Genomic DNA, 107,580 nt, shown 5'->3' on the forward strand with positions numbered 1-107,580 from the left:
TGCAGGTCCCGCCGCCCGACGACCGGCTGACGCTGCCCGAGTCCGTCGAGCTGCTGGTGAACCTGTTCCTGGACACCGCCGACCAGAACGCGTCGACCTGGTTCGCGGCGCTGGACGCCGAGGGCTTCGGGCAGGACCCGGAGCTCCTGCGGGTCGTCAACCGGTTCAAGGACGAGGCCGTCAAGCACATGCTGGCCATCCTGCGGGTACCGGAGCCGACCGGGACGCTGCGGGCCGTCCTGCGCGTCTACACCGGGCTGGTGGACGCGGCGACGCGCCAGTGGCTGCAGGAGAAGACGCTCGACCGCGAGCAGGTGCACACGCTGCTCTCCCGGTCGCTGCTGACGCTGGTCAGCGACATCGGCCCCGCGCTGGAGAAGGACTGACCCCCCGCCGGCGGACGGTCAGCGGGGCGACGCGGCCCCCGGGACGGTGAACCAGACGGCCTTGCCGCGGACGGGCGGCCCGAGCCGCGACAGCGTGCGCCGCAGCCCCCAGCGTCCGCCGGACAGCTCCCGGACGATGCTCAGCCCGCGCCCGCAGTCGCCGGACGTCCACGAGTAGCCGGGCAGCCCGGCGTCGGCGAACGCGTCGAAGACCGCGCAGCGCACCTCGCGGGCGCACCCCCCGCCGCGGTAGAGCCACAGCTCGTGCGGGCCGTGCCCGCCGGCGTGCTGGTGGGCGTTCGTGGCCAGCTCGCTCACCATGAGCTGCGCGTCGGCGATCACGTCCGGCGGCGCGCCGAGCGAGGCGAGCGCCTCGCGCAGCACGCGGCGGGCATGACCGGCGCAGCCGGGACCGCCCGGCAGCGCCCACACCCAGCCGGGCATACCGTCGCCCGCGGCGCCGTCGCCGTCCCGCGACGCCCGCGGCACGGCGCCGCCCGCGCGGCTCCCGGTCAACGCGGCCGTCTCTGCCGATGCCGCCCCGGTCAGCGCGGTCTCGGTCAGCGCGGCGGCCTTGGTCAGGGTGATGGTCTCGGTCAAGGCGTCGGTCGCGGTGTCCGCCGTCACGGTGGTGTCCGCCGTCACGGTGGTGTCCGCCGCCGCGGCGGTGTCCGCCGCGGTATCGGCCTGCGTGCTGTTCACGGGTCCTCCCGTGGTCTACGTGCCCGGGCCCGCGACCGTCCAGCGGTCACTGTCAGTCTCCGGACGGTCACGCGTTCAAGAGTCTCGTGAGATTCTCACGACCGCAACCGTCTTCACGAAATTCCCCCGGCCTTTCCGCGGGGTTCGCCAATCGCGTTGTGACGGGCGTCGAGAGTCGCAAGACTCCACTCCCATGACCTACCGCCCCACCGTCCGCGGCCGCCGCCTCGCGCGGGAGCTCCGCAAGCTGCGCGAGGAGCAGGGCCTCACCCTGCAGGAGGTGGCGGACCGGCTGGACTGGTCGCGAGCCACCGTCTCCCGCCTCGAGACCAGCCAGACCCGCCCGAAGCCCGGCGACATCGCCGACATCCTCGACCTCTACGGCGTTCCGAGCCCGGACCGCGACGCGCTCATCACCCTCGCCCGGCAGGCCGGCCAGCGCGGCTGGTGGACGGCCTACCAGGACGTCTTCGCCGGCAGCTACGTCGCACTGGAGGACGAGGCCTCGCACATCCGCACCTGGGACCCCCAGCTCGTGCACGGGCTGCTGCAGACCGAGCCGTACTCCCGTGCGGTGATCACGGCCGGCCGGCTGCTGCCCGCCCAGGAGGACATCGAGCGCCGCATCGCCGCCCGCAAGATCAGGCAGGCGCTGCTGGATCGCGCCGAGGCACCCCGCTTCCAGGTCATCTTCGACGAGGCGGTGCTGCACCGCCCGATCGGCGGCGCGGAGGTGATGCGGGGCCAGCTGGAGGCCCTCGCCACCGCCGCGCGGACCCGCCCAACGGTGACGATCCAGGTACTTCCGTACACAGCAGCGGCGCATGCGGGCCTTGATGGACGTTTCACCATATTGTCGTATCCAGACCCCGCGGACCCCGATATCGCCTACGTAGAGGGCACTATGGGTGACGTTTACCTTGAGAGTGCCGAGGAAATAGCAAAGCATAGGGACCGCTTCGAGCTCATCGCGGAGCGGGCCCTGTCCCCCGAGGATTCCGCGCACCTCATAGCCGAGGCAGCAAGGAGCAGCCCGTGACCAACCTGCAGCGCGAACTCACCGGTGCCGTCTGGCGCAAGTCGTCCCGCAGCGGAAGCGGCGACCAGTGCGTCGAGATGGCATCACTGTCCAGCGATCTTCGCGCGGTGCGCGACTCCAAGGACCCCGCCGGACCGGCCCTGGTCCTGACCCCGTCCGCCTTGCGGGGCCTGCTGGAGGCGATCAAGGAGAGCTAGCGGCGAACCCCCCGGGCCGCGGCGCGCTGCGCCGCGGCCCTCGTTCGCGCCCGGCCGGCCTCCCGCCCGGCCTGCCTCGCACCCGGCCGCCTCCCGCCGGGACGGGCCGGCCCCCTTCCGGGAAACTAGAACGTGTTCTAGTATCGCGGGTGCGTCGACTACCGGAGGGTGCAACGTGACCGCGGAACTCAAGCTCGGCATCAACGTCGGCTACTGGCAGGGCCGGCCCGACGACCAGACCGAGACGGTGCTGGCCGCCGAGCGCTGCGGCTACGACTCGGTGTTCACCGCCGAGGCGTACGGCTCGGACGCGTTCACCCCACTGGCCTGGTACGCCGCCCGCACGTCCCGGATCAAGCTCGGCACCGCCGTCGTCCAGCTGTCGGCGCGGACCCCGGCGGCCACCGCGATGCACGCCCTCACGCTGGACGCGCTGTCCGGCGGCCGGATGATCCTCGGCCTCGGCGCGTCCGGGCCGCAGGTCGTCGAGGGCTGGTACGGGCAGCCGTTCCCCAAGCCGCTCGCCCGCACCCGCGAGTACCTCGACATCGTCCGGCAGGTCTGGCGCCGCGAGGGCCCGGTGACCAGCGGAGGCCCGCACTACCCGCTGCCCTACCCCGGCGGCGCCGGGCTCGGCAAGCCGCTGAAGTCGATCGTCCACCCCGTCCGCCCGGAGATCCCCGTCTACCTGGGCGCCGAGGGCCCGAAGAACGTCGCGCTGTCCACCGAGGTCGCGCAGGGCTGGCTGCCGCTGTTCGTCGACCCGGAGCAGATCGACGCGGTGTTCGGCGCCTCGCTCGCGAACCGCCCGGACGGCTTCGAGATCGCCGCGACCGTCACCACGATCGTCACCGACGACCTGGCGTCCGCCGTGGAGTTCGCCAAGATCCCGCTCGCGTTCTACATCGGCGGGATGGGCGCCAAGGACCGCAACTTCCACCTCGACCTGATCGGCCGGCTCGGCTTCGCGGAGCAGGCCGAACGCGTCCAGGAGCTGTTCCTGGCCGGCCGCCGCGACGAGGCGGTCAAGGCCGTCCCGGCGGAGCTGGCCGACGCGATCTCGCTGCTCGGCCCGCTCGGCCGGATCAAGGAGCGCCTCCAGCTCTGGCGCGACAGCCCCGTCACCACCCTGCTGATCGCCGGCGTGAAGGACGAGCCGACCCTGCGCGCCATCAAGGACATGGCCGCCTCCTGAACCGCACCGCCGCCGCACCGCCGCCGCACCGGCCGGTGCGGCGGCCCGCCGGCGCGGCACGTTCCCGGGAACCCGGCCGAGAGCCGTCCCGCTGAGATCAACTCCACATCGCGTCGTGGAATGGGCGCTCCGCTCGCCGTGCTGTACCAGGGGCAACCAGCGAGACGCGAACTGGAGATGGGACAGATGTCCGCGCAGCAAGACGCCGCCCGCCTGCTCGTCAGGACCCTTGAGGCGGAGGGCGTCGAATACGTCTTCGGCATCCCGGGCGAGGAGAACATCCATTTCGTCCACGCCCTGAACGACTCGTCGATCCGCTACGTCCTCGTCCGGCACGAGCAGGGCGCGGCCTTCATGGCCGAGATCTACGGCCGCCTCACCGGCCGCGCGGGGGTGGCGTCCGCGACGCTCGGCCCCGGCGCGATCAACCTGCAGCTCGGCGTCGCCGACGCCACCACCAACAGCACGCCCGTCGTCGCGATCTCCGCGCAGGTCGGCCTGGACCGCATCTACAAGGAGTCGCACCAGATCATCGACCTCGTGTCGCTGTTCCGGCCGATCACCAAGTGGTCGGAGCTGGCGCCGCGCGCCGAGGCGCTGCCCGAGATGGTGCGCAAGGCGTTCAAGACCGCGCAGACCGAACGTCCCGGCGCGGTCTACCTGGCCATTCCGGAGGACGTGGAGTCCGCGAAGGTCGCCGCCGACCTGGCGCCCCTCCCGCTGAACGTCGTCCGGACGCAGGAGCCGTCGCCGTCCCAGGTCGCCCGCGCCGCCGACGTGCTCGCCCTCGCCCGGCGGCCGATCGTCCTCGCCGGGCACGGCGCGACCCGGGCGGGCGCGGGCGACGCGCTGGTCCACTTCGCCGAGCGCCTCGGCCTGCCGGTCGCGACCACCTTCAACGGCAAGGGCGTCTTCCCCGACGACCACCCCAACGCGCTCGGCGCCGTCGGCTTCATGCGGCACGACCACGTGAACTTCGGCTTCGACGAGGCGGACGTCCTGATCGCCGTCGGCTACGAGCTCCAGGAGTTCGACCCGGTCAAGATCAACCCGGCGGCGGACAAGAAGATCATCCACATCCACCAGTTCCCCGCCGAGGTCGACGAGCACTACCCGGTCGCGGTCGGCGTCCAGGGCGACATCTCCCGCTCGCTGCACGCCCTCGCCGACTCCGTCCACCGCCGCTTCGACGTCAACGCGACCGGGCGCAAGATCCGCGAGACGCTCCGCGAGGAGCTCGCCGAGGGGGCTGCCGAGGACGGCTTTCCGCTCTCGCCGCGCCGCATCGTCGCCGACGTCCGCGCCGCCATGGGACGCGGCGACATCGTCCTCGCCGACACCGGCGCGGTGAAGATGTGGATGGCCCGCATGTACCCGACCTACGAGCCGAACACCCTGATCGTCTCCAACGGCCTGTCCTCGATGGGCTTCTCCGTCCCGGGCGCGATCGCCGCGAAGCTCGCGCTCCCGGACCGGAACGTCCTGGCCGCGACGGGCGACGGCGCGTTCCTGATGAACTCCCAGGAACTGGAGACCGCCGTCCGCGAGAACATCCCGATCACCGTCCTGATCTGGGACGACTCCGCCTACGGCCTGATCGAGTGGAAGATGGACCTCGACCTCGGCACCAGCTCCCACATCAAGTTCGGCAACCCCGACTTCGTGAAGTACGCGGAGAGCTTCGGCGCCATCGGCCACCGCGTGGAATCCGCCGGCGACCTGCTCCCCACCCTCCGCAAGGCCCTGGCCGAGGACGCGGTCTCCGTCATCACCGTCCCCGTCGACTACTCCCACAACCTCGAACTGACCGACAAACTAGGCGACCTCACCGACCCCTTCTGACCCGATGTGAGGGTCAGAGGCGGCAGATGATCTCGCCGTGGGTGACCGAGTACCAGCCGTCGTCGGCGGCGGCCCATTCTTTCCAGCCCTCGTAGATGCGCTGGAGTTCTTCGCGGGTCGCGTGGCCGCCGGCGACGGCGTGGTCGGCGACCGCCGAGTTGATCAGGCGGCCGCCCCAGGACTCGCTCCACCATTCGCGTTCCTCGGGGGTGGCGTAGCACCAGGCGGAGGCGGTCGCGGTGACGTCGGTGAAGCCGGCGGCGCGGGCCCAGGAGACCAGGCGGCGGCCGGCGTCGGGCTCGCCGCCGTTGCCGCGGGCGACCTTGTAGTAGACGGGCAGCCAGGCGTCCATGGCGGGCGGTTCCGGGTACCAGATCATGGTGCCGAAGTCGGCGTCGCGGGCGGCGACGATCCCGCCCGGCCTCGTGACGCGGCGCATCTCGCGCAGGGCCTGGACGGGGTCGGTGACGTGCTGCAGGACCTGGTGGGCGTGGACGACGTCGAAGGTGCCGTCGGGGAAGTCCAGTGCGTGGACGTCGGCGACCGCGAACTCGACGTTGGACGCGGCGGCGGTGCTCCTGCGGGCCTCGTCCAGGACGGTCTCGGCGGAGTCGGCGGCGACGACGCGGCCCGGGGCGACGCGTTCGGCCAGGCCGGCGGTGATGGTGCCGGGGCCGCAGCCCACGTCCAGGACGGACAGCCCCGGGCGCAGGTGCTCGATCAGGTAGGCGGCGGAGTTCTCGACCGTCCGCCACTGGTGCGAGCTCAGGACGGTCTTGTGGTGGCCGTGGGTGTAGGCCGGCATCGGGATCACCTCTCTGTTCCGGTGCCCGAACACTACGCCGGCTTCTCATAGTTTGAGAAGCACGTATCAGAGTGTGAGACATCCGGGCATGAGAAAAGGGGATCGAGGTCGCCCTCGATCCCCTTCTCGTCGGCGCGTCAGGCCGCCACGGCGACGCGGCGGGCGGGCACGGGCCGCTGCCGCACGGGCAGGGCCTCGACCGGGGCCAGCGCGGGCGCGGGCTCGGCGTAGGCGTTCAGCGACGCGTGCGAAAGCTCGGTGAGCCACGGCTCGACGACGGTCCGCTCGGCGGGCCCGTCAAGCCGCGGGTGGGAGAGATGGAACGTGCCGGTCGCTGCGCTCATGCCAACACCCCTTCCTTGAACCCCGGTGGGCCGCTCCTGTGCGGGTACCACCGCTGGTCACATACCCCTAAGTACGTCACTACAAGCCACTCGGTTCGACGCCTGTTCCCAGGTGTCGTCCAAATCACGTGGTCAACGCTACGGGGCGGGTCTGACATTTTCGAACCTATATTCGACCGGCCGGGGCGGGGTCGGCCGAACGGTCGATCCGCGCGGCTCGCGGCGGGACGTACCCTGCATGACCGTGAACGACGTCGGGGCAGGGCTGGACCGCATCCACTCGGTGGGCGGCTGCGTGGTGCGCATCGCCTACGCGGGGTTCGCCGGGCTGTTCCTGCTGCTGTGCCTGGCCTACGCCCTCCGCGACGCGCCCGCCCTGTGGATGGTGGTCGTCGCGGGCGCCGCCAACATCGCGGCGATCTCCGGGCGGCTCGTCCCGTGGGCCGCCGGGGCCGGGGCGCTGTCGGCGTTCACGACCCTGTACCTCGGGACGGCGGTCCGGCCGCAGTTCGGCACCCCGAGCGTGTTCGCGGAGATCGGCGGGCTGCTGATCGTGATCGCGCGGGTCGTGTGGAAGGCGCGCCGCGAGCAGCTCGTCCCGCTGGCGCTGCTGCTCGGCGCGGCGGTCCTCGCGACGCCGCTGCGCTGGTCGGCGCTCGCCGCCGCCCTGTTCACCGCGCCGCTCGGCATCACCGTGGCGATCGCCCTCGGCGTCGGCCTGTACCTGCGGGCGCTGGACGCGCGGCGGTCCCGGACGCTGGCGGCGGCGCGGCGGGACGAGCGGCTGGAGCTCGCCCGCGACCTGCACGACTTCGTCGCCCACCATGTGACGGGCATCGTCGTCCAGGCGCAGGCGGCGCGGTTCGCGGCGCAGGCGGGGGCGGGCCAGCAGCCCGCGGACCTGGACCGCATGTTCGGCGGCATCGAGAAGGCCGGCACGGAGGCGCTGACCTCGATGCGCCGCATGGTCGGCCTGCTGCGGGACGCGCAGCACGTCAACGCGCCGGACGGGGAGGCCCTCGCGGACGGCGGCTCCGCCACCCGCCCCGTCGGCGACCTCGCGCAGCTCCAGGAGCTCGTCGCCGGGTTCACCCACCCGCCGGCGACGCTGGTGCTCGCGCCCGGCCTCGGCGCGCTGCCGCCCGAGGTGGCGGCGTCGGCGCACCGCGTCGTGCAGGAGGCGCTGACCAACGTCCGCAAGCACGCCGCCGACGCCGAGGCCGTGCGGGTCACCCTCGACCGGGCCGGCGGCGGCGTCGAAGTGTCGGTGCGCGACGACGGGCGGGGCCGCGGCCGGATGCTGCCGTCCGGCGGGTTCGGGCTGACCGGGCTGGCCGAGCGGGTCGGCGCGCTCGGCGGGCGGCTGCGCGCGGGCCCGCACCCGGAGGGCGGCTGGGAGGTCGTCGCGCTGCTGCCGTGCGAGGAGCGGTGACCGGGGCATTGCTGACAGAATCGGACCCGTGGCCATCCGCGTACTCGTCGCCGACGATCAGGAGATGGTCCGGACCGGGTTCCGGATGATCGTCGACTCGCAGCCCGACATGGAGGTGGTCGGGGAGGCCGCCGACGGCGCCGAGGCCGTCGCGCTGGCCCGCCGGCTGCGTCCCGACGTGTGCCTGTTCGACATCCGGATGCCGAAGATGGACGGCCTGGAGGCGACCCGCGCGCTGGCCGGCCCCAGCGTCCCCGGCCCGCTCCGCGTCGTGATCGTCACCACGTTCGACATGGACGAGTACGTCTACGGGGCGCTGCGCGGCGGCGCGGTCGGGTTCCTGCTGAAGGACAGCGGGCCCGCGCTGCTGGTGGAGGCGGTCCGCGCGGCCGCGAACGGCGGGTCGCTGGTGTCGCCGTCCATCACCGTCCGGCTGCTGGAGCGGCTGGCGCGGCCCCGCCCGCCGGTCGCCGCGCCGCACGAGCCGCTCACCGACCGGGAGCTGGACGTCGTCCGGCTCGTCGCGCGCGGCCGGACGAACGAGGAGATCGCCGGGGAGCTGTTCGTGTCGCTGTCCACGGTGAAGACGCATCTCGGGAGCGTCCACCGCAAACTGGCCACGCGGAACCGGGTGGAGACGGCCGCCTGGGCGTGGGAGTCGGGCCTCATGACCTGACCGGGAGCGGACGGCGCGAAGAGGACCGGCACGCGGGGAAGGATCACGGCACTGGCACCGGAGTCACTGAACGGGCTGCCCGTCGCCGTCCTCGTCGTCTGGGCGCTGTGCGCCGCCGGCTGGGGCGCCGTCCTCGCGGCGCTGCGCCGCGGCCTGCCCGGCCCGGCCCGGGGGCCGGCGCTGTTCGCGCACGTCGCGACCCCCGCCGGCGTCGTCCTGCTCTTCTCGCTGATCGGGTTCGGGTCGCTGTACGCGACGATCGCGCTCGCCGCCGAATGGTGGGCGCTGCTCGCCGTGACCGGTCTGCGCCCCGAGCGGCTGCTGGAGACCGGCGGCCTCGGCCGCCTCGCCGCGTGGGCCGCCGTCACCGCCGCGCTGGCCTGGGCGGCCGCCGCGTTCGTGTTCCGCGTATGACGATCCGGTAAGGGCCGCGAACCTGCGTGGGGTCGCGCAAGTCAAACGTACGTAGTATCCAAAGCAACCATCCGCAAAGGCCAAGGGAGGTGGATCATGCCGTGCGCGCTGTGCGGCGACATCATCCCGACCGAGGTCGACCGGTGCCCGGCATGCGGTGCGTGGGCGCGGCGCCGCGACTTCCGCGCGGTCGGCGTGGCCGTGTTCATGCTGCTCGGCTTCAACGCGTTCGTCGCGCTCGGCGCGGGGATCAGCCTGCTCAGGCTCGCGCATCCGCTGCGGGGGGCGACGCACGACAGCTACGACGCGGTCGCCACCGGCCGGGCCCTCGCCCCCTACGCGGACGTGTTCACGATCGGCGTGATCATGGCCGTGGTCACCGGGCTGCTCTACCTGGTCTGGCTGTGGCGGGCGTTCCGGCAGTCGCCCGGACCGCACCGGCACCACCGCGCCTGGGTGCTGCTCGGCTGGGTCCTGCCCGTCGTCAACCTGTGGGTGCCGCCCCGGGTGGTCTACGAGGTGTGGGTGAACAGTGGCCGGTACCGGACGGCCGAGCGCCAGGCCGCCGGGTTCGTCGTGGCGGCCTGGTGGGTGTCCGCCCTGCTCGGCCTGCTGCTCGGCCGCGCGTTCACGCACGGCAGCGTCGACACCCTCGCCGAGGCGCGCTTCGACGTCCACGTCGGCGTCGCCGCCGCCGCGTTCCAGGCCCTCGCCGCCTCCCTCTGCATGGCCACCGTCTTCCAGATCACCCGCCTCCAGCTCGTGCGCGACGGCTAACCGGAGCTTCCCGGGCTGGTGTGCCAGAGGGCCGACCTCGGCGGACGCCGGATCGCCGGGCCGGCGTGCTCGATGTCGGAGTACGGGGACATCGCGAAGCCGGTCGGGTGGACGACGCGGCGGCCCACGGGGCGGCCGTGCGAGGCTGTGCCCGACATGGCGGCGCGGACGGCGTCCGGTCCGCCCTGCCGCCACTCCTCGTGCAGGACGTTCAGGTCCCAGCAGGCGCTCGCGGTGATCGAGACGGCGCGGTCCCCGGCATGGCGGACGCGGCCGCGGGCGACGAGCAGCCAGGAGCCGAACACGGTGGCGGCGCACCGGTCCTGCACCGACTCGAAGAACGTGAGGTCGACCGGGCCGGTCGCGTCGTCCAGCGTGGCGAAGATGACGCGCTGCCCGGACCGGACCGCCGGGGTCTGCGTGGCGACCTTGACCCCGGCGACCAGGACCTCGCTCCCGGCGGGACGTCCCGGCAGGTCGGCGGCGCGGACGACGCCGAGCCCGGCGAGCAGCCCGTCGTAGAAGGTCAGGACGTGCCGGCTCACGTCCATGCCGAGGATGTCCAGCTCCGCCTCGACGATCTCCGACGGCGTCATCGGCGGCAGCTCCCCCGCCGGGATCGCGTCGGCGAAGTCGACCTCCAGGCCCGCCTCGTCGGCGAGGGCGAGCTGCCCCCGCACCGGGGCGGTCCGGGCGGTGGCGCGGTCCAGGGCGCCGACGCGGCAGAGCAGGTCGCGGCGCGGGACCCGGGCGTGGACGCCGTCGAACGCCCCGGTCAGCACGAGCCGCTCGGCGGTCGGCCGGGACACCCGGGCGCGCCGCCAGAAGTCGGCCAGCGACCCGTACGGCTGCGCGTCCACGATCGCGCCGACCTCGGCCTCGGAGATGCCCTTGACCTCGTTCAGCGCGACCCGGATCCCGGTCGTCCCGCCCGCGGAGACGGGTTCGGCGTGCCAGCCGGCGGCCGACCGGTTGACGTCCAGCGGCAGGATCGGGACGCCGAAATGCCGTGCGTCGTCCAGGATGACCCGCTTGGGATACATGCCGGGATCATGGGTGAGGACGCCCGCGTAGAAGGCGGCGGGATGGTGCCGTTTCAGCCAGGCCGACTGGTAGGTGGGCAGCGCGAACGACGCCGCGTGGGCCTTGCAGAAGCCGAACGCGCCGAACGCGGTCAGCGTCCGCCAGACGCGGTCGACGGTCGGCCCGTCGTAGCCGCGCGCCAGCGCCCGCTCCCGGAACCAGGCGCCGACCGCCTCCTGCCCCCGCTCGTGGCCGAGGCTCCGCCGCGCCGCCTCGGCCTGCGACAGGCCGCAGCCGGTCATCGCGTCGACGACGCGGAGCACCTGCTCGTGGAACACGACCACGCCGAGGCTCTCCCGCAGCGCCGGTTCGAGGTCGGGATGCGGGTAGGCGGGCGCGCGGGTCCCGGCCCGCGCCTCCAGGAACGGCGACACCATGTCGGAGTTGACCGGGCCGGGCCGGAACAGCGAGATGTCGATGACCAGGTCGTCGAGGTCGCGGGGCTGGAGCCGGCCGATCAGGTCGCGCTGGCCGGGCGACTCGATCTGGAAGCAGCCGAGCGTCCGGGACGTGCGGATCAGCGCGAACGTCGCGGGGTCGTCGCGCGGGACGTCCTCCAGCGCGATCTCCTCCCCCGACACCCGCGCGACCTCCGCCACCGCGTGCGCCATCGCCGACTGCATCCGCACGCCGATGACGTCGAGCTTGAGCAGGCCCATCGCCTCGACGTCGTCCTTGTCGAACTGGCTCATCGGGAACCCGACCGCGGCCTGCTCGATCGGCGTCCGGTCCCGCAGCGTCGGGTTCGACAGCAGGACGCCGCACGGGTGCATGGCGATGTGGCGGGGCAGGCCGTCCAGGCGCTCGGCGATCCGGAACAGCACCTCCAGGCGGCCCGCGGCCAGGTTGCTCTGCCGCAGCTCGGGCAGGTCGTCCAGGGCCGCGCGGATCTGGTTCGCCCGGATCCGCGGGAACGCCTTAGCGATCGCGTCGATCTCCGCGGGCGGGAGCCCGACGGCGTTGCCGACGTCGCGGAGCGCGCTGCGCGCCCGGTAGGTCTCCATCATCGACACGCACGCCGTGCTCTCGGCGCCGAACCGGTCGAACAGGGCACGGTACGCCTCCAGCCGGCGCGCCGACTCCACGTCCAGGTCGATGTCGGGCAGGCCCTCGCGGCTGTCGGCGAGGAACCGCTCCATCAGCAGTCCGTGCCGCAGCGGGTCGAGGTCGCCGATGCCGAGCAGGTAGTTGACCAGGCTGCCCGCGCCGGACCCGCGGATCGCGCAGCGGATGCCGCGCTCCCGGATCAGCGCGGCGGCGTCGGCGACCGTGAGGAAGTACGGCGCGAGCCCCTTCCGGGCGATGACGCCGAGTTCCGCGTCCAGCCGGCCGGCCGCCTCGGCCGACCCCGCGAGCCCGCGCCGGGCCATCCCGTCCGCGCACCGGGCGACGAGCCGGGCGTACGGGTCGCCGCCCACGGCCGGCAGGTGGACGTCGTCCATCCCGAGGTCGCGGCCGGGATCCAGCACGCACCGCTCGGAGAGCCGCCGGGTCGCCGCGAGCAGCGCCCCGGCCTCCTCGGCGCCGCAGGCCAGCTCGGCGGCGCGGCGCATCTCCGGGACCGGCTTGAGGTAGGCGTGCCCGGTGTGGTCGTCCAGGTGCCGCCGGTCCAGCGGGACGAGCTTGCGCGTCACGTCCAGCACCTGCGCCACCGGGTGGTCGGCCGGCTCCAGGTACCGGACGGCGTTGCCGAGCACGGCGGGCACCCCGGCGGCGCGGGCGAGCGCCAGCATCCGCGCGGCGCGCGGCCCGTCGCCCCGGCCGTAGTGGTTCACGATCTCGACGGCGGTCTCGGCGGCCGCGCGCCAGGCGTCCAGCCGCGCCGCCGCGGCGTCCGGGCGGCGCCCGGCGACGGCCCGCCCCACATCGGACGCCGGGCCGAGCAGCACGATGAGCCCCTCGGCGTGCGCGCCGACCATCTCCCGCGTGACCACGGGGTTCCCGCGCCCGCCCGCCGCGTGCGCCGCCGACACCAGCCGGCACAGCGACCGCCACCCGGCCCGCCCCTCGGCGAGCACCACGATCCGCTCCTCGCCCGTGGAGACGACGCGCAGATCGGCGCCGACCACGGCGCCGAGGCCCGCGTCCGTACAGGACCGGACGTGCCGGACGGCCCCGTACAGCCCGTCCCGGTCGGTCAGCGCGAGCGTCTCCATCCCGAGGCCCGCCGCGCGCTCGGCCAGCGCCGCCGGCGAGGCGACGCCGTAGCGGAGCGAATAGCCCGAAGCGACATGAAGGTGCACGTCAATCCCATACCCGGGAGAGCAGCCAGCTGTCGGCGGCCGCGTCATAACGCAGCTCGTAGACGCCGATCTCCCTGTCCGGGGTGGCCTCGACCCGCCAGAACTCCCGCTCCCCGGTGGCCTCGCCGGCGGGCTGCTGCTCCCGCCACCAGTCACGGGTCGTGACCCAGTGCTCCAGCACCCGCCGCACGGCGTAGAGCCGGCCACGCCAGACGAACCGGACCGGACGGCCGTCGCTCACCCAGACGTCCACCGGATCGCCGAACACGCGTGTCATCTGCCTCCCCCTCGCGCTCACCGCACGGGGGAAGGACATGCGGACGTTCGAACATACGTTCGCGTTGGAGTCTAGGGAAGGGGCCGCCCCGGGGGCAAGGCGGGGCCGGGGCGAGATCAGGCCGGATTCAGGCCAGGAGGCGGGTGAGCTGGTCGGCCGCCGCGCCGACGTCGGTCACGTCGGCCATGCCGCCGTCCGGCCACAGGTAGGACCAGCCGTCGGCCACGGGGGTCGCGACGACCATCAGCCGGCGCCCGGTCCGCGGGCCGTAGACGGCCAGCAGCGACTCCCCGGGGCCGGCGAACCGCCAGGCGAGGCCCCGGGCCTCGACCTCGCGCGCGAGCGCCGCGAGGTGGCGCCGCCGCTCCTCGGCGATCTCCCGCGCACCGACTACAGACACTTCAGCCGCCTCATCCCGGCCCGAGCCGCCCCGATGACCTCGGGCGATCATCCTGCGACGAATGGTGACCGTCCCTCAGCATGACCCGAAATCCGCGGCTGCGCAGCGGGAATCCGGAGAGTGGGACGGCTGTTTCCCGCTCGCGCGGGGATGGTTCGCGGAGAGCGGCGCGCCGCGCCCCGTCCGGCTGCGCCAATCGCGGGCGGGCGGCGTCCGGTGGGCGGCTTCCGGTGGGCGGAGCCCGCGCGGCATGCGGAGGGTCCGTCCGTGATACAAGCCTCTATGAGACGGGCATGCCACGCCCGCGGCAGCCAGATAGAAGGAGCGAGCCGATGAGCGCCGTCCCCGCCGGCGACCCGTCAGGCCATGTCCCGGCACCGGAGCGCGCGCTGGCCGGGCTCCGCGAGCGCAAGAAGCAGCGGACGCGGCTCGCGCTCATCGACGCCGCCCTGGACCTGTTCACCGCCAAGGGCTACGAGGCCACGACGATCGACGAGATCGTGGCGGCGGTGGAGGTGTCGCAGCGGACGTTCTTCCGCTACTTCGCCACCAAGGAGGACGTCGTCACGAGCTTCCTGACCGAGCACGACCAGGTGCTCGCGGAGGCGCTCGCGGGACGGCCGCCCGGGGAGCGGCCGTTCACCGCGCTGTTCGAGTCGCTGCGGGTGGTGCTGCGGACGATCGCCGAGAGCGACCCCGCCGAGGGCGCCCGGTTCCGCCGCGTCCGGAAGGTGATCGAGTCGACGCCGTCGCTGATGGCCGCGCAGATGGCGCGGTACGCGGCGTCGGCGGAGTCGCTCGCCGCGGAGATCGCGCGGCGCGAGGACGTCGACCTGGAGCACGACCTCCGCCCGCGGATACTGGTCGCGTTCTACCTGGCGACGGTCAAGGTCGCGTTCGAGGAGTGCGCCCGCCGCGAGATCTGGGACGCCGGGACGGTCGCGGCCCGGGTCGAGGAGGCCGTGACGCTCGCCGGCCGGACGATGCGCGACTGGGTATGACCGCCCCGGCGGCGGACCGATGGAACAACCGGCGGAGGCGGCGGGTTTCGGAGATCGCCGACCACTGATCAGAAAGGCCGCACATGCGCGCGATCGTCATCACCCGGAACGGCGGGCCCGAGGTCCTGGAGCCCGCGGAGCGTCCCGGCCCGGAGCCCGGCCCCGGCGACGTGCTGGTCGACGTCGCCGCGTCCGGCGTCAACTTCATCGACGTGTACTACCGCAAGGGCGTGTACGCGCAGGAGCTCCCGTACACGCCGGGCATGGAGGCGGCGGGGACGGTCGCGGCGGTCGGTGACGAGGTCCGCGACGTCTCCGTCGGCGACCATGTGGCCTGGGCCAACGTCCAGGGCGCCTACGCGGAGCAGGCCGTCGTCCCGGCGGACGTGATCGTCCCCGTCCCGGACGGCGTCGGGCTGGAGGACGCGGCGGCGGCGCTGCTGCAGGGCATGACCGCGCACTACCTGACCCGGTCGACGTATCCGATCCGGGAGGGCGACACCGTCCTCGTGCACGCGGCGGCGGGCGGGATGGGCCTGCTGCTCACCCAGGCGGCCACGGCGCTCGGCGCCCGCGTCCTCGCGACGGCCTCCACCCCGGAGAAGGAGCGGCTCGCCAGGGACGCGGGCGCGGACGTCACGATGGGGTACGACGGTTTCGCCGACCGGGTCAGGGAGCTGACCGGCGGCGCGGGCGTCGCCGCCGTGTACGACGGTGTCGGAGCGCCCACGTTCGACGGGAGCCTGGCGAGCCTGCGGCGGCGCGGCACCCTGGCGCTGTACGGGGCGGCGGGCGGCGCGGTGCCGCCGTTCGACCCGCAGCGGCTCAACAGGGCCGGCTCGGTGTACCTGACGAGGCCGACGCTCGCCCACTACGTGGCCGAGCGCGCGGAGCTGCTGGAGCGCGCCGCCGACGTCTACGGCTGGGTCGCGTCGGGTGCCGTGAAGGTGCACGTCGGGCACCGGTACGACCTCGCCGAGGCCGCCTCCGCGCACGCCGACCTGGAGGCGCGGCGCAGCACCGGCAAGCTCCTGCTGATTCCCTGACCGCCCCTTGCCGCTCCCCTGACTCCCTTAGGCTGGGCCGGAAAGACGATCTTTCCGAGGAGCAGCGCCCCCCATGACGACGACCGCCGCCGGACCGCTGGAGCAGGACGAGCCCCGCGTCCTCGGCCCCTACCGCCTGCTCGGGCGGCTCGGCCGCGGCGGCATGGGCACCGTCTACCTGGGCGCCGAGCCCGACGGCCGGCGGGTCGCGGTGAAGGTCGTCAACCGGGACCTCGCCGGGGAGCCCGCGTTCCTCGAGCGGTTCCGCCGCGAGGTGACCGCCGCGCGGCGCGTCCACCGGTTCTGCACGGCGCCCGTGATCGACGCCGAGCTCGACCAGGACCCGCCCTACATCGTCACCGAGTACATCGACGGGCCGACGCTGGAGAAGGCCGTCGCCGAGCGGGGCCCGCTGCCCGGCTCCGACCTGGAGGGCCTCGCCGTCGGCGTCGCCACCGCGCTCGCCGCGATCCACGGCGCCGGGATCGTGCACCGCGACCTCAAACCCGCCAACGTGCTGCTGTCCTCCACCGGGCCCCGCGTCATCGACTTCGGCATCGCGCGGGCGCTCGACGCCCCCGACGGGCCGACCCGCACCGGCCAGTTCGTCGGGACACCGTCCTATATCGCCCCCGAGGTGCTGCGCGGCGACCCGGTCGAGCAGGCGTCGGACGTGTTCGCGTGGGGCTGCGTCATCGCCTACGCCGGGACGGGCCGTCCCCCGTTCCAGGGGGCGACGGTCGCGGAGACGTTCCACCGCATCGGCCACGAGGAGCCCGACCTCACCGGCCTCGACCCGCGGCTGCGCGAGATCGCCGCCGCCGCGCTCGGCAAGGAGCCCGCGGCGCGTCCGACGGCGCGGCAGCTCCTGACCCGGCTCGTCGGGCAGGAGAAGGCCGACCCGGAGCGCGCCGCCGAGACGATCTCGATGTCGTGGCGGGGCCGGGCCGCGGCCCCCGATCCGGCCCCGGAACCGGAACCGGTACCGGAGCCCGCGCCCGCGCCCGCCGCGCCGTCCGTGCCGTCCGTGCCGGACGCGGAGGTCCCGCCTCCGAGCCCCGCCGCCGAGCCCGTCCCGGTACGGGAGCCGGACGGGGCGCCGACGGTGACGGTCGACCTGCCGTTCCCGGCCGCGTGGCGGGGGCCGAGGCGCTGGTTCACCCTGCTCAGGGGCCTGCTCGTCATCCCGCACCTGGCCGTGATGCTGGTCATGTACGCGCTGCTGGTGGTCGTGATGATGGGCAGCTGGCTGGTGATCCCCTTCACCGGCCGCTATCCCCGCCCGCTCTACGGGCTGGTCGTCGGCTGCCAGCGCTGGTCGAGCCGCGTCGTGGCGTACGCGTTCGGGCTCACCGGCGAGAGGCTCCCGCCGTTCCGCACCCTCCCCCGCGCCCGCCGGACCCGCTGACGCCTCTCCCGTCCCCCTCCTCTGTCCCCCGTCCTCCGGCCTGCGGTCCGCGGGCCCACTAAGGTTCTAGAACAACTCCCCCGAATCCCCTTCAGGATCGATCACGATGACCACGCACGCAGGAGAGAACGGCGAGGCCCTGCGCCCCGAGGACCCCGCGGAACTCGGCCCCTACCGGCTGATCGGACGGCTCGGCCGCGGCGGCATGGGCACCGTCTACCTCGGCGAGGACACCGCCGGGCGGCGCGTCGCGGTGAAGGTGATCAACCGGGAGCTGGCCGGGGAGGGCGCCTTCCGGGAGCGGTTCCGGCGCGAGGTGACCGCCGCGCGGCAGGTCCGCCGCTTCTGCACGGCCCCGGTGATGGACGCCGAGCTCGACCACGACCCGCTGTACGTCGTCACCGAGTACATCGAGGGCCCCAGCCTGGAGAGCGCCGTCGCCGAGCGCGGCCCGCTGCCCGGCTCCGACCTGGAGGGCCTCGCGGTCGGCGTCGCCACCGCGCTCGCGGCCATCCACGGCGCCGGGATCGTGCACCGCGACCTCAAACCCGCCAACGTGCTGCTGTCCTCCACCGGGCCCCGCGTCATCGACTTCGGCATCGCGCGGGCCCTGGACGCCTCCGACGGGCCGACCCGCACCGGCCAGTTCGTCGGGACGCCGAACTACCTGCCGCCCGAGCTGCTGCGCGGCGAGCAGGTGTCCTCCGCGTCCGACGTGTTCTCGTGGGGCTGCGTCGTCGCCTATGCCGGGACGGGGTCCGCGCCGTTCGCGGGCAGCACCGTCCCCGAGATCTTCTACCGGGTCGTGCACGAGGAGCCGAACCTGGACGGGCTCGACCCCGGCCTGCGGGACGTGGTCGCCGCCGCGCTCGACAAGGACCCGCGGCGCCGGCCGTCCGTCCAGGAAGTGCTCGGGCGGCTCGTCGGCAACGGGACGACGGACCCGGCGACGCTCGCCGAGACCGTCCAGGCGGGCTGGCACGGGCCCGCCGGCGGGCCCGGCCCGGCGGGCACGCAGGCGTCCGCCGCGCCCACCGCCTTCCAGCAGCCGAACGGCATGCACGGCGCCGACGTCACCCGGCGCGACGGGCGTCCCGGTTCCGGTCCGGGCGGCGGCCTCCCCCGCCGGGCGCTGGCCGTCGGCGGCGCGGCCGTCGCCGCGGTGCTGGTGCTCGCGGTCCTCGGGTTCACCCTCCTGCGTTCGGACGGCCCGCCCGACGACGTGGCGACCGCGTTCAGCGACGCCTTCTCCAGCCCCGACTCCGGCTGGGGCGACATCTACGACAAGACCTACGGGTACGCGGACGGCAAGTACCGGATGCAGACCAGCGGCAACACCGGGACGGTCACGCGGTGGGTGCCGAAGGACAAGGCCGAGGACTTCCCCGACCCGATGCTCGCGACCGTCACGGTCTCGGTCGAGCAGGGCCCCGCCGACAGCGCGTTCGGGCTGGCCTGCCGGGGCGACGAGGACGCCAAGAAGCAGTACGTGTTCCTCGTCCGCCACGACGGCAAGGGCGCGGTGCTCCGCAAGATCAACGGGGACCTCGGCACGAAGGACCTCGCCGTCCCCGACTCCGTCCCCGGGTTCGACGCCGACGGGCCGAACAAGGTCCAGGTCGCCTGCGAGGGCCAGGAGGAGGACGGCCCGAAGGTGCGGCTGCGGCTCTGGGTGAACGGCGCGGAGGTCATCGACAAGACCGACGCCGACCAGCCGCTGCCCAACGGCTGGGTCGGCCTCCAGATCGAGCGGGGCGGGAACAAGGCCGAGCAGATCGTCGCCGGCTTCGACGACTTCGACATGTCGAAGATCTTGAGCTAGCCGCGGACCGGGCCGCCGGGTTCGGCCGGGAGGTAGCCGTTCGTCCAGCGGGCGAGCTCCTCGAACACCCGCGTCCGGACCGGTTCGGGGGACAGCACCAGGTCGTGCAGGCCCCCGTCGATCCGGACGAGCGTGACGTGCCGCCCGATCCGGGGCGCGTACCGGGCCATGTGCTCGACGTCCAGGACGGCGTCGGCGCCCGTCACGTCCAGCACCCTGCGGGTCGGGCGGACGCTGCGCGTCGACGCCATGACGAGGACCGGCACGTCGACGTCCAGGCCCCGGTGCAGGCGGAGCTGCCCGCGCCGGACGGCCGCGAGCCACGCCGCCCGCACCGGGAACCCGAGGAGCGGCTTCCAGGCGAGGTCGAAGTCCCATTCGCCGTCGTGCTCGCGGTGCAGGCTGCGCGGATACCGGTCGGACACGCCCGCCGGCAGCTTCGCCTTCGGGAACCGCGAGCGCAGCGCCCGCGCCAGCCCGGCACCGGCCTTGCGCATCACCAGCGGCTCGGCGAGGTCGAAGAACGGGCTATTGAGGAACAGGCCGTCGACCAGGCCCCGGCCCTTCACCCGGTCGGCCCAGAGGGCGGCGATCAGCCCGCCGGTGGAGTGGCCGTTCAGCAGGAGCGTGTCGTGGCCGTCCACGTCCCGGACGATCCGGACGGCCTCGCCGATCTCCGGGAAGTAGTCCGAGAGGCTCTCGATGTAGTTCGGTGTCTGGTGCGGCCGCAGCGAACGCCCGTACTTGCGCAGGTCGAGCGCGTAGAAGTCGAAGCCGAGGTCCACGTAGAAGTCGGCCAGGTGCTTCTGGAAGAAGTAGTCGATGAACCCGTGCAGGTACAGGACCGCCCGGCGGGACGGGTCGGGGCGGCGCCGGCGGACGAGCGTCGCCACGACCTCGCCCTCGGCGTCCCGGCCCATCGGCAGCTCGATCGCCTCGTACTCTGGGCCGAGCACGTCGTCCATAACGTCCACGTTTCCTCCCGAACCCGGCCCGAACCCGGCCGCCGTTCCCGGCGTCCAAGCGTACGGGCGCGCTGTCCAGAGGGGGACCGACCACCCCGTCCGCGCGTCCGGAAAACTGAACCGATGACACCTCCGCTCCGGGAGACGCCATGCAGGCCCCCCTTCGTGACCGTGACCCGCGGCAGCTCGGCCCGTACCGGTTGACCGCGCGCCTCGGCCGCGGCGGCATGGGCACCGTCTTCCTCGGCGCCGACGACGCCGGCCGGCGGGTCGCGGTCAAGGTCATCAACGCGGAGCTGGCCGACGACGAGGCGTTCCACGAGCGGTTCCGCCGCGAGGTGACGGCCGCGCGGCAGGTCCGGCGGTTCTGCACGGCCTCGGTGCTGGACGCCCGGCTGGACGGCGACCCCCTCTACGTGGTGACCGAGTACGTCGCCGGGTCCTCGCTCGACGAGGCCGTCAAGGCGGGCGGGCCGCTGCGCGGCGGCGACCTGGAGGCCCTCGCGGTCAACATCGCGACCGCGCTGAGCGCCATCCACGCCGCCGGGATCGTGCACCGCGACCTCAAGCCGTCCAACGTGCTGCTGTCCCCGACCGGGCCGCGCGTGATCGACTTCGGCATCGCGCGGGCGCTGGACGCCACCGACGGGCCGACCAGAACCGGCCAGTTCGTCGGCACGCCCGCCTACATCGCGCCGGAGCTGATGAACGGCGCGGAGATCACCCCGGCGGCGGACGTGTTCTCCTGGGGGTGCGTCGTCGCCTACGCGGGCACGGGACGCGCGCCGTTCGGCGGCGGGACCGTTCCGGAGACGATCAACCGGGTGATGTCCGCCGAACCCGACCTGGACGGCGTCGACCCGGCGGTGCGGGAGCTGGTGGCGCGGTCGCTCGCCAAGGACCCGGCGGGACGTCCGACGGTGAAGCAGCTGATCCAGGCGCTGACCGGCGAGGACGAGCCGCCCAAGACCCCGCCGACCGGCCTTGCGGCAGCGAAGGCACCGGCCGCGGAACCGGCGGGCGGCTCCGCGGGCGCGCCGCCCGCCACGCTGCGGCTGCCTCCGCCGGAGCGGCGGACCACCGTCGACTCCGTTCCGCCCACGCTGCCGCCGGGCGCGCCGCCGCCCCCGGTGCCGTCCCCCGCCGCGATGCCGTCCTCGTCCCCCCGGCGGCGCCCGAACCGTGGCCACGGGGTGCTCATCGGCGCGGTCGCCGCCGTCGTCGGCGTCTCCGCCCTGTTCGGGCTGCGGAACCTGCCGGACGGCGACGGCGAGCCGGACGGCTCCGGCGGCACCACGGCCGCCGCGGTCCTCGGCGAGCAGCCGCCGGACGTCGACGACAAGATCTTCGACGACAAGTTCGGCCAGGAGGACTCGGGCTGGCCGCGGACCGGCGACGGGGCGTACCGGGACCGGAGCTACGGGATCCGGCTCGTCCCCTCACTGGGCCACACGACCGTGGCGGCACCCGTGCGGAGCGTTCCGGACGCGCAGCTCATGGAGGTGAAGGTCCGGCTCGGCGGCCCCGACGCGGAGGCCGGGGTGTTCTGCCGCAGCGCCGGGGGCACCGGGTACGCGTTCCTGGTCCGGGGCAGCGGGCAGGCCCGCATCGCCTGGATGGCACCCGACAAGCTGGAGGACCTCCACACCGGGTTCGTCACCACCCTGCGCAAGGACCGGGACAACCGCGTCCAGGCCGCGTGCGTGCCCGACGACGCCGGCATGCGGCTCGGCCTGTGGGTGAACGGCGAGGCCGTGGCGACCGGCACCGACCACGAGCACCCCGACGAGTTCGGGGAGCCCGGGAAGAGCGGACTGATCGTCGCCCGCGCCGGTGACCCGTCGGCGGAGCAGCGCGCGACGTTCGACAACTTCTCGCTCTGCTCGGTGTGAGTCCGGGGGTCAGTCCTTGCGGCCGGTGGCGGCGACGGCCACGCCGAGGCCGATCATCATCAGGCCGCCGGTGCCGCCGATCGCGGCGAGGCGGCGCGGTGAACTCGCGAACCACGCGCGGGCCGTCCCGGCGGCGATGCCCCACACGCTGTCGCTGAGCAGCGCGATGACCGCGAAGACCAGCCCGAACACCATCATCTGCAGGGCGACGTGGCCCTGCTCGCGGACCACGAACTGCGGCAGGACGGCCGCGAAGAACACCGTCGTCTTCGGGTTCGTGACGCCGACGACGAAGCCCTGCAGGAGCGCCCGGCCGCCCGTCCCGCCCGTCCCGCACGATTCGTCCGCGCCGTCCGCGCCGATCGTCTCCTGCAGCGAGCGCCGGTGCCGGATGGCCTGCACCCCCAGGTAGACGATGTAGACGGCGCCGACGATCTTCAGCGCGGTGAACACGACCACCGACCGCTCCACGAGCGACCCGACGCCGACCGCGACGGCCGCCGTCAGCACGAGCGCCGCGAGGACCCCGCCCACGACACCGGCGAGCGCGGTCCGGCGCCCGTGCGCCAGCGCCCGCCCGACGACGAACAACACGGACGGCCCGGGGATGATGATGATCGCGAACGCCATCACCGAGAAGGCCAGCAGTTGATGCAGCGAAACCATGGCCGCACACTACGCAGCACGTCCGACACATCCCACCAATTTTCTCCCCGGTGGTGTCCAGGGGCGGACGACGTGGAGATCGTGACTTAGACCACATTCTCTGCCAAAGTCTGGATCATGACCGCCCCTGCGTCCGAAGCATCGCGGCCTGTCGAGACCTCCTCCGATTCGTCGGTACCGGCGTGGCGGCCGGTGCTGCTGCTGGCCGGCGCGCTGGGCGTGCTGCTGCTGGCCCTCAGCGCCCGCTACGGCTATCACCGCGACGAGCTCTACTTCCGGGTGGCCGGACGGCATCTGGCCTGGGGATATCCCGACCAGCCGCCGCTGCTGCCGCTGATCGCGCGAGCCGTCACGGCGGTGTTCGGCGACTCGCTCGTCGTGCTGCGCGTCCCGGCCGCGCTGTTCGCCGCCGCCGGTGTGGTCATCGCCGCGCTGACGGCGCGCGAGATGGGCGGTGGACGTCGCGCGCAGCTGCTGACCGCCGCGTCCTACGCGGTGTGCCCCTTCGCCGCCGCGATCGGGCACACCTTCTACACGGCAACGCTCGACCTGCTGCTGTCGACGGCGATCGTGTGGCTGGTCGTCCGGTGGGTGCGGACCCGCGACCAGCGGCTGCTGCTCGCCGTCGGCGCCGTGGCCGCACTCGCGCTGAACGTGAAGTACCTGGCGGCGTTCCTGCTGGTCGCGCTGGTGGTGGGACTGCTGGTGTCGGGGCCGCGCGAGTTCCTGCGGCGTCCGATGCTCGCCGCCGGGGCGCTCGTCGCCGTCCTCGCGGTCGTCCCCGGGCTGGTGTGGCAGGCGCGGCACGGCTGGCCGCAACTCGACATGGCGAGCGCGATCGCCGACAAGGGGGACTTCGCCGGGCGGCCCGGATTCATCCCGTTCCAGCTCATCCTGACCGGCGTCTTCACGTCCTGGCTGTGGATCTACGGGCTGTGGCGGACGTACCGCTCGGACGGCCTGCGCATGTTCCGATTCCTCGGGCACGCGTACCTGCTGCTGATCGTCCTGTTCCTGATCACCGCCGGCAAGCCGTACTACCTGAGCGGGCTGTGGGCGGCACTCTGGGCCGCCGGGGCCGTCGAGGTCGAGCGGAACGGCGCGCCGCGCGGCTTCGGCTGGCTCACGTCCGTCCCGGTGTACGCGATCACCGGGATCACGACCGTGCTGCTGACGCTGCCCGTCTACCCGGTGAAGTGGCTGGCCGACACGCCGCAGCCCGTGATCAACGCGGACGCGGCCGAGACGGTCGGCTGGCCCCGCTTCGCCGCGCAGGTCGCCGGCGTCCACCGCGCGCTGCCGCCGGACGAGCGGTCCACGGCGACGATCGTCGTCAGCAACTACGGCGAGGCCGGAGCACTCGACAAGTACGGGCCCGGCCTCGGCCTGCCCCGCGCCTACAGCGGACACAACGGCTACTGGTACTTCGGGCGCCCGCCGGACACGGGCGGCCCCACCATCGTGGTCGGCCCGGACACCGTCGCCGAGGGCGCCGGGCTCCGGAGGTTCTGGTCGGACGTGCGCCCGGTGGCGCGCATCGACAACGGTGTCGGCCTGGACAACCAGGAACAGGGCAAACCGGTCTGGGTCTGCCGCGGGCAGCGCGCCCCGTGGACGCAGCTGTGGCCCGAGTTCAGGCAGTTGTCGTGACCGTCACGCGGTGAGGACGTCCCACACGCCGCCGCGGCGCACCATCAGGTTGTGCGTGAGCAGGCTCCCCGCCGGGACGTCCCAGCTCGGGTCGGCGTTGTCGCGGTCCTCGGCCCACACCTGCGCGACCGCCCAGCGCAGCTTGTCGACGCCGTCGGGATGACCGGTACCGGACGCCACGAACACGTCCCGCGCGGGCGCCGCCACGACGAGGTCGCCGTCGACGTCCTGCGCCAGCTTCTCCAGGAACCCCTCGTCCAGCAGCAGGCCCGACTCCAGGCTGCCGCGCCCGGGGGTGCCGCCGAGCGACACCGTCACGGCGCGGACGTCCGGGTACCAGCTGAGGCTCAGCTCGGGCCGCAGGTCGCGCAGGTTGATCACCGCGCGGCGGCGCAGCTCGCCCGGCGCCACGTCCAGCTCGGCGCAGTGCCGGCGCGCCACCTGCTCGTGGCGGCGGCCGGACGGGACGCCCTCGTCGGCGATCTCCAGCGCGTAGGTGGCGTACAGGTCGCCGGCGAACGGGTCGCGGATCGGCTCCTCGTCCGCCGGCAGCGGGAACTCCAGCTGGACCTCCGCCGGGACCCGCGCCTTCATCAGCGGGACGATCAGACTGGACCGCGGGTCGGTCACGGGACGTTCCTCCTGGTGCCTGGTGCGGCCTGAGTGGATCACCCTACCGTCGCGGCGGGCGGTTCCGGGGCGCCACCGGGAGGGACGACGGGGAGCCCGCCGGGGGCGCCCTTCTCGATGATCCGCCATAGGGCATCGGTGTCCATATGCTCCTCGACGAGATCGCCGAGCGCGTCCAGTGTGGCCTCTCTCAGTTTCTGGAACGACACATCGGGAGCGGGGGTGAAATCCCTTTGGGCGTGCCGGGCCACGTCCGCGAGGAAGGCCCTTCTGAATCCGTCGTTCTCCATGGCGCCGTGCCAGGTCGTGCCCCAGACGGCGCCCTTTCGGCAGCCGTCCAGGAACGGCTCTCCGTGTGCGGTGACGACGCCATGATGGATCTCATAGGCGTGGACGTCCTCGCCGTAGGCCCTGCCGTCAGGCCGCCCGAGGATCTTCTCTTCCCCGAATTCGACCCGCGCAGGCAGAAGACCGAGCCCCTGCGCCGTTCCGCTCTGGGACTCGACATGGTCCACGATCTCCTCGGCGAGCATCTGGTAGCCGCCGCAGATACCGAGCACGGGGCGCCCTTCCGCGGCCCGCTTCCGGACCTCGTCGGCCATTCCCCTGTCGCGCAGCCATCCGAGATCGCTCACCGTGGCCCTGGTGCCCGGCAGGACGACGAGATCGGCCTCCGCCAGATCGCCGACGCTGGCCGCGTACCGGACGACGACGCCCGGCTCGCACGCCAGGGCGTCCAGGTCCGTGAAATTCGAGATGCGCGGGAACCGGACGACGGCGATCCGCAGCGTCTCCCTTCCGAACGGGCCCTTGGCGTCGGGTCGCGGCGCGTCCAGCGCCAGGGTGTCCTCGGAGTCGAGATAAAGGCCGAGTTTCCAGGGCAGCACACCGACCGTCGGCCGGCCCGTAAGTGCCTCAAGCTGATCCAGCCCCGGCTTCAGCAGTTCGTACGCGCCCCGGAACTTGTTGATGACGAATCCAGCGATAAGCGCCTGATCTGCTTCTTCCAATAGCGCGACCGTCCCGTACAAGGACGCGAAGACACCACCGCGGTCGATATCGCCGACGACCACGGCCGGCAGGTCCGCCGCCCGCGCCAGCCCCATGTTCACGATGTCGCCGCCCCGCAGATTGATCTCCGCCGGGCTCCCCGCTCCCTCGCAGACGACGACGTCGTAGTCGGCTCTCAACTCCTCAAGGCTTTCGAGCACGACGGCCTTGAGCCTCTCCTTGTGGCGGCCGTACTCCAGTGCGTCGACCTCCGCGACAGGCCGCCCCAGAACGACCACCTGGCTGCGCCGATCGCTCCCCGGCTTCAGCAGCACCGGATTCATCACCGCACGCGGCTCCACACCCGCCGCCTGAGCCTGCATGTACTGCGCCCGCCCGATCTCCGCCCCATCACTCGTCACCATCGAATTCAGCGACATGTTCTGGGCCTTGAACGGCGCGACCTTCACGCCTTGCCTGGCCAGCCACCGGCACAACCCGGCCGTGACGACGCTCTTACCGGCGTCCGACGTCGTCCCCGCCACCAGCAGCCCGCTCACCGCAGCACCCCGATCAGCACCGCCGCGGCGAACGTCACCGCAGCGGAAAGCCGGACGGCCTTTCTGATGTCCCTGACTTCGGGCACCCTGCCGTCCCCCATCTCGGGCCGCCGTTCAACCCGTCCCCCATAGGCGTTGACACCGCCGAGCCGCACATCGAGCGCGCCCGCGAACGCCGCCTCGACCCTCCCGGCATTGGGACTCGGATGCTTCTTGCCGTCCCTCCTGAGCACCCGCCAAGCCCTTGGCCCGCCGCACCCCACGACCAATCCCGCGGTCACTCTGGCCGGCACCCAATTGGCGACATCGTCCAACCTCGCCGACGCCCACCCGAACCGCTCATACCTCGGACTCCGGTATCCGACCATCGCGTCCAGCGTGTTGATGGCCCGATACATCAGCAGCCCCGGAATACCCGCCACCGCTCCCCAGACCAACGGAGCCACCGACGCGTCCGACGTGTTCTCGGCGACCGACTCCACGACCGCCCGGCTCAGCCCTGGCGCGTCCATCCCCTCAGGATCACGCGCACACAAATGAGAGAGCCGTGCCCTGGCCGCCTCCACATCGCCCTGCTCCAGAACACGAGCCATTACGAGCCCTTCACGCCCCAACGACGTCCCGCCGAGCACGGCCCAGGCAACCCCCGCCGTGGCGAGCCCATGCACCCCGAACCGCCGGCTTACCCGCTCCAGCACAACACCAACGGCCCCCGCGCCCCCCACCAGAACCCCGGTAAAGACAACCCCGCGCCACCGGGAATCCGCATAAAGAGAACCCTCGACGACCGAGGCGACCCGCCCGAAACCCGCAACCGGATGCCACCGCCTCGGATCCCCCAGCAAGGCGTCCAGCACGACACCGCCGACAAGCCCCTCAGCAGAGCCGCGCATCGAGTTCATCCCAGTGCCCCTCCAGCCAATCCTGCGCGCGCCGGATACGCGGCCCGGCGCCACCGTCCCAGATCCGCGCCCATCCCCCGCCACGCTGCGCCCTGGCCCGCATGGCCCGATACGACCGCTCGAACCTCACCCGCGCCGCGGGCAGCACGTCCCGCCGCAACTCCCGCGCCAACCCGTAGGCGTCACAGAAGACCTTGATCCGCCGCCCGACGTCAGCCCCGTACAGCAACGCGTCCCGATCGGCAGGGTCCTCGATGGGCCCCCAATGCCGCAACGCGGTAACAACATCGAACAACCGCGTAGTAGGCCGCGCCAGATCGAAATCGATCAGAGCCGCCGGCGCCCCACCCCGAAAAACCACATTCTCCGGCGTGACATCGCAATGCCCGACGATCTCGGGCTCCCCGTCCAGATTGGAGAGGTCCCCCTCCCACCCGACATCCGGCACACCATAGGAGGCCACCGCGTCGTGGTAGCTCCGCAGCAGCCGCCCGACACCCCGCAGCGCGTCCTCCGAAACGACATACGCCGCCAGCGGCCGATGCGGCACCTCCCCCGGCACCCAGCTGAGCACCTCGCGCCCCCGCTCATCGACACCGAGCACCCGCGGCGCCCCGTCGAACCCCACCGCCTCCAGATGCCGCAGCACCCCGTGCACGGCCGGACTCTGCGCCCCGAGCGGCCTCCGCACCGTCTCCCCGACCCGCACCACGCCCTCCGACACGTCCCCACCGGAGAGCGGCACCTCAAAGTCCACTGCCACAGCACCCAAAGATAGATCCCCCGAGCACCGCCACGCCCCGCTCACCCGTGGTAACGCCGTTATAGATGTGGAGCTGGAGGACCCGCACCCTTACACTATGTCCCGGTCCCGGCGTCCCGCCGGGCGCCGGGCGCCCGTAGCTCAGCTGGACAGAGCATCGGACTTCTAATCCGACGGTCGCGGGTTCGAATCCTGCCGGGCGCGCCATCTTGACCAGCCGATCAAGGCCATGACCTGCGAGGACGTCTCTCGCGCCGGTTCGGCCGGATGCAGCCAGATGCCACCGAAGGCAGCCGCACGGCACCGCTCCCGGAATATACGCGGAATGACTCTGGCTGCGTTTGCCCAGGTCAGCACGCAAGACAAGAGAGGCCCCGGAACGCTCCGGAGCCTCTCCACCGCAGTTGCCGATCATGTGGCCAACGCGTCCTCGATGCGCTGGTTGGCGACGTCTCGTTGCCCATCTATGCACTTGGCGTAAACACGCAACATCACGTCGACCCCGTGGCCAGCGCGTTCGGCCGCCTCAGGCGCATGGACGCCAGCGTTGAGCCAGAGCGACACCGCCGCATGGCGAAGGTCATACGGCCGAGCCGCCAACGGTGACTCGACCTGATCTGGAGTCAGCGCCAGGGCGCGAGCCTGCTTCCAGACTTGCGCGTAAGCCGAGCCGGAGAACGACCGGCTGCCGCTGGTGACGAACAACCGCCCATCCTTGGCCGTCCCGAAGGCGTCGAGGTGCTCCCGGAGAATCACCACCAGTTCAGGCGGGATCGGGACCGGCCGGACGAGGTCATCGTCCCGATGCTTGAGGCCCCGATCGTCGAAGGTCTCCCCCGAGTCGGTGTAGCGCTTGTTCGACTGCGGCCGGGTCTTCTTGAGCGTGATCAGGCCCCAGCCAGTTGCCGGAAGTTCGCAGTCTTGCCGCCGCAGGCCCGCAGCCTCAGCCGGACGCAGGCCGGCGAAGTACATGCACGCGAACATCGCCCGCAGCCGAGGACCGCGCGACCGGCCGACGTAGGAGACCGCCGTCAGCAGCTCCCGCGCTTGGGCCGGGTTGACGACGACTCGGCGATCAACGGCGCCGTTCTGCTTTGGCGGACGCCACTTCACGCGGTCGAGGGGATTCGTCGCCAGGTCCCCCAGTTCGACCGCGTAGCCGAGCGCATGCTTGAAGACCGCCCGCTTGCGCCGGAAGGTCGAGGAGGCCGCCGGTTGCCCGTCGAGTTGGAGCGCAAGGGTTTCCAGCGCAGCCCGAGCCAACCGCGGTTCGTCCAGGTCGGTAATCGGCATGGACGCCGACTCCAGCCAGCGAAGCGCCGCGCCGAGTTCGGCGGACATATCGGGACGGCGATCGTCCGGGACGAAGACGAATTGCCGAAGAAGCACCCGGAGGAGGGAGGCCTCAGGGCGGCCGGGCATGTCCTTGAGGAACACGAGCGTCACAGCCGTCATGGTGTCGGTGAGCCCCTCACGCGACTTTGCCGCCGCGTGTGGCCAACGGGCATTGACGTAGGCCCGCGCGAACTCCAACCATGTGCGCGCAGTCGCCGTCTTGAGCATGGATAGCGGAAGGCCCGTGTCCGTATCGAACGCCTCACCGTTCTTGGCAGCCTGCCGCAGGTCGGACAGGAAGCTCTTCGCTTGGGACGATCGTTCGAAGGTCCGGGACTTCTCACGGCCGCCAACCGTCCAACGCGCGGTGTACGAGATGACCTTGCCCGGCTTACTCGACCTCGGCCCCGCTTTGTTCGGCCGAATCTCCCAGAACTTGACCTTGTAGGACGTGTTCACGCCGCCGTCTCCTCACGCAGCGACCAGAGCCAAGCGTCGAGGTCACCGCGATAGATGCGGATCTCCCCGTTAGGGAGCTTGAAGGACGCCGGAGCCCGCCCGATCTCGCGCCAGCGGTAGAACGTCCGCCGGGAGATCCCGCCGAGCGCTTCAAGAACTTGGTCGACTGTGAGTAGTTCGTCCCGCTTGCCGCTCACGCTGCCTCCGGAGTTGCCGAAAGTTCTGGGGTGGGGTTGTGGGTCGCGGCGTCGAGCTGGCGGCGCCGTTGGATGCGTTCGTTGATCAGCAGCAGGAGCCGTTGCTCTGCTGGCTTGACGTCCGGGTCGCCAGGCCCCGCGCGTTCCCAGACGTGGACGGCGTTCGGGTCGGCCGGGTTGCTCACGGGGATTCCAGCTTCGGCGAGTCGGGCGAGGACCCAGGCTTTGCGGTCGGCTTTGTGGTCGGCGAGGGTCTTGCCGGACCACTTTCGGGAGACCAGGACGCGGCGGCCGCCGTAGCCGAGGTGTTCGCGTCGGTGTGCTTTGCCCTTGCAGTAGCCCGGCGTCATGCCCTTGCGCGGGTTCTTGGGCTGGACGCCGTAGCGCAGCCAGTTCGCGCACGTCGGCGAGCAGGGCTCGTATCGGAGGGCTTCGGCCATCCGGTCGACGTGTTCCCGCTGCGCCGCAGTCTCAGCCTGGTGGCATTCGGCGACGCCCTTGACCAGGTACTTGGTCAGGTAGCCGATGCAGCGCCGGGAGTCGGCCGAGTCGGCCAGGACGCCCTGTGCGTCGATCTGCCGCCCGAACTTCACCACGTGCAGGGGTTCGGCGTCCTCGTCCTCGCCGAGAGCATCCAACGCCTCATCCCAGGTGGGGAGGACTACCCCGGTGGCCGGGTCGAGGTAGCCGCCGTTACCGTCCTCGCCCGCGATGTCATCCCAGACCGGCAGGTGTTCGCCGTCGAAGACGACGCGATCGGTCGAGGGCCACCACACTTGGTGGTAGGTGGCCGCCACCACCTGCCGCAGCTCAGCGCGGGAGATCGTGCCGCGTATGGCCATGTGCAGGTGCGGCGCGAGCCGGCGTTGCGGTTCGACGGCGGCGAAGTACTGGACGTCGTAGCCGACGAACCGGCGCAGGTTCTGCACGAACCGGTCGACCAGCTTGGAGAAGTGCAGAGCGTCCCGCGCCGCCCGCGTGTAGTCGTAGGACTCGGGGTCGACCGGCGTACCGTCACCCCGAACCCGCCCGTAGGAGTCCAGGGTGAGGGTTAGGAACAGCGAGGGCCGGAAGGTCTTGCTGTCCGTACCTCGGAATACCTTGCCGACCGTGCGGGAGTCGACCGGACGACGAGGAAGGTCGGGCGCATCCTGCCGCCGCCGGGTCGACCGAGTCCGCCGGCCCCTGGTCTGGTCACCGGTCTTAAGGGAACCGCGGACCCCGGTCCGTTCAAGCTCGTTGTCGAGGTCGCGAATGACCGCGTCCCAGAACTCGGAGTCTTCCCCGTCCGCTGTACCTTCCAGCCCGGCGCGGTCACGGGCCGCCGCCGCGTGTGCCCGCAGTTCCATCCACGCCCGTTGCTCGGCGTCCGGGTCGGCGCGCGTGATGACGGGTTCCTCGGTCAGGTGCCAGCCTTGACGGCACTGCACCGCGCGAAGCTTGCGCTTGCGTTCGGCGCACGACGGGCAGACCGAGGCCAGGGTGTGACCGCACGGGACGTAGACCATTTCGGCCGCGCCCGTGTTCAGTTCGACGCGCCGCATGGGGACGGGGCGGATGCAGACGCCGTGTTCGACCGCGACCGCTTCCAGCACCCCGCGCGCCAGCGGAGCCAGCGTCTTGACGACCGGTGGCGGGACCGGTTCGGTCGGACGGGACGGGGCGACGTCGGGAGCGTCGAGGGTGGGTTGGGTGACGCCGGGAGCCGATGTCGTCACGCAGCCCCCTCGATGTCGAGGTCAGGCAGGCCGAGCGCGACCATCGCCCGGATGTCGGAGTCAGAGACATAGGCCGCCCGGACCCGCACCGGATCGGGTGAGGCTTCCAGCCGGACGAAGCCGACGCCCGCGCCGATCTGCGGGATGGAGGAGATCTGGTCGGCCAGCGCGCCACGGTCGCGGGCACCGTCGCCGAGCACCATGTCGACTTGTTCGTCTTCATCGAGGCGCAGGGCGATGCGGTCGGGGAACAGGTTGCGCAGGTTGTTGACCTCTTTGCGCGCGTCCTGCTGCGCACCGATCACGCAATACCCCACCGAACGCCCCTGACTGGTGAGCACCGCAAGCGCCGACTCGGCCCGCTTGCGTAGATCCCGCTCAGGGCAGTAGGCGGTCAGGAACGCCAGCTCATCCACCACGATGACCCGGAACGGGTGCTCATGCGACGGCGTGAACGACCGGGTCACTCCGGCGAAGCGTTCGGCGCGCGCGTTCATGTCCTCGGCCGCCGTCTCCAGCAGCTTGACCATGCCGCCGGACGGGTCGGAGGAGTACCGCCCGTACCGTTCGAACAGCGCCCGCCCGAAGGACAGCTCCATGCGTTTGGGGTCGACGGCCCACACCTCCACCAGCCCGGCGAGCATCAAGGGGAGGAGTGCGCGGATGGTGGACCAGATGACCGAGCCCTTGCCGGCCCCCGTCGCCCCCGCGATGAGGACGTGCGTGCCGAGGAGCCGCAGCCGCCACGGCGACCCGTCCTCGCACCGTCCATCAGCACCCCGGACAGGTCGACGTCGGAGCCGTCCGGGACGGGCAGCGCCGGTATCGGGACGGCGAGGGCATCGCGGCGGACGAATTCGAGCCAGATGCGGCCCGGACGGTCCCCGTCCCGGACACGGACCAGCGAGGCGCCGAACCCGTGCGCGAGGTTGACCGCAACTCGTTCCCACGCGTCCGGAGCCTGCCCCTTCAACATGCGGACGAGCACCCGATCCGACGTCGGACCGCAGCGGACCCGAACCAGGAAGGGCAGGTACTCCCGCCCCTTGTGCACCTTGGTCAGACCCGCCGTGACCAGGACGGGCTGCCAGTCCCGCCGATAGACCGCCACGAGCCGCCACCGGGCGAGCGCGGGACGAGCGACCCAGCGGACGAAGGACGGACGGTCCATTCCCGCCCACGCGCCCAGGCCCACGGCGACGAGGACCAGGACCAACACGGGGACCAGCCACCCGAACCGGTAGCCGAGCCAGCCCAGCCCGGACAGGACCGACACGGGGACGATGTTGCGGACCAGGAAGACGACCGTCCGGACGAGGGCGCGGACGGCGTTGACGATGAGCACCAGTCCCTCGGGCATGTGCCACACCGGAGGCGCCCACTTCGGGGCGGCGAACGGGTCACGCTGTGCTTCAACGGCGACGTTCTCACCGGGGCCGAGCTTGCGGAACTCCCAGGCCATAACCTGGACACCTCTTCTCTTTCGAGCTGTGGGAGAGCGAGAGAAGTGGGGCGGCCGGAGGTACCAGCTCCAGCCGCCCCACCCAGATCAACCAGGGACAACGCGCGGGACCTCGGCCGACAGCAACCGCGACCGACACACCCCGCACCCGGCGTCGCCGCAGAACCGCGCAAGAGTGTGAGCCCAGCGCACCGACCGGCGCCGTTCCCCGACGTCCATGAGCAGCCGCAGCCCGAGCCCACCAGTACCCGCGAGGACGACGAGGGCGAGCATGCCGAGGGTGTTCATGCCGCGTCCTTGCCCGCCGCGCCGCCGTCCTTGCCCGAGCGGCCCGCGCCGCCCTTGAAGTTGGCCGGACGCACCGCCGACGCCTTGAGCGAGTAGGCCAGCCGCCCGGTACCGGAGTTGACGTAGGGCGTCACCATCAGGCCGTCGAACTCCACCGGCACGAACGGGAACCCCGCCGGAGCCTCCGGCATGAGGGGCTGCACCGGCGCCATGAGCTTGACCTTGAACGTGCCCTTGGACTCGGGGTCGGCGTCCAGCACCTCCACCGCCCACACCAGTTCCCCGGTCTCCTTGTCCCGCGCCTGCACGAAGTTCTCACGGGTCGACCGGTCGAAGTCCCGCACCGCCTCCACCCCGCCCTTGACGAACGCCCCGAACGGGAACACGTCCCCGAACGCGACCTTGAACGGACCCTGCACCGCCATCACGAACCACCCTTGTCATTCACCCGACCGCTTGTCCGGACGAGTGCTTGTGACATGAGTGTACGTCGCCCGCTCGACCGAACAAGCTCAGGATTGAGTGACGTGCATCACATCAGCCGAGGGGTCAGTCAGTTCGGGACGCTGTACACGTCCTCCAGCTCATGCAGCGACCCCGGCATCACGACCTCCACCACGAACCGCACCACGTCCGAGGCGTCATGCACGCCCGCCAGCATCGACAGCACCGGCTCAGAGGTCTTGATCTCCAGCAACCCGGCCTCATCGCCGGCGGGAAGCCGCGCGGTCAGCCGCTCGGAGATGTGGTCCACCCGCAGGCCCTTGACCGTCCGCAGGTGATCCCGCAACCCGACCGGCAACGCCGCATCCTTATCCAGGTCGGTACCGAACACCAGCTCAGGCGGGAACCAGCACGTCACCAGATCCGAGGCGATCCCATCCCGAACCGTCAGCGACCGCCGCGCCAACACCCGCCCACGACCGCCGTCGAGGCCGAGCAGCGCCGCCACCGGCCCCGGCGCGTCGACCTGGCCGACATCGACCAGCCGCACACCCGGCACCGTCTCCGGACGGTCCAGCAGCGCCAGGCCCCGCCGACTGGCCCGCACCTCCGAGGCGGGACGGCCCTTCACATACGAGCCGCGCCCGTGCTCACGGGTGATCCATCCGTCCTGCTGGAGCATCTGCAACGCCCGCACCACCGTCGTACGCCCCACCGCGAACTCACGCACCAGCTGCGATTCGGACGGGAGCATGGAGCCGGGCGGGTAGTCGCCGTTCTCGATCCGGCGACGCACCTCCAGCACCACCCGCGCATACTTCGGAGGCTCGAACTCCAAGCTCGACATATCGACCACCTGACTACTAGGACGCTTGACCGCATAAGTGCACCTCACGGCACTGTAGCCCGTGTAACACCCGCCCGTCAGCCCTCAACAACCACGACCACCATGCCCAGGACGAGCGAGTTCGACCACCAGCCGCAGCCCCTCACTCCGTGCCAGGCGGTACCGGGAAACCGGCCGCCACCAACGCCGTCAGAACCTCGCCGACCCGCCGCGCACCCATCCCCCGCACCTCGGCCAATCGCCCCGAGGCCAGCAGCCCCAGCACGTCCCCCACTCGCACCGACCGACCCAACCCATGCCGGAGCGCGTTCACCACATGCGCCGACAACCCCAGGCACCCGACCGGACAGGCCGCCGTCACCCGCTCATGCTCATGCCCGCCCTCAACGTCCGCCGCCGGATACAGGCCCGACAACCGGCCTGCCTCCACCAGGAGACCGACCAGATCACCGACCGTCCGCACCCCCAGACACCAGACCGGGCACTCAGGCCCGATGCCCGAGTGCCCGACCCTGTGACCGCCATCGGCGTTCACCTCGGCCACGACCACCCCCGCGCGTTCACGATCGCCTCCCGCAACTCCCGCGGACTCCGCGCCTCCACCAGGCGCACATCCCCGTGAACCCGGACCATCGCCCACCAGGCGCCCGTGGCGTTGCCGTACCAGGCCACCACCCCGGAGAACTCCCGCTCAATCTGCGCCGCAATCGGCCGCCGACTCTGCTCCTCCGACGCCGACACCGACGACACCCCCATCACCCGCACCCACCCGACGAACCGGACGACGGGCCGGAGGACGGGGCCGGCGAACCGTCGAAGGGCACCGCGACGACCCGCGCGATCCGGGCCACAGCCGTGACGATGTCGGCGATCGGGCACAACGGCTCCAACTCCGGCGAAGACGTACGCGTCGGCCCCGGCCACACCCACCACCACCAGAGCACCCCGTCCCGCCGACAGCACACCACCTCCTGCCCCAGCCCCGGCGCGAACGCCTGCCCCTGCGGGTCATCCGGGTCAGGTTCACCGGCCGGGTTGCGCACCCGCACCACACCACTGGCCCGCACCTCGGCCACCAGCCCGAGCCGCTCCAACTCCGCCACCAGGGCCAACGCCGCCGGACGCCACGCGCCACCAGCAGCCCGAGACCTCACCGACACACCCACAGGGCACCACTCCCAAGAGAAGGAGAGCGGGACCGGCAGGACCAGCGACCCACGGGAGCTCCACCACCCGCCAGCACAGCCGCGCACGTCTACCACCCCGGCACGACCACGCCACAGCCGCCACGACACCCAACCGGCCCCGCAGCTTTTTGGACTACGCCGCACGCACCTCACGCGACGGCGCACACCAGCGACACGGCACCCGCTCAACCTCCGGCCCCGAACCAACCGGAACACCGACCAGCACCGCCCGCCGAGCGTGAGCGAACTTCCACTCACGACCGCCGCAATGCCCGCAGGCCGCCTTGACCGTCTCTCGCTGCTGCGTCATGCGTCCAAGATCCGCCAAACCCCTCCCGGCACCCATTCCCAGGCGATATCCCGCCACGGGATATACGCTCAGCAAGGACGAGTCACGCGGAGGGAGACCCGATGTCGGGACGGGCGTCAGACCCGATCGTCATCCCCGATTCACTGTGGCAACGCCCGCAGATGACCCAAGCCCTCACCGCCCGAGACATGAGAACCGTCTTCCACCTCCTGCGCCAGTACACCGGCGCCAGCCAGACCCAAATCGCGATCGCATGCGGCATGTCCCAGGGCAAGGTCAGCGAGACCATGAAGAAGGGCGGCCGCCAGGTCACCACCCTCGAAGTCTTCGAGCGCATCGCCGACGGCCTCCGCATGCCCGACACCGCCCGCATGACTCTCGGCCTGGCACCCCGCAACCTCACGACCCCGCCGACCACCGTGAACGCGAGGGTCATCACACCTCGGGATGAGCCCACGGGCTTGGTTCCGGCCGCTTTCCTGGGTTCCCTGGACGTAGATTCCGACGTCGAGGAAGGGGACCCCGTGCGCCGCAGGACGTTCACCAAGATCGCCGGAGCAAGTCTGTTCAGCGCCATCCTCGCCGACCTACCCGCAGACGGCGCACCCCTGGAAGGCGTCGAGGCATTCGCCGCCGCCCTGGCCGGCTACCCCGGCATCAGCATCGACCCGAGCCCCACCCCCCTCAGCATGCCCCGCCTGGACAAGGCCGTAGCCGCCGCCAAACGCAACTACCAGGACTGCCGATACTCCACGGTCATCAAGTCCCTCCCCCAACTCCTAGCCGACCTGCGCACCGCATGCACCACCTACGAGGGAGACACCCGCCTCCACGCCGAAGCCCTCTCGGCCGAGGCCCACCACGTCGCCGCGAGCATCCTGCTCAAACTGGACGAAGAGGGCTTGGCATGGGTCGCCGCCGACCGCAGCATGCAGGCAGCCCGCAACAGCCAAGACCTCACGATCATCGGATCAAGCGCCCGCATCATCACTCACGCCCTGATGAACGACGGCCACCACGGCGCAGCCACCCAGACCGCCAGCACCTACGCCGAACGCATCGGCCACGACATCGACGAGCGCACCCCCGACTTCCTCTCCGTCTACGGATCCCTCCTCCTACGCGGAGCCGTCGCCGCCGGACACCGCACCGACCGCCACACCGCCGCCACCCTCCTGGACGAGGCCCAGGCCGCAGGCCGCGAACTCGGCGGCGACTACAACCACCAATGGACCGCATTCGGCCCCACCAACGTCCAGCTTCACCGCGTGAACATCGCGCTCCAGCTCGGCGACGCCGGAGCCGCCATCCAGGAAGCCCGCCGCATCGACCTGGACCGCATCCCCCTCACCGAGCGCAAAGCAACACTTCTCATCGACACATCCCGCGCCCTCACCCAATGGGGCAAACACGACAAGGCGTACAACGTCCTGCGCTTCGCCCACCAGCTAGCGCCCGAAGAGATCTCGGCCCGCCCCGCCGTACACCGCATGCTGCGCGACCTCATGGCCACCGCCCGGCCCAGCACCAAACGGCAACTCAGGGACTTCACCACCGAGATCGGAGTGCACATATGACCGACGAGGCCGACCGCCACAAAGTCCTCTACATCATCGTGTGCGCAGCAGGCCCCGCCGGCGACGTCGGAAAACTCGTCACCCTCGCCCACCAACGAGGCTGGGACGTCCAGATCATCGCCACTCCATCAGCCTTGGACTTCATCGACGCCCAAACCCTAGAAGCCCAAACCGGCCGCCCCGTCCGCAGCCACCACCGCAAACCAGGCGAACCCCGGTCCCCCAAAGCAGACGCAATTATCATGGCTCCCGCCACCTACAACACCATCAACAAATGGGCCAACGGCATCAGCGACACGTACGCCCTAGGCATCCTCGCCGAAGCCCCCGGACTAGGTATCCCCGTAGTCGTCCTGCCCTTCATCAACAGCGCCCTAGCCACACGTCGCGCCTTCCAGAACAGCATCAACACCCTCCGCGACGAGGGCGTTCGTATACTTCTGGGCCCTCGCGAGTTCGCACCCCACGACCCCGGTACCGGCGAGACCTTCCAGGACGAATTCCCCTGGCCTCTGGCCATGGACGAGGGCGAACGCCTATACGCCAGTCCGCCAAGGCCCACGACCTCCCTGCCGCCCGTTAGATAGGGACTCCGCCCTGGAACCTCAATAGGTTCCCACAGCCACCTATAAACACGTTCTACGGGTGCGGTCGAAGAGGTGGCGCAGGGCGCCGCTGTGGCTGGGTACTTTGAACGTCCGTGGCTTCAAGGATCAACTTGAAGAGGAACCAGAGCCTGCAAAATTTCAACACCGCCATGAGAAGGGCAAACTCAAAGACCCATTGAGAGCCAAAGGTTCCATGTTTCGTATCGATCGCCATAGCAAGGATGCAGAGTATTGCGCCACCAAGGAGCCAACTCATTATGTTTAGGCAGTTTTTCCTAATGATGCGACCAAAACTCTGACGCAGCATATTCACAACGTTGCCAGAAGAGCTGCCATATTGCGCGATTGCCGTCCCAGTAAATCCGGCAATTAGTGCCATAACTCCCGCACCTGCAGCATATGTCGCGATCCGACCTTCGGTCGAGGTCCAGGAAAGCACATCGCCATGGTGCCAGATTAGCGCTATCGCGGAGTGAGTTCCTACAGTCAGCAAAGCCGCAAGCAGATCCAGGTAGGTCTTACTTGCCCACGCGTCGCCTAGACCCCTCAACCGAGGACGCTGAATCCTCCGCCGCATGCTTCTAGTAGCTGCACCCGCCATAGCCCCTCCAGCCTCTGTAGACCTTGAGACGAAGCAAGTCTAGCGGTGGGGACCGACAGAACTGCTAGTGGCGCAACTCTTGCCCGAAGTGATCGATCGCCCGAAAAATGGCAGTCACTGCGGATTGTATTCTGACCGGATTGCCTTGTGCGTCCGTGACGCGCACCATCATATTTTTCGCAAGCCTATCTTCGAGAAGATTAATTTCATCTCGTTCATACTTGCCATTTTCATCGAAGTTGATGAGTTCGGCCACTGCATCTTTCACATCAGATCCGACGACCCCTCTAACGGAATCAAGAATCTGAATCCTCTCATCATCATGAGATTTGGTCACCCGCCCTGACACTTTGACTTGCAACTCTACCTCAACATCACCAAATTCTTCACCTATTATCTGTGCCGCCGAAAACAGTCCTCCACTTTGGCGTGCGGCTTCAATTTGATCGCGATTCAATTTCATCCGAAGGAGGCTTGCCTGCGCAGCTCCGTCTATTCTATTAAGAATATTCTGGTTGACTACAGGGCCAATAGTCAATTCTTCGTCCACAAATTTATGTTCATTCAGCCAAAGTGCCATCGAAGTCGGTCGAGGCGACGCTTGAGATCCAAGGACGAAGCCGAATTTATTCGTCCCCGGAACAAATGAAGCTACAGATATCTCAACCCACGGCTGTTGCGAATCGGTCTCATTGTCAATAATCTCGTCCGTTTGCGTATTGTACGATGGAACTCCTTCCTCGCGAGATCTAGCCAAAATAAAATGATCCATGTCCTGGAAGGGATAGGCTTTTCCCCAATGGTCAGCGCCAAAAACCCTGTGAAGCCTCACATCTGCCGACTCTCTCGCCAGCCTCGCCAGAATCTGATCCCAATCGAACGGACTAGAGAATGGGATTCCCTCACGATCGCGCACTTCATAAAAGCTGACGCGCTTCTTTCTGGTAGTGGCCCTGGCCATGATGATCAACTCCTTGCTTGACTGACCTTGCCAGGTAGATTACAGGATACTTCGGGAGTTGCACCCATCTTTCACAGTTGACCACATCGAGACACGATGAGCCCGCTAGGCGATATATCCTGTTCGCGAGGATTGCCCCGGTTCGCATAGCATTCTGCGCGAGGTCCCTCATAGACAGAACCTTGTAGGACCTTCCTTGACACAACCGATCTTGCAACGGATCAGCGGCTCTGCCGAATTGGGCTGTTTTGGATCAAGGGGCGGCGGCGCTCAGGCCGCTGCGCGGCCCCGCGCCAGGCCGCCCGGAGCATGCGGCGTGGGCGCCGGTCACCGGACGGCCGCGCCGGGCCGCGCATCGCGACACGCCCCGCCGGCCCGCCCCGACCGGCCATCACGGGGTTCCGCGCCGCCGCAATGCACGCCAGGATGCGAAGGTGATCGTCATCGCAGCCGAACACCCCAGCCACCACGCCTCACTACCCTTCCTCTTCCTGTGGAGCACGCTGGCCATGGCCTACGGAATCCCGTTCGCCACAAACCTCAAGGGTTGTGCCGACCGCTTGGCAGAAGGGCAACGCTCAAGGTTCGGCACGAACTTGCGAGCCATAATCCGAGTGCACTCAAGTATCTTCGCCGTCCTCGGTGTCGTGACCTTCCTTGCCGCACTCGGAAAGCTCATCCTCGGTTGAGCGATGAGGAGAAGCCGGAGCGGCACGGATGCGGGAAGTGGAAGCTGAGCTGGAAGGGTGCGGGGCTCCCCCCGACCCGATGTGTTGATGATGGCGGCGGCCGGAACCCGTCAAGGGCGCCCTACGGGCGTCACTACGTGATGGCTGCGCCACCCTTGACAGAACCCGTCCGCCGCTAGGTACAGGTCTCGTCGGGCCGGGGGGAGGAAGGTGGGGGAAGAACAGCGGCTACGCCGCTACCCCATCCAAAGGATGTCGATGATGCGCAGCGTCTCCGCCTCGTCGTCGACCAGCAGCGTGAGCATGCCCTCACCGTTCGCGCCGAAGAAGGCGTGTCGGATGGCTGCCTGGCCTGGCCGTTCAGGTACCGCGTCCCATGGCGTTTCCAGGAGGTCAAGGAGACGCTCAAGAAGGGGGCCGTCGCGGACTTCGTTGGGAAGCCCGTTCAGCTCGTACAGCGCACGTCCGTGGAAGCCATCCCAGCGGTACGTCACACCCGGCCTTCCCAGCCCGGAGGGGTGTAGCGGACGAAGGCATCTTCCCTGCCCTGTAGTGCGTCCTGTACCGCCTCGTCGTATCCGGGACGGTCGTAAGCGATGGCCCGCAGGCGCCACCGGCGCAGCAGGGTTTGGACCTGCTTGAACCGCGCCAGGTCGTGGGCCGCGTCGAGCGCCTCGTCATACTCGGCCCGGAAGTGGTCACGGTGCACCGGCGGGAGCGCGTCGAAGATCGCGGCCGGATCCTCGCCGGGATCGCGCGGCGCGGTCGGTTCCTCGGGCTGGGCGGTCATGGTGTCCAATCTACCTGTGGCCCCTGCCAGGCGTGGAGACTCCCCGCAGGGCGGAAGTGCCTCACGAGCAAGATCCGGAGTATGCGCGGAATGATCTTGCTTGCCCGGCGACGTTGCCGGAGAGTACGCACAGGTGAGCCAGGGCGCGGAGCCGCCGTAGAGCTTCGGACTTCTAATCCGACGGTCGCGGGTTCGAATCCTGCCGGGCGCGCCCCCGTTTGACCTGCAGTCTTACCACTGCCAAGATCCAAAATCCTGTCCCGATATGTCCCCGTGTTCGCTCGATGTTCGCTCGGCTGTCGCGGACCTGTCGCCACCACCGCGGGATCGTCTGCTCATCCGCCGCGCCGGCCACGGCGACCGGGCGATCGCTGGAGCGCCGTTGTCCAGACCGTTGCCGCCGTTCACCCGCTGGCTGGGTGACCGTGCACGGCGCAGGTGTCCGCGCCCGGGAACAACTCGGGGCGCGGACACCTGCGCGGTGAATCCGGTGGTCAATCCGAGGAGGTCATCGCCTCGACGTCTCCGGCAACCGGACGAGGCGGCCCGGCGACGCCGTCTCGTCGAGCTCGGGCGTGGTGCGGGCGTTGAGGATGACGGCGGCGGCGTCTTCGGCGGATTGGCGGGCCAGGTCGGGCAGGACGCTGGTGTAGGTGTCGGAGGCGATGGTGATCGATGACAGCCTCACGAGGTTGTCGCCATGCAGTCCCTGCCCGACGGCCGTGACCTTGATCGAGCGGCGTTCGGTGCGGCCGTGCCCGTGGTGGTCTTCGGTGTGCCCGACCGGGATCTGCCGCCATGGCAGCCGTTTGAGCTGGTGATACAGCGACGGCGGGTTCTTCTTGACGACCAGGATGAAGTGGGCGCTCTTCTCGGTGACCAGGAAGCGGGCATGGCCGCGCTGGGTGTACAGGGCGTCACGGTGCCGACCAGGTCCAGCGCCGGCGTCCGGTAGCCGGTCGACGGATCCATGGCACCCGCGGCGGCGGCACGTTCATGGACCGCATCGGCGGTCAAGTGATCGTCCGCCTCGGCGGGTGCGGTCAGAGGCGATAGCGTCTGACCGTGGCCGAGCGCTATGCGACCCCCGGGACGCTTGTTCTTCGGATGGCCGAGGCGGCAAGCTGTGAGCCGAGGAGAGGGGGCCGGCGATGGAGCGGGCCGACGCGATGGTCCTGTTCGGGATCACCGGGAATCTGGCGTACAAGATGCTGCTGCCGGCGTTGTACCAGCTGACGGCGGACGGGGTGCTGGACCAGCCGATCGTGGGGGTCGCCAAGACCGACCTCGACCTGGCCGGGCTGCGAAATCGGGCCCGTGAGGCCTGCGAGGCCAAGCACGACAAGGTGGACGACGCGGCGTTCGAGAAGTTCGCCGGGAACCTCCGGCTCGTCGCCGGCGACTACACCGACGGCGCCACCTTCGATGCGATCCGCGGCGAGGTGGGCGATGCGGGATTCCTCACCCACTATCTTGCGGTTCCTCCTTCGCTGTTCGCGACGGTCGCCGCGGGCCTGGCCAAGGTCGACCTGAACAGGAACGCCCGGATGGTCGTCGAAAAGCCGTTCGGCAACGACCTGGAGTCGGCGCGGGCGTTGAACGCCGAGTTGCTGAAGTTCTTCGACGAGGACCATCTGAGGCGCGTCGACCACTTCCTCGGCAAGGAGCCGATCGAGGACCTGCTGATGTTCCGGTTCGAGAACATGCTCCTGGAGCCGATCTGGAACCGTCACTACGTCGACAACGTGCAGATCACGATGGCCGAGGACTTCGACGTCGCCGACCGTGGCTCGTTCTACGACGCCAACGGCACGATCCGCGATGTCGTCCAGAACCACCTTCTGCAGATCCTCGCGCTCCTGGCCATGGACACGCCGCCGTCGACCGACGCACGCGCATTCATCGACGAGAAGTGGCGGGTGCTGCGCGCCGTCGAGGCCGTCGCGCCCGGCGATATCGTCCGCGGCCAGTACGACGGCTACCTCGCCACCGAAGGCGTCCGTGACGGTTCGACCACCGAGACCTACGCTGCGCTGTGCCTGCGCATCAACAACTGGCGCTGGGCCGACGTCCCGTTCTACATCCGCTCCGGTAAGGCACTGGGCACCACCGATCTGGAAGTGGTCGCCCAACTCCGCACCCCGCCCATCGGCTTCTTCGACGGCGCCCCAGAGCCCAATCTGATCCGCTTCCGCATCCAGCCCGATGCGGGGGTCACCTTCGACCTGCTCGCCAAGGTCCCCGGGCGCGGCAGCACCCGGCGAGTCCCGCTCAGCGTGGACTTCACCAAGGTCCTGGGCCCGATGGAAGCGGCCTACCAGCGCATCCTTACCGACGCGATGACCGGCGACCCCCGCCGCTTCGTCCGCTTCGACCTGGCCGAGGAATCCTGGCGCATCATCCAACCCGTCCTCGACCTCCCCACCCAGCCCCTCCCCTACGCCAAAGGAACCTGGGGGCCGGACGAAGCCACCACCTTCGTCCCCGGCGGCTGGCACGAAATCTCCACCACCTTCGACTGACGCGCACGGGCCTGGACATGGGCCCGAGGGTGGCGACAACGACGATGCAGAAAAGCCGCGAGACCGCCTCCCTCACCCCCGCCCAGTCAAACGCCATGGCACGGTTCACCCCGACCAACCAGGCAGCACCCGAGATGTTGCCGTTCTCCCAATCCAGCGCCTCGAAGAACCTCGGCCACGGATCCAGACGATCAGAAGACTGTGAACCGGACGGGATTGAAGCGCCCGGGGTCGGGTGGAGGCTCGTTTCCCTGAGAGGATCGAGTCATGGCACGTCCGTCCCCCTATCCCCCTGAGCTGCGCAGGCGCGCGGTCCGCATGGTGGCCGAGGTCCGCCCGGACTATCCCAGTGAGTGGTCGGCGATGAAGGCCCTCGCAGCCAAGCTGGGAGTCACCTCGACCGAGACGGTGCGGTCCTGGGTGCGTCGGGCCGAGGGCGACGCCGGCGCCCGGCCGGGGACCACGACCGGGGAATCAGCGGAGCTGAAGCGGCTCAAGCGCGAGAACGCCGAGTTGCGCCGGGCGAACGAGATCCTGAAGGCGGCGGCGGGTTTCTTCGCGGCCGAGCTCGACCGGCCACACAGGTACTGATCGCGTTCATCGACGCATTCCGCAAGGTGTACGGGGTCGAGCCGATCTGCCGGGTGCTGTCTGCGCTCGGAAGGTCTGGCGGCAGTTGCAGCGCGAGGGGCACCAGGTGGCGCGCTGCACGGTTGAGCACCTGATGCGCGAACTCGGCCTGGCCGGCGTCCGCCGCGGCCGCAAGATCCGTACCACCGTGCGCGCGGATGGGCACGCCTGGACCGGCGTGGTCTACATCGCGTTCTTAGTCGACATCTTCTCCCGCGCCATCGTCGGCTGGGCCGCCTCGACCACCAAGCGGACCCGCCTGGTGCTGGACGCACTGGACATGGCGCTGTGACGACGCGACCGGGCCGGACACCCCGCCGGGCCCGGCCCTGTGACGGCCACCGGGGTGTGCCGCGCCACTGGCAGGGAGTTCACTCCAGTGCTGATCACGGGTGCCGTCGTGGCGGGGGCTTTCTAGGCTCGCGGCATGACTGGTCTTGTGCGCGCGCGTGCGCTGAAGCGTCCCTTCCTCGCGTTGACCGCGGCGACGGTTCTGATGCTGCCGTCGGCGGGTTGCGGCACCGATGAAGAATCACGAGCGGGTGATCGGTCGGGGGCGAACGGATCATCCTCACCGGCCGCCGGCGAAGCCTCTGGCGGCGAGTTCTGCAAGGCGGTCGCCGGTATCGAGGACGACTTGTCGGTGTTGGACTTGACCGCTGGTTGGAAAGCGGACCCGCAAGGCTACGTGAAACGGCTGTCGACGGCTGCGGAGCGGTTCTCCACGGTCGAGCCGCCAGCGCCGATCGTCCAGCCGTGGCGAGCGCTGGGCAAGTTCTTCTCGATGGCCAATACAGCACTGGATGGTGTCGATGCCACCAGGCCGGAGGCGATCGAGCAGGCGCTGAAGTTCAACGACGAGGAGGCGTTCAGCATGGTGCTCCTCCTACCCGGTCAGGCCGAGACGGTCGGCGCGTTCGTCCAAGAGAAATGCGGAGTCGACCTGGGCATCAAGTCGCCGGCGGTCGCGAACGTGTGCGATGCGCTCGATCCGTCCCACCTCGGGTCGGTGTTCGGCGACGCTGTACCCGCCGGGGAGAACCGCCGCTGGGGCAAGGGCGTGGTCGAGTGCGTGTGGGATGACCGGGACCGAAACGAGGTCGGCATCGTGGTCGGCCCCGCCGACGCGCTTCGCCCCGATCTGTTGCAGGGCAAGAAGCCGATCGACGTCGTCCAGGCCGGCGGTGCCGCAATCGATGTCTACGACGGGGCCCTCGGTCCGCTGCGGGCGGCATCTGGTCGCACGGCGGTCACCGAGGCAGGCGGTACGGCGGTGCTGGCTTCGGTGCGGACCGGCGACATGGATGCCGACGGTTCGAAGGCCGTCGCGCTGGCCGGGCTGATCGCGAAGGTTCTCAAGTAGCCGCGCGCTGGCCCCGGGCGGAATGTGTGTTCAGGTGTTGATGGTGGTGGTGAGTGCGCCGCGGCTGTCGATGCCTAGTTTGCGGAAGACGTTGTAGAGGTGGAACTCGACGGTTCGTTCGGAGATGAACAGTCGGCGTGCGGCTTCGGCGTTGGTGAGTCCAGTGGCGACTTCGCGGGCGACTTCGTACTCGCGTGGGGTGAGCTGGGACAAGGGACCGCCGGCTCGTTCGGGGGCGGTGGTGCGGCGGATGCCGCAGGCGGCCAGTTCCGAGGCGCATTGGCCAGCCCAGGCGGTAGCGCCGAGGCGGGTGAACGTCTCGTGGGCGAGGGTGAGTTTCTGGTGGGCGTCGGCCTTACGGCGGGCGCGTCGCAGCCGTTCCCCCCAAAGTAGCTGGGTTCGGGCTGTCTCGTATCCGTCGGGTTCGGTGCCGAGCCGTTCGACGGCTTCAGTGAACGCGGTGTCCATGTTTTCGGATGGGGCGATCAGCGCTCGACACCGCGCCGCGAGGCCCAGCATGGTGTCGTGTCGCACCGTGTGCATGGCGTCCTCGAACTGATTGAGTTCGTGCAGCCACGAATCTGCCTCGCCCAGGCGCCAGGCGGCCTCGAACATGTCGGCGAAACGGGACAGATACCCCGAGGGGGCCAGGCCCACGTCTTGTTCGATCTTCCCCGCGAGGTCCAGGTGGGACAATGCGGCGGTGTAGTCCCGGCCGGCCAGAGCAAGCAGCCCGGCCACGGCATGGTCGAGATGGGCCAGCACCGGCGCCCACACCGGTGCCTTGTCCCGTGCCCGTTGTCGTAGCTGATGGCAGGCCTCGGCGTCGCCGCGGGCGGCCAGCAGGTGCGCGTGACGCAGAGCGATGAAGGGATAGGGGGCGGCGAAGTCGGTGTCGATGAAGATCTGCTCCAGCGTCGCGAACCCCAGCAGGGCGTGGTCCCAGCGGCCGTGGTGTCGCTCTCGGCTGGCGGTCATGGAGCTGGCGATATACAGCGCGGACGCGGACGGGCCGTGCTCGTCGGTAGCTGTTCGGACGTGGGCGATCACGCGGTCCAGGGTCTCGTACTCCCCCAACCATCCGAGCACCACAGTGATGAATCCGGCCGATGTGGACGGATCCACAATGTGCTGCCACGGATAGGCGTCGACCCAACTGGTGCCGTCGCGGAGCAACGACCCGGCCCCCGGTTCACCGACCATCACCTCGATCACATCGCACAACAGACGCTGTTCCAGCCTCAGCTGTTCCGCGACGTGGGTCCGCAGCGCCAGGCACACCTTCTGAGCTCGCCGATACTCCCCCGCACCCAGCAGCGCGGTGGCCAGCGCGGCCAGCAGTCGCGCCCCGGCCTCCTGCGACCGATGATCATCGGCCTGGATCAACGCCAGACTCGCGGACTCGATCATCTCGTCATCGTCAGGGGGAACCGATTGGGTCCACAACGACACCCAGGTCAGATCGTGCAGGACGCCCGCGCGCTCGGCCGCCACGGTCTTCCGCGCGGCCCCGGTCACGTTGGCGGTGTCGTCGGTGTCGGCGAGAAGCTGTTCTATCAGCACACGTGCCTCCGGTCCCGCACCAGCCAGGGCCAGGCATCTGACCGCCCGTCTGAGCAGCCGGCGCCTGTGCTCGGGCTCGGTCACCAGGTCGGCCGCGGCCACCCACAGCTCGGCCGCCTCGTCGTGACTTCGGGCATCGGCCGCGGCTCCGGCACCCTTCTCCAGGGCAGACAACAGGGTGCCGGAGTCGACGTCGGGGTCGTGCCGCAGATGGGCGGCGAGCCGCACAGGGTCGTCGGCGAACTGGTTCGCCAGCACGCGGTGTACCGCGACCAACTGCTGTGCACGTGCCTCAGCACGGACGGCCGCCGCGACCAGGGGATGGCGGAACTCGCATCGTCCGGCTCGAAGACGCGCCAGCCCGGCTCGTTCTGCCTCATCAAGATCGACCAGGCCGCACCCGAGCTCGTTGAGCAACGCCAGGTAGCCGGCGGCCGAAAGACTGTCGAACGATGCCGCCAGGAGACACAGCCGCGTCGCGTCAGGCAAGGCCGCGATCCGCTGGTCGAACAGGTGAGCCAGGGAGCGACCCAGCGGCAGATCCGCGGGAAGCGGTTCGCTCCCCTCCAACTGCGCGGTGTTGAGGCTGGCCGGTATCTCACACAGCGCCAACGGCAGACCATGCGCGTGCCCAGCGATCTTCGCCGCGACCCTGGCGCTCATCTGCGGATAGGACTGCCGCAGCAGCCCCATCGACTCATTCTTCGCTAGGGGCCCGACCTCCAGCCGGGTGCCGACCATCAGGCGGTCCTCCTGCGGAGCGCGGACCCCGAACAGCACACATAGCGCATCCGCATCGAGACGTCGCGCGACGAACACCAGCGCCCGGTAGCTAGGACGATCAAGCCACTGCGCGTCATCGATCACCAGCAGGAGCGGCTGCCGGCCGGCCAGCGCGGTCAAGGCGTCCAGCAGCGCCACCGCATCACGCAACGGATCGGCACCCTCGGTTCTGAGAACGCCGTCCAGCCCAACCTCGCGCAGCAGGTGATGCACACCGGCAAGCGGCAGATCGCGCTCGGCCAGGTGGCCCGCAATCCGGATCACCCGCATCGCACCCGCCTCCTCGGCCGCAGCAACCACGTCGGCTGTGACAGCATCCAGCAACGCGGTCTTGCCGCTGCCGGCCTCGCCGTACACCGTCACCGTGCGAGCCAGCCCGTTCAAGGCATCACTGACCGCGTCGGTCAGCACCCGCAGATGCGACTCACGCCCAACCAGCAACCCGCGATCCACGCTCACGACTCTAGCCGCGACCGCGCTCGTCATCGTCAGGTCGTGAGAAGGGCTGGAGTCACGACCTGGACGCGGCCGATGTGGAAGACCCTCTCGCCGTCGCGCACATCAGTTACGGATAAGAGCTCGCCGAGACGTCCGGCAACCGGGTTGCCGCGTGGGCGAGGGGAATGGCTTCTTGCTCGATCCGCCGGAACGGGGTGGGGCCGGCGGTTGCGATGGTGTCGTAGGCGATCGCCTCGGCTTCGGTAAGGTGGCGCAGAATCGCCGGGGACGGCTTGAGGAGGCGACCGGACCTGTCATGGTTCACACCGTGCGGGGCGTACTGGTGCAGGTCGGCGGCGCCCATCAGTATCGAGGTAACCGGTTTCGGTGGGGCGCCGTCCGGGGCGGGCTCAGCCAGCGCGGCGCGTAACCGGTCGAGGATCGCGTATCCGTCCGCGTCGATGTCTCCCCAATAGACGATGTGGTCCGCAGCGCGGATCCAGGGGACGTTCGCGAGGAGGGCCGCGGCCGCCTTGCCGCCGCCCTCGACCACGATGGTGCCCGGCACAGGCGGGAACCAGAGTCTGGAGTCGCGGTTCTCGACGACGAGGACGATCCGGGGCCGGTAGGCGATGTCGTGCGTGTCGCCCGTGGTCCATGCGTCGTGCCTGCGGCGTCCCGACGCGAGGTGGCCCGGATCGACGTAGGTCAGGTGCAGCACGGCCGGCCGGGGCCGGACCTCGTCTCGGACGTCGCGTCCGGCGACGTCGCGCAGCAGTGCGCCGTGGGTGTCGAGCCACTTGGTGTGCATGCCGGGGACGGGGAGCTGGCGTGCGGTCCATGCGCCCGCGTCGGGGTTCTGGCGCAGCCAGATCAGCGCGCTGAGCAGTACCTCGGCGTCGTCGGCTCCGAGCCGGTAGACGGTCTGGAGGGTGGCCGGGGTGAGGATCGCGCCGGTGGATCGCAGCGACGACGCGAGCGTGCGGGCGCGGTCTACGTCCACGGGTGGCGGGCCGGACTCGGAAAGCAGGGCTACGGCGGCGTCCAGGTCGGCGACGAGTGTGGCCGGGTGGTCGTCCGTCACGCCTTGGACGGGCAGCGGCCTGCGGACGATCAGATTGCTCGCGGGGTGCCGGTCGGCGAACTCGCGCCAGCGCATGCGCCACTCGTGCCAGGCGTCGTACCCGATCCGCGCCACCGCGCTACCGGTCGACACGCCGGGGCGGAGCGGGACGGAGAACGTGACCGGTTCTGCCGCGCACACGGCCGCCGCCCACTTCTGGTGGACCTTGCGGCGCAGCGACTCGACCGCATCGGACGGGGTGACCAGTCGGGCGGTCATGCGTCGGGAACCGCCACGATGGGTTTCGCCCATGACCGGCCCTCGGTGTTCTTGAGGGTCAGGTATTCGGCGTCCACGTGGGGTTCGATCGCGCTGTGCTTGTCGTTGGGGGCGCTGATGACGAGCTGGAAGCCGAGCCCGCGCCACGCGCCGATGGCGCGGCCGGTGAAGTGCGCGTCCGCCTTGATCAGCGCCTCGTCGAGGAAGACGGGGGCGTAGCGGGGGCGTTCGGCGCCCGCGTCGCCCAGCTGGTAGCGCAGCGCGGCGCCGACGATGAACGCGACCAGCTCCTGGGACTCGCCGCCGGACTTCTCCCCGATGTGGTCGTAGACCGCGACGTGCCGGCCGGCGAGGTCGCATTTCTCCGCGCTGATCCGGACGTGGTTGCGCACGTCGACCAGGTCCGCGAAATCGGGCGCGGTGCGGCGGATGCGGTCGATGACCTTGGCCATGCGGTGGAAGGCGCGTTCCCGGTCGGCGTCCGTGGCCGCCTTGTCGATGAGGGCGCGCACGTCGCGCAGTTCCTTGCGGAACCGGGCGCGCACCGCGGAGTGGCTTTCCTGCGGGTCGATGCGCAGCCGGTGGCCGTCGTCGGCGAACGGCAGTTCGGCGAGGATCCGGTTGACCGGGTCGATCCGGTCGCGGATCTCCCGGACGGCGGCGGCGAGCTCGCTGTCCAGGCTGGTCAGGTCGTTGCCGGAGAGTTTGAGCAGGCTGTCGCGCCACTCGCTCTCCAGTTCGTGCAGGCCGCTGGTCTCCAGATCGGTGAGCAGCCGCTCGAAGTCGCGGTAGGAGTCCTCCGGTTCGGTGCCGAGGTTCGGGTTCGGCCAGCGTTCGACGAACGTCGAGAACGTGTCCCGCAGCGTCTTGCGCGACCGGCCGATCTCCTCCTCCGCGGACGTGCGGTCGGCGCGCATCCGTTCGAAGCCGCGGCGGTGCGCGGCGTCGAACTCCTTCAGCGCGGACGCCGGGTCGGTGCCGTCGGGGGCGGCGTCGAACAGCCCCATGAGGTAGTCCCGGTGCTCCGCGCTCACCTCGGTGCCGGCCGCCGCGGCGGTGTCGAGCGCCTGCTGGGCGCCGTCCACCTCGTCGACGATCGATTCCCACTCCTTTTCGAGCCCCTCCAGCTCCTGCTTCTGCCCGCCGACGCGCTCGGTCAGGGCCTTGACCTCCGTCTTGAGGTCGTCCGCCTCCCGCTGCAGCCGGTCGATCTCCGGGTTGCCCTCGCGGACCTCGGTGATGACCTCCTGCCAGCGTTTCCGTTCGGCGGCGACCGACGCGACGTCCACCTGCTCCCAGGACAGTTCGGTCACGGCCTGGTAGGCGGTGCGCCGCTCCTCGAACGAGTTGAGGGTCTGCTGCGCGTCCGCCTCCCGCGCGGCGGCGTCGTCGCGGCGCTCCGCGGCGTGGCCGATCCTGGTGTCGAGGTCGGCGAGCAGCCTGGTGTTGCTGAACCCCAGCAGGTTGGCGCGGCCGTGGCCGCCGTGCGCGCCCCGCCTGCCCTGCGACATCTGGCCGGTGATCGTGAGCGCCTTCGGGTGCTGCATCAGCAGCTTGGGCGTCTCGACGCAGACGAAGTCGAAGCCGCGGACGAGTTCGCTCTTGAGCCAGGCGGTGAACGGCGTCGGCCGGTAGTCGAGCCGGCCGGGGAGCGTCTTGTCGTTCAGCCCGATCTCGTCGTGCCTGCCGGTGGGGACGCCTTCGAACTGGATACGCCGGGGAAGGTGCACCGTGTTGATCGCCTCGCGGAACGCGTTCAGCCGACCGATGTCGATCAGCATCCGGGTGGCGAACCCGCCGAGCGCCAGGTTGAACGCCTCCCGCCAGGTTTCGAACTCCGTGCGCACCTCGATCAGTTCGCCGACGAACGGCAGGTCGTCCGGGGCGAGCCCGGCGGCGTCGGCCAGCCGGTCGCGGGCGGTGTGCAGGTCGGTGGGGATGTTGCCGCGGCGGGCTTCGACCGCCGCGCGCTCGGCGCGCAGCCCGGCCAGGTCGCGTTCGGCGGCCGCCGCCTCCCCCGCCGCCTTCGCGAACTCGTTCTGGGCGGTCTTCCTGGCCTGCGAGTCGGCCAGTGCCCGGCGCGCCGTGTCGGCCAGCGCGGCGAAGTCCTCGCCGGTCGACACGGTGGTGCCGATGGTGTCCAGGGCGCGGTCCAGCCGAGCACGTCCGCGTTCGACGTCGGCCAGCCGGCGCTCCACGTTGCCGATCTCCCGGAGCGCGGTGTCCAGCCGGTCGCCGCCGGACGCGCGCAGGGTCTCCAGCAGCGCGTCCCGCCGGGACTCCGCGACACCGATCGCGGCGGCCGTGTCCGCCACCTGCTGCTCGGCCCGGCGGCGCCGCCCGGTCAGGTCCTGCTCGGCGGCGCGCAGCAGGTCGAGCCGGCGTTCGTGCCGCCACAGCGCCGCGGGGGACGCCGGGTCGGTGAACGATCCGACGGCCTCGATCACCCGCAGCCGCGCCACCGCGCCGTCGATGGCCCGCCGGTGCTCGCGGATCGGGGCCAGCGCCCGCACCTGCCGGCGGGCGGTGATCATCCGTTCCCGGGTGCCGGACAGCTCGTCGAACTGCTGCACCACCTCGTCCGCCGTGGCCAGGGTGGACGGCTCCTCCAGGACCATCGTCTTGTACAGCGCGTCGACGGTCGTGATCTGCTGGCCCGCCTGGATCCGCCCGAGCAGCCCGACCGCCTTGTGCCCGTCCCCGGCGGCGCCGATGCCGAGCGAGGTGTGCAGCCGGGCGGTGAAGTCCCGGTCGGTGCCGAAGCAGGTGAGGCCCGTCGCGTTGAGCGCGTCGCGAGCGAACCTGCTGCCCGCCGGGCCGTCCAGCTCGCGCAGGTCGAAGGCGTCGTCGCGGACGGCGCGGACCACGATGACGTCGTCGAGGGCCCGCGCGGACGACGGCACGTACCAGGCCCGGAGCGCGGTGAACACCGCACCGCCCCGGTCCGCCCAGGTCATCGCGATGGCCGTCCAGGTGTCGCGGCCGTCCCCGCGCAGCACCCGCATCCTCGTCTCGCCGTCCGTCCGCGACTCGTCGAGCTTCCCGCGCGCGTAGGAGAGGATGTTGCGCTGGTCCTTGCCGCGCGGCCGGCCGACGACCCCGCCGTTGGACGCCCCGTTGAACGGCGTGGTGTGCGGCATCAGCAGCGCGATGTAGGAGTCCATCAGCGTCGACTTGCCCGACCCGGAACCGCCGCTGAACAGGGTCGCGCCCGGCGCGAACCGGATGCGGTGGTACCCGTCGTAGCCGCCCCAGTTGACCAGCTGCAGGTCCCTCGCCACCCACTGCTGCCCGCGCGATGCCGCCGGGATCAGCCCGAACAGCGTGTCGATCATGCTCATGGGGCGGCCTCGTTCTGCTCCCGTAGCCACTGGCTGAGTTCGCTGAGCTTCTCGGTGCTCAGCACGACCTCGACCAGCGGCGTGATGCGGTACCGGCCCGCGGACTCCTCCGCGAGCAGCCCGTCCTTGGCCAGCCGCTCCACCGCGTTGCGGATCTCGCGCTGGCCGCGGGCGAGGTTGTGGTCGTCCGGGTCGAAGTAGGTGAGCACGGTCTGCTCCAGCTCTTCGATGTCGACCCGCGCGGACGTCTCGCCGGTGCCGCGTTCCCGCTGGAAGACGGTCCGCAGATGGACCAGCACCAGGGTCTCGGCCCGCGTGTAGGGGTCGTCCTTCAGCAGGATCGGGACGTCCAGCTCCGCCGAGCGCACCTGCTGCTTGTAGGCGATGCCCCGGTCGTGGTCGACCACGAGCCGGACGAACAGGTCGTGCAGCCGCGACTCGATGAGCTGCTGGTTCTCCAGCAGCGTGCGCCACTGCGCCGAGTTCTTGTCGGCCAGCATGAACCTGCGCCGCAGCAGCCGCACCAGCACCCGCCGCACGTCCACGTCCAGCGTGCCCGTGTCGCCGGCGAACAGTTCGGACGGGTCGTCCTCCATCGCCACCGGGTCGATGAAGCCGGCCGCCTCGCCGGCCGACCAGTCGTCGTCGGCGCCGTCCGGTTCACTCACCGTCGTTCCCCGGCCCCTCGCCGGCGGCGCCGGCCCCGTCCGCGGTACTGGACGCCGCCGGGTTCGCCGCCAGCACGCCGCCGAACGCCAGGCGGCGCCGCGTCTGGTCCGGCCGGACCGCGTCGACCACCGCGACCTCGGCGGTTTCGGTCATTCCGAAGTCGTGCGCGATCTCCAGCAGGCCGAGCAGGTCCACCGGCCGCCGCATGCGCTCGGCCGCCGCGCCGAACGCGGCCGCGACGTCGACGCCGTCCGCGTCCCCCGCGAACTCCGCCAGATGCGCGCGCAACTCGGCGTACTGGGGGCCGCCCCAGGCCCGGGTGTCGGCGTCCGGGACGTCCTCGACCTCGTCCCATTCCCGCAGCGGCGTGGGCGGCTGGGGCGGACGCGGGTCGCTGAGGGTCTGCCGCAGCTGCCGCACGTCGGCCACCGGCAGGCGGCGCAGCGGGTCGACGACCGTGCCGCGGCGCGACCTCGGCACCCAGGTGTGGAACCCCGACATCACGTCCCGCAGCAGCTCGTCCACCTGGCGGTCGCGCATCGGGTCGTGGTTGCGCACCTGGGTGGTGATGACGTGCGACGCCTGCCGCTGCGCGGCCAGCACCTCCTTGACGCCCTGCTCGATCCGGCGGGCGATCTCGGCGAGTTCCTGCCGCTGCGGCTCCGGCATCAGGTCGGTGAACCCGTGCCGCAGCACGGTGCGCAGCAGGTTCCACAGGTCGTCGATCTGGGCCGGGTCGCCGATCAGGCGCAGCGCCCCGGCGAACGCGCGGCCCTCCGGCGTCGTGTCCATGATCTGCCGGCCGCGCTCCAGGTACTCGCGCAGCACCTCGCCGGTCGGCCGCACGTCCTGCCGCAGGTCGGCGACCACGTCCCGCTGCATGGCCTTGATCGACTCGGCGACGCGGGCGAAGTCGGCGGGCAGCTCCCGGGCCAGATGCAGGACGTTCTCGGCCGCCTCCAGCAGCTGGTCGTCGCCGACGGTGTCGACGGCGCCGCCCCGTTCGAGCCGGTGCAGTTCCCGGCGGCGCTGCTCGATCTCCGTCTGGAGCCGCGCCATCCGGGCCATCACATCCGGGTCGGCGTCCTGCGCGAGCCGCTCGACCGCCTCCAGCAGCGTCCGGACGCGGGACTCCGACACCCGGGTCCGCGCCCCGCCGACCCGGCCGGCCACCTCCAGCGCGCCGACACCGTGCGCGGACAGCCGGTACACCTCGACGTCGTCGGAGACCTGCCGCACCAGCCAGCCCGCCTGCACCCACTGCCTGCACAGGTCACGGGCGTTCCCCGCCGGCAAGGGCTGGACGCCCTCCTCGCCGTGGCCCGCGGCCCGCAACTGGCCGAGGGCGTCGGCGATCTCCGCATGCGCATCAGGCACCGCGACCACCGGCCGCTCCGGCGTGAACATCATCGCCAGCACCGTCACCACGAACGGCGCATAAGTCCGGTGGAGCAGATCGAGCATCGGGTTCTGGAACGCCCGAACCGCACCTTGATATGCGCCTTCCACACCTCGTGTTCCCATCGCCGACCAGAGTACGGCCTATGACGCGACGCACGTATCCGGAAACGGAGGCCAGGGCCCTGCGCTTGCCGAAGACTCCATCGATGCTGGTCAGGAAGGGTCGCCGACAAGCAAGCCACAAGACTGCCAACCGTCCGTGTCGGCTCGTTGGCGGCTGCGCGGTTCCGAACCGGATCGGCACACGGTGGCACCGTGCGGCACGAGAATCGGGCTCGATGCCTTAATCCGTAGGTCGTGGGTTCGAGTCCCACGCGACGCACCACCTCTGACCAGGGTAAACGCGAGATCGCCTCGGTTTGCCCGCCGCCCGATTCGCCCCGCTCCGTCGCTCTGTCTGCTCGATGTTTGCGCCCGTCCTCGGGCAGGGGAAGGACGGCCAGGGGAAGGACGGCCGTGCTCCGGTGGGCCGATCACCGCACGGTGCTGAACGGGATCTTGTGGAAGCCGGCCACCGGCGCTCCGTGGCGGGACCTGCCGGAGCGGTACGGCAACTGGAAGACCGTGTACGAGCGGTACCGGCGGTGGGCCGCCGACGGGGCGGCTTGACCACCAAGGTCCATCTGGCGGTCGACGGACGCGGCCTGCCGCTGTCGATCGTGCTCACGCCCGGCAATGTCAACGACTGCACCGCCTTCGGGCAGGTCCTGGCGGCGATCACTGTGCCGCGGCCTGGTTCGGGGGCGTCCTCGGTGCCGGCCCGATCGGGTGATCGCCGACAAGCGGGTTGATGACGAACATCGGCCGCCCGGTTGCGCGCAAGCATGCCACCAGCAACCCTCGCGAGATCTCGATCGCCACCGGGATCGGGGTGTCCGGACCGTCTCCGGCCAGGGCGAGCATGTCCAGCAGCCGCCCCAGACCGGCCGCGTCATCGCCGATGCGCTGCCGGGCCACCAGGGCGCCGTCGGCGTCCACGATCGCCACATCGTGGTGCCGCTCGGACCAGTCAATCCCACAGAACATCGTCATAGGCATCCCTCCCGGTCATCGAGTCGTGTCGGCCGGCCGAGGACACGCCGCACCCTAATGACAGGACTCGCGGTCCACCATCCCACCAGCGGTTCGTGACCTCAGACCCTCACGGGCCCTCCTACTTGCTCAAGGGCTCCCGGCCCCACCAAGGTCGGAACGGATCGACCGGTCTTGTCGCAGCGCTCCTGACGCCGGCTACTCACAAGGTCTCCGCCGTCGACCGGCAAGGCCGGGCCTACCTGCTCATTAGGCCTACAGTTCGGCCGCGTTCGCCGGCGCGGCGGGGGTTCGCCGTCGAAAGAGGCGGGCAGCGTGACGCGGAGTCCGGGGCGACCATGAACGAGGCGCGCGCAGTCGCCGGCGGCGCGCCGCCGACCTCAGTGAACCGCACGCCTGCCGCGAAGACCGGGCGGCCGGCCTTGACCACCTCGGCGGCTCCGCTGACTGTCCCGCGCGCGGGGGGCGATACAGCTGGAGATCGCAAGGTCACCGGCACGCGCGGGGCGGTGACCCGCGTGGCCATGAGGCCGGTCAGCGTGTCGGCCCCCACGGCCAGGATGGACGAAGCGGCGGCGGACGGTCTCGGCGACCTCGTCCCGAACCGCCGAACTGGCCGCGAGGCCCACCGGGTGCTGAACCGAGATCCGGGCCGCGCCCGCCGACGGGCGGAGTCCGGCGAGCCGGTCCGCGGCGCTCGACGGGCAGTTCCACCAGTCGGCCCGGCCGGCGACGATGGGCATGGTGAGCCGGGGCCCGGACCCGCCGACGTGCATCGGCACGCTTCCGGCGACGGGGCGGGGCCGGGGTCGGGGAACCCGTAGTCGGTGAGTTCCCCGGCCACCGCCCCCCAGCCGAGGCCGAGCTCCAGGCGTCCGCCAGACAGGACGTCGAGGCTCGCCGCCATCTTGGCCAGCATTGCCGGATGGCGGAACTCCGCGCACAGGACGAGATGGCCGATGTGCAGCCGCTCGGTGCGTATGGCCAGTGCCGTGGCGACCGTCCAGCCCTCCAGCAGATCGAGTTCACGGCCGCCGGGGGGGGCGAGGTGGTCGATGAACCCGCCGCATCACCGGAAAGGCAGTCCTCAACATCTGACCGCCGATCGTTCTCAGCGCCAACGGCTGGTCCTGGGTCCCCGCTCCCGAACCAGGGCGAGATCGTCGGGCGGGGGTGGCCCCGCCGGCACACACACGGTGCCGCGCTCGGCGAGCAGGCCAACGGCGTTTTCCGTTCCAGATAAGCACCGACCGGAAGACCCGTCGTCCCCGCAGGTAACGAGGCCCGGCGGGGGCGTCTGGGCCGCCGGTCCCCCAGTTCGACCGCCTAGCCGAGCGCAAGCTTGAACACCGCCCGCTCACGCCGAAAGGCCGAGGATGCCGCCGGCTGTCCGTCAAGGGGCGGCAGCGCTCAGGCCACGGCGCGGCCCCGCGCCAGGCCGCCCGGAGCGTGCGGCGTGGGCGCCGGTCACCGCCCCGCCACCCGCAGCCGTTATCTCCATCGCCGCCACCAGTCGGTTCGACGGCGCCCACTGATGACGGCTTTCAGGGCATCTAAGGGCGGCGGCGTATGCCCTCGGGGGTGAAGGCGAGACTCGTTTCGAAGGTCTGGCTGCTGGAGCGGACGGCGAGCAGGACGGGTTCCCTGTAGAGGGGTGGCCAGCTGGACTCGGCGTCGGGTTCGGTGCCGTTCCAGAGGTGAAAGGAGATCATCGGGTCGGTAGGCGACCCACTCGTGTAACTCAAGGTTCTGCCGTAGAGCGGGTTGGTTCCGCCGAAGCGGATCGAGGGCGGCCCGAAGGCATCAAGGACATCGGACAGACTTCGATCCTGCGCCGTCCATCGGCGGTGTTCGGTTGCGATGGAGGAGTACTCCGCTGCGGTGAGCACCCGGTCGATCTTGAGCCAGCCCTGCGCTCGGGCGTACTCGGCGTAGACCGATGCGACGCCTGATTCATAGTGGCCGAGGATCACAAGTGCGAAAGCACCGGTCACTCCCCGGGACGTCCAGGCTCCACGCTCTTCGAGCAAGCGGGGAAGCCCAGCCCCGTCCCTGCGCTCTGCGTACTCGAGATGGTCGAGGACGAGGCGGATGGCCGTCTCACCGCCGTACATACCGGGTCTGCGCAGCGTCAGGTTGAGCTGATCAACGAGGTAGTCGCGGATCTCCACAGCCAGACGAAGACCCTGGGAATGCGACATCATCGCAGTCTCCCCTAGACAGCAGGAGGAACGAGAACCGGGAGCGTGATGCGGGCTCAGGTCTGGTCGGTGGCCAGCTCGGTGATCTGGATCAGGTGGGCGACGCACGGCACGTCACTTTCAGCCACCAAGGGGAGAACGGCGGCGGTGATTGCTGCCGCGCAGTCCTTGAGGATCTTCCGCCGTCGGGGATCCAGCCTGCCTTGGTCGGGTGTTTCCTTTGAGCGAGGGCTGCTGACTCGGCGACGGGCTCACGGGGGCGGTACTCGAGATCTCTTCATTAACGATCGCCTCTTGAAGGATCTTCGAGGCGCTAACCTCCCGATATGGTTCAGCCCCCACCCCCGTCGGAGATCATCGCCAGGCTCGTTGATGGCCAGATCTGCGCCTACGCCCTAACGCCCGAGTCTTGGGGCCTGCTGTCTCCTGTCGCGGTGTTCCAGCCGTCATCCGGTGACGATGTTGTCGAGCACGCTGTGTTCGCTGATGGGAAGAGGGCCGTCTACACGACGTTGAATGCAGCCGTCTGCGTCACCGATGTCGGTGGTGAAATTTGGCGGTCGGCATTCGAGCCGCCGTCGGATCAGGTGTACGGGCATCGGCCCGGGTGTGCGCTGTCGACGGACGAGAAGGCGGTGTGGGTGTACCGGCCCGACGCGATGGCCGGCCGTGACCTTCCTGATCAGTGGGTCGCTCTGGACGCCGCGACCGGACGGGTGCTCGGCCATGCGGACCTGGAAACGGTCGGGCACGGTGGGCAACACCTGACGCACCCGTCGGACGGTCACATCTTGCTGGATGTCGGCGAGGGCCAGGACGGCACGGTCATTTACCGCACGATGCTGACCGCTGACGGGATCTCCCTCGACCGCTACCCGTGGGACGATCGGTGTCTCATCGACCTTGCGCCTGATGGGAGCCTTTTCCTGACGGTCGACCACGGCCAGGCCGACGCCGCCGTCCACGCCTACCCGAGCGGCGAGGTGCTCCTGAAGTTGCCTGTCGAGGCGTTCCCGCCCGTTGAGGACGTGACCGACGAGGCTCCCGAGTTCTACATCGAATGGGCCGGCGGATTCTTGACGCCCGACTCCGCGGTCGTCGTGCTGGCGGCCGAAACCGAGGACGATCCGGATTGGTCGCGCAGCTACCGTGTCGGCCTGCGCTCTGGCCGGGTCGGGGCGCGGTTCGACGGCCGCAACGAGCATCCCTACGACCTCCGGTTGCTGGGGGACGGCTCTTGGCTCACCACCGACCCGTCCGGCCACCCGATCCGCTGGTCACAGCCATAACGGCTCCGCCCGCGAGGAGCACCCCCGGTCAGGGTGACCGTCTCCAGGAACCTGATCCGGCGCAGCGTCTCGGGCGACCATCGGTGGAGGAACATCGCCAGGGGCACCCGGTGCGGTGCGGTGAACCGCACCTTCTTCTCGCCCAGTTGGCGCTCCAGGACCGTGATCTGGTGGTGCAGGGCCAAGATCCCGGCGTCACCTGGTCGCGGCGTCGGCGTACAGGCCACCGTAGGATCGCCGCATGGCTGACGATCAGCAACTCCCCCGGTACCGCGTTCTCACTGGTCCCGACGACGCTTCCTTCTGCTGGCGGGTCAGCGAAGCGCTCGACCTCGGGTACGAGTTGCACGGCTCCCCGTCCCTCACGTTCAACGGTGACCGGGTCATCGTCGCCCAAGCCCTCGTCCGCAGCGAGACCTGAGACCACCTCGGTAGAACAAGCTCGGGCCCAAGGCGCTGCGCCGCCCTTTGGCCCCCGCGGGTCGTTCGCCTAATTCTGTCTGTCACACCTTCTCGCCGTTCGCACGAACGAGCACTCCGGAACGAGGAGTATTTGTGCGGCCAGGCCGTTCCGCGCAGGCCTCTTAGAGCGTGCCGCACCTCCACCAAGATTTAGCCGCGCGACCTCGTCCGTGCCTTCGGAGGCCCCCGCTATGCCGTCGCCCTGGGCGTGGACGCGCTCGGCACCGGCCTGCTGCGGCCCTCTCTGCTGCGGCGGCGCTCTTCCTCGGCGTCGGCAACCATGCCTGGCCGGCCGCCCATGCGGCTCTCGTGGCCACGGTCGTCCACGGGCGGGAAGGCGACACCGCCCTCGCGGGGCCGCGCCCTGCGCAACGCCGGCCTGGGCGCCGGTACGCTCCTCGCCGCGGCGGCCTTGGCGTGGTCGGTCCACGTGTGCGCTCATCCGGCTGGGACGCCCCGGCGGCCCATGTCCTGGGACGCCGCTTCCAATTCTCCACGGGCTTCGGCCTTGCCGCCTCCCCGGCGGTCATCACTGCTCTCGCATCCCACGGCTCGGCCGCCCTCTGGGGCGGCCTCTCCGCCGCGACGCTCCGAACGCGGGCTGGCGGTTGCCTCCGCCGGGCGCGAGCTGGCTCGTGGGCTCGGCGACCGTCTCGGGCCGTGTACGGAGCCTCGGTCGCGGTGTCAGTAAGCGTGGCGTGATCGGACGGCTCTCGTTCGTGGAGTGCCGGGGTGACCGCGATGCTCCAGTGCCTCGGGCGCTTCGGCCACCGTCTGCGTCGGCGCCGTGCGCAGGTCGGTATCGCCGTCGGAGAGCACCTCGCGCTTATCCGGGAAGTACCGGAAGGATGTGCGCTCGTTGACCTCGGCGCGGGCGGCGATCTCGGCCGCCGTTCGCGCCGCCGCGCGACATCATGAGCGCATGAGCACTTGGGTCTACATACGGGGCTGGCTGGAGTTCTGCGGGCAGAAAGCCGAAGCCGAGCGCATCATCCGCCGTCGGGGTTCTTCGGGGTGGACGTTTCCAGAAGGCGGCTGGCTCGACGCAGTGTGTTATGCCCGAGCCGTTCGCTCCCAGTACTCCGATGATGTCCTCGACCAGGTCCGAGAGATCGCCGCCCTCCCCGCCAGCGACGAGGACAACGACCGTGTACGCGGACTCTTCCTCGTCTTCCACGAGGAGGGGCGCCAGACCGAATGGCAGATCAGAGACGGGGAAGTTCAGGTCGGCGAGGCACCTTCCCGCTATGACTACCTCTGGCAGTAACTACTGGCCAGTAGTTAAAATGGCGAATTGAGCGCGCCCGGTCGGCGCTCACGTGCCCGGTCGGCGGTCGCTGGGGCGAGCCACCGATCTGCCCGCCCGCTCAGCGATCAGAGTCGCTGCGGCTCTTGGCGTAGCGCACCACGTCACTCACTGCTCCCACCGCGGTTCCCACGACGGCACCCATAAGCCCGGTGCCGATCGCGCTGTCACCAGACTCATAGCCGTTTCCGAGGTATCCCCACGTGGCCCCCGAAGCCGCGCCGACAAGGAGCCCGACCAGCCATCCCCACTTCGCCCGCATAGAGCAACCCCTGCGTACCGACGTCCCGTCCCTGGCGAGCTTTCAGGCCACGCCGCGCTTTGTCCAGCAATGCGAGCATGCCTTCGCTGCCGGCGCTGCTGCGGAAGCGTGGCTCGGAGCCGCTGGTCGGCGGCCGCACCCGGTTGACGCATGCCGATATGGGCATATGATTGCCCTGTGGCACGAGCAGCGACGACCTCGGACGTCTTCAACGCGATCGCCGAGCCGCAGCGCCGGGAGATCCTGACGCTGCTGCGGGCGGGTGAGCGGTCGGTGACCGAGTTGGCCCGGGAGCTGGGGATGACCCAGCCGGGGGCGTCCAAGCACCTGCGGGTGCTCCGGGAGGTCGGGCTCGTGCGGGACCGCAGGATGGGCAAACAGCGGCTGTACGGCCTCGACGCCCGCGGGCTGCGGCCGGTCCACGAGTGGGCCGGCGGGTTCGAGCGGTTCTGGAACGAGAGCTTCGACCGCCTGGACGCGTACGTACAGGACCTCAAGCAGGCGAGACAGGAAGAAGAGGAGTAGCCGATGAGCGCAATGGGACGAGGAGAGCCGCAGTCCGCGACGGCCGACCGCGAGGTCGCGATCTCCCGGGTCATCGACGCCCCGCGAGAACTGGTGTTCGAGGCGTTCACCGAGGTCCGGCACCTCTCGCAGTGGTGGGGGCCGGAGGGGTTCACCACCAGCACCCGGGCGTTCGAGTTCCGCGTCGGCGGGGTGTGGGACTTCGTGATGCACGGGCCGGACGGGACGGACTACCAGGAGTGGATCTCCTGGACCGAGATCACTCCGCCGGAGCGGATCGCGCTGCTGCACGGCGAGTCCCGCGACGACCCGGACGCCTTCGAGTCGGTCCTGACGTTCGCGCCCGACGGTGCGGCGACCCGGATCGAGATGCGCACGGTGTTCCCCACCAAGGAGCTGCGCGAGGAGGCGGTCGAGAAGTACCACGCGATCGAGGGCGGCCGGCAGACCCTGGCCAATCTGGCCGCCTATGTCACCGAGATCGTTTCGAAGGGCGGCGAGGACTGATGGCCGGAAAGGTGTTCTTCAGCGTGTCGATGTCGCTGGACGGGTTCATCGCGCCCGAGTCCAGCGAGGAGCTGATGGGGCGGCAGTGGATGGAGCTGCAGCAGTGGGTCTTCCCGCAGCGGTTCTTCCGGGAGAACCTGAAGCTCGGCGGGGGCGGCGAGGAGGGGCGCGACAACGACATCGTGCGGGAGACGTTCGAGCGCACCGGCGCGAGCGTGATGGGCAAGCGCATGTTCGACGCCGGCGAGCGGATGTGGCCGGAGGAGGCGCCGTTCCACACCCCGGTCTTCGTCGTGACCCATGAGAAGCGCGATCCCTGGGAGCGGCCGGGTGGAACCACCTTCCACTTCGTCGACGACGGCATCGAGACGGCGCTCGACCAGGCGCGCGAGGCCGCCGGCGACCGGGACGTCCGCATCGCGGGCGGCGGTGCGACGATCCTGGAGTATGTGAACGCCGGCCTGATCGACGAGTTCTCGATCGCGCTGTCACCCGTGCTGTTCGGCTCCGGGATCCGCCTGTTCGAGGGCGTGGACGCTGGTCGCGTGGCCCTGGAGCCGGTCCGCGTGGAACCCTCTCCGAAGACGACGCACCTGACCTATGCCGTCCGGGAGCGGTAGGCGCCCGGCCATGCGTCGGACGGACCACCGTCCGGGACGGAGACGACGGCGGGCTCGGAACGCGGGCCAGAGCAGCGCCGGCGCGCTGAGGGGTGGTTCGGCGGCAGGTCCCGTGATAACGATGGCGAGCATGAGCGAGACGCCCATCCCCTACGCCGGCGGCCACCACGGCCCCACGCGGGTCCTGCGGCTCCACACGCGCCGCGGGGTAGTCGCGAAGGCCGGCGTCACCATCGGTATCGACGGTGCCCACTACCACCAGCCTTGGGGGAGTGTGGCCTTCGAGATCCCGGCGGACAAGCCGGTGCATGTCGCCGTTTCGCAGGGAGGCGGTCAGATCGCCGTCGCCGCCACGGTTCTCACCCCCGAGCAGCCGTCTGAGCTGGAGTACCGGGGCCCTGCGGCCCTGTATCTCGCGGGCGCCATCGGAGCTCCCGGCGCCGTGAAGCAGCACGGCTGCCTGCGCCAACTCGCGATCTTCGCTCTCGCGCCCCTCATGGCGCTGGCACTCGTGATCGTCATCGCGATCCTGCTGTCCTGATGGCCGCGCCCGCCGTGGCTCTGCCGCCGCGCCCGCCGCCGATCCGGCCGCGCGCTCAGCGCCGGCCCGCTCAGCGCCAGCCGAGTTCGGGTGCCACGTGGGTCAGGATGTTCTCCAGGACGTGGGCGTTGTAGTCCACGCCGAGCTGGTTGGGGACCGTGAGCAGCAGCGTGTCGGCGGCCTGGATGGCCTCGTCGCCGGCGAGTTGCTTGACCAGCGCGTCCGGCTCGGCCGCGTAGGAGCGTCCGAAGACGGCCCTGGTGTTCTCGTCGATCATCCCGATCTGGTCGGAGGAGTCGGCGTTCCGGCCGAAGTAGGCGCGGTCCAGATCGCTGGTGAGCGCGAAGATGCTGCGGCTGACCGATACCCGCGGCTCGCGCTCGTGCCCGGCGTCCTTCCATGCCTGCCGGTAGGCCTCGATCTGCTTGCGCTGCTGGACGTGCAGCGGCTCGCCGGTCTCATCGTCCTTGAGCGTGGAGCTCTGCAGGTTCATCCCCAGCTCGGCCGCCCACACGCTGGTGGCGTTGGAGCCCGAGCCCCACCAGATGCGCTCGCGCAGGCCCTCCGAATGCGGTTCGATGCGCAGCAGCCCAGGTGGATTGGGGAACATCGGCCGCGGACTCGGTTGGGCGAAGCCCTTCCCCTGCAGCACCGTGAGCAGAACCTCGGTGTGCTTGCGCGCCATGTCGGCATCGGTGTCGCCCTCGGACGGCTCGTACCCGAAGTACCGCCACCCGTCGACGACCTGCTCCGGCGACCCCCGGCTGATGCCCAACTGCAGCCGTCCACCGGAGATCAGGTCGGCGGCCCCGGCGTTCTCGGCGAAGTACATCGGGTTCTCGTAACGCATGTCGATCACCCCGGTGCCGATCTCGATGCGCGAGGTCTTCGCACCGATCGCGGACAGCAGCGGAAGCGGAGAGGCCAGCTGCCTAGCGAAATGGTGCACCCGGAAGTAGGCGCCGTCGGCACCCAGTTCCTCCGCGGCCACGGCGAGGTCGACCGACTGCAGCAGCGCGTCCGCCGCCGACCGGGTCTGAGAGCCCGCGCCGTCACTCCAGTGACCGAACGAGAGAAAACCGATCTTCTTCACACTCGCATCAACCATCCCAGCTCCCACGCCATTCCAGCACGGCCGGACGCTCCCTGATAGACGGCCGCGTAGGGCCTTCTATCCGGACGCTTCCGTGCCGTGCTTCGCCGAGTTCGGCACGGCCGGGGCGTCCTCGGCGCGGCAGGGCCGGCCGGTGAGCATGTTGGTGCCGGCGCCGGTGATGACGGAGTCGAGCCGGTTGCGGGTGTCGGTCAGACCGGCGATCTGCCTGTCGATGTCGTCGCGCTGGACGGCCAGTCGAGCGAGCAGCTCGGGCGTGGCGCGACCGTCGACGACGCACGGGAGGAGCTCGGCGATGGTCTTGCTGGACAGCCCGGCCGCGTACAGCTGCTGGATCAGCCCGACCCGGTCGACCGCGCCGTCGAGGTAGTGGCGCTGACCGCTGGAGCTGCGTTCGGCGGTGAGCAGTCCCTGCTGTTCGTAGTACCGCAGGGAACGGACGCTGACCCCTGTCCTGGCCGCGAGGTCCCCGATGCGCATCCGAATCCCCTTCGTGACGTAGGCCACATGCCATTGCCTCTGACATCGATGTCAGGTTTTAGCGTACCCGGCGTGAGGCTGATCGCCTCCGTCCCGTCCCGTCCAGTCCCGAGAAGGGAAGTACCCATGACCACGTCCGCTACCGCGACAGGCATCACCGGCGGCCTCGCCGCCACCCCGATCGTCTCGGTCAGGCCGATCGTGCTGCCCGCCCCCGAGCGCGGCGAGGACCTGCACGTGCGCGTGTCCGCGCCGGTCACCGGACGCGACCTGCCGATCGTCCTGTTCGCGCACGGCTTCGGCTCCAACCTGGACGGCTACGCGCCTCTGACCGACCACTGGGCCGCCCACGGCTTCGTGGTGATCCAGGCAACCCACCTTGACTCCAGAAGGCTGAACCTCACGGCGGACGACCCCCGCAGGCCCCACCTGTGGCGGATCCGCGTCGCCGACATGAAGCGCATCCTCGACGACCTCGACGTGCTGGAAGCCGCCGTCCCCGGCCTGGCCGGACGCCTGGACCGCGGCCGCATCGCCGCGGCCGGGCACTCCTTCGGCGGCGCGACCGCCGCCGTCCTGCTGGGCCTGCGCGTCACCGACCCGCGGACGGGGACCGCCGACGACCTGTCCGACCCGCGGATCGCGGCGGGCGTCCTGCTCGCCACGGCAGGGAGGGGCGGCGACCACCTGACCCCCTACGCCGCGCAGCACCTCCCCTGGCTGCGGGACGTGGACTTCTCCCACCTCACCGCACCGGCCCTCGTCGTCGCCGGCGACAAGGACCACCTTCCGGTGACCACCCTGGGGCCGGAATGGACCACCGAGCCCTACACCTTCAGCCCCGGCGGCAAGAGCCTGCTCACCGTCTTCGACGGCGAGCACCTCCTCGGCGGCATCTCCGGCTACAACGCCGCCGAGACCACCGACGAGAACCCCGAACGCGTCGCGCTCGTCCAGGAGGTCACCCTCGCCTACCTGCGCCATGTCCTCGGTATCGACAGCTCCACCTGGATCGCCGCGCAGGCGGCCCTCGCCGGCACCGTCCACCCGCTGGGACGACTCGAATCCAAGTGAGGCGCCGCGTCCGCCGAACCGCTGCCAGGAGCCGGGACGGCCGCCACCTGCTCTCCTCCCGGTCGGTCAGCGCGGAGTGGTGGGGGTGGGTGGGGTGAGGGCGCGCAGGACGTGGGTGATGAGGGACTCGAGGTAGGCGGGGTCGGGCATGCCGAGATGGAAGGCCATCCGGTGGTAGAGCGGGCCGTACAGCAGGTCGAGTGCGATGTCGAGGTCGGCGTCCGGGTGCAGTTGGCCGGCCTCCTGGGCTCGGCGGAGCCGTTGCTCGAACGTGGCGATGCGCGGCCGGATTATGCGTTCGCGCAGGTCGCGGGCGAGGTCGGGGTCCTGCAGCGCCTCGGCGATCACTCCTGTGCCGGGTGAGTGGTGCGGCGGGGTGAGCATGCCGATGACCTCGGTGAGCATGCTGTGCAGGTCGGCGGCCAGGTCGCCGGTGTCGGGCGGGGCGGCGGCGACGGTCGCGATCTCGTCGAGAAGCTCCAGGACGACCGCGCCCTTGGACGGCCACCACCGGTAGATGGTCTTCTTGCTCACTCCCGCGCGGGCGGCGATGGCCTCGATGGTCAGCCGCCCGTACCCGACCTGCCTGCACAGTTCCCCGGTGGCGGCGAGGATCGCCTGCCGGCTGCTCTCCCGGCGGCGCGCCGGGTCCGGTGCCTTGGACATGCCCTCACCCTAAATGGAAACGGAACGTGTCGTGTTGACACGCGGCGGCATCGTCCGCCATTCTCCTTGCGACACGATACGTGTCGTTTACTCATCGGCCGAGGCCGGTCGCCGCCGTCCGTCGGTCCGGCCGATGTTCACCCCCTGGAGGTTTCGTGCCCGTCGGATATCTGATCCCCGTGCTGCTGGTCGCGGTCGGCACGCTGTTCGCGCTGCGGCCGGCGCCGTGGTCGAGCCCGCTCGGCCGCCCGAGCTACTACTTCGGCCTGGCCGCCAACGAACTGCCGTTCGCGGCCTTCTTCTGGTTGCTGCTGGTCCCGACGGCGCTGGCGTTCTCCGAAGGTGACATCGACTCGGCGGGCGGGTGGGCGATCGTCGTCCTGGCCGCCGCGTCCCTCCCGGGGCTCGCGGTCATCGCCCATCGCGGGATCGGGGACCGGGCGAGGATCTGGCACGCCATGGACGAGGGGCTGGGCGCCGGATGGCGCACCGCCCTCGACGCCGACCTGGCCCGCGGGCTGCGGCGCCGGCCGCCGCTGGCCCGCATCCTGTTCCTGCCCATCCTCAAGCGCCGCCCGGACGTCCGGCGCGTGGCCAACCTCTCCTACGGCGACGCGGGCCGCCGCAACCTGCTCGACCTCTACCACCACCGCTCGCGCCCGCAAGGCGGCCCCGTCATGATCCACGTGCACGGCGGCCACTACGACGGCGGCCACAAGAACAGCCAGTCGCTGCCGCTGCTCTACCGGCTCGCCAGTCAGGGCTGGGTGTGCATCAGCGCCAACTACCGGCTGCGGCCCGAGGTCCAGCACCCGGACCACCTCATCGATCTCAAGAAGGTCATCGGCTGGGCCCGGGAGCACGCCCACGAGTACGGGGCCGACCCGGCGACGCTGTTCGTCGCGGGCAGTTCGGCGGGCGGGCACATGGCGGCGCTGGCCGCGCTCACCCAGAACGACCCCGCCTTGCAGCCGGGTTTCGAGGACGCCGACACCTCCGTGACCGGCGCCATCTACCTCAACGGCTGGTACGGGCCCTATTTCGGCCAGGGGCCCGAGTCCTCGCCGCTGACCCACGTCACCGCGGACGCGCCGCCGTTCCTCGTGGCCCATGGCGATCTGGACCCGATGGTGCCCGTGACCGACGCCCGGCACTTCGCCGACCAGCTGCGCCAGACGTCGGCCGCGCCCGTCGTCTACGCCGAACTGCGCGGCGGGAACCACGCCTTCGACCTGTACCACTCGTTCCGATTCGACGCACTCGTCGACGCCATCGAGGCGTTCACCGCCTGGGTGAGGTCCCGGGAGAGGACGTCCAAGCCATAGCGGAGCACCACGTGCTGCCGGTCGGGCCGCCACCTTGATCTCGAGTTCGGTTGAGGTTGCATGCTCGAGTTTCGTTTCAGTGAACGTTGAGGGGTGGTCGGTGTGCGGGTGGTTCAGGCGCTGCGTTTCGGGGGTCCGGAGGTGCTGGTGCCCGGTGAGGCACCGGATCCGGTGGCGGGCGCGGGCCAGGTCGTGGTCGATGTGGCGGTCGCGGGCATGACGTTCGTCGAGACGCAGATCCGGCGCGGCGTCGACAAGTGGCATGCCAGGCCGGCGTTGCCGTACGTGCCGGGCGGTCTGGTGGCCGGTCGGGTGAGCGCGGTCGGGGCGGGGGTGGATCCGGTCTGGCTCGGGCGCCGGGTCATCGCCGGCACCGGCGAGACCGGCGGGTTCGCCGAGCGTGCCGCGGCCGAGGCCGAGGAACTGTTCCCGGTGCCGGACGGCCTGGACCTGCCGGCGGCCATCGCCCTGCACAGCGACGGCAGCACCGCGCAGGGCCTGGCCGAGAAGGCCGGCATCGGCCCCGGCGACCGCGTGCTGGTCGAAGCGGCGGCCGGCGGCGTCGGCAGCCTGCTGGTGCAGCTCGCCCGCTCGGCGGGCGCCCGGGTCGTCGGAGCCGCCCGTGGAGCGCGCAAGCTCGATCTGATCCGGGAACTGGGCGCCGACGCCGCGGTCGACTACTCCGATCCCGCCTGGACCGACCAGGTGCTCGAAGCGACCGGAGGCGCGGGCCCGGACGTGGTGTTCGACGGCGTCGGCGGGCAGATCGGACGGGCCGCGTTCGAGGTGACGGCTCGCGGCGGCCGGTTCTCGGTGCACGGAGCGTCCAGTGGCGAGGTCACGCTCATCGACTCCGCGGAGGCCGGTGCCAAGGGGGTGGAGGTGATCGGCATCGAGCAGCTCTTCGGCTTCGGGCCGAACGTGGTGCGGTGGGCGGAGCAGATGATGTCCCAGGCCGCCGCCGGGCTCGTCCGGCCGGTCATCGGGCAGACCTTCCCGTTGGAACGCGCCGCCGACGCGCACGCCGCGATCGAGAACCGCACCGCCGTAGGGAAGACCCTGCTGCTCATCTAGCGCGGAAGGGGCCGGGGGCCGGGCCGTACCCGGCCTCCGGCTCGCGGCGATGCACTCCGGCGTCCGGTGCCTGCCGGACGCGGGGCGCGTCAGCCGGTGGTCGCGCGCTTGGGCAGTTTCCAGCCGGGGCGCGGGAAGTGGCAGGTGTACCCGTCCGGGTACTTCTGCAGGTAGTCCTGGTGCTCCGGCTCGGCTTCCCAGAAGTCGCCGGCGGGGGTCACCTCGGTGACGACCTTGCCCGGCCACAGGCCGGAGGCGTCGACGTCGGCGATGGTGTCCTCGGTGACCGTCCGCTGCTCGTCCGACGTGTAGAAGATCGCGGAACGGTAGCTCGTGCCGATGTCGTTGCCCTGCCGGTTCACGGTCGTGGGGTCATGGATCTGGAAGAAGAACTCCAGCATGGCCCGGAAGTCGGTCTTGTCAGGGTCGAACAGCACCTCGATGGTCTCGGCGTGCGACCCGTGGTTGCGGTAGGTGGCGTTGGGAACGTCACCGCCGCTGTAGCCGACACGCGTGGAGACCACCCCCGGCTGACGGCGGAACAGGTCCTCCATCCCCCAGAAGCATCCGCCCGCGAGCAGCGCTCTCTCGGTCGCCATGTCCTCTCCCCTCTCGTGACACGTCTATCCCCTCCAACCCCCGAACCCCCGCCCAGGATTCCCAGCACCCGGCCTCCACCATGGCGTTACGACCGCAGCGTCAGGCTCAGTTCGCCTCCATATTCCCAGGACAGATGTCCAGGGCCGAGAGTGGCCATGGTCGGGCCGGTTTCGGCCTGGTCCGGCGCCTCGGCGGTCGCCTGCGCCAGTATCGGACGCACCTGCGGCGCATCCCGTGTGCGGACTCAGGGTGCAGAGGACGGGGGCGATGAGGGGGCGTGAGCGTGTCGTGGCTGGCTGGGGAGAGCGGTGTGCAGCTACCTTCGGCCGTACGTTGGATGGGGCCGGGGGAACCTTGCCGTGTCGCCGAGCGCGTCCTGCCGGGCGGCATGCTCTATGTGGGCGCCGGACTCACCGCCGCGTCCGGGCAGGGAGTTGAGCCCTCGCTGATCGATCCGCGTCTGCCGGTCGATTGGGGCTCTCCCGACTGGGCGGGCAAGGATCTGGGGTACTGGCCGTCTTATACGGAGATCTCGCCGCAGTGCCGTGCCGCCTACCTGCGGTGGTTGGGTGCGGGCCGTCGTCACCGGGACGTAGCCGTTGGATATGCGTTCCTGTTCCTCTACGGTCTGGAACGCCGGGTCCTTGTGGACCTCCAGCGGGACGACGGTGCGCGAGCAGTGGAACGCCCGCTCATCCGGGCCGAGGTCGAGCGACTGCTGGGGCTTTTCGGTTCCGATGGCTCCTTTCACAGCTATGCGACCGAGTTCTGTGCTCTGCTGGAAGCCAGTGCTACCGCAGATGTCGAAGCGTCGGCCGGCCCTCCACCGGAGGTCGACCGGGCTCGTCCTTCGCCGAGGTTGCGCGTCGGGCTGGGGGAGTTCGCCCGCGCCGGGCGGCCGATCCCCGCGGAGTGGGCCCTCCATTGGGTGCTGTCCCATCCGGGGTATTCGCCGAGGACGGCGGCTAAACGGTGCCCTGAGGAGTTCGCGGCGCTCTTCGCGTTGCGCCATGAGGACCGTCATCTCGGCGGACTCCGCCTCAGGCCCACGGGACCTCCCCTGGTCTTCTCTTATCGTCCGGCGAGCAGCGGTTTTCGCGGCATCGCCGAAATGACCGTGCCCGGCGTCCCAGATGTGTTCGACCAGGCTCTGCCGTTGCGGCGGCTGGCATCGCTGGCGGAAGAGTGCGCGGAGAGCCTGGACGCGTTCAGCCGTCTGATGGGCCGGGATCCGCAGCGGCGCGGGAGCTTGGCCGCGGCCGCGCTGCTGCCGGAAGAACTCGTCGACCTCGGTGCGGGGGGCGTCGGCGCGTTCGTGGAGTGGGCCCGGTCCCGGCTCGGTGGATTCGCGATGTCGGCCGTCCCCGCCGCGGATCTCCTCGCCTGGTCCGGAGCAGAGCAGCCGGGCAAGAAGGACGTCGTCGTGCTGGCGAGGATCCTTGGTCGCGCGGGCATCGGATTGGAACCCGACCCGCGGTTCGGCGGGCCGGTGCCCAAAGACGGACCGGTCGTGTTCTTCCACGTCAAGGATGTCTCAGATTCCGCACCGTCGCGCGCCTACCGTGCCGCGGCGCTGCTGCTGCATCTGGGAGCGGCGGTCAGCCTGGCGGACGGCGTTGTCGCGGTCGAGGAGAAGCAGCTCCTCCTCGGGCACCTGGAGAAGGCGCTCCACCTGACGTCCGATGAGCGGGTACGACTCCGCGCCCACCTGCGCTGGCTGCTGACGACCGAGGTGAAGCTGACCGGGCTGTCCCGGCAGATCGAGGACGTCGACCGGTCGCAGCGCGAGCACCTCGCCGGTTTCCTCTCGGCCGTGGCAGCCGCCGACGGCCATATCGATCCGGCCGAGGTCAGGACGCTTCGCCGTATCGCGAAGCTGCTAGGGCTCGCTCCGGAGACGGTCGACAGCGGCCTTCGAGCGGCGACCGAGGGCGCGGAACCGGCATCCGCTCCGGTGGTCGTGCGTCCCGGCAGGCCGGAGCCGGGCCACGCCCTGCCGCAACCGCCGGATGCCCCCGTGCCGGCGATCAGGCTCGACGAGTCGCTGCTGGCCGCGCGGATCGCCGAGGCCGCGGAGGTCTCCGTTCTGCTCGGCTCGGTGTTCGGAGACGAGCCCCCGGCCGCACCGCCGCCACCGGCCGACGTGGCGCCCGTGGCCGGTCTGGACGGCCCGCACTCCCGGCTGATCAGGGCCCTGCCGGAGCAGCCGCTCATGACGAGGGCGGCGTGGGAGGATCTGGCGGCCGCGCATCGAGTCATGCCGGACGGTGCCATCGACCGCCTCAACGAGGCCACCTACGAGGCGACCGGCGAGCCCGTGATCGAAGGAGACGACCCCTTGGAGATCAACCGCGACGCGCTGGAGGCGATGCTGTGACCACGACGACCCGGATCCGCCCGCGTGAGCGCGATGCCCTGCTGCAGAGCCTGCGGGCGGGCGTCGTCCCCAGGGTGGGGCAGCAGCATGTCCAGGTCGGCCGCGTGGCCGAGGTGCGCGCGCTGCTGGCGGACGTCGAGCGGATCGCGGACGGCGGCTCCGCACTGCGGTTCGTCATCGGCGAGTACGGGGCCGGCAAGACCTTCTTCCTTCATCTGGTCCGGTCGATCGCGATGGAGAAGCGCCTGGTCACGGCGCACGCCGATCTCAATCCCGACCGCCGCCTGCACGCCACCGGCGGCCAGGCGCGCGGGCTGTACGCCGAACTGATGCGCAACCTCGCCACGCGCTCCAAGCCCGACGGCGGCGCGCTGCCCGGCGTCGTCGAGCGTTTCGTCTCCACCGCACTGTCGGAGGCGGAGCAGACGGGCAGGGCTCCGGACCAGGTCATCCGGGCGCGCATGGCCGATCTGTCGGAGCTCACGGGCGGTTACGACTTCGCCGAGGTCGTCGGTGCCTACTGGCGCGGCCACGACAGCGGGGACGAGCACCTGAAGTCGTCCGCCGTCCGGTGGCTGCGCGGCGAATACGCGACGCGGACCGACGCCCGGGCCGCGCTCGGCGTCCGCACCATCATCGATGACGGGTCGATGTACGACCATCTCAAGCTGATGAGCCGCTTCGTCCGGCTGGCGGGCTTCGACGGCCTGCTGGTCTGCGCCGACGAGATGGTGAACCTGTACAAGCTGGCCTCGACGAGAGCGCGCAACGCGAACTACGAGCAGATTCTGCGGATCCTCAACGACACTCTGCAGGGCAGCACCGAGCATCTCGGATTCCTGTTCGGCGGCACGCCCGAGTTTCTCCGGGACACCAGGCGCGGCCTGTTCAGTTATCCGGCGCTCCAGTCACGGCTCGCCGACAACACCTTCGCATCGGCCGGTCTCGTCGACCTCACCGGCCCCATCCTGGAACTCCAGGCTCTCACTCAGGAAGACTTCTTCGTCCTGCTGACCAAACTGCGCCACGTCCACGCCTCGGGCGACGAAAGCGCCCATCTCTTGCCCGACGAAGCTCTCATGGCCTTCATGCAGCACTGCTCAGAGAAGGTGGGAGACGCCTACTTCAGGACCCCGCGCACCACCATCAAGGCGTTCTGCGATCTGCTGGCCGTCCTCGAGCAGAATGCCGGCGCGGATTGGCGCAACCTGCTCGGATCGGTGACTCTCGCACCCGAGCAGAACCCTGATCTGGCACCGCTGGAAGACGAGGACGCCGACGAGCGGCGGGCCGGCGGCTCAACGGACAACGGCAGCGCCTCCCGCGTCGACGATGATGACTTCAGCACCTTCCGGCTCTGAGAGCGGCTCGCGCGCCTTCGACCTGCTGCATCCCAAGGTCCAGCGATGGATCTGGCAGAAGCAGTGGACGGCGCTGCACGATGCCCAGGAGGTCGCGATCCCGGCGATCCTCGCCGGTGAGGACGACATCCTCGTCTCGGCCGCCACGGCGTCCGGGAAGACCGAGGCCGCCTTCCTGCCCATCTGCTCCGCCCTCGCGGAATCCCCCGAGGGGGCCGGCTTCGGAGCCGTCTACATCGGTCCGCTCAAAGTCCTGATCAACGATCAGTTCGGACGGCTGGAAGAGCTCTGCGACCTCCTGGAGATCCCGGTCCACAAATGGCACGGCGATGTGGACGCCGCGCGCAAGGCGCGACTCGTCCGGCAGGCTTCGGGCATCGTCCTGATCACGCCGGAGTCGCTGGAGGCGCTGCTGGCCAATCGCGGCACCCGCGTCCCTTCGATGTTCCAGGGCGTCCGGTACATCGTGATCGACGAGCTCCATTCCTTCATCGGCATCGAACGGGGCGCGCAGCTCCGGTCGCTGCTGCACCGGCTCGAACTCGCCGTGCGCCGCCGCATTCCGCGTATCGGGCTGTCGGCGACGCTCGGCGACATGCGGGCGGCGGCCGAGTTCCTCCGTCCGGGCGGCGGGGAGCAGGTGCGTCTGATCGAGTCGAGTTCGGACGGCCAGGAACTCCGCCTCCACTTCAAGGGCTTCCTGGATGACGCGCCTCGCCGCAGGGAACCCGGGGCTGCGGCGGAGGAGCAGTCGGAGAACATCGCCGGCGGCGGCAAGCGCGCCATCGCCGATCATCTGTTCGCCGTGCTGCGCGGCTCCAACAACCTCGCCTTCGCCAATGCCAGGCAGAACGTCGAGCTCTTCACGGATCTGCTGGTTCGGCGCGGGGAGCGGGCGGGGGTGCCGAACGAGTTCGTCCCGCACCACGGCAGCCTCTCCAAGGAGATCCGGGAGGACACCGAGGCCCGGTTGAAGGACGCGTCTCTGCCGGTCACCGCCGTCTGCACCTCCACCCTGGAGATGGGCATCGACATCGGCTCGATCGCCTCGGTCGCCCAGATCGGTCCGCCTCCGGGAGTCGCGGCACTGCGCCAGCGCCTGGGCCGGACGGGACGTAGGGGCGGGCCGGCGATGTTGCGGATGTACGCGGCCGAGCCCGAACTCGTGCCCGGCTCGGACCCGCAGGACGAGTTGCGCACCCAGCTGGTCCAGATGATCGCCGTCGTCAACCTGCTGCTCGACCACTGGTGCGAACCACCGGAGGCCGACGGACTCCACCTGTCCACCCTCGTGCAGCAGATCCTCTCGCTGATCTCCCAGCACGGCGGGGTGCTCCCCCAGGACGCCTACCGCGCCCTGTGCTCGCACGGCCCGTTTCAGCACATCGGGCCGCGCGTCTTCACGATGCTCCTCCACGACCTCGGCGAAGCCGAACTGATCCGTCAGGAGAAGGACGGCCTGCTCCTGCACGGCGACGAGGGCGAACGCATCGCCAACCACCACACCTTCTACGCCGCGTTCCATTCTCCCGAGGAGTACCGCCTGGTGACCACCGGGCGCACGCTCGGCTCTCTGCCCGTCCCCTATCCCCTCACCCCCGGCGGCATGATGATCTTCGCGGGGCGCCGCTGGCGGATCGCCGGCATCGACCCGCAGGCCAAGGTCATCGAACTCACTCCGGCTGGAGGCGGCAACGCACCCGTGTTCCTGGGGGTCGCCGCGGACGTCCACGACAGGATCAGGACCGAGATGCGGCTGGTCTACGAGAGCAGCAAGATGCCGGTCTATCTCGACTCCGGTGCCCAGAGACTGCTCACCGAGGGCCGCAACGCCTACGGCCGCCTCAACCTGTCCCGGACCCCCGTCGTCGGCTGGGGACACGACACCCTGCTGATCCCGCTGCGCGGCGACACCATCATGAACACCCTCGCCCTGGCCCTTCACCGGCACGACATATCGGTAGCCCGGCAAGGAGCCGTCCTCGTCCTGGCCGACACCGCGCCCCGCCGTGCGATCGACGCTCTCACCTCGCTGGCGGCCGAGTCGCCTCCGGAACCCGAGTCGCTCGCCGAACTCGTCCCGGACCAGACCATCGAGAAGTACGACGACTTCCTCGGCGAGGAACTCCGCACGATCGCCTATGCCGCCCGCAAACTCGACGTCGGCGCCGCCTGGGCCGCTCTCTCGGACATCGCGGCCGCCGCCGAGGCCGGGGAGACCGCTCACCACACGCCCCCTGCTCCGGCGGCCCCGCACCGGCACAAGATCGGCGCACTCCCCTACGCCGTGATCGACGTCGAGACCACCGGCCTGGACACGCTGCACGACCGGATCGTCGAGATCTCCGTCCACCGGCTCCACGCGGACGGCAGCCCCGACCGCTCTTACGGCACTGTGCTGGACAGCGACTCCGGTCCGGGTCCCACTCACGTCCACGGCCTCACCGCCGGCGACCTGGCCGGTGCCCCCGCGTTCCCCGAGGTCGCCGGCGACATCGCCGAGATGCTCGACGGCGCCGTCCTCGTCGCGCACAACGCGATGTTCGACAGCGCGATGCTGATCAGCGAGTTCGCCCGTAGCGGCGCCGTCCCGGACGACCTGCTCGTCCTGTGCACCCTCGACCTCGCCCGGCGATTCGGTTCAGGGCACCGCTCCCTGACGCTCGCCGACTGCGCGGAAACCGAGGGCGTCCCGCTCCCCCGGGCACACTCCGCCGCCCACGACGCGCAGGCCACCGCGGCACTCCTGCTTCGCTATCTCGGCCGGGCCGGGGAAACAGGCCACCACTACCTCGACGAGATCGGCGCCACCGGCATCCTGCCCGTACACGGCTGGGCCCCCTGGGCACCGAGTGGACGGCACCGCCGGCGCGCTCACACACCCGCCGCTCCCCTCCGCAGCGACCTGCCCGTGCCCACCATGAGCAGCCGCTCGGAGATCGTCTACGCACACCACATAGCTCAGGCCGCGCGGACGCCCGAAGCCTTCGGCCGTCACGTTTCCCTCCTGCGCGACACGGCCCGAGCCCTCGCACTCGACCCATCAGCCGTGACGCACGTCCATGAATGTCTCGCCACGGCATGGGAGTCGCACCCGACCGAGCAGGCACTGCTCGACACCCTCGGCCCTCCTGGCCGGTAACCCGATTCTGGGGGGAGTTGTCGGTGATCTCCTCTACGGTTTTGGTTCATGATCGATAGGGCGGGGATCGGTGAGGACGCGTTCGTCATGCCGGAGGTGTGGCGGCGGGATCTGCATCCGCGGCGGGATCGGGCGGGGGTGCCGGCGGCGCCTGTGCTCGATGCGGAGGCTGCCGGGCGCGTGCGGGCTCTTGTGGACGCCGTCCGGGACGACATCGAGGTGATTCTCGGGCTTCCGGGTACTGAGGCCGACATCGCGGAGGCGGCTCGGGCTCACCTGCGCGGGGAGGCCGATGCGCTGGGCGCCGCCGCCGTCGCCTATGTCGTGGCGCCGCTGCAGGAGATGTCGGAGTGGTCCGAGCCTGATCGCCTGTTCATCGACGCCCTGGTCGCCGAGCACGGTGTCGCGTTCGCGGCCCGCGCGTACACCGAGTGGGCCGGGATCTACGCCGACAACCCGGCGAATATCAACGCCACCGGCCTGCCGGTGCGGTTGGCCACTCCGGAGCGCCGTGCAGAACTGCGGGCGATGACGCTTCGCCGCCAGCGTCCCGACGAGAAGTACTGCGACTGGTGGTTGACGCGGGAGAGCGGCCGGGTGCTGCGCGCTCGGCTCGCGGCGGCCTCCGAGGAGGTCTACGCGGAGGCCGTCGAGCTGATCTCGGAGGTTCGACGGCACCCGTTGCAGAAGGTCGTCGCCGCCTATCTCGTCCCTACCCGTGATGACTGGGTCGAGGATCTGTGGGCGCGGCGCGGGGAGATCCCGTTCGACTACCTTCCGTTCTGGCTGCCGCTCTGCGCGCTCGGTCGGCCCCATCAGGCCGCCGCGCTCGGCCGGCCGCTCGGCTTCGACTGCCGGCGCGATGTCGTCGCGACGCTGGTCGACGGCGTCGGTGTCGATGCCGTCGTGCCGCTGGTGGTCGAGGCGCTGGACGGGCCCTACCAGTCCTCCACGAAGGAGGTCCGGTCCGTGCTGGACTTCCTGGTCGCGCTGCCTCGGGACGAGGCGTTCCAGGCGCTCGTCGACCGGGTCGGCCGCCCTGAGGTCGTCCCGGCTCTGCTGGCGGCCGCCAGGCGGTATCCCGTCCGGGCGATGCGGCTGCTGCCGGGGGAACAGAGGGCCGCTGAGCTGCTGTCGGCGCACGTCCGTGCCAATCCGGACATCGCCGCGCGGGTCTCGGGTGAGCTGCCCGCCGAGCAGGCGGCGGCGATTCAGGAGATCCTCGACGCGAACCGGCGTCTTCCGCAGGCGGTGGACGTTCCGCCTCTTCTCGCCGAGCCGCCGTGGACCCGTCCGCGCGCCACGGTCGAGTCCGTCGTCCTCAAGGATCTGCCCGCGCCCGGTCTCCGCGCGGTCGCCTGGGGGCCCGGTGAGCGCGAGGTCTGGGCGGCGCGGGAGTCCCATCTGTGGGATCTGCGGGCCGACGGCACGGACTTCGCCGCCAGGGCCGCCGAGGTCGCCTCGGGGCAGACCTTCTACGTGACCGAGCGTCCCACCCTGTTCCTCAGAGGGCCGGAGGACCTCGTGCGGCCGCTGGTGCCGCACTTCGAGCCCACCGACAGGGAGATGTGGGAGGTGCACGACTGGCTCGGGCCGCTCGTCGCGCGGCACGGGGCGGACGCCTGCGGCCCCGCGCTGACCGTCGCCCGCCGCGATCCGGGCGCGTTCGGGCAGTACGTGCTGCCGCTGCTGTCCGACGAGATCGCGCGGGCGATGGCCGACTGGCTCGTCCGGCTCAAGTCCGGGGGCAGGACGGCCCGCGCCTGGTTCCGCCGCCACGGGACCGCCGCCGCGCCCTGCCTGGTCCCGGACGCGCTGGGCCCGGCCGGCCCGGCCCGCCGTGCCGCCGAGGCGGCGCTGCGGCTCGTCGCCGACCGGCACGGCCCGGAGGCGATCGTCGCGGCGGCGCGTGTGCACGGGGAGAAGGCCGCCGCCGCGATCGAGGCGCTGCTGGCCGCCGATCCCCTGGACGACCTGCCGAAGAAGGTCCCCGCGGTCGACTGGGCGGATCCGCGCGCGCTTCCGCAGATTCTGCTGCGCGACCGTGCGCGGGCCCTGCCGGACGAGTCGGCGGGGCACGTGATGACGATGCTGGCGATGTCGAAGCCGGGCGACGCGTACGCGGGCGTCCGGGTCGTCCGCGAGCTGTGCGGTCCGGCGTCCCTCGCCGAGTTCGGCTGGGCGCTGTTCCGCTGGTGGGAGCTGTGCGGCGCGCCGTCCAAGGAGAGCTGGGCGTTCACGCAGCTGGCGCTGACCGGGGACGACGAGACGGTCCGCCGGCTCACCCCGGTCATCCGCGCCTGGCCGGCGGACGGCGGTCACGCCAAGGCCGTGACGGGCCTGGACGTGCTCGCGGCGATCGGCACCGACACCGCCCTCATGCACCTGCACTCGATCTCGCAGCGGGTCAAGTTCAAGGCCCTCAAGACGCGGGCGCAGGAGCGGATCCGGGAGCTCGCGGCCGAGCTCGGGCTCTCCGCCGAGCAGCTCGCGGACCGGCTCGTCCCCGACTTCGGGCTGGACGCGTCCGGCACGCTCACGCTCGACTACGGCCCGCGCCGGTTCGTCGTCGGGTTCGACGAGCTGCTCAGGCCGGTGATCGCCGACGAGGGCGGTGCGCGCCGCAAGTCCCTGCCCAAGCCGGGCGCCAAGGACGACCCGGAGCTCGCCCCGGCCGCCTCCAAGCGGTTCGCGGCCCTCAAGAAGGACGTCCGGACGGTCGCGACCGACCAGCTGACCCGCTTCGAGGCCGCCATGGTCGCGGGCCGCCGCTGGCCGGTGGCCGAGTTCCGCGAGTTCCTCGTCGGGCATCCCCTCGTCGGCCACCTGGTCCGGCGGCTGGTCTGGCTGGCCGAGGACGGCCCGGCGTTCCGCGTCGCCGAGGACGGCACGTTCGCCGACGCCGCCGACGACACCGTCGCCCTTCCCGAGACCGCCCGGGTCGGCATCGCGCACCCGGTCCACATGGGCGGTGACGTGAAGGCGTGGTCGGAGGTGTTCGCCGACTACGAGATCCTGCAGCCGTTCGAGCAGCTCGGGCGGCCCGTCCACGCGCTCACCGGCGAGGAGCGCCGGACCGGTCGGCTGATTCGCTTCGAGGGCCTGACCGCCCCGATCGGCGACCTGCTCGGGCTCGTCCGGCGCGGCTGGGAGCGCGGGGCGCCGATGGAGGCCGGCATCGAGTGGTGCATTTCCCGGCGCGTCTCCTCCGGCCTGCATCTGGTCGCCACCTACGACTACGGCATACCGGTGGGGATGCCCGGAGAGATGGGCGATCAGGTCCTGGCGGACGTCCGGTTCGCCGTGCATCCCGACCGTTACAGCGGCCGGCAGTCCGCCGCGGGCGTCCCGGACGGCCTCGACCCGGTGATCACCTCCGAGGCGCTCGCCGATCTGGCCCGGGTGACCGCCGGATCAGAGCAGGCCAACCCATGACCGAAGAGGACATGAGGTACAGCGCGGCGACCACTGTTCCGACCAGTGCCTGGACGAGCAGGAGCGGGCCGAGAGCGGCCGCCTGACCGGCCATCGCCATCAGCAGAGGAGCGCACCCGAGCGCGGCCAGGTCGACTCCGGCCAGCGCCCACAGGACCGGTCCCATGGGGACGACGCCGAAGGGCGTGGCGACCACCGGCATCGAATGGTCGACCGGGCGGCGCCGCGCCATCCGCAGCGCCCCGGCGGCGAGCGCCGGGGCGGCCGCGGGGCCGAACGGCCACCACGGCCCCGCGCCGAGCGCGCCGGCCAGGGACAGCCCGGTCAGCGCGAGGCCGAGCCAGGCACCGCCCGCCAGCGCGGGCACCAGTGCGCGGGCGGCGAGCACCGGCCCGGTCCCGGCGGCGGACAGCCGCAGCAGGCTCGGGTCGTGGGCGTCCCGCCGCGTCCCGGACGCGCAGCCCGCCGCGACGGCGAGCGCCCCGCCCACCACCGCGACCAGCACCGCGGGGGTGAGGCCGCCGCCGGCGCGGGCGGCCAGCGCGGGCAGCGCGGCGCTCGCGGCCACCAGCGCCGACCGGCCCGGACGCCGCGCCAAGCGGCGCCATTCGGGCCACGCGAGCGTCAGGGAGGTGCGCAGCGGACCGGGCAGCCGCCCCACGCCCGGCAGCGGACGCGACCGCAGGACCCTCCGGCGCCAGTGCGCGTCCTCCGCGATCCACGTCAGCGCACCGGGATCCAGCACGGTGGCGGCGGTCGCCACGTTCCCGGTCCGCGTCGAGGCGGCCAGGATGCTGTGCGCCGGGACGCGTCCGAGAGCGGCCCATGCCGCTCGCGACACCATGGCGGCCACACCCGCCGCCGCGACCGCCGCTGCCGTCCACGCCTCGGCGGAGGCTCCGGCGGCCACGACTCCCGGTGAGGATCGGCCGGCGCTGTGCAGGGCCGCGATCACGGCGAACAGCACCACGACGGCGATCGCGGCCAGCAGCCACCCGTCCCACGTCTGCGACGCCTGTGCCAGGACGGCCGCCGCCATCCCTCCGAAGGTCGCCGACATGCCGAGCACGGCCGCGGCCAGCAGCCGCACCACGAACTGGTCGCGGACACCGACCGCCGACAGCAGGCCCAGCGCCAGCACCAGCCCGCTCACCAGCGAGATCCCGAGCAGGACGGTGACCGTCCTGCGCAGCACGCGGCGGCGCGGCAGCGGCGAGAGCACCAGCCACGCCGCGGACGTGGCGACGGGGCCGAACGCGCGGGCGAGCACCAGGTATCCCGCGTAGGCGAGCGCCACCAGGGCGATGCCGGCCCCCATCCGGGACGGGGTGACCTGGTGCGGAAGGCCGGCCACCGCGCCGGTCAGCACCGGTCCCAGAAGCAGCACCGCCATGACCGCGCCGAGCATGGAGGTATACAGGCCCGACCAGCTCTTCAGCGCGCCCGCTCGCACGGTCACGCCGCGGCCTCCAGCGTCATCCGCCGCGCGCCCGTGGCTTCGGCGAGCGGCAGGTCGTGCGTCGCCATCACCACCGTGCCTCCGGCCGCCGCGTACTCGGTCACGCCCGCCGCGAGCCGTGTCCGGAAGGCGGGGTCGAGGCCGCGCTCCGGTTCGTCCAGCAGCAGCAACCGGCTGGGCCTGATGAAGGCCATGGCCAGCGACAACCGCTGCCGCTGCCCGGTGGACATCGCCAGCGGCGCCATGTCCGCCCGCCCGGCCAGCCCGAAGACCTCCAGCGCGGTGCCGGCCTCCATCCGCGCGCCGCCGTGCACCGCCGGCATCAGTTCAAGGTGCTCCCGGACGGTCAGTCCGGGATACCAGGCCGGTTCCTCGGCGACGCACACGACGTCGCGCCAAAACCACGCCGCGTCGGACGGCGTCCGATGGAAGACCTTGATGTCTCCCGATGTCCCGGGCTGGAGCCCCGCCAGGCAGCGCAGCAGGGTCGACTTCCCCGCGCCGTTCTCCCCGAGCACGGCGACGATGTCGCCCCGTCTCACCCGGAGGTCGACGCCGGTCAGCACCGGGCCGCCCCCGAGTGTGAGCCTCACGTCCCTGGCCTCGACCACTGTTTCCGGCGACATCCCCCAAGTTTCCAGCATCTTCCGGCCGATTCGTGCGGGTCGCGGCCCGCACGGGCCGGCGGTCAGGGGGCCGGGGCCGCGCAGGCGGTGAGGGTGTCGATCAGGGTGGCGCGGAGCAGCGGCACCTTGTAGGCGGTCTGCGGCAGAGGAGCGCAGCGGGCGGTCGCCAGATCCGCGGCGGCGGCCAGGGCCTCCTCGGTCGCGGGCTTTCCCACCAGCGCTTCGGCCACTTCTGGGAGGAGGAGGGGCGTGCGGGCCACTCCGCCCACCGCCACGGCGGCCGTGCTGACGGTGTCGCCGTCGAAGGTGAGGCGGGCGGCGGCCTCGACCAGCGGCCATTCCGCCATCTCACGAGCGGTGGCGCGGCGGTAGGCGCCTCGCTCGGACGGCGCGGGGGCGGGCAGGCGAACCGCTTGGAGGACCTCGGCGGCGTCCAGGCAGTGGTCGCGTGCCGGGTCGCTGCCGTCTCCGTACAGGTCGGTGACGCCCAGCGCGTCCCGGCCGTGCACCTCAACGGTGGCGCCGTACGTCAGGAGTGCCACGGCCAGCGAGGACGGGTGCGGCGCGATGCACGGGCCCTGGTCGATGACCGCCGAGTAGAGGTGGTCTCCCTCGCGGGCCGGGCAGCTGTCGCCTCCCGTCTGGTGGCACGTGAAGGCGGGGTTGCGCAGGTACCAGCAGCGGTTGCGCTGGAGGAGGTTCCCGCCGACGGTGGCGACGTTGCGGATCTGCGGGGTGGCGACGGCGGCGGCCGTGGCGGCGAGCGCCGGGTAGGCCGCGGTCAGGCGGTCGTCGGCGAGCAGGTCCGCGATGGCGGTGACCGCGCCGATGCGGGCGGAGCCGTCCGCCTGCCAGCCGATGCCGCGCAGGCCGGGGACGCCGAGCAGGTCGACCGGGGGCCGGGCCGGACGGGTCATGACGTCGGTGCCGCCGGCGCGCAGTTCGCCGCCGGTGTCGCGGACGGCTCTGGCGGCGTCCTCGATGGTGGTCACGCGCCGATCCCCTCCAGGAGCAGGTCGGGCCGGACGGGCAGGTCCAGCGGGCGCCAGCCGGTGGCGTGCCGGACGGCGTTGCCGATCGAGGCGGCGACGGCCACCGTGCAGATCTCGCCGAGGCCGACGCCGCGGCCGGGGACGTGGTCCCAGCCCTCGGTGTGGAAGTACACGTCGATCTCCGGAGTGTCGGCGATGCCGGGGATGCGGTAGTCCTCCAGGTTCGCGGTGAGGACGGTGCCGGTGCCCGGGTCGTCCCGGCGCTGCTCGAACAGCGCGTAGCCGATGCCCTGGACGACCCCGCCCTCGCACTGGTTGCGGGCCAGCCGGGGCGCGTAGATGTGCCCGGCGGACACCCCGCACCACACCCGGGTCGGCCGGACGCGGCCGAGCAGGGTGTCCACCTCGACCTCGGTCATGACGACGGCCCCGGTGAAGCCGCGTCCGATGGCGAAGTGGTCCAGGGGGAAGGGCGTGACGTAGCCGCGGCGGTCCCGGGGGCGCCTGCCGACGACCTGGAGCCCCTCGGCCTCATCGAGGGTGCGGCCGCCGAGGGCCTTGCGGAGCCGGCGCGCCGCGTCCTCGGCCGCCGGAGCGACCGACGGGGTCGTGCAACTGCTGGCGGACGTCGGCCCGTAGGCGTGGTCGCTGTTGCCGATCTCCACGCGCACCTGGCCGGGCCGCAACTCCAGCCCCGCCCGGACGACCTCGGCGATCACCGAGCGGCTGCCGGTACCGATGTCCTGGGCGGCGATGCGGGCGACCACGGCGCCCTGCTCGACCGCCAGCGACACCTTGGTGCCCGGGTCGACGAAGTACATGTAGTTCGCGGCGGCGACGCCCACGCCGCGGCGCATGCGGCCGTCGCCGGGATCGGTGCGATCGCGCCACATGGGCAGGTCGGCGGCCCGGTCGTAGAGCGCGTGGCGCTTGGCGTTGCCGTCCCAGCGGCGGCGCAGCGCGAGGGGGTCCTCGCCGCGGCGCAGCGCCATCTCGTCCACGCCCTGCTCCAGCGCCCACAGCATCGGCGGCAGGCCGGGGCCGCGGAAGGGGATGCCGGGGGCGCGGTTGGTGATGTGGTCGTAGTCGCGGATCCGGCGCGGCGCGTTGCCGTAGAAGAACCGCGAGTGCCAGGCCGCGTTGGACCCGATGGAGACGCCGGCGTCGCCGTGGGCGTCCATGGTGAAGGCCGCCAGCCCGCCGTCGGCGTCCGCGAGGAGTGCCAGTTCGACGCGCACCCCGGGGCGGCTGCCGCCGTCGACGAGCTCCTCCTCCCTGCTGAGGACGACCCGGACGGGCGTGCCGTGCAGCCGGGACAGCTCCACGGCCGCCACCACGTCGGCGGTGACGTTGACCTTGGAGCCGAACCCTCCGCCCACATGCTCGGCCGCGATGTGGACCTGCTCCGGGCCGAGCTTCCAGCGCTTGGCCGCCTGGGCCGCGACGCGGGTCACGGCCTGGGTGGACAGGTGGAGATGCAGTTCACCGTCGTCCCAGCGGGCCACACAGCCGTGCGGCTCCATGCAGGTGTGGGCCTGCGCGGACGTGGTGAAGGTGGCCTCCACCAGTGCCTGGCCGCCGCCGCTCCGGGCCTTCTCGATGCGCTTCACGGCCGTGCGTCCGCGCCAGCTCATCCCGGCGGGCCCGCGCACGTTGCCGTTCCACTTGGCGGACGCGAGCGGGCCCTCGTTGGCGCGCGGCGCCGCCTGCCACGACTCCTTGGTCGGGTAGACGACGGTCTCGTCGTCCGGCGACAGGACGGCGGGCAGCACCGTGTACTCCACCTCGACCCGCGCCGCGATCGCGAGCGCCTCGGCCCGGGTGGGCGCGGCGACCGCCGCCACCGGCTGGCCCGCGTACCGGACGACGCGGTCCGGCGGCAGCAGCTCGGCCAGCGGGCCCTCGCACCGGATCTCGCCCACCGTCGCGTGCGGGTGCGGCGACCGGACGATCACGCCTTCGAGCTGCCCGTCCAGGACGACGTCCGCCGTGTACCGCGCCGCGCCGGTGATCTTTTCGAGCGCCTCCACGCGCACCGGCGCCACCGCACCGCCGTCCGCCGCCCCGTCCGCCGAGCCGTCCTCGGGGTCGTCGTGCTCGCCCGCGCACGCCGCCGCGACCGCCGCGTAGATGCCGGCGTACGCTCCGCAGCGGCACAGGTGACCGGCCAGCGCCTCGGCGATCTGCTCGCGGGACGGCTCGGACGCGCCGTGCCCGGCCCGCCACCGGTCCATGAACGCCGCCGCCTCCACCACGAAGCCCGGCGTGCAGTAGCCGCACTGCAGCGCGTCGTGCGCGGCGAAGGCCCGCTGCACCGGATGGTCGCCGCCGAGCCCCTCCACGGTCGTGACGTCGCGGCCGGCCACCGTCCCGGCGGGCAGCAGGCAGCTCGCCGCCGTGCGGCCGTCGACCAGCACGGTGCAGGTGCCGCACACGCCCGTGCCGCAGGCGACCTTGGTCCCGGTCAGGCCCACCCGCTCCCGCAGCACCCCCGCCACGGTCTCCGCGGGCTCGACGCCGACGTCGACGGGCTTGCCGTTGAGGGTGAATTCCATACGCGCTCCATGCGCCGGGGGGTGATCAGCGCCATCGTGGCACAGCGGACCCCGTAATTCACTACTTACGCACGATCTGAGCCTCTATGATCCTTTAGAACGTTCTATCGGCCACGGCAGACGGGAAGCATCGGTGTCGCAGGAGCCAGTCGTGCCGCAGGGGATCGACCCGAGCACCCCGAACGTGGCCCGCATGTACGACTACGTGCTCGGCGGCAAGGACAACTACGCCGCCGACCGCGAACTCGCGGGCCACCTCATCGACTCCATCCCGGACGGCGTCGAGGCCCTCCGCGCGAACCGCCGCTTCCTCGGCCGCGCCATCGCCCACGTCGCCGCGCAGGGCATCGACCAGTTCATCGACCTCGGCGCCGGACTGCCCAACCAGGGCAACGTCCACGAGATCGCGCAGAGCGTCCACCCGAAGGCCCATGTCGTCTACGTGGACATCGACCCGATCGTCATCGTGCACGCCCGCGCCCTGCTGGCCGCCGACGACCGCACCGCCGCGATCCAGGCCGACATGCGCAACCCCGAGACCGTCCTCGCCTCCGACGCGGTGGCGCGCCTGATCGACTTCGACCGCCCGGTCGGCGTCATCTTCAACGCCATGCTGCACTTCGTCACCGACGCCGAGGACCCGGCGGGCATCGTCGGCGCCTTCACCGACCGGATGGCGCCCGGCAGCCACCTGGTCATCTCGCACAGCACCCTGGACGACCGCCCGGCCGACCTCGTCCGCATCATCGAGTCCGCCTACGAGAACGCCTCGGCGACCATGAACTTCCGCGGCCACGACGCGATCCTGCGCCTGTTCAACGGCCTCCCCCTCGTCGAGCCGGGCCTGGTCAAGGTGAACCGCTGGTACGCCGACGCCGAAGAGGCCGCCGCGAGCGGCGGCGCCTGGGTCTACGGCGGCATAGCCGTCAAGTGACCCGCCGCCTCCGGCTTCGTCAGCGGAGGGAAGCCGGCGGCGAGGGTCCGCGCGTAGACGGGCAGTGCCGCCGGCACCAGTTCCTCCAGCGCGATGAGGTCGGGCTTCGCGGCGGCCAGCGCGCGGGCGGTGCCCGCCGGGTCGGTGTTCTCGTCGCTGACGTTGTGCTGGCCGGCGCAGCAGCGCGGCGCCGGCCAGGACGACGATCACGAGGCCGAGCCAGGGCAGGAACGCCTCCAGCAGGCTGCCCATCCGGCCGGGCACCAGCCGGTGCAGGGCCAGCAGGCCGGCGGTCGCCACCGCCAGTGCGGCGGGCACGCGGCCCCGCGTCCAGGCCGAGCGGCGCCGGGCCGGTGCCGCCGGCGCGGCATCCTGTTTCACCGCCATGGCTCTTCTGCCCTCGTCCCTCTGTGGGACGGGTCGCCGGACGGAACGGTTCGGGGGGACGCCGACGCCCCCGCGGGGGGGCCGCGGCAGGGGCGGATCGGGCCGTTGCAGGGGCTGTGACCTGGGGTTGTCTTGACTAAAACTCCATAGTTATGCACACTTCCCCATATGTTCGGTCAATCTTCCACAAAGTCAGTCAGTGGCCGTGCTCGCGCCTGAGCGGCACCGGCGGATCCGGAAGGCGCTGCGCGACCGGTCCGTGGTGCGGACCGAGGAGTTCGCGGCGATGCTCGGCGTGTCCGCCGAGACGGTGCGCCGCGACCTGGTCGCGCTGGAGCGGCGCGGGTCGCTGGTGCGGGTGCACGGCGGCGCGACCAGCGTCGTCGGCGGGTCGGGCGAGGAGGCGCCGTTCGCCGAGCGCTCCGGCGCCGACCGGGAGGCCAAGGCGGCCATCGGGCGCGCGGCGGCCGGGCTGGTGCGGCCGGGGCAGACCCTGATCATCGATGTGGGCACCACCGCGCTGGAGGCGGCGCGGGCGCTGCCGCAGGACCACCACGGCGTGGTCGCGACGTGCTCGCTGCTGGCGGCCGCGGAGCTGGCCGGCCGGCCGCGGGTCGAGGTGCTGGTGGCGGGCGGGCGGCTGCGGGCCGGCGACCTGGCCTGCGCGGGCGCCGACACCGCGAGGTTCTTCGCCGACCTGAACGCGGACGTGGCGTTCCTCGGGTCCGGCGGGGTGGACGTCGCGGCGGGCCTGACCGACTACCACCTGGACGAGGTCGCCACCCGCCGCGTGATGATCGCGAACACGGTGCGCTCGTACGTGCTCGCCGACTCGCGCAAGCTCGGCCGCGTCGCCGCGCACCGGGTGTGCGGCCTGGACGACTTCGATGGACTGATCACCGACGAGATGCCGTCCCCGGCACTGCGCGAGGCCCTGGAGGACTCCGGCGGCCTCATCGTGGCGACCGGGTGAGTCCATGGTGGCCGGGCGGCGCTGCCACGTCGCCCGGCCCGATCGCCAATCCCCTCATGAATGTACAAGGAGACGATCAATGACCGATTCTTCCACGCCGTCCCGCGGCGCGGCGGCGGGCCCGCCCGCGTCCGGTGACGGGCTCTCGGAATTCGGTTACGCGCAGGAGGTCAAGCGCGAGCTCGGCTGGTACGCCTCGTTCGCGGTGGCGTTCGGGTTCGTGTCGATCGCGACCGGGATCTTCACCGCCTACGGGTCGGTGCTGCAGAGCTCCGGCCCGCTCGGCATCTGGACCTGGCCGATCGTGGTGGTGGGCCAGCTGAGCGTGGCGCTGATCTTCGGCGCGCTCGCCGCCCGGATCCCGGTCAGCGGCTACGCCTACCAGTGGACGTCCCGGCTGGCCAACCCGGTGCTCGGCTGGATCATGGGCTGGATCTCGTTCATGTTCCTCGGCGTCGTGGTCGTCGCCGTCGACTACACGATCGCCGCGACGATCCTGCCGGTGCTGTTCCAGTACGAGGGCACCAGCCAGAACGCGTGGGTCATCACCGCCGTGGTGGTGCTCCTGCAGGCGATCCTGGTCGCCCTGTCGACCCGCGCGACGCAGCGGGTCAACACCGTCGCGGTCACCATCCAGCTGATCGGCATGGTGTCGCTGACCGTGCTGCTGTTCGCGGTCGGCGCGTTCACCGGCGACCTGGACTTCGGCACCCTGTTCAGCAAGGGCGACGTCCCGAGCGACGGCTACTTCTCGCTCGGCGGGGCGACCTCGGTCGGGCCGTGGGCGCTCGGCTTCCTGCTCGGCGCGTTCACCATCGTCGGCTTCGAGTCGGCGGCGAACCTGGCGGAGGAGACCAAGGACCCGGCGCGCGTGGTGCCGAAGGCGATGGCGCAGGCCGTGATCGGCCTCGGCGTGCTCGGCATGCTGTTCCTGGTCGCGGTGACCGCGCTGGCGGAGAACCCGTCCGCGCTGGCGCAGTCCGACACCCCGGTCGCGGACGTCATCACCCGGGTGCTCGGCTCCTACGTCGGCAAGGGCCTGCTCGTCCTCGTCGTGGTCTCGATCTTCTCCTGCGGGCTCGTGATCTCGCTGAGCGGGGCCCGGCTGGTCTGGGCGATGTCGCGGGACAAGCGGTTCCCCGGCTGGCAGCTGCTGCGCCGCATCAACCCGGCGACCGGCACCCCGATGAACGCGGCCGTGTTCATGTTCGTGGTCGCGCAGATCCTGCTGGCGCTGTTCGCCCGCTCCACCCAGGCGCTGTTCTCGCTGTTCTCGGCGGCGACGCTGCTGCCCGCGATCATCTACGCGGCGACCGTGGCGCTGTACCTGGCCAAGCGGCGGAACCTGCCGCCGTCCAAGGGCTTCGACCTCGGCCGCTGGGAGATCCCGGTGCTGGTGGTGGCGGTCTGCTGGCTGGCCTACGAGCTGCTGATCTTCCGTGACTCGTCCTTCGCCGAGCCTTGGCGCTACGTCGCGGTGATGTCGGCGATCGGTGCGGTCTACTTGGCGTACCTGCTGATCCGGCACGGCACCAAGGGGCTCACCATGCCCGACATGCACGACATCGACAAGGTCCTGGACGAGGACGCCCCCGAGCAGCCGACGCAGGCTCCCGGAGGCCGTCCGTGACCACCGTGCTGGCCATCGACCAGGGCACGTCAGGCACCAAGGCCATGGTCGTGGACGGCTCCGACCGCGTCCTGAGCGTGGTGGAACTGCCGGTGCGACCCCGCTACCTGTCGGGTGGCGGGGTCGAGCAGGACTCCCGGGAGCTCCTCGACTCGGTGCTGGAGTCCGGGCGGCGCGCCGTCGCCGAGGCGGGGGCCGGGGTCGACCGCGTGACCCTGGCCAACCAGGGCGAGACCGTCCTGGCCTGGGACCCCGCCACCGGCGAACCGCTCACGCCCGCGATCGTGTGGCAGGACCGCAGGTCCGCGGACATCTGCGCCGAGCGCGCGGAGTTCGCGGACCTGGTGGCCCGGCGCACCGGCCTGGTGCTCGACCCGTACTTCTCGGCGCCGAAGATGCGCTGGATCCGGGACCGGCTCACCCGCGACGGCGTCGTCACCACGTCCGACACCTGGCTGCTGCACCGGCTCACCGGCGAGTTCGTCACGGACGTGTCGACGGCGTCCCGGTCGCTGGTCACCGATCTGGACACGGCCGCCTGGAGCCCCGAGCTGCTGGCGGTGTTCGGGCTGGAGGACGAGCCGCTGCCGCACATCGCGGCCTGCGACGAGACCGTCGGCGAGACGACCGCGTTCGGCCGCCGGGCCGCGGTGGGCGGCCTGGTCGTCGACCAGCAGGCCGCGCTGCTGGCCCAGCGGTGCCTGGAACCGGGCGAGGCCAAGTGCACGTTCGGCACCGGCGCGTTCCTGCTGGCCAACATGGGCACGGCGCCCGCCCGGTCCGGCTCGGGGCTGGCCGCGTCGGTGGCGTGGCGGGTGCGCGGCGAGACGTCCTACTGCCTGGACGGCCAGGTCCCGACCGCCGCCTCGGCGGTGCGCTGGCTGGCCGACCTCGGCCTGGTGGGCGGCGCGCCCGACCTCGACCGGGTCGCCGCGCCGGACGCCGACGGCGTGCTGTGCGTGCCGGCGCTGGCCGGGCTGTCGGCGCCGTGGTGGGAGCCGGAGGCGACCGCGTCGTTCACCGGCATGACGCTGTCCAGCACGGCCGGGCACCTGGTCAAGGCGGTGCTCGACGGCATCGCCGCGCAGGTCGCCGAGCTGGCGGACTGCACGGCCCGCGACACCGGCGCCGCCCTGCCGCGGCTGCGCGTCGACGGCGGCCTCACCCGCAGCCGCGTCCTGATGCAGGCGGTCGCCGACCTGCTGCAGACGCCGGTCGAGGTGTTCCCGTCCGAGCACGCGACCGCGCTCGGGGCGGTGGCGTTCGCGCGCAGCGCCGCCGACCCGGCGCTGCCGCTGGCCGACGCGATCGTCGGCTGGACGCCGGACACCTCCTACACCCCGCGGATGGGCGCCGACCAGGCCGCCGAGTTCCGCGCGCGGTGGCGGGACGCCGTCGAGAGCACCGCGATCGGAAGGGAGAAGAAGTGAGCACACCGCAGACCGCTCCGCCGGACCGGCGGGTCGCGGACGTCGCGGTGATCGGGGCGGGCGTCGTCGGCTCGGCGATCGCCCGCGCCCTGGCGGGGCACCGGCTCGACGTCGTCCTGCTGGACGCCCGCCGCGACGTCGGCGACGGCACCAGCAAGGCGAACACGGCGATCCTGCACACCGGATTCGACGCCTCCCCCGGCACCCTGGAGGCGCGGCTGGTCGCCGAGGGGTACCGGCTGCTCAAGGACTACGCCGACCGCACCGGCATCCCCTACGAGCCGACCGGCGCGCTGCTGGTCGCCTGGGACGACGAGCAGCTCGCCGCGCTCCCCGGCCTGAAGGCCAAGGCGGAGAAGAACGGCTACGGCGAGAGCGAGATCGTCGGCCCGGACGAGGTGTACCGGCAGGTCCCCTCGCTGGGCCCCGGCGCCCTCGGCGGGCTGACGGTGCCGGGCGAGTCCATCATCTGCACCTGGACGACCACGCTCGCGCTGGCGACCGACGCGGTCCGGCGCGGCGTGCGGCTGCTGCGGTCGCACCGCGTCGAGTCCGTCACCGCGGGCCCGGACGCGACCGTCCTGCACACCAGCGGCGGCGACGTCCGCGCGCGGTGGGTCGTCAACGCGGCCGGGCTCGGCAGCGACGTGATCGACGCGCAGTTCGGGCACGACCGGTTCCACCTGCATCCGCGGCGCGGCGAGCTGCTCGTCTACGACAAGCAGGCCCGGCCGCTGGTGGACCGGATCGTGCTGCCGGTGCCGTCCAAGCTCGGCAAGGGCGTGCTGATCAGCCCGACGATCTACGGCAACGTCATGCTCGGCCCGACCGCCGAGGACATGACCGACCGCGCCGACACCTCGACCACCGAGGACGGCTACGCGTTCCTGCTGGAGCGCGGGGAGCGCATCATGCCGCGGCTGCTGAAGGAGGAGGTCACCGCGACCTACGCGGGGCTGCGCGCGGCCAGCGACGTCTCCGACTACACCATCGGCGTGGACGCCGGACAGCGCTACGCCGTCGCCGGGGGCATCCGCTCCACCGGCCTGACGTCCAGCATGGCGGTCGCCCGGCACCTGCTGGACCTGCTGGGCAAAGCGGGCCTGGAGCTGGACGAGCGCACCGATCTGCCCGATCCCCCGCGCATGCCCAACATCGGCGAGGCGTTCCCGCGCCCGTACGCGGACGCCGGCCGCATCGCCGCCGACCCGGAGTACGGCTCGATCGTGTGCTTCTGCGAACGGGTCACCCGCGGCGAGATCCGCGACGCGCTCGCGAGCACGGTCCCGCCGTGCGACATGGACGGGCTGCGCCGCCGCACCCGCGCGATGAACGGACGCTGCCAGGGCTTCTACTGCGGCGCGAACGTCACCGGGATGCTGGACGACGCGCTGCGGGGCTCAGCCGGGGGAACCGACGAGGAAGGCGAACGATGAGCACGACGCGCACCCGGCTGACGCCCGCGGTGGCCATCGTCGGCGGGGGCCCGGCCGGGCTGCGCGCCGCACGGGAACTCGCGGGGGCGGTTCCCGGGCGGCCGCTCGTCCTGGAGCGGGAGCAGCACGCCGGGGGCATCCCGCGGCACTGCGCCCACACCGGTTTCGGCGTCCGCGACCTGCACCGCGTCCTGACCGGGCCGGACTACGCGCGCCGCATGGCCGAGAGCGCGGCGCGGGCGGGCGCGGAGATCCGCACCGGCGCGATGGTGACCGGCTGGTCCCCGGACGGGGCGCTGGAGGTCACCGCGCCGGACGGCCTGTACGAGGTCCGCGCCGGGGCGGTGGTGCTGGCGACGGGCGCCCGGGAGCGTCCGCGCACGGCGCGGCTGGTGCCCGGTGACCGCCCGGACGGCGTCTACACCACCGGCCACCTGCAGAACCTCGTCCACCTGCGGCACCGCAGGCCGGGCCGCCGCGCGGTCGTCGTCGGCAGCGAGCTGGTGAGCTGGTCGGCGGTGCTGACGCTGCGCGAGGCGGGCTGCCGGACCGTGCTCATGACCTCGGAGCGTCCGCGCGGCGAGGCGTACGCGGCGCTCCCGGTCGCGGGCCGGCTCGGGCTGCGGGTGCCGCTGCGCACCGGCACCCGCGTCACCCGGGTCATCGGCAAGCACCGCGTCGAGGCCGTGCAGATCGAGGACACGCGCACCGGCCGGCGCCACATCGTGCCCTGCGACACGGTCGTGTTCACCGGGGACTGGATCCCCGACAACGAACTCGTCCGCTCCGGCGGCCTCGACCTGGACCCCGGCACGCTCGGCCCGGCCGTCGACGGCGCCCTGCGCACGAGCCGCCCGGAGGTCTTCGCGGCGGGCAACATGCTGCATCCCGTGGACACCGCGGACATCGCGGCCCTCGACGGCGCGCACGTCGCCCGGAGCGTCCTCGACCATCTGGCCGGGGGGAAGAGCCCCGGCGGCGCGGTCCGGATCGTCGCGGAGGAGCCGCTGCGCTGGATCTCCCCGTCGGCGTACCGGCCGGGCGGGCGCGGCCCCGCCCGCGGGCGGCTGCTGGCCTGGGTGGACGAGTACGTGCCCTTCCCCCGGGTGACCGTCACGCAGAACGGACGGACCGTCGCCGAACGCCGCCTGCCGTGGCCGGCGGCGCCCGGCCGCGTGTTCCGCATCCCCAGCGGCATGCTGGACGCGGTCACCGCCGACGACGGCGACGTGCGCGTCTCGCTCCGCCGATGACCGCCGGGACCGGCGGTCAGCGCGCGACGGTCAGGCGGTAGCGCTCGTCCGCGCCGAGGAGGTTGCGGTGCGTGTCCTCCGCGGTGATGATGCCGCCGTCCAGGACGAGGACGCGGTCGGCGGCGTCCAGCAGGGCCGGGCTGCTGGTGATCACGAGGGTGGTCCGGCCCCGCCGCAGCCCGGCGATGCCGCGCGCGATGAGCTGCTCGGTGACCGCGTCCACGGCGGTGGTCGGGTCGTGCAGGACGAGGACGGCGGCGTCGGCGGCCAGCGCGCGGGCCAGCGACAGCCGCTGGCGCTGCCCGCCGGACAGGTTCGCGCCGCGGTCGCGGACGGCGTGGTCGAGCCCCTCGCGGTGGAGCGCGACGACGTCGGTCAGCATGGACGCCTCGACGGCCGCCTCGACGGCGGCCTCGACCGTCCGGCCGGTGCCCGACGGGTCGATGTTCGTGCGGAGGGTGCCCGCGAAGATCTCCCCGTTGGACGGGTTCACCAGCATGTGCTCGCGCAGCGCGTCGATCGACAGGTCCGCCGCCTCCCGGCCGCCGACCCGCACCACGCCCTCGTACGCAGCGGGCGGGACGTCGCCGGAGAGCAGCGCCATGAGGTCGGCGGCCGCACGCTGCTGGTAGGCGGCGATCGCGACGAACTCGCCGGCGTCCACCTGGAACTTCACCTCGCGCAGCGCCCCGTACTGGACGGAGTCGACCTCCAGGCCGCCGTCCTCGGCCGGACGTTCCGTGCCCGGGGTCATCACCGGCGGCGCGGCCAGTACCAGGGCCATCCGGTCGGCGGACGCACGCGCGACCATGACGTACTTCGGCATCTCCGAGAACAGCTTGAGCGGTTCCATGATGAACTGCGCCAGCCCCACGGCCATGACGAGCTCACCGGTGCTGATCCGGCCGTCGAACGCGAGCCGTCCGGCCAGCAGAGTGACGGCGGTGGCGAGGAGCGCGTTGAGGGCGAGGGCCGCGCCCGCGTACGCGCCGTTCGCCTTGGCGACGGTGACCGCCTGGTCGCGCGCCTCCGTGCTGACCTCGCGGTAGGAGCGGAAAGCGGCGTGGTTGCCGCCGAAGCCGTGCAGCGGGCGCAGGCCCGCGATGAGGTCGGCGACCTTCGCGCCCGCGCGCGCCACCCGTGCCTGCTGCTCGCGGGTACTGGCGCCGATCCGCCTGGACAGCACGCTCAGCACCGACAGGACCGCGACGGTCCCGACGATCACCAGCACGCCGAGCCCGATGCTGGCCATGCCCAGCGCGACCGCCGCGATCAGCACCGCGACCAGCGAGCTGATCAGCAGCGGCACCACCTCGATGATGTCGGCGGTCTGGTCGGCGTCCTCGGTGGCGATGGTCAGCACCTCGCCGGACTTCAGGCCCGTGTCCCGGGGCACCGGCTGCAGCCCGCAGGCCGCGACCCGCACCCGCCAGCGGTGCGCCTCGGTCGTGTTGGCCTTCTGCAGGATGCGCATCCCGAACCGCCACGAGAACGACACGGTCGTGATGATCACGGCGAGCGCGGCGACGGACAGGCCGAGCGCGCCGAGGCTCCGGTCCCGCATCGTGTGCTCGACGATCAGGCCGAGCGCGATGGGGAACGCGGTCTCGCCCGCCTGGTACAGGCCCATCAGTACGGTGCCCGAGGCCATGGCGCCGGCGTTGCGGCGCAGCGCGGTCCGCAGGATCTCGGGCCCCGTGCGTGGTCCCGGAGTGTCGGGGGTCGTCATCGCCGGCTCAGCCACCCGCCCGCCAGGCCCGCCACAGCCGCGCGTACCGGCCGCCGAGCGCCACCAGTTCGTCGTGCGCGCCCTGCTCGACCACGCGCCCGGCGTCCAGGACGGCGATCCGGTCGGCCGCCATCGCCTGGGTCAGCCGGTGCGCGACGAACAGCGTCGTGCGCCCCCGGCACGCGGCCAGGACGGCCCGCTCCAGTTCGGCGGCGCCCTGGCTGCCGGCCTCGGCGGTCGACTCGTCCAGCACCACCACCGGCGACCGGGTCAGCACCAGCCGGGCCAGCGCGAGCTGGGTGCTCCTGGTGGCGTCGAGGCGCTCGCCGCCCTCGCCGACCCGGGTCCGCGGCCCGTCGGGCAGCGCGTCGACCCAGCCGTCCGCGCCGACCGTGCGCAGGGCGTCCCGCAGGTCGGCGTCGGTCGCCTCCGGCGCGGCCAGCCGCAGGTCGTCGGCGAGCGGGCCGGAGAACACGTGCGTCTCCTGCGTGAGGATGCTCACCAGGGCCCGCGCCCCGGCCTCGTCCAGCCCGGCGAGGTCGACCGGGCCGATGCGCACCGAACCGGACTGCGGCGTGCCGATGCCGGCGATGAGCGCGGCCAGCGTCGACTTGCCCGCTCCGGTCGCGCCCACCAGCGCGAGGGAGCCGCCCGCCGGGATCGTCAGGTCGACGTCCCGCAGGACCGGCTCCTCGGTGTCGGGATAGCGGAACGTCAGCCCCTCGACGGTGACCGGGTGGGCCGCGGCGTCCGGCGGGACGGGGGTGCCGCCCACCAGCCGCTCCTCCGCGGGCTCCCCCAGCACCCCGACCAGCCGGGTCAGGCTCGCGCCCGACTTCTGCGCCTCGTCGAAGGTGAACAGGATGGAGCCCAGCGGGTTGAACAGGCGGTGGAACAGCAGCGGCGCCGCCGACACGTCGCCCAGGCTCGCGGCGTCGGCCTCCAGCAGCGCGTACCCCACCACGATGATCAGGACGAGCCCGATGAACTCGGCGCGGTTCTCCCGTCCGACGAACCGGCCGAAGAGGCGGAACACGTCGATGCCGAGATCGCGCACCCGCCACGACTCGCGGGTCACGTTCGCGCGGAAGGCGTCCTCCAGCCGGTACGCCCGGACGGTGCCGATGCCGTCCAGGCCGCTGATCAGCTCCTGCGCCCGGTCGGCCTGGGCCGCCCGCTGCCGCCGGTACATCGGCGCCGACCTCGGCAGGTACCAGCGCAGCGCCAGCGCGTACGCGGGCAGCGCGCCGGCGCCCGCGAGGCCGAGCCGCCAGTCGAGGCCGAACATGCCGGCGGTGGCGATGGCGACCAGCACCCCCGCCGAGAACACCGTGGGGACGGCCGTCCGGATGCCCTTGGACAGGACGGCGACGTCATCGCCGACCCGGGAGAGCACGTCCCCTCGGCCGACCTGCTCGATCCGGGCGCTCGGCATGCCGAGCACGGCCTTGACCGCGCCCTCGCGCAGCCGGGCGAGCAGGTCCGCGCCGAGCCGCCCGATCAGGTACTCCGACGCCGCGGTGGCCGCCGCGCCGAGCGGCGCGGCGGCCACCATGAGGGCGCCGACCGTGATCAGGATGGCCGGTGATCCGCCGCCGGCCACCCCGTCGACCACCCGGCCGAGCAGCAGGACCGGCAGCACCTGGAGCGCCGCCCCGGCCACCGTGGCGAGCACGGCGGCCGTGGTCGGCCAGGGCGTCGCGCGGCAGTACGCCGCGACCCAGCGGGCGGCCTCGCGCCCGGTCGCCGTGCGCAGGGCGGCCGGGGCGGGGCGCGTATCGGTGGTGCTCATCGGTGCTGCTCACGCACCTACCCGGCCGACTTGACGATCTCGTCGATCGCGTAGGGCAGGGACAGCAGGGTGCTCTGCGAGATGGCCGCGCCGACCGCCGGGCCCTCGCTGTCCAGCAGGTACGACACCTTGCCGTCCTTGACCGCGGAGAGGTTGGTGAAGAGCTCGAACTTCTTCAGCGCCTCCTGGTCGGCCTTGTCGTTGATGACGAAGATGCGGTCGACGTCGATGAGGTCGATGCGCTCGGGGGACAGCGTCGTGAAGAACTTGCCGCCGGCGATCTTGTCGATCTCCGTGGCGCCCTTGAAGCCGATGCCGGTCACGACCTGCCCGCGCACGTCGGTGGTGGTGAACGGCGCGACCGAGTTCTTGTACCAGGACAGGACGACGGCGGTCTGGCTCGCGAACTCGGGGTGCGCCTTGCGGGCGGCGTCGAGCTTGGCCTGGATGTCGGCGACCATCTTCTTGCCCTCGGCCTCCTTGCCGAGGGCCTTGGCGATGTGCACCGCGTTGTCCTGCCACGGCGCGCTGAACGGCTCCTTCTCGGCCTTCGTCCGCGCGACCGTCGGGGCGATCTTGGAGAGCTTGTCGTAGGCGGCCTGGTCGATCTCGGAGTAGACCGCGATGATCAGGTCCGGCCGCAGCGCGGCGATCTTCTCGAAGTTCGGGCCGGAGTCGCCGTTGTTCATGACGACCTCGGGACGGGCGTCGCCCCACGCGTCCTTCACCCAGGGCCACTGGGTGTTGATGTCGGGGCTCGTGCCGGGCGGGTTCGGGTACTGGTCGACCATGCCGACCGGCTTGGTGCCGAGCGCGAGGATGGCCTGGTCGTCGGTGTAGCCGACGGAGACGACCCGCTGCGGGGCCTTGGCGACCTCCGTGGACCCGAACGCGTGCTCCACGGTGACCGGGAACACGCCGCCCGCCGCGGCCGGGGCGTCGCCGGCCGCCTCGTCGCCGGAGCCGGAACCGCATCCCGCGAGGAGTCCGGCGCCGAGGATCGCGGCGGACAGTATCGCCGCCCACCGCCGCCAGAATCCGGTGGGTCGCGTCGATTGCAGGGGCATGCGAAATCCTCGCTTTTGTGCTGTCCGCTACTGCCCGGTAAGGGCGGCCTTACCCTAGCACGATCAAATAAGGTTAGGCTAACCTAACGGACCGATTCCGGCTGGTCGTCCAGTTCCGGGCGGACGTGGGCGCGGCCGATCGGCACGATGAGCGGCCGGTCCCCCACCGGGTCGTCGATCACCTCGGCGCGCAGCCCGAACGCCTCGCGCAGCAGCTCGGCGGTGATCACGTCGCGCGGATGACCCTGCGCGAGGATCGAGCCCGCCCGCATCACGACGAGGTTGTCGCTGTAGCGCGTGGCGAGGTTGAGGTCGTGCAGCACCATGACGACGGTGCGGCCCGACTCGTGCAGGTCGTCCACCAGGTCGAGGACGTCGATCGCGTACGCGAGGTCCAGGTAGGTGGTCGGCTCGTCCAGCAGCAGCAGGTCGGTGCCCTGGGCCAGGATCATCGAGATCCAGACGCGCTGCCGCTGCCCGCCGGACAGCGTGTCGACCGGACGGGCGGCCAGGTCCTCCACCCCGGTCATGGCGAGCGCCCGCTCCACGACGTCGGCGTCGTCCGACGACCACTGCCGCAGCCAGCCCTGGTGCGGATGGCGGCCCCGGGCGACGAGGTCGGCGACCGTCAGCCCCTCCGGCGCGACCGGCGCCTGCGGCAGCAGGCCGAGCTTCTTCGCCACGTCCCTGGTCCTCAGCCCGGCGATGTCGGCGCCGTCCAGAACGACCGTGCCCGCGGCCGGCCTGAGCAGCCGCGACAGGGTCCGCAGCAGCGTCGACTTCCCGCAGCCGTTGGGGCCGATGATCGTGGTGATCACCCCGGACGGGATCTCCACGTCGAGCCCGTCGATGACCGCCCGGCCGCCGTAGCCGACCGCGACGCCCCGGGCGGCGAGCCGCGCCCCGCCCTCGATCACCGCGCTCCCGGCGGTCCGCCTCCGCTTCACCATCACGCCACCCGTCTCAGGTTCGCCCGCACCAGCAGATAGACAAGGAAGGGCCCGCCGATCGCGGCGGTCACCACGCCGACCGGGAGGCCGACCGGGAGCACCGTCCGCGCCACCAGGTCCGCGCCGATCAGCAGCAGCGCGCCGAGCAGGCCGGAGGCCGCCAGCGGCGGCGTCGCGCACCGCGCCAGCCGCATCGCCGCCTGCGGCGCCACCAGCGCGACGAACGGGACCGGGCCCGCCGCGCTCACCGCCGCCCCGGCCAGCAGCACCGCGCACAGCAGCATCACCGCCCGCACCAGCGAGTACCGGACGCCGAGGCCCGCGGCGACCTCGTCGCCGAAGTGCAGCGGCCTGAACTGGAACGCGGCACCCGCCACGACGACCAGCAGGACGAGCGTGCACCCGAGCGCCACCTTCACCTCGGCCCACCCCCGTCCGTCCAGCGAGCCGATCAGCCACGCCTGGGCCCGCGCCACGTCGGTGATGTCGGCCGTGACCAGCAGCCACGTCGTGAGCGCCTGCATCAGCGCGCTCACCGAGATGCCGATGAGGATGAGCCGGAACCCGTCGATCCCGCGCCGCCACGCCAGCAGGTAGACGAGCAGGCCGGTGCCGAGGCCGCCCGCGAGCGCCGCCGCGGGCACGCCCACCGAGCCGGCGACCGCCGCGCCGGCCCCGCTTGACACCGTCAGCAGCAGCACCGCGACCGCGCCGGCGCCCTGGGTGATCCCGAGGACGTCCGGGCTGGCCAGCGGGTTGCGGGCGATGGACTGCGTGATCGCCCCCGAGGTCCCGAGCGCGACGCCCACCACGAGCCCGGCCAGGGCGCGCGGCAGCCGCAGATCCATGATCACGAACTCGTCGACCCGCTCGCCGCGGCCCGCCAGCGTGGCGATCACGCGCGGCAGGGCGATCGGGAAGTCCCCGGCGCCGATGGACAGGCAGAACACCAGGAAGGCCGCCGCCGCCAGCAGCAGCGTGACCAGCAGGGGCCAGGGCCGCCACGGGAACGACACCCCGCCGAGCCGCACACCCGGCGCCACCCGGCGCACGTCCGTCCCGCTCATACGCCCTTCAGCTTCCCGCGCCACACCAGGGCCGCGAAGAACGGGGCGCCGACCAGGGCGACGACGATGCCCGCCTCCAGCTCGCCCGGCCGGACGACCACGCGGCCGACGATGTCGCAGGCCAGGAGGACGACCGCGCCGAGCAGCCCCGCGTACGGCACCAGCCAGCGGTAGTCCGGCCCGGTCAGGTGGCGGGCCACGTGGGCCACCATGAGCCCGATGAACGCGATGGGGCCGCACGCGGCCGTCGCCGCGCCCGCCAGCAGGGTGATCGCGACGACGACGGCCGTCCGGCTCACCGCGATGTTCACCCCCATCGCCCGCGCGACGTCGTCGCCCAGGTTGAGCAGGTTGACGGCGGGCAGCGCGGCCAGCGCCAGCGCCAGCCCGGCCGCGACGAACGCCGCCACCGGCCAGATGACGCCGAACCCCACGCCGGCCACCGAGCCCGCGTTCCAGAACCGCAGCGCGTTCAGCGACTGCCGGTCCGACAGCGCGATCGCCGTGGTCATCGCCGCCAGGAAGACGGTGACGCCCTGCCCGGCCAGCGCGAGCGTCAGCGGATCGCCGGCCCCGCGCCCGATGCTCGCCAGCCCGAACACGACGGCCCCGGCGGCCGCCGCCCCGAGGAACGCGAACCAGACGTACTGGAACGGGTTGGTGAGCCCGAGCACCGCGACCGCCGTCACCACGGCGAACGAGGCGCCGGAGTTCACCCCCAGCAGTCCCGTGTCGGCGATCGGGTTGCGCGTGGCCCCCTGGATCAGGGCGCCGCCGACCCCGAGGGCGATGCCCGCCACGATCGCGAGCACCGTCCGGGGCAGCCGCACGGTCTGCACGATGAGCCTGATCTCGGTGAGCCGCTGGTCGGGGCCCGGCGACGCGAACAGCCCGTCCCAGACCTCGGCGGGGCTCAGCGCCCGCGCGCCGACGGCCAGCGATCCCGCCGCGGCGCCCGCGAGCAGCACCGCGAGCACGGCCAGCCCGGCGATCCGCCGCCTGCGCGCCGCCGCGACCCCGGCCGCGGGACCGGCCACGGGCCGCTTCACCGTGACCACGCTCATCCGCGCGGGCCGAGTCCGGCTAGCACCACTTTCCTCCGAAATCAAAGATCGATTAAGGAAAGCCTAACCTAAGCCTCAACGGCGGAGCGCGGACGGCCCCGGGAACCGCCGGTGGTCCAGGACGCCCATCGCTACGTGGTGGGGGTGCGGGCTACCAGGAGGGCCACGTCGTCCTCGTTGGGGCCGTCACCGGTCATGAGGCGGACGACGGTGGAGCAGAAGTCGTCCAGGGGCGGCTCTGCACGGGACAGGCCGGCGCGGGCCAGGGCGCCGGCCAGGCGGCCGATGCCCGCCTCGATGTCGGACTCGCGGGTCTCGATGAGGCCGTCGGTGTAGAGCGCGATGAGGCTGCCCTCGGCGAGGTCGACGGTGAGGGGCCGGTACGCGCCGAGGCCGAGGCCGATCGGCGTGCCCTCGGGCGGGCGGGGGAAGCTCACCCCGCCGCCCGGCTCGACGATCGCGGGCGGCGGATGGCCCGCCGCGGCCACGGTGCACCGCCGGGAGGCCGCGTCGTAGACGGCGTAGACGCAGGTGGCGCCGGTGATGTCGTAGGCCGTCCCGTCCTCGGCCGCCTGCCGGACGACCAGTTCGTCGAGCCGGGCGAGCACCCGGTCGGGCGGCAGGTCCAGGTAGGCGAGGGTGCGGACGGCGGTGCGGAGCCGTCCCATCGTCGCCGCCGCGTTGATGCCGTGCCCGGTGACGTCCCCGACGACGAGGGCGACCCGGCCGCCGTCCAGCGGGATCGCGTCGAACCAGTCGCCGCCGACGCCGGCGTGCATGTCGGAGGGCACGTACCGGGAGGCGACCTCGACGGCCCCGCCGCCCGCCAGGTTGCGCGGCAGCAGGTTGCGCTGGAGGGCGAGGGCGGCGGCGTGCTCGCGGGTGTACTGGCGCGCGTTGTCGAGGCTCAGTGCGGCGCGGGCGCCGAGCTCCTCGGCGAGGACGAGGTCGTCCCTGGTGAACGGCGTCCGGTTGTCGGTGCGGACGAACACGGTGACGCCGAGGGTGTCGCCGCGGGCCCGCAGCGGGACGATGATCAGCGTGTGCATGCCGGTGGCGTGGATGACTCCGGCCCGGTCCGGGTCCTGGTCGAGCCAGCGGCCGGGCGAGGTGTCGAGCACGGGCTCGAAATGGGAGCGCCCGGTGGCCAGGACCTCCATGAAGGGCGACGACGGAGGCACGAACACCGGTTCCCCGATCGGCCACAGCGACTCGGGGACGCCGTCGTGGATCGAGGCCACGCCCGCGCGGCGGAACACCGGGACGCTCGCCTCCGTCGCCGTCAGCCGCTCCAGGGGCTCGGCGTCCGGCAGGACGGACTCGGCGAGGTCGACGGTGACGTAGTCGGCGAGGACCGGTACGGCGAGGTCCGCCATCTCCTGCGCGGTCCGCCGCACGTCGAGCGTGGTGCCGATGCGGGTGCTGGCCTCGCGCAGCAGGGCGAGGCGGCGGCGGGCGCGGCTGTGGCTGATGTCCAGCGCCATCGAGCAGACGCCGAGCGGCCGGCCGTCGGCGCCGTCGAGGCGGAAGTGCGAGATGGAGAGAGTGAAGTCGGCGCGGCCGTCCGGCGACGTCCGGTGGACCTCCTCGTCGAACAGCGGGACGCCGTCGGCGAGCACCTTGCGGAGCGCCGCCCGCGCCGGGCCGGTGTCGATGCCCGGCGGGGGTTCGGTGAGCACGCTCCCGACCCGGTAGTGGGGGAAGGCGGGCAGCAGGCGCTCGGTCGCGGCGTTCGCCCAGACGCAGCGCAGGTCGGTGTCCCAGATGAGCATGGCGATGGGAGTGCGGCTCATCAGCGGTTCGAGCACCGAGCCCACCGGCTCGGGCGCGGCGTCCGCCGCCGTCATGGCCACCGACCAGGAGTGCGGCGCCCCCGGGCCGTGCAGCCGGACGACGTCGGCGCGCACGAGGACCACGCCGCCGTCGCGCCGCCGTGCCTCCAGCAGGCCCGACCAGTGGTCCCGGCCGCCGAACCTGTCCGCCCAGTCCGACGGGCCCGCGGGCGCTCGCGCGAACGGGCGGGCACCGCCGCCGGGGTCGGCGCCCCGGTAGCCGAGGAGGTCCTGCGCCGCCCGCGTCCAGCCGGTCACGGCGCCGTCCCGGCCGACCGTGACGACGGCCGGCGGACGTTCCGCCTGTTCGTCCCGATTGCTGTCGGATGCGGCCATCGCGTGGCCTCCGTCCCTACCCCCGATGAACCCCGTTCCCAGGGTTATGCACGGCGGGCCCCGCTGTATGCGCGGCCGGGACGGTCAGCCGGGGACCTTCTGCGCGTGCGGCCGGACGTGGTGGCGGCCGATGGGCAGCATCAGCGGCCGCCCGGAGACCGGGTCCTCGATGATGCGGCTGTCGAGGTCGAAGACCGCCCGGACGACCTCCTCGGTGAGGACCTCGGCGGGCCCGCCGCAGGCGTGCAGCCGGCCGCCGGCGAGGGCGATGAGGTGGTCGGCGTACCGGGCGGCGAGGTTCAGGTCGTGCAGGACCATCACGATGGTGGTGCCGCGGGTGCGGTTCAGGTCGGTCAGCAGGTCGAGGACGTCGACCTGGTGGCTGGCGTCGAGGAAGGTGGTGGGCTCGTCCAGCAGGAGCAGGTCGGTCTCCTGGGCCAGCGCCATGGCGATCCAGACCCGCTGGCGCTGCCCGCCGGACAGCTCGTCGACGCTGCGGTCGGCGAGGTCGGTGGTCCGGGTCGCCTCCAGGGCGGCGGCCACGGCGGCGTCGTCCGCGGCGTTCCACCGGGAGAAGATCCCCTGGTGGGGGTGGCGGCCGCGGCAGACGAGGTCGAGGACGGTGATGCCGTCGGGCGCGACCGGCGACTGCGGCAGCAGCCCGAGCGTGCGGGCCAGTTCCCTGGCGGGCATGCGGTGCACCTCCCTGCCGTCCAGGACGACGCGCCCGGCGCGCGGCGCGAGCAGCCGGGACAGGGAGCGCAGCAGCGTCGACTTCCCGCAGGCGTTGGCGCCGACGATGGCGGTGACCTCGCCGGCCGGGACGGCCAGGTCGAGGGACTCGATGACGGAGCGGTCGCCGTACCCGAGCGTGAGGCGCTCGGCGGCGAGGGAGTGGGACGTGGTCACAGCGAGCCTCCGGACCGGTGCGTGCGGACGATCAGGTAGACGAGGTAGGGCGCGCCGAGGACGCCGGTGACGACGCCGACCGGGTAGCGGGTGTCGAACGCGAACTGGCCGGTGAAGTCGGCGACGAGGACGAGCAGCGCGCCGACGAGCCCGGCCGGGACGAGCAGGGAGCCGCCGGTGCCGAGCAGCCGCGCCGCGATGGGGCCGGACAGGAACGCCACGAACGCGATCGGCCCGGACGCCGCGGTGGCGAAGGCGATCAGCCCGGCGGCGGCGACGAGCACGGCGATGCGGGTGCGCTCGACCCGGACGCCGAGCGCGGACGCCGTGTCGTCCCCGAGCTGCATCGCCGACAGGTCGCGCGCGAGGAACAGCAGGGCGGGCCCGAGGACGGCGAGCGCGGCGAGGGCCGGCAGCACCTGCGTCCAGGTGGCGCCGTTGAGGCTGCCGGCCAGCCAGCGGCCGGCCTCCTGCTGGTCCCACTCGGCGGCCCGGGACAGCACGTAGGAGATGACGCTGTCGCCGATCGCGGCGACCCCGATGCCGATCAGGACGAGCCGGGTGCCGGCCACGCCGTCCCGGAACGCCAGCACGTACATCAGCAGGGCGACGCCGATCGCGGCGACGATCGCGAAGACCGACACCTGCGTCCCGCCGAGGGAGAACACGATGATCGCGATGGACGCGGCGGCGCCCGCCCCCGAGCTGATGCCGATGATGTCGGGGCTCGCGAGGGGGTTGCGCAGCATCGTCTGGAAGGTCACGCCGGCCAGCCCGAAGGAGAATCCGGCGACGACGGCGAGGACGGCCCGCGGCAGCCGCAGCCGCCCGACCGTGAAGGACGCCCCCGGCACCTGCTCGCCGAGCACGACGCGGACCACGTCGCCGGGCGGATAGAAGGTGTGCCCGGCCATCAGCGTCACGGCGAACGCGGCGGCGGCGAGCGCCGCCAGCGTCAGCACGACGAGGCGGCGCCGGGCGGCGCGCCGGCGGCGGCCGCGGGCGACGAGCACCGCCGCGGGCGGGGCGGCTGGTGAGACGGCGGGTGAGACGGCGGGCGGGGCGGCGGTCACAGCTCACGCACCTTCTGCCGGCGGACGATCTGGATGAAGAACGGCGCGCCGATCAGGGCCGTCACGATGCCGACCTCGATGTCGGAGGGGCGCGCCACCACGCGGCCGACGACGTCGGCGGCGGTGAGCAGCGCCGCGCCGGTGAGCGCGGTGAACGGCAGCAGCCAGCGGTGGTCCACGCCGGCGAGCAGCCGGCATGCGTGCGGGACGAGGAGCCCGACGAACGCGATCGGCCCGGCGACGGCCGTGGCCGCGCCGCAGAGGATGACGGCGCCGAGGGCGGCGGTGCCCCGGATGAGGGCGACGCGCTCGCCGAGCCCGGCCGCGATCTCGTCGCCGAGGGCGAGCGAGTTCAGCGCCCGCGCGCACAGCAGGCAGATGGCGCAGCCGGCGGCGAGGAACGGCAGCACCTGCCCGATCCGCTCGTAGGACGCGCCGCCGACCCCGCCGACCTGCCAGAGCCGGAAGCCCCCGGCGATGTCGTTGCGCGGCAGGACGACGGCGCTGACCAGGGACGCGAAGGCCGCCGAGGTGGCGGCTCCGGCGAGGGCGAGCTTGAACGGGGTCGCCCCGCCGCGTCCGAGGGACCCGACGGTGTAGACGAACACGGCCGACGCGGCGGCGCCCGCCATCGCGACCCAGATGTACCCGGTCGGGGACGTGAGCCCGAAGAACGCGACGGCGGTGACGACGGCCAGCGACGCGCCCATGTTGACCCCGAGGATGCCGGGGTCGGCGAGCGGGTTGCGGGTGACGCCCTGCATGACGCAGCCGGAGAGGCCGAGCGCGGCGCCGATCACCACCGCGAGCAGGGTGCGCGGGATCCGCTTGGCGACCGCGGCCTCTTCGAGGGTGCCGTCGGCGCCGCCGAGCGCGGCCCACACGTCCGACCAGGCGACGTCGCGCGACCCGAACGCGACGGAGACCACCATGAGCACGGCCAGCACCAGGACCGTGGCCAGCAGCCACAGCAGGCGGACGCGGGGCGGGGCCCGCCCCAC

At 71.6% G+C, this 107,580-nt stretch carries 94 protein-coding genes, 1 tRNA gene and 3 pseudogenes (1 of these 98 only partly in view); 43 read left to right on the top strand and 55 right to left on the bottom strand.

All coding sequences use genetic code 11. From position 1 onward, the window contains the following. On the top strand, positions 1–386 hold the 3' portion of the coding sequence (locus ABZ806_RS09460; RefSeq protein WP_500216409.1) for a TetR/AcrR family transcriptional regulator. 211 nt of this gene lie to the left of the window's left edge; only the last 386 of its 597 coding nucleotides appear in the window; its start codon lies off the left edge, out of view; it ends in the stop codon at positions 384–386. 18 nt (positions 387–404) lie between these two features. Here the strand turns inward: ABZ806_RS09460 and ABZ806_RS09465 are convergent, their stop codons facing one another. Further along, complete coding sequence (locus ABZ806_RS09465) at positions 405–1,088, bottom strand: ATP-binding protein (RefSeq protein WP_500216410.1); 684 nt, start codon at positions 1,086–1,088, stop codon at positions 405–407. A gap of 193 nt (positions 1,089–1,281) precedes the next feature. Between ABZ806_RS09465 and ABZ806_RS09470 the strand changes: the two genes are divergently transcribed. From ABZ806_RS09470 to ABZ806_RS09485, 4 genes are all read left to right on the top strand, one after another. Further along, entirely contained in the window at positions 1,282–2,127 is an 846-nt protein-coding gene (locus ABZ806_RS09470) for a helix-turn-helix domain-containing protein (protein ID WP_500216411.1), read from the top strand. Next, entirely contained in the window at positions 2,124–2,324 is a 201-nt protein-coding gene (locus tag ABZ806_RS09475; protein ID WP_500216412.1) for a DUF397 domain-containing protein, read from the top strand. Before ABZ806_RS09470 ends, ABZ806_RS09475 begins: the two co-directional genes overlap by 4 nt. Before the next feature lie 175 nt (positions 2,325–2,499). After that, positions 2,500–3,519, top strand: coding sequence for an LLM class F420-dependent oxidoreductase (locus tag ABZ806_RS09480; RefSeq protein ID WP_500216413.1), 1,020 nt, complete (start codon positions 2,500–2,502; stop codon positions 3,517–3,519). Positions 3,520–3,705: 186 nt separating this feature from the next. Further along, positions 3,706–5,361 carry an acetolactate synthase large subunit gene (locus ABZ806_RS09485; protein WP_500216414.1) on the top strand — a complete coding sequence of 552 codons (1,656 nt, stop codon included), beginning with the start codon at positions 3,706–3,708 and terminating at the stop codon, positions 5,359–5,361. Between the two features lie 13 nt (positions 5,362–5,374). On the opposite strand, the gene ABZ806_RS09490 is transcribed toward ABZ806_RS09485, so the two are convergent. Next, on the bottom strand, positions 5,375–6,166 hold the full coding sequence (locus tag ABZ806_RS09490; RefSeq protein ID WP_500216415.1) for a methyltransferase domain-containing protein: 792 nt from the start codon (positions 6,164–6,166) through the stop codon (positions 5,375–5,377). Positions 6,167–6,303: 137 nt separating this feature from the next. Further along, positions 6,304–6,510, bottom strand: a complete 207-nt coding sequence (locus ABZ806_RS09495; RefSeq protein ID WP_500216416.1) for a hypothetical protein — start codon at positions 6,508–6,510, stop codon at positions 6,304–6,306. Between the two features lie 244 nt (positions 6,511–6,754). Between ABZ806_RS09495 and ABZ806_RS09500 the strand changes: the two genes are divergently transcribed. After that, a complete protein-coding gene (locus tag ABZ806_RS09500) occupies positions 6,755–7,942 on the top strand; it encodes a sensor histidine kinase (RefSeq protein WP_500216417.1) in 1,188 nt (395 codons plus the stop codon). A gap of 28 nt (positions 7,943–7,970) precedes the next feature. After that, positions 7,971–8,618, top strand: coding sequence for a response regulator (locus ABZ806_RS09505; RefSeq protein WP_500216418.1), 648 nt, complete (start codon positions 7,971–7,973; stop codon positions 8,616–8,618). Between the two features lie 63 nt (positions 8,619–8,681). Here ABZ806_RS09505 and ABZ806_RS09510 read toward each other — a convergent pair whose 3' ends face one another. Then, complete coding sequence (locus ABZ806_RS09510) at positions 8,682–8,810, bottom strand: hypothetical protein (RefSeq protein ID WP_500216419.1); 129 nt, start codon at positions 8,808–8,810, stop codon at positions 8,682–8,684. Between the two features lie 318 nt (positions 8,811–9,128). Here ABZ806_RS09510 and ABZ806_RS09515 point away from each other — a divergent pair, with 318 nt between their 5' ends. Next, positions 9,129–9,809 carry a DUF4328 domain-containing protein gene (locus ABZ806_RS09515; RefSeq protein WP_500216420.1) on the top strand — a complete coding sequence of 227 codons (681 nt, stop codon included), beginning with the start codon at positions 9,129–9,131 and terminating at the stop codon, positions 9,807–9,809. Here the strand turns inward: ABZ806_RS09515 and ABZ806_RS09520 are convergent. From ABZ806_RS09520 to ABZ806_RS09530, 3 genes are all read right to left on the bottom strand, one after another. Next, complete coding sequence (locus ABZ806_RS09520; protein ID WP_500216421.1) at positions 9,806–13,135, bottom strand: DNA polymerase III subunit alpha; 3,330 nt, start codon at positions 13,133–13,135, stop codon at positions 9,806–9,808. The genes ABZ806_RS09515 and ABZ806_RS09520 overlap by 4 nt on opposite strands. Before the next feature lies 1 nt (position 13,136). Next, complete coding sequence (locus ABZ806_RS09525; protein ID WP_500216422.1) at positions 13,137–13,412, bottom strand: DUF6504 family protein; 276 nt, start codon at positions 13,410–13,412, stop codon at positions 13,137–13,139. A 127-nt stretch (positions 13,413–13,539) separates the two neighbouring features. After that, complete coding sequence (locus ABZ806_RS09530; RefSeq protein WP_500216423.1) at positions 13,540–13,812, bottom strand: hypothetical protein; 273 nt, start codon at positions 13,810–13,812, stop codon at positions 13,540–13,542. 332 nt (positions 13,813–14,144) lie between these two features. On the opposite strand from ABZ806_RS09530, the gene ABZ806_RS09535 reads away from it, so the two are divergent. The 4 genes from ABZ806_RS09535 (at position 14,145) to ABZ806_RS09550 (ending at position 19,089) form a co-directional block, all read left to right on the top strand. Further along, a complete protein-coding gene (locus ABZ806_RS09535; protein WP_500216424.1) occupies positions 14,145–14,813 on the top strand; it encodes a TetR family transcriptional regulator in 669 nt (222 codons plus the stop codon). An 83-nt stretch (positions 14,814–14,896) separates the two neighbouring features. Then, on the top strand, positions 14,897–15,859 hold the full coding sequence (locus ABZ806_RS09540; RefSeq protein WP_500216425.1) for a quinone oxidoreductase family protein: 963 nt from the start codon (positions 14,897–14,899) through the stop codon (positions 15,857–15,859). A 73-nt stretch (positions 15,860–15,932) separates the two neighbouring features. Further along, positions 15,933–17,267, top strand: a complete 1,335-nt coding sequence (locus ABZ806_RS09545) for a DUF4389 domain-containing protein (protein WP_500216426.1) — start codon at positions 15,933–15,935, stop codon at positions 17,265–17,267. 106 nt (positions 17,268–17,373) lie between these two features. Then, entirely contained in the window at positions 17,374–19,089 is a 1,716-nt protein-coding gene (locus tag ABZ806_RS09550) for a serine/threonine-protein kinase (RefSeq protein WP_500216427.1), read from the top strand. On the opposite strand, the gene ABZ806_RS09555 is transcribed toward ABZ806_RS09550, so the two are convergent. Beyond that, a complete protein-coding gene (locus ABZ806_RS09555) occupies positions 19,086–20,054 on the bottom strand; it encodes an alpha/beta hydrolase (RefSeq protein ID WP_500216499.1) in 969 nt (322 codons plus the stop codon). The two genes, ABZ806_RS09550 and ABZ806_RS09555, sit on opposite strands and share 4 nt — an antisense overlap. A 149-nt stretch (positions 20,055–20,203) precedes the next feature. On the opposite strand from ABZ806_RS09555, the gene ABZ806_RS09560 reads away from it, so the two are divergent. Further along, complete coding sequence (locus ABZ806_RS09560; protein ID WP_500216428.1) at positions 20,204–21,946, top strand: serine/threonine-protein kinase; 1,743 nt, start codon at positions 20,204–20,206, stop codon at positions 21,944–21,946. 9 nt (positions 21,947–21,955) lie between these two features. Here the strand turns inward: ABZ806_RS09560 and ABZ806_RS09565 are convergent, their stop codons facing one another. After that, complete coding sequence (locus ABZ806_RS09565) at positions 21,956–22,612, bottom strand: LysE family translocator (RefSeq protein WP_500216429.1); 657 nt, start codon at positions 22,610–22,612, stop codon at positions 21,956–21,958. Positions 22,613–22,729: 117 nt separating this feature from the next. Here ABZ806_RS09565 and ABZ806_RS09570 point away from each other — a divergent pair, with 117 nt between their 5' ends. Beyond that, a complete protein-coding gene (locus tag ABZ806_RS09570) occupies positions 22,730–24,262 on the top strand; it encodes a glycosyltransferase family 39 protein (RefSeq protein WP_500216430.1) in 1,533 nt (510 codons plus the stop codon). Between the two features lie 3 nt (positions 24,263–24,265). Here the strand turns inward: ABZ806_RS09570 and ABZ806_RS09575 are convergent, their stop codons facing one another. Genes ABZ806_RS09575 through ABZ806_RS09590 form a run of 4 tightly spaced genes read right to left on the bottom strand, consistent with a single transcriptional unit; the run spans position 24,266 to position 28,107 of the window. After that, positions 24,266–24,892: a DUF1444 domain-containing protein gene (locus ABZ806_RS09575; protein ID WP_500216431.1), complete on the bottom strand. Its 627-nt coding sequence runs from the start codon at positions 24,890–24,892 to the stop codon at positions 24,266–24,268. 38 nt (positions 24,893–24,930) lie between these two features. Continuing rightward, complete coding sequence (locus ABZ806_RS09580; protein WP_500216432.1) at positions 24,931–26,442, bottom strand: cobyric acid synthase; 1,512 nt, start codon at positions 26,440–26,442, stop codon at positions 24,931–24,933. Then, positions 26,439–27,344, bottom strand: a complete 906-nt coding sequence (locus ABZ806_RS09585) for a cobalamin biosynthesis protein (protein WP_500216433.1) — start codon at positions 27,342–27,344, stop codon at positions 26,439–26,441. The genes ABZ806_RS09580 and ABZ806_RS09585 overlap by 4 nt, the downstream gene beginning before the upstream one ends. After that, a complete protein-coding gene (locus ABZ806_RS09590; RefSeq protein ID WP_500216434.1) occupies positions 27,319–28,107 on the bottom strand; it encodes a phosphotransferase in 789 nt (262 codons plus the stop codon). Before ABZ806_RS09590 ends, ABZ806_RS09585 begins: the two co-directional genes overlap by 26 nt. Positions 28,108–28,237: 130 nt before the next feature. Between ABZ806_RS09590 and ABZ806_RS09595 the strand changes: the two genes are divergently transcribed. Then, positions 28,238–28,314: transfer RNA gene (locus ABZ806_RS09595), tRNA-Arg, on the top strand. A 204-nt stretch (positions 28,315–28,518) separates the two neighbouring features. Here the strand turns inward: ABZ806_RS09595 and ABZ806_RS09600 are convergent. The 10 genes from ABZ806_RS09600 to ABZ806_RS09645 all read right to left on the bottom strand — a co-directional run bounded on the left by ABZ806_RS09600 (position 28,519) and on the right by ABZ806_RS09645 (position 35,960). Beyond that, the gene (locus tag ABZ806_RS09600) at positions 28,519–29,901 is read right to left on the bottom strand and encodes a tyrosine-type recombinase/integrase (protein WP_500216435.1); all 1,383 of its coding nucleotides are present in this window, start codon (positions 29,899–29,901) and stop codon (positions 28,519–28,521) included. After that, a complete protein-coding gene (locus tag ABZ806_RS09605) occupies positions 29,898–30,098 on the bottom strand; it encodes a helix-turn-helix transcriptional regulator (RefSeq protein WP_500216436.1) in 201 nt (66 codons plus the stop codon). Before ABZ806_RS09605 ends, ABZ806_RS09600 begins: the two co-directional genes overlap by 4 nt. Continuing rightward, entirely contained in the window at positions 30,095–31,714 is a 1,620-nt protein-coding gene (locus ABZ806_RS09610; RefSeq protein ID WP_500216500.1) for a replication initiator, read from the bottom strand. The genes ABZ806_RS09605 and ABZ806_RS09610 overlap by 4 nt, the downstream gene beginning before the upstream one ends. Positions 31,715–31,812: 98 nt before the next feature. Then, a complete protein-coding gene (locus ABZ806_RS09615) occupies positions 31,813–32,556 on the bottom strand; it encodes an FtsK/SpoIIIE domain-containing protein (protein WP_500216501.1) in 744 nt (247 codons plus the stop codon). Then, on the bottom strand, positions 32,460–33,278 hold the full coding sequence (locus tag ABZ806_RS09620; protein ID WP_500216437.1) for a hypothetical protein: 819 nt from the start codon (positions 33,276–33,278) through the stop codon (positions 32,460–32,462). The genes ABZ806_RS09615 and ABZ806_RS09620 overlap by 97 nt, the downstream gene beginning before the upstream one ends. Before the next feature lie 87 nt (positions 33,279–33,365). After that, entirely contained in the window at positions 33,366–33,566 is a 201-nt protein-coding gene (locus ABZ806_RS09625; RefSeq protein WP_500216438.1) for a hypothetical protein, read from the bottom strand. Beyond that, positions 33,563–33,991: a plasmid replication, integration and excision activator gene (locus ABZ806_RS09630; RefSeq protein ID WP_500216439.1), complete on the bottom strand. Its 429-nt coding sequence runs from the start codon at positions 33,989–33,991 to the stop codon at positions 33,563–33,565. Before ABZ806_RS09630 ends, ABZ806_RS09625 begins: the two co-directional genes overlap by 4 nt. A gap of 128 nt (positions 33,992–34,119) precedes the next feature. Next, positions 34,120–34,818: a GntR family transcriptional regulator gene (locus ABZ806_RS09635; protein ID WP_500216440.1), complete on the bottom strand. Its 699-nt coding sequence runs from the start codon at positions 34,816–34,818 to the stop codon at positions 34,120–34,122. Between the two features lie 181 nt (positions 34,819–34,999). After that, positions 35,000–35,401, bottom strand: coding sequence for a hypothetical protein (locus ABZ806_RS09640; RefSeq protein ID WP_500216441.1), 402 nt, complete (start codon positions 35,399–35,401; stop codon positions 35,000–35,002). A 211-nt stretch (positions 35,402–35,612) separates the two neighbouring features. Further along, a complete protein-coding gene (locus ABZ806_RS09645) occupies positions 35,613–35,960 on the bottom strand; it encodes a hypothetical protein (protein ID WP_500216442.1) in 348 nt (115 codons plus the stop codon). Positions 35,961–36,542: 582 nt separating this feature from the next. Between ABZ806_RS09645 and ABZ806_RS09650 the strand changes: the two genes are divergently transcribed. Continuing rightward, positions 36,543–37,931, top strand: coding sequence for a helix-turn-helix domain-containing protein (locus ABZ806_RS09650; RefSeq protein WP_500216443.1), 1,389 nt, complete (start codon positions 36,543–36,545; stop codon positions 37,929–37,931). Beyond that, positions 37,928–38,518: a flavoprotein gene (locus ABZ806_RS09655; protein WP_500216444.1), complete on the top strand. Its 591-nt coding sequence runs from the start codon at positions 37,928–37,930 to the stop codon at positions 38,516–38,518. Before ABZ806_RS09650 ends, ABZ806_RS09655 begins: the two co-directional genes overlap by 4 nt. 52 nt (positions 38,519–38,570) lie before the next feature. Here ABZ806_RS09655 and ABZ806_RS09660 read toward each other — a convergent pair whose 3' ends face one another. Together ABZ806_RS09660 and ABZ806_RS09665 are read right to left on the bottom strand one after the other, a co-directional pair. Next, a complete protein-coding gene (locus tag ABZ806_RS09660) occupies positions 38,571–38,978 on the bottom strand; it encodes a hypothetical protein (protein WP_500216445.1) in 408 nt (135 codons plus the stop codon). 226 nt (positions 38,979–39,204) lie between these two features. Further along, on the bottom strand, positions 39,205–40,101 hold the full coding sequence (locus ABZ806_RS09665) for a hypothetical protein (RefSeq protein ID WP_500216446.1): 897 nt from the start codon (positions 40,099–40,101) through the stop codon (positions 39,205–39,207). Between the two features lie 434 nt (positions 40,102–40,535). Between ABZ806_RS09665 and ABZ806_RS09670 the strand changes: the two genes are divergently transcribed. Further along, a complete protein-coding gene (locus tag ABZ806_RS09670) occupies positions 40,536–40,790 on the top strand; it encodes a hypothetical protein (protein WP_500216447.1) in 255 nt (84 codons plus the stop codon). A gap of 236 nt (positions 40,791–41,026) precedes the next feature. Here ABZ806_RS09670 and ABZ806_RS09675 read toward each other — a convergent pair whose 3' ends face one another. From ABZ806_RS09675 to ABZ806_RS09685, 3 genes are all read right to left on the bottom strand, one after another. Continuing rightward, entirely contained in the window at positions 41,027–41,284 is a 258-nt protein-coding gene (locus ABZ806_RS09675) for a hypothetical protein (protein ID WP_500216448.1), read from the bottom strand. Next, the gene (locus ABZ806_RS09680) at positions 41,281–41,580 is read right to left on the bottom strand and encodes a DUF6247 family protein (RefSeq protein WP_500216449.1); all 300 of its coding nucleotides are present in this window, start codon (positions 41,578–41,580) and stop codon (positions 41,281–41,283) included. The genes ABZ806_RS09675 and ABZ806_RS09680 overlap by 4 nt, the downstream gene beginning before the upstream one ends. Before the next feature lie 508 nt (positions 41,581–42,088). Continuing rightward, positions 42,089–42,268 carry a hypothetical protein gene (locus ABZ806_RS09685; protein WP_500216450.1) on the bottom strand — a complete coding sequence of 60 codons (180 nt, stop codon included), beginning with the start codon at positions 42,266–42,268 and terminating at the stop codon, positions 42,089–42,091. Positions 42,269–42,280: 12 nt separating this feature from the next. Here ABZ806_RS09685 and ABZ806_RS09690 point away from each other — a divergent pair, with 12 nt between their 5' ends. From ABZ806_RS09690 to ABZ806_RS09705, 4 genes and pseudogenes are all read left to right on the top strand, one after another. Next, a complete protein-coding gene (locus ABZ806_RS09690; RefSeq protein ID WP_500216451.1) occupies positions 42,281–42,535 on the top strand; it encodes a hypothetical protein in 255 nt (84 codons plus the stop codon). Positions 42,536–42,731: 196 nt separating this feature from the next. Continuing rightward, the gene (gene zwf, locus ABZ806_RS09695; protein WP_500216452.1) at positions 42,732–44,102 is read left to right on the top strand and encodes a glucose-6-phosphate dehydrogenase; all 1,371 of its coding nucleotides are present in this window, start codon (positions 42,732–42,734) and stop codon (positions 44,100–44,102) included. Between the two features lie 267 nt (positions 44,103–44,369). Continuing rightward, positions 44,370–45,021 (top strand): annotated as a pseudogene (locus ABZ806_RS09700) (IS3 family transposase); the annotation flags it as partial. Positions 45,022–45,159: 138 nt separating this feature from the next. Further along, positions 45,160–46,095 (top strand): hypothetical protein, encoded by a 936-nt coding sequence (locus ABZ806_RS09705; RefSeq protein ID WP_500216453.1) that lies wholly within the window; start codon positions 45,160–45,162, stop codon positions 46,093–46,095. Between the two features lie 30 nt (positions 46,096–46,125). Here ABZ806_RS09705 and ABZ806_RS09710 read toward each other — a convergent pair whose 3' ends face one another. The 5 genes from ABZ806_RS09710 to ABZ806_RS09730 all read right to left on the bottom strand — a co-directional run bounded on the left by ABZ806_RS09710 (position 46,126) and on the right by ABZ806_RS09730 (position 55,755). Further along, complete coding sequence (locus ABZ806_RS09710) at positions 46,126–48,894, bottom strand: helix-turn-helix transcriptional regulator (protein ID WP_500216454.1); 2,769 nt, start codon at positions 48,892–48,894, stop codon at positions 46,126–46,128. A 112-nt stretch (positions 48,895–49,006) separates the two neighbouring features. Continuing rightward, a complete protein-coding gene (locus ABZ806_RS09715; protein ID WP_500216455.1) occupies positions 49,007–50,221 on the bottom strand; it encodes a Wadjet anti-phage system protein JetD domain-containing protein in 1,215 nt (404 codons plus the stop codon). Beyond that, a complete protein-coding gene (locus ABZ806_RS09720) occupies positions 50,218–53,562 on the bottom strand; it encodes an ATP-binding protein (protein ID WP_500216456.1) in 3,345 nt (1,114 codons plus the stop codon). Before ABZ806_RS09720 ends, ABZ806_RS09715 begins: the two co-directional genes overlap by 4 nt. Beyond that, the gene (locus ABZ806_RS09725; RefSeq protein WP_500216457.1) at positions 53,559–54,230 is read right to left on the bottom strand and encodes a DUF4194 domain-containing protein; all 672 of its coding nucleotides are present in this window, start codon (positions 54,228–54,230) and stop codon (positions 53,559–53,561) included. The genes ABZ806_RS09720 and ABZ806_RS09725 overlap by 4 nt, the downstream gene beginning before the upstream one ends. Next, positions 54,223–55,755, bottom strand: coding sequence for a DUF3375 domain-containing protein (locus ABZ806_RS09730; protein ID WP_500216458.1), 1,533 nt, complete (start codon positions 55,753–55,755; stop codon positions 54,223–54,225). Before ABZ806_RS09730 ends, ABZ806_RS09725 begins: the two co-directional genes overlap by 8 nt. A gap of 330 nt (positions 55,756–56,085) precedes the next feature. Between ABZ806_RS09730 and ABZ806_RS09735 the strand changes: the two are divergent. Beyond that, a pseudogene (locus ABZ806_RS09735) lies at positions 56,086–56,475 on the top strand (transposase); the annotation flags it as partial. On the opposite strand, the pseudogene ABZ806_RS09740 reads toward ABZ806_RS09735, so the two are convergent. From ABZ806_RS09740 to ABZ806_RS09750, 3 genes and pseudogenes are all read right to left on the bottom strand, one after another. Continuing rightward, positions 56,473–56,724: pseudogene (locus ABZ806_RS09740) on the bottom strand (IS110 family transposase); the annotation flags it as partial. The pseudogenes ABZ806_RS09735 and ABZ806_RS09740 sit on opposite strands and share 3 nt — an antisense overlap. A gap of 238 nt (positions 56,725–56,962) precedes the next feature. Continuing rightward, positions 56,963–57,781 carry an LLM class flavin-dependent oxidoreductase gene (locus ABZ806_RS09745; protein ID WP_500216502.1) on the bottom strand — a complete coding sequence of 273 codons (819 nt, stop codon included), beginning with the start codon at positions 57,779–57,781 and terminating at the stop codon, positions 56,963–56,965. A gap of 496 nt (positions 57,782–58,277) precedes the next feature. Beyond that, positions 58,278–58,928, bottom strand: a complete 651-nt coding sequence (locus tag ABZ806_RS09750) for a hypothetical protein (protein WP_500216459.1) — start codon at positions 58,926–58,928, stop codon at positions 58,278–58,280. A 323-nt stretch (positions 58,929–59,251) separates the two neighbouring features. Between ABZ806_RS09750 and ABZ806_RS09755 the strand changes: the two genes are divergently transcribed. Beyond that, positions 59,252–60,214: a hypothetical protein gene (locus tag ABZ806_RS09755; protein ID WP_500216460.1), complete on the top strand. Its 963-nt coding sequence runs from the start codon at positions 59,252–59,254 to the stop codon at positions 60,212–60,214. 241 nt (positions 60,215–60,455) lie between these two features. Further along, positions 60,456–60,635, top strand: coding sequence for a DUF1737 domain-containing protein (locus ABZ806_RS09760; RefSeq protein WP_500216461.1), 180 nt, complete (start codon positions 60,456–60,458; stop codon positions 60,633–60,635). 725 nt (positions 60,636–61,360) lie between these two features. Here the strand turns inward: ABZ806_RS09760 and ABZ806_RS09765 are convergent. Next, positions 61,361–61,558 (bottom strand): hypothetical protein, encoded by a 198-nt coding sequence (locus ABZ806_RS09765; RefSeq protein WP_500216503.1) that lies wholly within the window; start codon positions 61,556–61,558, stop codon positions 61,361–61,363. A 40-nt stretch (positions 61,559–61,598) separates the two neighbouring features. Between ABZ806_RS09765 and ABZ806_RS09770 the strand changes: the two genes are divergently transcribed. The 5 genes from ABZ806_RS09770 (at position 61,599) to ABZ806_RS09790 (ending at position 64,437) form a co-directional block, all read left to right on the top strand. After that, the gene (locus tag ABZ806_RS09770) at positions 61,599–61,943 is read left to right on the top strand and encodes a hypothetical protein (protein ID WP_500216462.1); all 345 of its coding nucleotides are present in this window, start codon (positions 61,599–61,601) and stop codon (positions 61,941–61,943) included. Between the two features lie 478 nt (positions 61,944–62,421). Beyond that, positions 62,422–62,769: an ArsR/SmtB family transcription factor gene (locus ABZ806_RS09775; RefSeq protein WP_500216463.1), complete on the top strand. Its 348-nt coding sequence runs from the start codon at positions 62,422–62,424 to the stop codon at positions 62,767–62,769. A 3-nt stretch (positions 62,770–62,772) separates the two neighbouring features. After that, positions 62,773–63,276 (top strand): SRPBCC family protein, encoded by a 504-nt coding sequence (locus ABZ806_RS09780; RefSeq protein ID WP_500216464.1) that lies wholly within the window; start codon positions 62,773–62,775, stop codon positions 63,274–63,276. Then, positions 63,276–63,896 (top strand): dihydrofolate reductase family protein, encoded by a 621-nt coding sequence (locus ABZ806_RS09785; RefSeq protein WP_500216465.1) that lies wholly within the window; start codon positions 63,276–63,278, stop codon positions 63,894–63,896. Before ABZ806_RS09780 ends, ABZ806_RS09785 begins: the two co-directional genes overlap by 1 nt. Before the next feature lie 130 nt (positions 63,897–64,026). Then, entirely contained in the window at positions 64,027–64,437 is a 411-nt protein-coding gene (locus tag ABZ806_RS09790) for a hypothetical protein (protein WP_500216466.1), read from the top strand. Between the two features lie 70 nt (positions 64,438–64,507). Here the strand turns inward: ABZ806_RS09790 and ABZ806_RS09795 are convergent, their stop codons facing one another. Both ABZ806_RS09795 and ABZ806_RS09800 read right to left on the bottom strand, forming a co-directional pair. After that, the gene (locus ABZ806_RS09795) at positions 64,508–65,545 is read right to left on the bottom strand and encodes an LLM class flavin-dependent oxidoreductase (RefSeq protein ID WP_500216467.1); all 1,038 of its coding nucleotides are present in this window, start codon (positions 65,543–65,545) and stop codon (positions 64,508–64,510) included. Positions 65,546–65,608: 63 nt separating this feature from the next. Further along, positions 65,609–66,031: a MerR family transcriptional regulator gene (locus ABZ806_RS09800; RefSeq protein WP_500216468.1), complete on the bottom strand. Its 423-nt coding sequence runs from the start codon at positions 66,029–66,031 to the stop codon at positions 65,609–65,611. A 126-nt stretch (positions 66,032–66,157) separates the two neighbouring features. On the opposite strand from ABZ806_RS09800, the gene ABZ806_RS09805 reads away from it, so the two are divergent. Further along, positions 66,158–67,105: an alpha/beta hydrolase family protein gene (locus ABZ806_RS09805; protein WP_500216469.1), complete on the top strand. Its 948-nt coding sequence runs from the start codon at positions 66,158–66,160 to the stop codon at positions 67,103–67,105. Between the two features lie 66 nt (positions 67,106–67,171). Here ABZ806_RS09805 and ABZ806_RS09810 read toward each other — a convergent pair whose 3' ends face one another. After that, positions 67,172–67,771 carry a TetR/AcrR family transcriptional regulator gene (locus ABZ806_RS09810; protein ID WP_500216470.1) on the bottom strand — a complete coding sequence of 200 codons (600 nt, stop codon included), beginning with the start codon at positions 67,769–67,771 and terminating at the stop codon, positions 67,172–67,174. A gap of 155 nt (positions 67,772–67,926) precedes the next feature. Here ABZ806_RS09810 and ABZ806_RS09815 point away from each other — a divergent pair, with 155 nt between their 5' ends. Then, entirely contained in the window at positions 67,927–69,096 is a 1,170-nt protein-coding gene (locus ABZ806_RS09815) for an alpha/beta hydrolase (protein ID WP_500216471.1), read from the top strand. Positions 69,097–69,198: 102 nt separating this feature from the next. Beyond that, entirely contained in the window at positions 69,199–70,170 is a 972-nt protein-coding gene (locus ABZ806_RS09820) for a zinc-binding dehydrogenase (RefSeq protein WP_500216472.1), read from the top strand. Between the two features lie 89 nt (positions 70,171–70,259). On the opposite strand, the gene msrA is transcribed toward ABZ806_RS09820, so the two are convergent. Then, on the bottom strand, positions 70,260–70,769 hold the full coding sequence (gene msrA / locus ABZ806_RS09825; RefSeq protein ID WP_500216473.1) for a peptide-methionine (S)-S-oxide reductase MsrA: 510 nt from the start codon (positions 70,767–70,769) through the stop codon (positions 70,260–70,262). A 278-nt stretch (positions 70,770–71,047) separates the two neighbouring features. Here msrA and ABZ806_RS09830 point away from each other — a divergent pair, with 278 nt between their 5' ends. From ABZ806_RS09830 to ABZ806_RS09845, 4 genes are read left to right on the top strand one after another with little or no spacing between them, the layout of a single operon-like run. Next, positions 71,048–73,147: a tellurite resistance TerB family protein gene (locus ABZ806_RS09830; protein WP_500216474.1), complete on the top strand. Its 2,100-nt coding sequence runs from the start codon at positions 71,048–71,050 to the stop codon at positions 73,145–73,147. Further along, entirely contained in the window at positions 73,144–74,508 is a 1,365-nt protein-coding gene (locus tag ABZ806_RS09835; RefSeq protein WP_500216475.1) for an ATP-binding protein, read from the top strand. Before ABZ806_RS09830 ends, ABZ806_RS09835 begins: the two co-directional genes overlap by 4 nt. Further along, complete coding sequence (locus tag ABZ806_RS09840) at positions 74,483–77,650, top strand: DEAD/DEAH box helicase (RefSeq protein WP_500216476.1); 3,168 nt, start codon at positions 74,483–74,485, stop codon at positions 77,648–77,650. The genes ABZ806_RS09835 and ABZ806_RS09840 overlap by 26 nt, the downstream gene beginning before the upstream one ends. 48 nt (positions 77,651–77,698) lie before the next feature. Continuing rightward, complete coding sequence (locus ABZ806_RS09845) at positions 77,699–81,085, top strand: DUF4132 domain-containing protein (protein ID WP_500216477.1); 3,387 nt, start codon at positions 77,699–77,701, stop codon at positions 81,083–81,085. Here ABZ806_RS09845 and ABZ806_RS09850 read toward each other — a convergent pair. From ABZ806_RS09850 to ABZ806_RS09865, 4 genes are all read right to left on the bottom strand, one after another. Continuing rightward, a complete protein-coding gene (locus tag ABZ806_RS09850) occupies positions 81,021–82,544 on the bottom strand; it encodes a DUF6297 family protein (RefSeq protein WP_500216478.1) in 1,524 nt (507 codons plus the stop codon). The two genes, ABZ806_RS09845 and ABZ806_RS09850, sit on opposite strands and share 65 nt — an antisense overlap. After that, a complete protein-coding gene (locus ABZ806_RS09855; RefSeq protein ID WP_500216479.1) occupies positions 82,541–83,170 on the bottom strand; it encodes an ABC transporter ATP-binding protein in 630 nt (209 codons plus the stop codon). Before ABZ806_RS09855 ends, ABZ806_RS09850 begins: the two co-directional genes overlap by 4 nt. 62 nt (positions 83,171–83,232) lie before the next feature. Then, the gene (locus tag ABZ806_RS09860; protein ID WP_500216480.1) at positions 83,233–84,162 is read right to left on the bottom strand and encodes an FAD binding domain-containing protein; all 930 of its coding nucleotides are present in this window, start codon (positions 84,160–84,162) and stop codon (positions 83,233–83,235) included. Further along, the gene (locus ABZ806_RS09865; protein ID WP_500216481.1) at positions 84,159–86,717 is read right to left on the bottom strand and encodes a molybdopterin-dependent oxidoreductase; all 2,559 of its coding nucleotides are present in this window, start codon (positions 86,715–86,717) and stop codon (positions 84,159–84,161) included. The genes ABZ806_RS09860 and ABZ806_RS09865 overlap by 4 nt, the downstream gene beginning before the upstream one ends. Positions 86,718–86,868: 151 nt before the next feature. Between ABZ806_RS09865 and ABZ806_RS09870 the strand changes: the two genes are divergently transcribed. From ABZ806_RS09870 to ABZ806_RS09895, 6 genes are all read left to right on the top strand, one after another. Continuing rightward, entirely contained in the window at positions 86,869–87,651 is a 783-nt protein-coding gene (locus ABZ806_RS09870; RefSeq protein ID WP_500216482.1) for an SAM-dependent methyltransferase, read from the top strand. A 586-nt stretch (positions 87,652–88,237) separates the two neighbouring features. Then, the gene (locus ABZ806_RS09875) at positions 88,238–89,011 is read left to right on the top strand and encodes a DeoR/GlpR family DNA-binding transcription regulator (protein ID WP_500216483.1); all 774 of its coding nucleotides are present in this window, start codon (positions 88,238–88,240) and stop codon (positions 89,009–89,011) included. Between the two features lie 79 nt (positions 89,012–89,090). Next, entirely contained in the window at positions 89,091–90,641 is a 1,551-nt protein-coding gene (locus ABZ806_RS09880; protein ID WP_500216484.1) for an amino acid permease, read from the top strand. Further along, on the top strand, positions 90,638–92,071 hold the full coding sequence (locus tag ABZ806_RS09885; RefSeq protein WP_500216485.1) for an FGGY family carbohydrate kinase: 1,434 nt from the start codon (positions 90,638–90,640) through the stop codon (positions 92,069–92,071). Before ABZ806_RS09880 ends, ABZ806_RS09885 begins: the two co-directional genes overlap by 4 nt. Then, positions 92,068–93,507, top strand: coding sequence for an NAD(P)/FAD-dependent oxidoreductase (locus ABZ806_RS09890; protein ID WP_500216486.1), 1,440 nt, complete (start codon positions 92,068–92,070; stop codon positions 93,505–93,507). The genes ABZ806_RS09885 and ABZ806_RS09890 overlap by 4 nt, the downstream gene beginning before the upstream one ends. Next, a complete protein-coding gene (locus ABZ806_RS09895; RefSeq protein WP_500216487.1) occupies positions 93,504–94,760 on the top strand; it encodes an NAD(P)/FAD-dependent oxidoreductase in 1,257 nt (418 codons plus the stop codon). The genes ABZ806_RS09890 and ABZ806_RS09895 overlap by 4 nt, the downstream gene beginning before the upstream one ends. Before the next feature lie 16 nt (positions 94,761–94,776). Here ABZ806_RS09895 and ABZ806_RS09900 read toward each other — a convergent pair whose 3' ends face one another. From ABZ806_RS09900 to ABZ806_RS09945, 10 genes are all read right to left on the bottom strand, one after another. Continuing rightward, entirely contained in the window at positions 94,777–96,489 is a 1,713-nt protein-coding gene (locus ABZ806_RS09900; RefSeq protein ID WP_500216488.1) for an ABC transporter transmembrane domain-containing protein, read from the bottom strand. 7 nt (positions 96,490–96,496) lie between these two features. After that, the gene (locus ABZ806_RS09905) at positions 96,497–98,281 is read right to left on the bottom strand and encodes an ABC transporter ATP-binding protein (RefSeq protein ID WP_500216489.1); all 1,785 of its coding nucleotides are present in this window, start codon (positions 98,279–98,281) and stop codon (positions 96,497–96,499) included. 17 nt (positions 98,282–98,298) lie between these two features. Next, positions 98,299–99,348 carry an iron-siderophore ABC transporter substrate-binding protein gene (locus tag ABZ806_RS09910; protein ID WP_500216490.1) on the bottom strand — a complete coding sequence of 350 codons (1,050 nt, stop codon included), beginning with the start codon at positions 99,346–99,348 and terminating at the stop codon, positions 98,299–98,301. A gap of 83 nt (positions 99,349–99,431) precedes the next feature. Beyond that, positions 99,432–100,298 (bottom strand): ABC transporter ATP-binding protein, encoded by an 867-nt coding sequence (locus ABZ806_RS09915; protein WP_500216491.1) that lies wholly within the window; start codon positions 100,296–100,298, stop codon positions 99,432–99,434. Continuing rightward, positions 100,298–101,365, bottom strand: a complete 1,068-nt coding sequence (locus ABZ806_RS09920) for a FecCD family ABC transporter permease (protein ID WP_500216492.1) — start codon at positions 101,363–101,365, stop codon at positions 100,298–100,300. Before ABZ806_RS09920 ends, ABZ806_RS09915 begins: the two co-directional genes overlap by 1 nt. Then, complete coding sequence (locus ABZ806_RS09925) at positions 101,362–102,414, bottom strand: FecCD family ABC transporter permease (RefSeq protein ID WP_500216493.1); 1,053 nt, start codon at positions 102,412–102,414, stop codon at positions 101,362–101,364. The genes ABZ806_RS09920 and ABZ806_RS09925 overlap by 4 nt, the downstream gene beginning before the upstream one ends. A 146-nt stretch (positions 102,415–102,560) precedes the next feature. Then, positions 102,561–104,597, bottom strand: a complete 2,037-nt coding sequence (locus ABZ806_RS09930; protein WP_500216494.1) for a SpoIIE family protein phosphatase — start codon at positions 104,595–104,597, stop codon at positions 102,561–102,563. Positions 104,598–104,681: 84 nt separating this feature from the next. Further along, complete coding sequence (locus ABZ806_RS09935; RefSeq protein WP_500216495.1) at positions 104,682–105,506, bottom strand: ABC transporter ATP-binding protein; 825 nt, start codon at positions 105,504–105,506, stop codon at positions 104,682–104,684. Continuing rightward, positions 105,503–106,579 (bottom strand): FecCD family ABC transporter permease, encoded by a 1,077-nt coding sequence (locus ABZ806_RS09940; protein ID WP_500216496.1) that lies wholly within the window; start codon positions 106,577–106,579, stop codon positions 105,503–105,505. Before ABZ806_RS09940 ends, ABZ806_RS09935 begins: the two co-directional genes overlap by 4 nt. Beyond that, positions 106,576–107,580: FecCD family ABC transporter permease (locus tag ABZ806_RS09945; protein WP_500216497.1), on the bottom strand; the 1,005-nt coding region annotated here is incomplete at its 5' end. The genes ABZ806_RS09945 and ABZ806_RS09940, both read right to left, overlap by 4 nt.

Origin of the sequence: Spirillospora sp. NPDC047418, from assembly GCF_040643275.1 — a bacterium.
Lineage (GTDB): Bacteria > Actinomycetota > Actinomycetes > Streptosporangiales > Streptosporangiaceae > Spirillospora.

Coding starts and splice junctions, on each gene's coding strand:
- ABZ806_RS09470 (WP_500216411.1), top strand. CDS start 1,282: ATGACCTACCGCCCCACCGTCCGCGGCCGCCGCCTCGCGCGGGAGCTC.
- ABZ806_RS09485 (WP_500216414.1), top strand. CDS start 3,706: ATGTCCGCGCAGCAAGACGCCGCCCGCCTGCTCGTCAGGACCCTTGAG.
- ABZ806_RS09490 (WP_500216415.1), bottom strand. CDS start 6,166: ATGCCGGCCTACACCCACGGCCACCACAAGACCGTCCTGAGCTCGCAC.
- ABZ806_RS09495 (WP_500216416.1), bottom strand. CDS start 6,510: ATGAGCGCAGCGACCGGCACGTTCCATCTCTCCCACCCGCGGCTTGAC.
- ABZ806_RS09515 (WP_500216420.1), top strand. CDS start 9,129: ATGCCGTGCGCGCTGTGCGGCGACATCATCCCGACCGAGGTCGACCGG.
- ABZ806_RS09525 (WP_500216422.1), bottom strand. CDS start 13,412: ATGACACGCGTGTTCGGCGATCCGGTGGACGTCTGGGTGAGCGACGGC.
- ABZ806_RS09535 (WP_500216424.1), top strand. CDS start 14,145: ATGAGCGCCGTCCCCGCCGGCGACCCGTCAGGCCATGTCCCGGCACCG.
- ABZ806_RS09540 (WP_500216425.1), top strand. CDS start 14,897: ATGCGCGCGATCGTCATCACCCGGAACGGCGGGCCCGAGGTCCTGGAG.
- ABZ806_RS09545 (WP_500216426.1), top strand. CDS start 15,933: ATGACGACGACCGCCGCCGGACCGCTGGAGCAGGACGAGCCCCGCGTC.
- ABZ806_RS09550 (WP_500216427.1), top strand. CDS start 17,374: ATGACCACGCACGCAGGAGAGAACGGCGAGGCCCTGCGCCCCGAGGAC.
- ABZ806_RS09555 (WP_500216499.1), bottom strand. CDS start 20,054: ATGGACGACGTGCTCGGCCCAGAGTACGAGGCGATCGAGCTGCCGATG.
- ABZ806_RS09560 (WP_500216428.1), top strand. CDS start 20,204: ATGCAGGCCCCCCTTCGTGACCGTGACCCGCGGCAGCTCGGCCCGTAC.
- ABZ806_RS09565 (WP_500216429.1), bottom strand. CDS start 22,612: ATGGTTTCGCTGCATCAACTGCTGGCCTTCTCGGTGATGGCGTTCGCG.
- ABZ806_RS09570 (WP_500216430.1), top strand. CDS start 22,730: ATGACCGCCCCTGCGTCCGAAGCATCGCGGCCTGTCGAGACCTCCTCC.
- ABZ806_RS09585 (WP_500216433.1), bottom strand. CDS start 27,344: ATGAACTCGATGCGCGGCTCTGCTGAGGGGCTTGTCGGCGGTGTCGTG.
- ABZ806_RS09620 (WP_500216437.1), bottom strand. CDS start 33,278: ATGGCCTGGGAGTTCCGCAAGCTCGGCCCCGGTGAGAACGTCGCCGTT.
- ABZ806_RS09625 (WP_500216438.1), bottom strand. CDS start 33,566: ATGAACACCCTCGGCATGCTCGCCCTCGTCGTCCTCGCGGGTACTGGT.
- ABZ806_RS09630 (WP_500216439.1), bottom strand. CDS start 33,991: ATGGCGGTGCAGGGTCCGTTCAAGGTCGCGTTCGGGGACGTGTTCCCG.
- ABZ806_RS09650 (WP_500216443.1), top strand. CDS start 36,543: ATGAGAACCGTCTTCCACCTCCTGCGCCAGTACACCGGCGCCAGCCAG.
- ABZ806_RS09655 (WP_500216444.1), top strand. CDS start 37,928: ATGACCGACGAGGCCGACCGCCACAAAGTCCTCTACATCATCGTGTGC.
- ABZ806_RS09665 (WP_500216446.1), bottom strand. CDS start 40,101: ATGGCCAGGGCCACTACCAGAAAGAAGCGCGTCAGCTTTTATGAAGTG.
- ABZ806_RS09680 (WP_500216449.1), bottom strand. CDS start 41,580: ATGACCGCCCAGCCCGAGGAACCGACCGCGCCGCGCGATCCCGGCGAG.
- ABZ806_RS09690 (WP_500216451.1), top strand. CDS start 42,281: ATGCAGTCCCTGCCCGACGGCCGTGACCTTGATCGAGCGGCGTTCGGT.
- zwf (WP_500216452.1), top strand. CDS start 42,732: ATGGAGCGGGCCGACGCGATGGTCCTGTTCGGGATCACCGGGAATCTG.
- ABZ806_RS09705 (WP_500216453.1), top strand. CDS start 45,160: ATGACTGGTCTTGTGCGCGCGCGTGCGCTGAAGCGTCCCTTCCTCGCG.
- ABZ806_RS09715 (WP_500216455.1), bottom strand. CDS start 50,221: ATGACCGCCCGACTGGTCACCCCGTCCGATGCGGTCGAGTCGCTGCGC.
- ABZ806_RS09720 (WP_500216456.1), bottom strand. CDS start 53,562: ATGAGCATGATCGACACGCTGTTCGGGCTGATCCCGGCGGCATCGCGC.
- ABZ806_RS09730 (WP_500216458.1), bottom strand. CDS start 55,755: ATGGGAACACGAGGTGTGGAAGGCGCATATCAAGGTGCGGTTCGGGCG.
- ABZ806_RS09750 (WP_500216459.1), bottom strand. CDS start 58,928: ATGATGTCGCATTCCCAGGGTCTTCGTCTGGCTGTGGAGATCCGCGAC.
- ABZ806_RS09755 (WP_500216460.1), top strand. CDS start 59,252: ATGGTTCAGCCCCCACCCCCGTCGGAGATCATCGCCAGGCTCGTTGAT.
- ABZ806_RS09760 (WP_500216461.1), top strand. CDS start 60,456: ATGGCTGACGATCAGCAACTCCCCCGGTACCGCGTTCTCACTGGTCCC.
- ABZ806_RS09770 (WP_500216462.1), top strand. CDS start 61,599: ATGAGCACTTGGGTCTACATACGGGGCTGGCTGGAGTTCTGCGGGCAG.
- ABZ806_RS09780 (WP_500216464.1), top strand. CDS start 62,773: ATGAGCGCAATGGGACGAGGAGAGCCGCAGTCCGCGACGGCCGACCGC.
- ABZ806_RS09785 (WP_500216465.1), top strand. CDS start 63,276: ATGGCCGGAAAGGTGTTCTTCAGCGTGTCGATGTCGCTGGACGGGTTC.
- ABZ806_RS09790 (WP_500216466.1), top strand. CDS start 64,027: ATGAGCGAGACGCCCATCCCCTACGCCGGCGGCCACCACGGCCCCACG.
- ABZ806_RS09795 (WP_500216467.1), bottom strand. CDS start 65,545: ATGGTTGATGCGAGTGTGAAGAAGATCGGTTTTCTCTCGTTCGGTCAC.
- ABZ806_RS09800 (WP_500216468.1), bottom strand. CDS start 66,031: ATGCGCATCGGGGACCTCGCGGCCAGGACAGGGGTCAGCGTCCGTTCC.
- ABZ806_RS09805 (WP_500216469.1), top strand. CDS start 66,158: ATGACCACGTCCGCTACCGCGACAGGCATCACCGGCGGCCTCGCCGCC.
- ABZ806_RS09810 (WP_500216470.1), bottom strand. CDS start 67,771: ATGTCCAAGGCACCGGACCCGGCGCGCCGCCGGGAGAGCAGCCGGCAG.
- msrA (WP_500216473.1), bottom strand. CDS start 70,769: ATGGCGACCGAGAGAGCGCTGCTCGCGGGCGGATGCTTCTGGGGGATG.
- ABZ806_RS09840 (WP_500216476.1), top strand. CDS start 74,483: ATGACTTCAGCACCTTCCGGCTCTGAGAGCGGCTCGCGCGCCTTCGAC.
- ABZ806_RS09845 (WP_500216477.1), top strand. CDS start 77,699: ATGATCGATAGGGCGGGGATCGGTGAGGACGCGTTCGTCATGCCGGAG.
- ABZ806_RS09855 (WP_500216479.1), bottom strand. CDS start 83,170: ATGTCGCCGGAAACAGTGGTCGAGGCCAGGGACGTGAGGCTCACACTC.
- ABZ806_RS09865 (WP_500216481.1), bottom strand. CDS start 86,717: ATGGAATTCACCCTCAACGGCAAGCCCGTCGACGTCGGCGTCGAGCCC.
- ABZ806_RS09880 (WP_500216484.1), top strand. CDS start 89,091: ATGACCGATTCTTCCACGCCGTCCCGCGGCGCGGCGGCGGGCCCGCCC.
- ABZ806_RS09895 (WP_500216487.1), top strand. CDS start 93,504: ATGAGCACGACGCGCACCCGGCTGACGCCCGCGGTGGCCATCGTCGGC.
- ABZ806_RS09900 (WP_500216488.1), bottom strand. CDS start 96,489: ATGACGACCCCCGACACTCCGGGACCACGCACGGGGCCCGAGATCCTG.
- ABZ806_RS09905 (WP_500216489.1), bottom strand. CDS start 98,281: ATGAGCACCACCGATACGCGCCCCGCCCCGGCCGCCCTGCGCACGGCG.
- ABZ806_RS09910 (WP_500216490.1), bottom strand. CDS start 99,348: ATGCCCCTGCAATCGACGCGACCCACCGGATTCTGGCGGCGGTGGGCG.
- ABZ806_RS09915 (WP_500216491.1), bottom strand. CDS start 100,298: ATGGTGAAGCGGAGGCGGACCGCCGGGAGCGCGGTGATCGAGGGCGGG.
- ABZ806_RS09920 (WP_500216492.1), bottom strand. CDS start 101,365: ATGAGCGGGACGGACGTGCGCCGGGTGGCGCCGGGTGTGCGGCTCGGC.
- ABZ806_RS09930 (WP_500216494.1), bottom strand. CDS start 104,597: ATGGCCGCATCCGACAGCAATCGGGACGAACAGGCGGAACGTCCGCCG.